General features: G+C 40.5%; 122 protein-coding genes, 2 other RNA genes, 7 pseudogenes and 1 riboswitch (2 of these 132 running past the window's edge). Of the genes and pseudogenes, 34 read left to right on the top strand and 97 right to left on the bottom strand.

Going from position 1 to position 114,896, the window contains the following annotated elements; translation table 11 throughout:
- Positions 1-542 carry the beginning of a xylulokinase gene (xylB, locus tag KFQ09_RS19345; RefSeq protein ID WP_255835892.1) on the bottom strand. 952 nt of this gene lie to the left of the window's left edge, so the window shows 542 of its 1,494 coding nt (coding positions 1-542); it begins with the start codon at positions 540-542; its stop codon lies beyond the left edge, outside the window.
- A 33-nt stretch (positions 543-575) separates the two neighbouring features.
- On the bottom strand, positions 576-1,913 hold the full coding sequence (gene xylA, locus KFQ09_RS19340) for a xylose isomerase (RefSeq protein WP_144626221.1): 1,338 nt from the start codon (positions 1,911-1,913) through the stop codon (positions 576-578).
- 213 nt (positions 1,914-2,126) lie between these two features.
- Between xylA and KFQ09_RS19335 the strand changes: the two genes are divergently transcribed.
- A complete protein-coding gene (locus tag KFQ09_RS19335) occupies positions 2,127-3,287 on the top strand; it encodes a transcriptional repressor XylR (protein WP_057079430.1) in 1,161 nt (386 codons plus the stop codon).
- A gap of 46 nt (positions 3,288-3,333) precedes the next feature.
- Here the strand turns inward: KFQ09_RS19335 and KFQ09_RS19330 are convergent, their stop codons facing one another.
- The 3 genes and pseudogenes from KFQ09_RS19330 to csaA all read right to left on the bottom strand — a co-directional run bounded on the left by KFQ09_RS19330 (position 3,334) and on the right by csaA (position 7,198).
- Positions 3,334-4,941: a glycoside hydrolase family 43 protein gene (locus KFQ09_RS19330; protein ID WP_144610208.1), complete on the bottom strand. Its 1,608-nt coding sequence runs from the start codon at positions 4,939-4,941 to the stop codon at positions 3,334-3,336.
- A gap of 24 nt (positions 4,942-4,965) precedes the next feature.
- A pseudogene (locus KFQ09_RS19325) lies at positions 4,966-6,356 on the bottom strand (glycoside-pentoside-hexuronide (GPH):cation symporter).
- Between the two features lie 509 nt (positions 6,357-6,865).
- The gene (gene csaA / locus KFQ09_RS19320) at positions 6,866-7,198 is read right to left on the bottom strand and encodes a chaperone CsaA (RefSeq protein WP_048002884.1); all 333 of its coding nucleotides are present in this window, start codon (positions 7,196-7,198) and stop codon (positions 6,866-6,868) included.
- Positions 7,199-7,463: 265 nt separating this feature from the next.
- On the opposite strand from csaA, the gene KFQ09_RS19315 reads away from it, so the two are divergent.
- Entirely contained in the window at positions 7,464-7,943 is a 480-nt protein-coding gene (locus tag KFQ09_RS19315; RefSeq protein WP_007500681.1) for a hypothetical protein, read from the top strand.
- Here the strand turns inward: KFQ09_RS19315 and KFQ09_RS19310 are convergent.
- From KFQ09_RS19310 to KFQ09_RS19275, 8 genes are all read right to left on the bottom strand, one after another.
- Positions 7,940-9,565, bottom strand: coding sequence for a YndJ family protein (locus KFQ09_RS19310; protein ID WP_255835891.1), 1,626 nt, complete (start codon positions 9,563-9,565; stop codon positions 7,940-7,942). The two genes, KFQ09_RS19315 and KFQ09_RS19310, sit on opposite strands and share 4 nt — an antisense overlap.
- A complete protein-coding gene (locus KFQ09_RS19305; protein WP_039963930.1) occupies positions 9,558-10,163 on the bottom strand; it encodes a DUF4166 domain-containing protein in 606 nt (201 codons plus the stop codon). The genes KFQ09_RS19310 and KFQ09_RS19305 overlap by 8 nt, the downstream gene beginning before the upstream one ends.
- On the bottom strand, positions 10,126-11,007 hold the full coding sequence (locus KFQ09_RS19300; protein ID WP_017359477.1) for a membrane protein: 882 nt from the start codon (positions 11,005-11,007) through the stop codon (positions 10,126-10,128). The genes KFQ09_RS19305 and KFQ09_RS19300 overlap by 38 nt, the downstream gene beginning before the upstream one ends.
- A 151-nt stretch (positions 11,008-11,158) precedes the next feature.
- Positions 11,159-11,731 carry a TetR/AcrR family transcriptional regulator gene (locus KFQ09_RS19295; protein ID WP_008346533.1) on the bottom strand — a complete coding sequence of 191 codons (573 nt, stop codon included), beginning with the start codon at positions 11,729-11,731 and terminating at the stop codon, positions 11,159-11,161.
- 3 nt (positions 11,732-11,734) lie between these two features.
- The gene (locus KFQ09_RS19290) at positions 11,735-12,454 is read right to left on the bottom strand and encodes an MBL fold metallo-hydrolase (protein WP_136944867.1); all 720 of its coding nucleotides are present in this window, start codon (positions 12,452-12,454) and stop codon (positions 11,735-11,737) included.
- Positions 12,455-12,492: 38 nt separating this feature from the next.
- Positions 12,493-12,969, bottom strand: coding sequence for a GyrI-like domain-containing protein (locus KFQ09_RS19285; RefSeq protein WP_056704336.1), 477 nt, complete (start codon positions 12,967-12,969; stop codon positions 12,493-12,495).
- Positions 12,970-13,022: 53 nt separating this feature from the next.
- Positions 13,023-13,640, bottom strand: coding sequence for a WYL domain-containing protein (locus tag KFQ09_RS19280; protein ID WP_255835890.1), 618 nt, complete (start codon positions 13,638-13,640; stop codon positions 13,023-13,025).
- Positions 13,641-13,744: 104 nt separating this feature from the next.
- Entirely contained in the window at positions 13,745-13,945 is a 201-nt protein-coding gene (locus KFQ09_RS19275; RefSeq protein ID WP_255835889.1) for a helix-turn-helix transcriptional regulator, read from the bottom strand.
- A 118-nt stretch (positions 13,946-14,063) separates the two neighbouring features.
- Between KFQ09_RS19275 and KFQ09_RS19270 the strand changes: the two genes are divergently transcribed.
- Positions 14,064-14,588, top strand: coding sequence for a CcdC protein domain-containing protein (locus KFQ09_RS19270; RefSeq protein WP_035391760.1), 525 nt, complete (start codon positions 14,064-14,066; stop codon positions 14,586-14,588).
- A 35-nt stretch (positions 14,589-14,623) separates the two neighbouring features.
- Here the strand turns inward: KFQ09_RS19270 and czrA are convergent, their stop codons facing one another.
- Positions 14,624-14,953, bottom strand: a complete 330-nt coding sequence (gene czrA / locus KFQ09_RS19265) for a Zn(II)-responsive metalloregulatory transcriptional repressor CzrA (RefSeq protein WP_007500691.1) — start codon at positions 14,951-14,953, stop codon at positions 14,624-14,626.
- 187 nt (positions 14,954-15,140) lie between these two features.
- Here czrA and KFQ09_RS19260 point away from each other — a divergent pair, with 187 nt between their 5' ends.
- Positions 15,141-16,466: an APC family permease gene (locus KFQ09_RS19260; RefSeq protein ID WP_017359483.1), complete on the top strand. Its 1,326-nt coding sequence runs from the start codon at positions 15,141-15,143 to the stop codon at positions 16,464-16,466.
- A gap of 97 nt (positions 16,467-16,563) precedes the next feature.
- On the top strand, positions 16,564-17,226 hold the full coding sequence (locus KFQ09_RS19255) for a lysozyme family protein (protein ID WP_017359484.1): 663 nt from the start codon (positions 16,564-16,566) through the stop codon (positions 17,224-17,226).
- Positions 17,227-17,262: 36 nt separating this feature from the next.
- On the opposite strand, the gene prpB is transcribed toward KFQ09_RS19255, so the two are convergent.
- From prpB to KFQ09_RS19235, 4 genes are all read right to left on the bottom strand, one after another.
- Positions 17,263-18,180, bottom strand: a complete 918-nt coding sequence (gene prpB / locus KFQ09_RS19250; protein ID WP_255835888.1) for a methylisocitrate lyase — start codon at positions 18,178-18,180, stop codon at positions 17,263-17,265.
- Between the two features lie 12 nt (positions 18,181-18,192).
- Positions 18,193-19,629, bottom strand: a complete 1,437-nt coding sequence (locus KFQ09_RS19245) for a bifunctional 2-methylcitrate dehydratase/aconitate hydratase (protein ID WP_304941608.1) — start codon at positions 19,627-19,629, stop codon at positions 18,193-18,195.
- A gap of 2 nt (positions 19,630-19,631) precedes the next feature.
- On the bottom strand, positions 19,632-20,774 hold the full coding sequence (gene mmgD / locus KFQ09_RS19240) for a citrate synthase (RefSeq protein ID WP_025207495.1): 1,143 nt from the start codon (positions 20,772-20,774) through the stop codon (positions 19,632-19,634).
- A 167-nt stretch (positions 20,775-20,941) separates the two neighbouring features.
- Positions 20,942-21,481, bottom strand: coding sequence for a DUF420 domain-containing protein (locus KFQ09_RS19235; protein WP_008346516.1), 540 nt, complete (start codon positions 21,479-21,481; stop codon positions 20,942-20,944).
- Positions 21,482-21,685: 204 nt separating this feature from the next.
- On the opposite strand from KFQ09_RS19235, the gene KFQ09_RS19230 reads away from it, so the two are divergent.
- On the top strand, positions 21,686-22,192 hold the full coding sequence (locus KFQ09_RS19230; protein ID WP_008346514.1) for a GNAT family protein: 507 nt from the start codon (positions 21,686-21,688) through the stop codon (positions 22,190-22,192).
- A 152-nt stretch (positions 22,193-22,344) separates the two neighbouring features.
- On the opposite strand, the gene KFQ09_RS19225 is transcribed toward KFQ09_RS19230, so the two are convergent.
- From KFQ09_RS19225 to KFQ09_RS19190, 8 genes are all read right to left on the bottom strand, one after another.
- Positions 22,345-23,136 (bottom strand): LysM peptidoglycan-binding and 3D domain-containing protein, encoded by a 792-nt coding sequence (locus KFQ09_RS19225; protein ID WP_007500712.1) that lies wholly within the window; start codon positions 23,134-23,136, stop codon positions 22,345-22,347.
- 256 nt (positions 23,137-23,392) lie between these two features.
- Positions 23,393-25,174, bottom strand: coding sequence for a DNA helicase RecQ (recQ, locus tag KFQ09_RS19220; RefSeq protein WP_216942670.1), 1,782 nt, complete (start codon positions 25,172-25,174; stop codon positions 23,393-23,395).
- 135 nt (positions 25,175-25,309) lie between these two features.
- A non-coding RNA gene (gene ssrS / locus KFQ09_RS19215) (6S RNA) lies at positions 25,310-25,495 on the bottom strand.
- Between the two features lie 133 nt (positions 25,496-25,628).
- Positions 25,629-26,129, bottom strand: a complete 501-nt coding sequence (locus KFQ09_RS19210; RefSeq protein WP_025207496.1) for a TraR/DksA family transcriptional regulator — start codon at positions 26,127-26,129, stop codon at positions 25,629-25,631.
- Positions 26,130-26,218: 89 nt separating this feature from the next.
- A complete protein-coding gene (locus KFQ09_RS19205; protein ID WP_017367442.1) occupies positions 26,219-26,866 on the bottom strand; it encodes an SDR family oxidoreductase in 648 nt (215 codons plus the stop codon).
- 177 nt (positions 26,867-27,043) lie between these two features.
- Positions 27,044-27,385: a PH domain-containing protein gene (locus tag KFQ09_RS19200; RefSeq protein WP_008346505.1), complete on the bottom strand. Its 342-nt coding sequence runs from the start codon at positions 27,383-27,385 to the stop codon at positions 27,044-27,046.
- A 478-nt stretch (positions 27,386-27,863) separates the two neighbouring features.
- A complete protein-coding gene (locus KFQ09_RS19195; RefSeq protein ID WP_017359491.1) occupies positions 27,864-28,001 on the bottom strand; it encodes a YozQ family protein in 138 nt (45 codons plus the stop codon).
- A 49-nt stretch (positions 28,002-28,050) separates the two neighbouring features.
- Positions 28,051-28,263 (bottom strand): DUF6501 family protein, encoded by a 213-nt coding sequence (locus tag KFQ09_RS19190; protein WP_008346502.1) that lies wholly within the window; start codon positions 28,261-28,263, stop codon positions 28,051-28,053.
- A 209-nt stretch (positions 28,264-28,472) separates the two neighbouring features.
- Here KFQ09_RS19190 and KFQ09_RS19185 point away from each other — a divergent pair, with 209 nt between their 5' ends.
- From KFQ09_RS19185 to KFQ09_RS19170, 4 genes are all read left to right on the top strand, one after another.
- The gene (locus KFQ09_RS19185) at positions 28,473-29,957 is read left to right on the top strand and encodes an aldehyde dehydrogenase family protein (protein ID WP_017359492.1); all 1,485 of its coding nucleotides are present in this window, start codon (positions 28,473-28,475) and stop codon (positions 29,955-29,957) included.
- Between the two features lie 100 nt (positions 29,958-30,057).
- Positions 30,058-31,935, top strand: a complete 1,878-nt coding sequence (locus KFQ09_RS19180) for a terpene cyclase/mutase family protein (protein ID WP_024718580.1) — start codon at positions 30,058-30,060, stop codon at positions 31,933-31,935.
- Positions 31,928-32,749 carry a superoxide dismutase gene (locus KFQ09_RS19175; RefSeq protein WP_255835886.1) on the top strand — a complete coding sequence of 274 codons (822 nt, stop codon included), beginning with the start codon at positions 31,928-31,930 and terminating at the stop codon, positions 32,747-32,749. Before KFQ09_RS19180 ends, KFQ09_RS19175 begins: the two co-directional genes overlap by 8 nt.
- Before the next feature lie 151 nt (positions 32,750-32,900).
- A complete protein-coding gene (locus KFQ09_RS19170) occupies positions 32,901-33,851 on the top strand; it encodes a bile acid:sodium symporter family protein (protein WP_024718578.1) in 951 nt (316 codons plus the stop codon).
- Between the two features lie 31 nt (positions 33,852-33,882).
- Here KFQ09_RS19170 and odhB read toward each other — a convergent pair.
- The 7 genes and pseudogenes from odhB to cdaS form a co-directional block, all read right to left on the bottom strand.
- Positions 33,883-35,138: pseudogene (gene odhB / locus KFQ09_RS19165) on the bottom strand (2-oxoglutarate dehydrogenase complex dihydrolipoyllysine-residue succinyltransferase).
- 14 nt (positions 35,139-35,152) lie between these two features.
- Positions 35,153-37,986: pseudogene (gene sucA, locus KFQ09_RS19160) on the bottom strand (2-oxoglutarate dehydrogenase E1 component).
- A 224-nt stretch (positions 37,987-38,210) separates the two neighbouring features.
- On the bottom strand, positions 38,211-40,127 hold the full coding sequence (locus KFQ09_RS19155) for a vWA domain-containing protein (protein WP_024718577.1): 1,917 nt from the start codon (positions 40,125-40,127) through the stop codon (positions 38,211-38,213).
- 11 nt (positions 40,128-40,138) lie between these two features.
- Complete coding sequence (locus KFQ09_RS19150) at positions 40,139-41,017, bottom strand: ATP-binding protein (RefSeq protein WP_017359496.1); 879 nt, start codon at positions 41,015-41,017, stop codon at positions 40,139-40,141.
- An 89-nt stretch (positions 41,018-41,106) separates the two neighbouring features.
- On the bottom strand, positions 41,107-41,685 hold the full coding sequence (locus KFQ09_RS19145) for a superoxide dismutase family protein (RefSeq protein ID WP_008346485.1): 579 nt from the start codon (positions 41,683-41,685) through the stop codon (positions 41,107-41,109).
- A 76-nt stretch (positions 41,686-41,761) separates the two neighbouring features.
- A complete protein-coding gene (locus tag KFQ09_RS19140; protein ID WP_171465492.1) occupies positions 41,762-43,093 on the bottom strand; it encodes a C40 family peptidase in 1,332 nt (443 codons plus the stop codon).
- Positions 43,094-43,497: 404 nt separating this feature from the next.
- Positions 43,498-44,124, bottom strand: a complete 627-nt coding sequence (gene cdaS, locus KFQ09_RS19135; RefSeq protein WP_255835885.1) for a sporulation-specific diadenylate cyclase CdaS — start codon at positions 44,122-44,124, stop codon at positions 43,498-43,500.
- Positions 44,125-44,205: 81 nt separating this feature from the next.
- On the opposite strand from cdaS, the gene KFQ09_RS19130 reads away from it, so the two are divergent.
- Positions 44,206-44,331, top strand: coding sequence for a hypothetical protein (locus tag KFQ09_RS19130; RefSeq protein WP_003215647.1), 126 nt, complete (start codon positions 44,206-44,208; stop codon positions 44,329-44,331).
- Between the two features lie 59 nt (positions 44,332-44,390).
- Entirely contained in the window at positions 44,391-45,755 is a 1,365-nt protein-coding gene (locus tag KFQ09_RS19125) for an MATE family efflux transporter (protein ID WP_255835884.1), read from the top strand.
- Between the two features lie 21 nt (positions 45,756-45,776).
- Here the strand turns inward: KFQ09_RS19125 and bshB2 are convergent, their stop codons facing one another.
- The 4 genes from bshB2 to rarD form a co-directional block, all read right to left on the bottom strand.
- Entirely contained in the window at positions 45,777-46,442 is a 666-nt protein-coding gene (bshB2, locus tag KFQ09_RS19120; protein WP_024718573.1) for a bacillithiol biosynthesis deacetylase BshB2, read from the bottom strand.
- A gap of 16 nt (positions 46,443-46,458) precedes the next feature.
- Complete coding sequence (locus KFQ09_RS19115; RefSeq protein ID WP_008346474.1) at positions 46,459-46,809, bottom strand: YojF family protein; 351 nt, start codon at positions 46,807-46,809, stop codon at positions 46,459-46,461.
- Positions 46,806-47,087 carry a hypothetical protein gene (locus KFQ09_RS19110; protein WP_255835883.1) on the bottom strand — a complete coding sequence of 94 codons (282 nt, stop codon included), beginning with the start codon at positions 47,085-47,087 and terminating at the stop codon, positions 46,806-46,808. Before KFQ09_RS19110 ends, KFQ09_RS19115 begins: the two co-directional genes overlap by 4 nt.
- A 78-nt stretch (positions 47,088-47,165) precedes the next feature.
- Positions 47,166-48,077, bottom strand: coding sequence for an EamA family transporter RarD (rarD, locus tag KFQ09_RS19105; protein ID WP_007500743.1), 912 nt, complete (start codon positions 48,075-48,077; stop codon positions 47,166-47,168).
- An 86-nt stretch (positions 48,078-48,163) separates the two neighbouring features.
- Here rarD and KFQ09_RS19100 point away from each other — a divergent pair, with 86 nt between their 5' ends.
- The gene (locus KFQ09_RS19100; RefSeq protein ID WP_008346468.1) at positions 48,164-48,637 is read left to right on the top strand and encodes an Hsp20/alpha crystallin family protein; all 474 of its coding nucleotides are present in this window, start codon (positions 48,164-48,166) and stop codon (positions 48,635-48,637) included.
- A 40-nt stretch (positions 48,638-48,677) separates the two neighbouring features.
- On the opposite strand, the gene KFQ09_RS19095 is transcribed toward KFQ09_RS19100, so the two are convergent.
- Positions 48,678-48,896, bottom strand: coding sequence for a hypothetical protein (locus tag KFQ09_RS19095; RefSeq protein WP_003215921.1), 219 nt, complete (start codon positions 48,894-48,896; stop codon positions 48,678-48,680).
- 75 nt (positions 48,897-48,971) lie between these two features.
- Entirely contained in the window at positions 48,972-49,304 is a 333-nt protein-coding gene (locus tag KFQ09_RS19090; RefSeq protein WP_008346466.1) for a winged helix-turn-helix transcriptional regulator, read from the bottom strand.
- A 141-nt stretch (positions 49,305-49,445) separates the two neighbouring features.
- Here KFQ09_RS19090 and KFQ09_RS19085 point away from each other — a divergent pair, with 141 nt between their 5' ends.
- The 3 genes from KFQ09_RS19085 to KFQ09_RS19075 all read left to right on the top strand — a co-directional run bounded on the left by KFQ09_RS19085 (position 49,446) and on the right by KFQ09_RS19075 (position 51,997).
- On the top strand, positions 49,446-50,063 hold the full coding sequence (locus tag KFQ09_RS19085; protein WP_017359679.1) for a nitroreductase family protein: 618 nt from the start codon (positions 49,446-49,448) through the stop codon (positions 50,061-50,063).
- 237 nt (positions 50,064-50,300) lie between these two features.
- Positions 50,301-50,519, top strand: coding sequence for a DUF3311 domain-containing protein (locus tag KFQ09_RS19080; RefSeq protein WP_017359680.1), 219 nt, complete (start codon positions 50,301-50,303; stop codon positions 50,517-50,519).
- On the top strand, positions 50,504-51,997 hold the full coding sequence (locus tag KFQ09_RS19075; protein WP_255835882.1) for a sodium:solute symporter family protein: 1,494 nt from the start codon (positions 50,504-50,506) through the stop codon (positions 51,995-51,997). Before KFQ09_RS19080 ends, KFQ09_RS19075 begins: the two co-directional genes overlap by 16 nt.
- A gap of 40 nt (positions 51,998-52,037) precedes the next feature.
- On the opposite strand, the gene KFQ09_RS19070 is transcribed toward KFQ09_RS19075, so the two are convergent.
- Positions 52,038-53,423: a S41 family peptidase gene (locus tag KFQ09_RS19070; RefSeq protein ID WP_144610218.1), complete on the bottom strand. Its 1,386-nt coding sequence runs from the start codon at positions 53,421-53,423 to the stop codon at positions 52,038-52,040.
- Positions 53,424-53,574: 151 nt separating this feature from the next.
- Here KFQ09_RS19070 and KFQ09_RS19065 point away from each other — a divergent pair, with 151 nt between their 5' ends.
- Together KFQ09_RS19065 and KFQ09_RS19060 are read left to right on the top strand one after the other, a co-directional pair.
- Positions 53,575-54,273 carry a class I SAM-dependent methyltransferase gene (locus KFQ09_RS19065; RefSeq protein ID WP_255835881.1) on the top strand — a complete coding sequence of 233 codons (699 nt, stop codon included), beginning with the start codon at positions 53,575-53,577 and terminating at the stop codon, positions 54,271-54,273.
- A gap of 92 nt (positions 54,274-54,365) precedes the next feature.
- Positions 54,366-54,617 (top strand): hypothetical protein, encoded by a 252-nt coding sequence (locus KFQ09_RS19060; RefSeq protein WP_008346452.1) that lies wholly within the window; start codon positions 54,366-54,368, stop codon positions 54,615-54,617.
- A 49-nt stretch (positions 54,618-54,666) separates the two neighbouring features.
- Here KFQ09_RS19060 and KFQ09_RS19055 read toward each other — a convergent pair whose 3' ends face one another.
- The 5 genes from KFQ09_RS19055 to KFQ09_RS19035 all read right to left on the bottom strand — a co-directional run bounded on the left by KFQ09_RS19055 (position 54,667) and on the right by KFQ09_RS19035 (position 57,574).
- On the bottom strand, positions 54,667-55,497 hold the full coding sequence (locus KFQ09_RS19055; protein WP_007500752.1) for a M15 family metallopeptidase: 831 nt from the start codon (positions 55,495-55,497) through the stop codon (positions 54,667-54,669).
- Between the two features lie 68 nt (positions 55,498-55,565).
- Entirely contained in the window at positions 55,566-56,261 is a 696-nt protein-coding gene (deoD, locus tag KFQ09_RS19050; protein ID WP_007500754.1) for a purine-nucleoside phosphorylase, read from the bottom strand.
- Between the two features lie 110 nt (positions 56,262-56,371).
- Positions 56,372-56,689: a YodL domain-containing protein gene (locus KFQ09_RS19045; RefSeq protein ID WP_007500756.1), complete on the bottom strand. Its 318-nt coding sequence runs from the start codon at positions 56,687-56,689 to the stop codon at positions 56,372-56,374.
- 54 nt (positions 56,690-56,743) lie between these two features.
- A complete protein-coding gene (locus tag KFQ09_RS19040; protein ID WP_052320724.1) occupies positions 56,744-57,352 on the bottom strand; it encodes a phosphatase PAP2 family protein in 609 nt (202 codons plus the stop codon).
- 51 nt (positions 57,353-57,403) lie between these two features.
- Positions 57,404-57,574, bottom strand: a complete 171-nt coding sequence (locus tag KFQ09_RS19035; protein ID WP_017359685.1) for a YozD family protein — start codon at positions 57,572-57,574, stop codon at positions 57,404-57,406.
- A gap of 119 nt (positions 57,575-57,693) precedes the next feature.
- Here KFQ09_RS19035 and KFQ09_RS19030 point away from each other — a divergent pair, with 119 nt between their 5' ends.
- On the top strand, positions 57,694-57,828 hold the full coding sequence (locus KFQ09_RS19030) for a hypothetical protein (RefSeq protein WP_017359686.1): 135 nt from the start codon (positions 57,694-57,696) through the stop codon (positions 57,826-57,828).
- Here the strand turns inward: KFQ09_RS19030 and KFQ09_RS19025 are convergent.
- The 7 genes from KFQ09_RS19025 to cgeC all read right to left on the bottom strand — a co-directional run bounded on the left by KFQ09_RS19025 (position 57,825) and on the right by cgeC (position 63,926).
- Entirely contained in the window at positions 57,825-58,505 is a 681-nt protein-coding gene (locus KFQ09_RS19025; RefSeq protein WP_008346441.1) for a hypothetical protein, read from the bottom strand. The genes KFQ09_RS19030 and KFQ09_RS19025 overlap by 4 nt on opposite strands.
- 147 nt (positions 58,506-58,652) lie before the next feature.
- Complete coding sequence (locus tag KFQ09_RS19020; RefSeq protein ID WP_008346438.1) at positions 58,653-58,877, bottom strand: YozE family protein; 225 nt, start codon at positions 58,875-58,877, stop codon at positions 58,653-58,655.
- Between the two features lie 79 nt (positions 58,878-58,956).
- Positions 58,957-59,238, bottom strand: coding sequence for a YokU family protein (locus tag KFQ09_RS19015; protein WP_098680796.1), 282 nt, complete (start codon positions 59,236-59,238; stop codon positions 58,957-58,959).
- Positions 59,239-59,240: 2 nt separating this feature from the next.
- Positions 59,241-60,641, bottom strand: coding sequence for a lysine 2,3-aminomutase (gene ablA / locus KFQ09_RS19010; protein WP_008346434.1), 1,401 nt, complete (start codon positions 60,639-60,641; stop codon positions 59,241-59,243).
- 116 nt (positions 60,642-60,757) lie between these two features.
- Positions 60,758-62,134, bottom strand: a complete 1,377-nt coding sequence (locus tag KFQ09_RS19005) for a sigma-54 interaction domain-containing protein (RefSeq protein WP_203143358.1) — start codon at positions 62,132-62,134, stop codon at positions 60,758-60,760.
- A gap of 157 nt (positions 62,135-62,291) precedes the next feature.
- Positions 62,292-63,587 (bottom strand): glycosyltransferase family 2 protein, encoded by a 1,296-nt coding sequence (locus tag KFQ09_RS19000; RefSeq protein ID WP_203143360.1) that lies wholly within the window; start codon positions 63,585-63,587, stop codon positions 62,292-62,294.
- Between the two features lie 18 nt (positions 63,588-63,605).
- The gene (cgeC, locus tag KFQ09_RS18995) at positions 63,606-63,926 is read right to left on the bottom strand and encodes a spore maturation protein CgeC (RefSeq protein WP_050827307.1); all 321 of its coding nucleotides are present in this window, start codon (positions 63,924-63,926) and stop codon (positions 63,606-63,608) included.
- 208 nt (positions 63,927-64,134) lie between these two features.
- On the opposite strand from cgeC, the gene KFQ09_RS18990 reads away from it, so the two are divergent.
- Both KFQ09_RS18990 and KFQ09_RS18985 read left to right on the top strand, forming a co-directional pair.
- Positions 64,135-64,536, top strand: coding sequence for a hypothetical protein (locus tag KFQ09_RS18990; RefSeq protein ID WP_007500770.1), 402 nt, complete (start codon positions 64,135-64,137; stop codon positions 64,534-64,536).
- 183 nt (positions 64,537-64,719) lie between these two features.
- Positions 64,720-65,514, top strand: coding sequence for a CgeB family protein (locus tag KFQ09_RS18985; RefSeq protein ID WP_234925056.1), 795 nt, complete (start codon positions 64,720-64,722; stop codon positions 65,512-65,514).
- Between the two features lie 28 nt (positions 65,515-65,542).
- Here the strand turns inward: KFQ09_RS18985 and KFQ09_RS18980 are convergent, their stop codons facing one another.
- Positions 65,543-66,265 carry an acylneuraminate cytidylyltransferase family protein gene (locus tag KFQ09_RS18980; RefSeq protein ID WP_138278649.1) on the bottom strand — a complete coding sequence of 241 codons (723 nt, stop codon included), beginning with the start codon at positions 66,263-66,265 and terminating at the stop codon, positions 65,543-65,545.
- A 254-nt stretch (positions 66,266-66,519) separates the two neighbouring features.
- Between KFQ09_RS18980 and KFQ09_RS18975 the strand changes: the two genes are divergently transcribed.
- Positions 66,520-67,548, top strand: coding sequence for an SDR family NAD(P)-dependent oxidoreductase (locus KFQ09_RS18975; protein ID WP_035703287.1), 1,029 nt, complete (start codon positions 66,520-66,522; stop codon positions 67,546-67,548).
- Positions 67,549-67,601: 53 nt separating this feature from the next.
- Here KFQ09_RS18975 and msrB read toward each other — a convergent pair whose 3' ends face one another.
- Together msrB and msrA are read right to left on the bottom strand one after the other, a co-directional pair.
- The gene (gene msrB, locus KFQ09_RS18970) at positions 67,602-68,033 is read right to left on the bottom strand and encodes a peptide-methionine (R)-S-oxide reductase MsrB (RefSeq protein WP_007500777.1); all 432 of its coding nucleotides are present in this window, start codon (positions 68,031-68,033) and stop codon (positions 67,602-67,604) included.
- Positions 68,033-68,566: a peptide-methionine (S)-S-oxide reductase MsrA gene (gene msrA / locus KFQ09_RS18965; protein WP_017367464.1), complete on the bottom strand. Its 534-nt coding sequence runs from the start codon at positions 68,564-68,566 to the stop codon at positions 68,033-68,035. The genes msrB and msrA overlap by 1 nt, the downstream gene beginning before the upstream one ends.
- A 138-nt stretch (positions 68,567-68,704) precedes the next feature.
- Here msrA and KFQ09_RS18960 point away from each other — a divergent pair, with 138 nt between their 5' ends.
- From KFQ09_RS18960 to KFQ09_RS18950, 3 genes are all read left to right on the top strand, one after another.
- A complete protein-coding gene (locus KFQ09_RS18960) occupies positions 68,705-69,136 on the top strand; it encodes a MarR family transcriptional regulator (protein WP_007500780.1) in 432 nt (143 codons plus the stop codon).
- 52 nt (positions 69,137-69,188) lie between these two features.
- Positions 69,189-69,449, top strand: a complete 261-nt coding sequence (locus tag KFQ09_RS18955; RefSeq protein ID WP_008346413.1) for a hypothetical protein — start codon at positions 69,189-69,191, stop codon at positions 69,447-69,449.
- A gap of 117 nt (positions 69,450-69,566) precedes the next feature.
- Positions 69,567-70,235, top strand: coding sequence for a DUF4397 domain-containing protein (locus KFQ09_RS18950; protein WP_255835880.1), 669 nt, complete (start codon positions 69,567-69,569; stop codon positions 70,233-70,235).
- A 188-nt stretch (positions 70,236-70,423) separates the two neighbouring features.
- On the opposite strand, the gene ypmT is transcribed toward KFQ09_RS18950, so the two are convergent.
- The 7 genes from ypmT to ilvA all read right to left on the bottom strand — a co-directional run bounded on the left by ypmT (position 70,424) and on the right by ilvA (position 75,252).
- Positions 70,424-70,621 (bottom strand): protein YpmT, encoded by a 198-nt coding sequence (gene ypmT / locus KFQ09_RS18945; RefSeq protein ID WP_008346409.1) that lies wholly within the window; start codon positions 70,619-70,621, stop codon positions 70,424-70,426.
- A 24-nt stretch (positions 70,622-70,645) separates the two neighbouring features.
- Complete coding sequence (locus KFQ09_RS18940) at positions 70,646-71,212, bottom strand: YpmS family protein (protein WP_007500787.1); 567 nt, start codon at positions 71,210-71,212, stop codon at positions 70,646-70,648.
- A 9-nt stretch (positions 71,213-71,221) separates the two neighbouring features.
- Entirely contained in the window at positions 71,222-71,983 is a 762-nt protein-coding gene (locus KFQ09_RS18935; RefSeq protein WP_017359696.1) for an SGNH/GDSL hydrolase family protein, read from the bottom strand.
- Positions 71,984-72,052: 69 nt separating this feature from the next.
- Positions 72,053-72,643, bottom strand: coding sequence for an SCO family protein (locus tag KFQ09_RS18930; RefSeq protein ID WP_255835879.1), 591 nt, complete (start codon positions 72,641-72,643; stop codon positions 72,053-72,055).
- Between the two features lie 22 nt (positions 72,644-72,665).
- Positions 72,666-73,508, bottom strand: a complete 843-nt coding sequence (locus tag KFQ09_RS18925) for a DegV family protein (protein ID WP_039165588.1) — start codon at positions 73,506-73,508, stop codon at positions 72,666-72,668.
- 187 nt (positions 73,509-73,695) lie between these two features.
- Entirely contained in the window at positions 73,696-73,947 is a 252-nt protein-coding gene (locus KFQ09_RS18920) for a YpmP family protein (protein WP_008346400.1), read from the bottom strand.
- 36 nt (positions 73,948-73,983) lie between these two features.
- A complete protein-coding gene (gene ilvA / locus KFQ09_RS18915) occupies positions 73,984-75,252 on the bottom strand; it encodes a threonine ammonia-lyase IlvA (RefSeq protein ID WP_047946671.1) in 1,269 nt (422 codons plus the stop codon).
- Between the two features lie 180 nt (positions 75,253-75,432).
- Between ilvA and KFQ09_RS18910 the strand changes: the two genes are divergently transcribed.
- Positions 75,433-76,401: a sigma 54-interacting transcriptional regulator gene (locus tag KFQ09_RS18910; protein ID WP_024718555.1), complete on the top strand. Its 969-nt coding sequence runs from the start codon at positions 75,433-75,435 to the stop codon at positions 76,399-76,401.
- A 13-nt stretch (positions 76,402-76,414) separates the two neighbouring features.
- Positions 76,415-77,050: a PAQR family membrane homeostasis protein TrhA gene (locus KFQ09_RS18905; RefSeq protein ID WP_008346394.1), complete on the top strand. Its 636-nt coding sequence runs from the start codon at positions 76,415-76,417 to the stop codon at positions 77,048-77,050.
- 38 nt (positions 77,051-77,088) lie between these two features.
- Here KFQ09_RS18905 and KFQ09_RS18900 read toward each other — a convergent pair whose 3' ends face one another.
- From KFQ09_RS18900 to KFQ09_RS18845, 12 genes are all read right to left on the bottom strand, one after another.
- Positions 77,089-77,712 carry a lysophospholipid acyltransferase family protein gene (locus KFQ09_RS18900; RefSeq protein WP_017359699.1) on the bottom strand — a complete coding sequence of 208 codons (624 nt, stop codon included), beginning with the start codon at positions 77,710-77,712 and terminating at the stop codon, positions 77,089-77,091.
- A gap of 19 nt (positions 77,713-77,731) precedes the next feature.
- On the bottom strand, positions 77,732-78,220 hold the full coding sequence (gene folA, locus KFQ09_RS18895; protein ID WP_019743261.1) for a type 3 dihydrofolate reductase: 489 nt from the start codon (positions 78,218-78,220) through the stop codon (positions 77,732-77,734).
- Entirely contained in the window at positions 78,217-79,011 is a 795-nt protein-coding gene (locus tag KFQ09_RS18890; protein WP_008346390.1) for a thymidylate synthase, read from the bottom strand. Before KFQ09_RS18890 ends, folA begins: the two co-directional genes overlap by 4 nt.
- Positions 79,012-79,124: 113 nt before the next feature.
- Entirely contained in the window at positions 79,125-79,652 is a 528-nt protein-coding gene (locus KFQ09_RS18885; RefSeq protein WP_008346387.1) for a phosphatidylglycerophosphatase A family protein, read from the bottom strand.
- An 18-nt stretch (positions 79,653-79,670) separates the two neighbouring features.
- On the bottom strand, positions 79,671-80,288 hold the full coding sequence (locus tag KFQ09_RS18880) for a YpjP family protein (RefSeq protein ID WP_024718552.1): 618 nt from the start codon (positions 80,286-80,288) through the stop codon (positions 79,671-79,673).
- A 266-nt stretch (positions 80,289-80,554) separates the two neighbouring features.
- Positions 80,555-81,352 (bottom strand): class I SAM-dependent methyltransferase, encoded by a 798-nt coding sequence (locus tag KFQ09_RS18875; RefSeq protein ID WP_255835878.1) that lies wholly within the window; start codon positions 81,350-81,352, stop codon positions 80,555-80,557.
- A 66-nt stretch (positions 81,353-81,418) separates the two neighbouring features.
- Positions 81,419-81,853 carry a BrxA/BrxB family bacilliredoxin gene (locus KFQ09_RS18870; protein WP_017359703.1) on the bottom strand — a complete coding sequence of 145 codons (435 nt, stop codon included), beginning with the start codon at positions 81,851-81,853 and terminating at the stop codon, positions 81,419-81,421.
- A gap of 81 nt (positions 81,854-81,934) precedes the next feature.
- Entirely contained in the window at positions 81,935-83,611 is a 1,677-nt protein-coding gene (ilvD, locus tag KFQ09_RS18865; protein ID WP_007500822.1) for a dihydroxy-acid dehydratase, read from the bottom strand.
- A 309-nt stretch (positions 83,612-83,920) separates the two neighbouring features.
- Complete coding sequence (locus tag KFQ09_RS18860) at positions 83,921-85,060, bottom strand: conserved virulence factor C family protein (RefSeq protein WP_116307034.1); 1,140 nt, start codon at positions 85,058-85,060, stop codon at positions 83,921-83,923.
- Positions 85,061-85,090: 30 nt separating this feature from the next.
- Positions 85,091-85,714 (bottom strand): HD domain-containing protein, encoded by a 624-nt coding sequence (locus KFQ09_RS18855; protein ID WP_017359706.1) that lies wholly within the window; start codon positions 85,712-85,714, stop codon positions 85,091-85,093.
- Positions 85,715-85,716: 2 nt separating this feature from the next.
- Positions 85,717-86,199: a glutathione peroxidase gene (locus tag KFQ09_RS18850; RefSeq protein WP_007500827.1), complete on the bottom strand. Its 483-nt coding sequence runs from the start codon at positions 86,197-86,199 to the stop codon at positions 85,717-85,719.
- 74 nt (positions 86,200-86,273) lie between these two features.
- Positions 86,274-87,956 carry a formate--tetrahydrofolate ligase gene (locus KFQ09_RS18845; protein ID WP_099496572.1) on the bottom strand — a complete coding sequence of 561 codons (1,683 nt, stop codon included), beginning with the start codon at positions 87,954-87,956 and terminating at the stop codon, positions 86,274-86,276.
- Positions 87,957-88,094: 138 nt separating this feature from the next.
- Here KFQ09_RS18845 and metA point away from each other — a divergent pair.
- A pseudogene (gene metA / locus KFQ09_RS19610) lies at positions 88,095-88,930 on the top strand (homoserine O-succinyltransferase); the annotation flags it as partial.
- A 300-nt stretch (positions 88,931-89,230) separates the two neighbouring features.
- Positions 89,231-90,382 carry a diglucosyl diacylglycerol synthase gene (locus KFQ09_RS18830; protein WP_017359708.1) on the top strand — a complete coding sequence of 384 codons (1,152 nt, stop codon included), beginning with the start codon at positions 89,231-89,233 and terminating at the stop codon, positions 90,380-90,382.
- Between the two features lie 35 nt (positions 90,383-90,417).
- Here the strand turns inward: KFQ09_RS18830 and KFQ09_RS18825 are convergent, their stop codons facing one another.
- A complete protein-coding gene (locus KFQ09_RS18825; RefSeq protein WP_017359709.1) occupies positions 90,418-91,119 on the bottom strand; it encodes an AIM24 family protein in 702 nt (233 codons plus the stop codon).
- Positions 91,120-91,386: 267 nt separating this feature from the next.
- Between KFQ09_RS18825 and cspD the strand changes: the two genes are divergently transcribed.
- Positions 91,387-91,587, top strand: coding sequence for a cold-shock protein CspD (cspD, locus tag KFQ09_RS18820; RefSeq protein ID WP_003215784.1), 201 nt, complete (start codon positions 91,387-91,389; stop codon positions 91,585-91,587).
- A 51-nt stretch (positions 91,588-91,638) separates the two neighbouring features.
- Here the strand turns inward: cspD and KFQ09_RS18815 are convergent, their stop codons facing one another.
- The 3 genes from KFQ09_RS18815 to KFQ09_RS18805 all read right to left on the bottom strand — a co-directional run bounded on the left by KFQ09_RS18815 (position 91,639) and on the right by KFQ09_RS18805 (position 92,848).
- On the bottom strand, positions 91,639-91,821 hold the full coding sequence (locus tag KFQ09_RS18815; RefSeq protein WP_008346368.1) for a hypothetical protein: 183 nt from the start codon (positions 91,819-91,821) through the stop codon (positions 91,639-91,641).
- Between the two features lie 171 nt (positions 91,822-91,992).
- A complete protein-coding gene (locus KFQ09_RS18810) occupies positions 91,993-92,175 on the bottom strand; it encodes a zinc-finger domain-containing protein (RefSeq protein ID WP_008346366.1) in 183 nt (60 codons plus the stop codon).
- A 1-nt stretch (position 92,176) separates the two neighbouring features.
- Complete coding sequence (locus KFQ09_RS18805; protein ID WP_007500833.1) at positions 92,177-92,848, bottom strand: ribonuclease H family protein; 672 nt, start codon at positions 92,846-92,848, stop codon at positions 92,177-92,179.
- A gap of 94 nt (positions 92,849-92,942) precedes the next feature.
- Here KFQ09_RS18805 and KFQ09_RS18800 point away from each other — a divergent pair, with 94 nt between their 5' ends.
- From KFQ09_RS18800 to KFQ09_RS18790, 3 genes are read left to right on the top strand one after another with little or no spacing between them, the layout of a single operon-like run.
- Complete coding sequence (locus tag KFQ09_RS18800; RefSeq protein WP_007500834.1) at positions 92,943-93,632, top strand: queuosine precursor transporter; 690 nt, start codon at positions 92,943-92,945, stop codon at positions 93,630-93,632.
- Position 93,633: 1 nt separating this feature from the next.
- Complete coding sequence (locus KFQ09_RS18795; protein ID WP_017359712.1) at positions 93,634-94,029, top strand: reverse transcriptase-like protein; 396 nt, start codon at positions 93,634-93,636, stop codon at positions 94,027-94,029.
- Between the two features lie 43 nt (positions 94,030-94,072).
- Positions 94,073-94,198 (top strand): hypothetical protein, encoded by a 126-nt coding sequence (locus KFQ09_RS18790; RefSeq protein ID WP_008346357.1) that lies wholly within the window; start codon positions 94,073-94,075, stop codon positions 94,196-94,198.
- Positions 94,199-94,238: 40 nt separating this feature from the next.
- Here KFQ09_RS18790 and KFQ09_RS18785 read toward each other — a convergent pair whose 3' ends face one another.
- The 7 genes and pseudogenes from KFQ09_RS18785 to KFQ09_RS18755 form a co-directional block, all read right to left on the bottom strand.
- Positions 94,239-95,126 carry a 5'-3' exonuclease gene (locus KFQ09_RS18785; RefSeq protein WP_074041985.1) on the bottom strand — a complete coding sequence of 296 codons (888 nt, stop codon included), beginning with the start codon at positions 95,124-95,126 and terminating at the stop codon, positions 94,239-94,241.
- Between the two features lie 275 nt (positions 95,127-95,401).
- Complete coding sequence (locus tag KFQ09_RS18780) at positions 95,402-95,665, bottom strand: YpbS family protein (RefSeq protein ID WP_008346351.1); 264 nt, start codon at positions 95,663-95,665, stop codon at positions 95,402-95,404.
- A 41-nt stretch (positions 95,666-95,706) separates the two neighbouring features.
- Positions 95,707-99,300 (bottom strand): dynamin GTPase, encoded by a 3,594-nt coding sequence (locus tag KFQ09_RS18775; RefSeq protein WP_255835875.1) that lies wholly within the window; start codon positions 99,298-99,300, stop codon positions 95,707-95,709.
- A 132-nt stretch (positions 99,301-99,432) separates the two neighbouring features.
- Positions 99,433-99,519, bottom strand: coding sequence for a Fur-regulated basic protein FbpC (locus KFQ09_RS18770; RefSeq protein ID WP_223251174.1), 87 nt, complete (start codon positions 99,517-99,519; stop codon positions 99,433-99,435).
- Positions 99,520-99,604: 85 nt separating this feature from the next.
- Complete coding sequence (locus KFQ09_RS18765; RefSeq protein WP_017359716.1) at positions 99,605-100,114, bottom strand: isoprenylcysteine carboxyl methyltransferase family protein; 510 nt, start codon at positions 100,112-100,114, stop codon at positions 99,605-99,607.
- Positions 100,114-101,210, bottom strand: a pseudogene (locus tag KFQ09_RS18760) (type III polyketide synthase). Before KFQ09_RS18760 ends, KFQ09_RS18765 begins: the two are co-directional and overlap by 1 nt.
- Before the next feature lie 319 nt (positions 101,211-101,529).
- Entirely contained in the window at positions 101,530-102,036 is a 507-nt protein-coding gene (locus KFQ09_RS18755) for a GrpB family protein (RefSeq protein ID WP_046343818.1), read from the bottom strand.
- 606 nt (positions 102,037-102,642) lie between these two features.
- Between KFQ09_RS18755 and KFQ09_RS18750 the strand changes: the two are divergent.
- A pseudogene (locus KFQ09_RS18750) lies at positions 102,643-103,496 on the top strand (polysaccharide deacetylase family protein).
- 64 nt (positions 103,497-103,560) lie between these two features.
- On the opposite strand, the gene pbuX reads toward KFQ09_RS18750, so the two are convergent.
- The 12 genes and pseudogenes from pbuX to KFQ09_RS18690 form a co-directional block, all read right to left on the bottom strand.
- Positions 103,561-104,880, bottom strand: coding sequence for a xanthine permease PbuX (gene pbuX / locus KFQ09_RS18745; protein ID WP_007500846.1), 1,320 nt, complete (start codon positions 104,878-104,880; stop codon positions 103,561-103,563).
- Complete coding sequence (gene xpt / locus KFQ09_RS18740) at positions 104,877-105,461, bottom strand: xanthine phosphoribosyltransferase (RefSeq protein WP_008346333.1); 585 nt, start codon at positions 105,459-105,461, stop codon at positions 104,877-104,879. Before xpt ends, pbuX begins: the two co-directional genes overlap by 4 nt.
- A gap of 118 nt (positions 105,462-105,579) precedes the next feature.
- Positions 105,580-105,679: riboswitch (purine riboswitch) on the bottom strand.
- A 335-nt stretch (positions 105,680-106,014) separates the two neighbouring features.
- Complete coding sequence (locus KFQ09_RS18735) at positions 106,015-107,520, bottom strand: carboxypeptidase M32 (protein WP_129548351.1); 1,506 nt, start codon at positions 107,518-107,520, stop codon at positions 106,015-106,017.
- A gap of 127 nt (positions 107,521-107,647) precedes the next feature.
- Positions 107,648-109,585: an ATP-dependent DNA helicase gene (locus tag KFQ09_RS18730; protein ID WP_017367482.1), complete on the bottom strand. Its 1,938-nt coding sequence runs from the start codon at positions 109,583-109,585 to the stop codon at positions 107,648-107,650.
- 75 nt (positions 109,586-109,660) lie between these two features.
- Entirely contained in the window at positions 109,661-109,858 is a 198-nt protein-coding gene (locus KFQ09_RS18725) for a hypothetical protein (RefSeq protein ID WP_025207527.1), read from the bottom strand.
- A 105-nt stretch (positions 109,859-109,963) separates the two neighbouring features.
- Positions 109,964-111,118, bottom strand: a complete 1,155-nt coding sequence (locus tag KFQ09_RS18720) for a THUMP domain-containing class I SAM-dependent RNA methyltransferase (protein ID WP_017359722.1) — start codon at positions 111,116-111,118, stop codon at positions 109,964-109,966.
- Positions 111,119-111,227: 109 nt separating this feature from the next.
- Positions 111,228-111,609: RNase P RNA component class B (rnpB, locus tag KFQ09_RS18715), an RNA gene on the bottom strand.
- A 60-nt stretch (positions 111,610-111,669) separates the two neighbouring features.
- On the bottom strand, positions 111,670-111,975 hold the full coding sequence (gene gpsB, locus KFQ09_RS18710; protein ID WP_008344631.1) for a cell division regulator GpsB: 306 nt from the start codon (positions 111,973-111,975) through the stop codon (positions 111,670-111,672).
- Between the two features lie 75 nt (positions 111,976-112,050).
- On the bottom strand, positions 112,051-112,593 hold the full coding sequence (locus KFQ09_RS18705) for an SLOG family protein (RefSeq protein ID WP_202394241.1): 543 nt from the start codon (positions 112,591-112,593) through the stop codon (positions 112,051-112,053).
- A gap of 49 nt (positions 112,594-112,642) precedes the next feature.
- Entirely contained in the window at positions 112,643-112,879 is a 237-nt protein-coding gene (gene cotD / locus KFQ09_RS18700) for a spore coat protein CotD (protein WP_072368252.1), read from the bottom strand.
- Positions 112,880-113,193: 314 nt separating this feature from the next.
- A pseudogene (locus tag KFQ09_RS18695) lies at positions 113,194-114,440 on the bottom strand (ribonuclease H-like domain-containing protein).
- A 23-nt stretch (positions 114,441-114,463) separates the two neighbouring features.
- Positions 114,464-114,896 carry the end of a DEAD/DEAH box helicase gene (locus tag KFQ09_RS18690; RefSeq protein ID WP_182489368.1) on the bottom strand. 1,814 nt of this gene lie beyond the right edge of the window, so the window shows 433 of its 2,247 coding nt (coding positions 1,815-2,247); its start codon lies beyond the right edge, outside the window; it ends in the stop codon at positions 114,464-114,466.

The raw sequence follows: 114,896 nt of genomic DNA, 5'->3' as shown, positions 1-114,896 counted from the left end.
AGTAACGTACCAGCCGCATCAGAATAGTCCATATGAATAGCGCCGGTTAATCGATATCTGACATAATCTTTTGGAAGTAAAAACAAATGGATTCGTTGATCAATTTCTGGTTCATGTTCCTTTACCCATAACAACTTTGGCAGTGTAAACCCTTCTAACGCCTGATTTTTTGTGATCGCTCGCAGCCTGCCTCCTAGCTTTTCTGTCATGCGCACGCATTGCGGTGTTGTTCTTGTGTCATTCCACAAGATGGCAGGCCTGAGCACTTGAAGGGATTCATCCAATAAAACAAGTCCGTGCATTTGTCCAGAAAAACTGATGCCTTCTACTTGCCTTGACTGAACAGGCTTTCTCTCCATAAGTTCTGTCATCGCGGCCATCGTCTGCTCTACCCAGTCTTCAGGATTTTGCTCACAATAACCTGGTTTGCTTTGAATGAGACGGTAAGATTTAGTCGTCTCGCAGCATACCTTCCCGCTCTCATCTACTAATATCGCTTTAACTCCACTAGTTCCAAGATCAATTCCCATTACATACTTCATGTGTTCACTCCTTCAAAACATCCGCCCGCTCCATTAATCTTCTAACAAATATTGATTTAATCTGGCTTTCAGCTGTTCCTCTCTGCCAGATTCGTTTCTGATGAGCGGATGTTTCAGTGCATATTCTTCTAATGTATGAAAGTTCGCCTTTCCTTCTGAAATCTCCCGTCCAATTCCTTCAGAAAAACTGCGGTACCTGTGCTTGATCACATCTTCAAACACACGGTCTTCTATGAGTCTATGAGCCACCCGCAGCCCTTTTGCGAATGCATCCATCCCCGCAATATGAGCATACAGAAGATCTTCCAGTTCAAAGGAGGCTCTTCTGACTTTTGCATCAAAATTGAGACCGCCTGTTCCAAGTCCGCCATTTTGCAAAATTTCATACATGGCGAGTGTTGTGGCATATAAATCCGTTGGGAATTCATCGGTGTCCCATCCTAGAAGGGAGTTTCCTTGGTTGGCATCAACGGAACCGAGCAGTCCATGAATTCTTGCTACACGCAGCTCATGCTCAAACGTATGACCCGCTAATGTCGCATGATTGGCCTCGATATTTAATTTAAAGTGTGTATCCAATCCATATTGTTTTAAAAAGGCGATCGATGTCGCTGCATCCGTATCATATTGATGAGTTGTCGGTTCCTTCGGCTTTGGCTCAATTAAAAATTGACCTGTAAATCCAATTTCTTTTGCATAATCGACCGCCATATGCAAAAAGGTCGCCAAATGGTCAAGCTCTCTTTGCATATCTGTATTCAGCAGTGTGTCGTAACCTTCTCGTCCTCCCCAGAAAACATAATTTTCTGCGCCGAGTTCCTTTGCTGTTTCGATGCCCTTTTTCACTTGTGCAGCTGCATAGGCAAATACATCTGCATGACAGGATGTCGCTGCACCGTGAACAAATCTTGGATGCTTAAACATATTAGCCGTGTTCCATAGAAGCCGAACCCCGCTTTGCTGCATGTAATCTTTCATTCTTTCTATGATGATGTCTAACTGCTGATTGGTCTCTTGAAGCGTGTCGCCCTCTGGTGCAATATCACGGTCATGGAATGAAAAATACGGAACATCCAATAGATCAAAGAGCTGAAAAGCCACTTCCAATCTAGCCTTCGCCAAATCCATTCCACTATAAGAATCCCATGCCCTTTTCATCGTGCCAGTTCCAAACATGTCTGTTCCATCAGCAGTCAATGTATGCCAATAAGCGACGGAGAATCGCAGGTGATCTTTCATTGATTTTCCGCCAATCATTTCGCTCGGATTATAATATTTAAATGCGAATGGGTTCTTTGAATGTTTTCCTTCATATTGAATGTTGCCAATCCCTTGTAAACTACTTAACGAAGTCATATTTGATTTGACCATAAGTGATTCCCCCTATATATTCACTTAGTAAGTTGATTCAACAAACAAATGAACGAGTTGACCAACTAATCTCTTTGAATTTTCCATATTTTTTAGTTTTTTAGAAATATTTTCGTTATAATAAAGTGAAAAGCATGTTTTATAGAGAATAAACACGACAAAAAATGTTTTTTCTTCACTTAATCTAAAGACGAAACAAATGGAGTGGATACAATGGATATTGCGGATCAGAACTTTGTGAAAAAAATAAATCAAAAGCTATTGCTAAACGAAATTCTGCACCATGCACCAATTTCCAGAGCAAAATTATCTGAACGCACTGGGTTAAATAAATCGACCGTTTCTTCTCAAGTGAGTACATTAATGAAAGAACATCTTGTTTATGAAATCGGTCAAGGCGAATCTAGCGGCGGAAGAAGACCCGTGCTCCTCATGTTTAATAAACGTGCAGGTTACTCTATCGGCATTGATGTCGGTGTTGATTATGTCAACGGCATTTTAACAGACCTTGAAGGGTCGATGATTCATAATGAGCAGCTCAAGCTCCCATCCAGCACACCTGATGTGACCGTCCGTATTTTAATTGAATTGATTCAGCAGTTACGTTCACACATTCCTTCTTCTCCATACGGGCTGATTGGTATAGGGATTTGTATACCTGGTCTGGTCGATGCAGATGAACAAATTGTGTTTACGCCTCATTCAAAATGGAAAAATGTCGATCTAAAAACAAGTCTCCAAGACACATTCCAAGTACCGGTTTTTATCGAGAATGAAGCAAATGCCGGTGCGTACGGTGAAAAAATCTTTGGTGCTGCTAAACATTATGACCATCTGATCTATGCAAGTATCGGCACTGGTATTGGAATAGGCATCATTATCAATCATCATTTATATAGAGGCACAAATGGTTTTTCTGGTGAAATGGGACATATGACGATCGACTTTAATGGACCGACATGTAGCTGCGGAAATCGTGGTTGCTGGGAACTGTATGCATCTGAGAAAGCACTGTTCCAATCGCTCCAAACAGATGGTCAGCCATTCACCTATCAAGATATTGAGCGGCTGGCGAAGTTAAATGATATGAAGACACTCAATGCCTTGCGTAACTTTGGCTTTTACATTGGGGTAGGTCTCACAAACGTTCTGCATACCTTCAACCCACAAGCCGTTATTTTACGAAACAAAGTCATTGAATCTGAGCAGGCCGTTCTAAGTGTCATTCAAGATGAAGTATCCTCTAGAATGGATGCACAATTCAGCTCACGGGTGGAGCTACTCCCTTCGTCATTAGGACAAAACGCACCAGCCTTAGGGATGACATCTCTTGTCACTGAAGCTTTTTTGCGAGATGTCACGCCTTCACCATAATGGAATACATGTTAAAGAGAGACAGCCTTTAGAGTGTTGTCTTTTTTTATTCAGTTGTTTCTTCGTATCGAAAATACTTAAAATCGGCAGGCAGATGTTCGCCGCTTGTGTCTTGGCACTGCATTCCGACAAAAGCCCCTGTAAAGAACCCCCCTCCTCGAATAAAATCATCTGATAAATGAGTCGATTCAAGCGGTACATCTATTTTTTCCCACTCTTGTTGATCAAAAGAATAAGAATACGTGTATGTCTCTCTCTGAACGGTCACTTTTAAATACACATACGGAATCTCGTCTGGGATGATGATTTTTTTAATTAGCGGCTGAGAAAAGGCCAGATTTTCACACACAGATAATTCAAGGATACGGCCAAGCGCCTCGTCATAAGTCACCTGAAGTGCAGTCCAATTTTCCGTATTATAATAATTCACAAGACCTGCCGCTTGCTGAAAGTTTTTCGGAAAGAAGGAAACCGCTGTCTCTGCTTCAAAATAAAAGCTTTGCCAGCGCCTCGCAACAAACGCTTGGGTAAATTTAGACGTTAAAGATTCCTGCCCATACAGCCTTAAATGATGAGGATTTTCCGTCACTGAACCAATCTGATCCGTAAATGGGATTCTTAATGTTTGGAAATGTCTATTTAACGATGAATCTTTAAATTCATCGACTATGTGATAGGTTGGAGAGAACTCTTTTACGCTCATCGCAGGCGCTTCAACCTCTAGGAGCCCCTCTTTTCCGCCTACCACATACGGCCAGCCATCTTTCCATTCAAGCTTTTGTATGGCTGTCTCTCTTCCTAAAGGGCACCAGCCTCTTTGCTGAAAAATGGATTCCTTACTTGAATGAATTGGACGGCCAGTCAGATGAGCCAAATACCATTCATTTGTATGCGTTTGTACAATGGAAGCATGCCCGCATTTTTGTAGTGGATGGCTAGGCGCGTGAAAAGCCGTTAAAATTGGGTTGTCAGGATGAACCTCATACGGCCCATCAATACGCGAGGAACGGGCGATTGTGGCTGCATGTTCGTAACGTGTTCCCCCTTCAGCTGTTAATAAATAATAGACATCATTGATGTAATAAAGATGCGGGGCTTCTGTCAGTTTGATTGGCGTGCCTTTAAAAATGACCTTCCGTTCACCGACCAGTTTTTTTTCAGATACACTATATTCCTGTAAGGCTATACCTGCAAAAGAATGATGTTTTTCTCGATGGTCCCACAGCATATTCAACACGTATTTCTTTCCGCTTGGATCATGGAACAAGGAAGGATCAAACCCAGAACTATTGAGTCGAACCGGATCGCTCCACTCGCCATCTACTGCATCAGCTGTGACCAAATAATTATGACCATCCTTAAACGGACCATCTACTACTTTAATATCTGAATAGATGAGCCAAAACTGACCATCCGCATAACTTAAACACGGCGCCCAAACCCCGCCGGAATCAGGATTTCCTTTCATATCGAGTTGAGAAATTTTTTGCAAGGGACGCGCGGCGAGCCGCCAGTGGACGAGATCCTTTGAGTGATAAATTTGCACCCCCGGGAACCATTCAAATGTAGAAACCGCCATGTAATAGTCCTCTCCCGCACGGCAAATACTTGGGTCAGGGTTAAACCCTTTGAGCACTGGATTGGTAATGTTCATTGAATTTCCTCCTCTTTCAGAGAGCTACATTTTAAAGTCGTCCATATGATCGATATACACCTTGTCTCTATTCTCAAGCTCTCGTATGACTTTTTTATGTTTTTCTTCATCTAGGTTATAAAAATTAATATCAACCATCGCTAAAATGAGTAAGCATACAGGAATCACCGTTGTCGTGATTAAAATGCCCAGTAAAGCTTCTGGTGTTTGCACTTGATTTGCAATATAACCAAATCGGTCAAGGACAAGCCCTGGAACGATGCCGCCTAAGGCCATCCCAAATTTAAAGAAGAAGCCAATCACTGCGTAGATCAGTCCACCCATTCTTTTCCCTGTTTTATATTCGCCATATTCAACGGTTTCAGGAATGAGTGCCCACATGTAAGCACCTGCTGTAATACTCCCTGCAGCCGCAACGAGCCTGAAAATAAGTATTAAAGTGATTTGACTCGGCGGGATCACAAGTAAGGCAAGAAGGCCTACAATATTCAGCAATAATGAATAATTCAGCAGCTTTTTCTTTCCTAACAACTTGTGTAGCTTAGGGATAAACGGCAACACCATTAAAGCTGGCAGACTGCCAATCAGGCCGTACCACTTCACTAAATCCTCTCTGCCGAGGTTATACGTCACATAATAGATCCCGACTGAGTTGCTGATCGAGTTCACACCAAAGATAATGATAAAGAAAATGCTTAACACAACAAGCGGACGATTCACTCGTAACTGGACAAAGAGATCACTGAACTTGATCTTTTCCTCTGGCTTTTGAAGCGTGACGCGCTCATTCGTACTTTTAAAACAGAAAATCAGTAATCCGCCCCAAGTACGCCGAGAAATGCCATCGTGATCTGCCAGCCAAGTGCTGTATTTCCTGTTGTATCACTCAAAAACGTCGCAAGAAACGGAACAAAAAAAGCAACAACTAAACCACCGAGATTTGCAAAAAGCATACGAACAGACGTAATACTGACGACCTCTTGGTTATTTCTTGTCATTGCGGAAGTTAAAGCACCATAAGGAACATTGATGAACGTGTATGTAAGCGATAAACCAACATACGTGATGTACGCATAAATGAGTTTTCCCATTTCGGAAAAATCCGGTGTCGTAAAACAAAGAATGGCAAGAACGGCAAAAGGTAACGCACCAAATAACAAATAAGGTCTAAACCGGCCAAAACGGCTGTTCGTTCGGTCAACCATCGCCCCAATAAACGGATCTGCAAGCGCATCGATGGCCCGAACCACCAAAAACATCGTCCCTGCTGCTGCTGCTGATAATCCATACACATCCGTATAAAAAAATAATAGATACGTAGAGACAGTTGCATAAATTAAATTACATGCGAAATCTCCTGAAGCATACCCCACTTTTTCAGACATACGAATCTTCTTTAAATTCTCACTCACCATGAGTTTTCTCCCTTCTTCACTTAGCCTCTTCTAACGGACAGATGGTGCAGGGCAGCAGCAATCAATAGGTCGAAAATAAAGCGCTTTCAATTCGTTGTAAAAATGAAGCTGAACAGCTCTTTCTTTCAGCTTAGCCCACATAGCAGCAAATCATGTGCTTTAAACAATAGATGATCGCCATCTTAGTTTATCGATTAAACAAACTAAGATGAATTCATTTTATAAAATATGATCTGACTTTTCAATATTTTTTGAAAAAATAATCCAAATAATTGATTTCTTGTCATTTTTTCTATGATATGAGGAGATGAACCTTCTTTTTATCTTCCAAAAACAAAGAGAACTCAAATAATGGTTGCATTCATACCAATCCCATGCTATATTAATCAAGCGATGAGCTGAATTGTGTAAGTCGGGTAACACGTCTCTTTGAGACACACACGAATGTGGCGTGTGGTTATTCCGCCTCAATACGCAAAAGACATCTTCTGATGAAGATGTCTTTTTTCTTACCCTATTTTGGTGCCATTTTCAACCGGCTCATCGGTGGCAAGCAGGACAACGTCTTCTTTTGACGGCATGCCTCCTAAGACAAGCACCTCTGATTTAAACCCGGCAATTCTTCTTGGCGGGAAATTGACCACTGCAATAATTTGTTTCCCAGTGAGATTCTCAGCCCGATATCGTTTTGTCAGCTGTGCACTAGATTGTTTTATGCCAATCTCATCCCCAAAGTCAATCTTCAGCTTGAAAGCAGGCACTCTCGCTTCTGCAAAGAACTCTGCTTCTACTATCGTCCCAACACGAATGTCTAACGCTAAAAACTGTTCAATATCTGCCATTAGAATCTCTCTCCCTTTCAATCTTTCATAAAAAAGGTCACATTTTTCTTCTGCTAGATGACCACTTGTCTTCCACTAATTTCTTAATTGTAGCACACCCTACTCTTCTAAAAGAAAGGGTTAAAAAGCCTATTGATTGAAATTTTTTTAGTCTACATAATCATTTTATAGTAGTCTATTAAATGTTTGCATCATGAAAATGAATTCGGTAAAATGGCAAATAATCCTACTGCTTCCTCTCGAATATTTCAGGGAGGGTTAACACTTGTTTACATTATCAGATATGTGGACGTTTTGCTGGTCGTTTTTCGTCATTCTTCCTATCGTTGCCATCTTGCATCAGCTGGGCCATATTGTAGTCGCCTGGCTGTTTGGAGCAAAGGTTTCGTTTGCGCTTGGCCGAGGCAAAAAAGTATTGAAAATAGGCGTCGTTGAAATTAGAAGAATCTATTTTCTTGATGCATTTTGCCACTATGAAGAAATGAGGAGAAATAACCGTTTCTCACACATTCTTGTCTACTTAGGCGGATCATTATGCAACCTGCTCAGTGTTCTTATATTGAACACAATGATCGCCAACGATTTCCTGCCAGAACATCAATTTTTCTATCAATTTGCTTACTTCTCAGTCTACTATGTATTTTTTGCTTTACTGCCAGTACAGTATGCAGATCATCATCCGAGTGATGGGCAAGCGATTGTGAACATCATTCGTCACGGTGAACCATGCGACATCATTGACTAAGATGAGTGGCTTTCACTGTCGATTTGATACTGAATCGTTAAAAAAGGAATACCGAATAGCTTCATTTGATGAATCGCTGTGAGACTTTTTTCCGTCTCTGCTTTCATATGAAAGCTTTCTTCCATTGGCAGTTTCATGGTGATGAAAGACGTATGCAAATACAATCCTTCATCACCCGTACTGCCTTTTGGACTTTTACTTTTTAATAGAAAATCTTCCTTTTCATTCAAAGGTTTTAAAATTGCCGTAAGCTGTGAAAAAGGAAGCGGCAAAGCAATATTCATATAGACTGTCTCTTCATCATGGTGCTGAGCATAGAGCGCATAAAAGACTTGCTCGCCTTTCTCATTGCGCCTGACCCACACACGTACATTCTCCCTTTCTTCAAGAGGATGTTGAAATCTTGAAAGACTCCCCGACATTTCATATGGCATTCGTGATGACCCTAAATAGAGCTGTCCTATTTGTCTAAAAACAGGTTGAAGCAAAAAGACAAACGGCCTTACCCACCAATGAAAACAGACGGCTGCTTTTAACGTAAAGGACATCGGGTCCTCATAAAATCTGCGAATAACAGGTGACACACTCTCTGCTGAAAATGCCTTCCCATTTAATTGGTCAAGAGAATCGACTAAACCAATCTTCTCATCATGCTGCATGTGGTCATGTTGAAAAGACATGATCTGAAAACGACCGTGAACTCTCGATACCGGAAAATCCTTCTGTTTCAATCGATCAGCTGGTCTTTCAATCAACCATCCAATGAGGCCTGGTAAAATAACCAAACTTGCATTGATACTGCCATGAAACCAAATCATTTGATCCATGCTGATGTAGGTAACATGTAAAAGCATTCCGGCAGAATAAAGGAATGATAGGACAATGGTTCCCATTAACATGATGCTAGAAAACACAACGAACCCTTTTGCAACAGTTGAACGAAAAGAAGTTGTCATACATAAAATTCCATACAAATAAAGTGCGATCACATAAAGAACGACGCTGAACGTATCAAACAGGCGAGAATAGCTGATTCCCACAGCAATCATCACTGGCGACAGTAAAATAACCCAGCCACCCACTTTGTATAGCGTCGTCTCTTTTTTGCGCTGCCTCCCCAATAATCCATAAAAGATTGGGATAAAAAAAGCCGAATAATGAAAATGAATAGCGGTCAAAAGAACAATCATCGGTGAAAATGTCATCACTTGTATATCTGCTATGTACAGCCAGAACCAAAGCCCACCTAGAGCGATATACATACATGCGCCATCGATCATCAGCTCATGAAGCGGATGGGCTCCTCTTTTCAGCAAACGGGTGAAACCAAATAAAGCCAGAATCATTGTAAAGAAAAGCCATCCCAATGCAAGCCAGAGAGAATGATAGATGAATGCGCCTGTTGCACATAGAGCTGCTACTGGAAAGGCTTTCATTATGAAGCCGATCAGCCCCTTCTGCTGCCGTTTCTTCTCTTCCTGATAAAAAAAGTGTAAGAAAGCGGGAAGAAAAAATAAAATCGCAATTAAAACAAAAAATTCTGGTATGGGAGCTGTCGTCAAACGTGTAACGAGAAAGCAGGACAGCAACATGATGCTACACATCAAATGCCATTTATTCATGAGGTGACACCCTTTCCGTAAACCGGCCCTTATACGTAAAAAGAGTGCCAAAAAGGCGATTTTTCACTTGAACATCAATCGTATACTCACCTGCATGCTCATCGTAACCTTCCGTTACATCAGATTCACCGTAAAGCCAAGAAGGCAGTGGCCATTCCCGCCCAAACAGCAAAAACTTTTGCTTACCTGATTGAATGTGCAAGAACCCTTTTTCCGTGACTGTAAAATGAAGCTCTGACACAAGAAGCCTAGGTTTTCCAAAGTAGTCTAGTACTTGATGGCTCTTCTGATCAATGATCATATCTGCATCAAAATGTCTTTCCTTGTCAGGAAAATAGAACGTTCGAAACCAGTGCATCCCTTCTTCTCCCTTACTTGTCGTAAAAGGCTTGTTCACAATTTGGAAGGGAATATTTCGCCCTCTTTCAGGAAAAAAACAGCGAAACAATGGACCGATTTTGAATAACAATCGGATGAGCTTTGTCCCGCCTCCTATTTCCTCCATGATGCCTTCGGCCGTAAACGCGCGGTTATAACGTTCTTTTAATGTTGGATGCAGCTTATCGTAGTCCTTTACTTGATGATGATGAACGACCATGTCTACCTCCCCTTTTTCGTTTGATTGAAAACACATCTACACAATCTTTTAAATTGATCATTCCTGCAACGGATAAAATGAAAAATGCACTCAGCACCAGCGGCTCGTGCAGAGTCGTTTCTGGCGATAAAATCCCTATACCAAGCATCAGCAGCAGAAAGATGCTTTGAAGGATGAATATATATTTCTTTGGCAGTTTAGGCATGAGCCATGATACACCTAATAGCGCATAAAACAATCGAAATCCGGTGCTATGATCAAAAGCAGAAGGTGAAAAAGGAATGATCGCTTGACATAACCAGACGATGGCAAACAACAAACAAATGCCATAATGGGCAAGTGTTCTCTCAAGCAGCAAACGGGGATGCGTGCCCTTTTCAAGCCACGTCTTTAATGCGCCAAAGCTAAAGGCAGTCATAACCCCCATCATTGGCCGAAAAAAGAACCGGTCTGCCCATTTCCACCCTTTTCCTTCCTTTGTTTCATAATCAAATTGCGTTTGAAACACAATGTGATCATTCGTTTTCATGTATTTCCAATACCCTCCGCCTTCTTTGATGAAAGACAAAGGGTGTGATGATTTAAATTGAAGTGAGGATGCTCTTTCATGACGCTCATCCTTCACGCTCGTTCGATACGCTCCTGTCCCAGTTACACTAATGCCGAATCCAAGGTGTTTCTCATACAAAAAGGATTGGGGCTGTTCATCACTAGGTCCATTTAATGAAATGGTCGAAAATCGCAAATCCCATTGTTCATGAAGCTTTGGATTTTGCGTATACTCCCATACTTTTTCAATAGGTGCTTGAATGGTTGTTTCCACATAAACAGGCTTTCTTTTCATCTGCCTCTACTCCTCTATGTGAATTATTTCACATAATAAGCATACCATGTTTCACAAAACTGTCAAATCTTTATTGGTTTTTTGCCAAAAAAATGTTTTGATTTGTTTACATCTCCTTCATCATATCGGTTCGATACATAAAAAAGACCTGTCAATGAGACAGATCTTCTTGCTCTTTGATGCCTGCAATATAAAGACGGACCGCATAGCTCACACTATCTTCAAGCTGTTCTTTCCGTTGAAATCCTTTTTTGTTTGAAATATCTCCAAAACCGTGCAGTAAGCTTCTGAGCCCTCTCACGACATGCGTCATGTCCTCTTCTTTTACACCAAAACGAGACATGATGGATTGGACAAAATCAGCAAGATTCTCTGCAGCCACACTGACTTCTTTTTCATTCATATGTGAAAAAGCAGCCTCATAAAGACCGGGATGCTGACGAACAAATTGAACATATTGTCTTGCAAATGCTAAAACAGCGTCTTCTTTTTCCAGCCCCGCTGTTACTTGTTTGCCGGCCTCACAAAGCATTGTCAGCCCCTTGACAGCAAGAGCTGCCTGTATTTCATGAAGACCGGATATATGGTTGTAAAGAGATGGTGGTCTGATGTTAAGCCGTTTGGACAATGTAGCAATAGTCAAAGCGGAAAAGCCCTCTTCATCGACAAATTCGATGGCAGATTCAACAATTTTTTCTTGTGTGATACCCATTCTTGGAGACATGGCTTACTGTCCCCCCTTTTGTAGCTGCTGCTTCCTTTTTTCGATAGCGGCTCTGAGCTTTGCCTCAGGCTCTATGATGAGATCACCATGCCCTGCTGCGAGACAAGACAAGGGAAGTGCCAGTAATTTTTCAGCGCTTTTTAGTGCTGTTTCTGCATCCCAAGTGGCAAAAGCCGGGAATGGGAAGGTCAAGCGAAACTCACCCGTTACAAATAAACCGCCTTTTGTCACAACTGCATCACCCGCAATGACAACCCCTGACTTTTCATCGTATAAAGAGATGCTTCCTGGTGTATGTCCTGGTGTGGCAATGACTTTCAGTGACCCAATCTCGCCCCCTTCTTCAACAAGCACGTCTGGTTTTGTGTGAATGTCTTTTGAAAAACTGCCTTTGACTTTTTTCTTCGGCTCACCAGGAAGTAAAGAGAAATCGCCAGCAAACAGGCGAGCATCTCGTTTCGATAAATAAACAATTGCCTCTGGAAAAGCCTTTTTCACTTCATCTAGTGCGCCAATATGATCCATATGACTATGAGTCAGAATAATTTTTTTAATGGGTTTGTTTAATTGATGTGCAAATTCAATTATTGAGCTTGCTGCCATTTTCAAAGCTGCATCAATTAAGATGAGTTCATTCTCTTCCTCAAATACATAACAATTTACCGGAAAAATACGCGGCATTAATGTAAGCTGGTGCAAACGGTCAAATGTTGTCAATCTCATCTTGTTTTCCCCCTAAAACTAATGTCGTTAGTTTTATATTAACTAATAGTATTAGTTTTAGCAACTATTTTTTCATCGACTGCAATATAAATATCAACTTGCGCTTCTTTTGGATCAATTGATCGTTCGTCGTACCATTCAAAATCGCCAGTATATGTTCGCAAATAACGCTGATCCCAACTCCAAATCTGCTGCCATGTTTCAAACACAACCTCTTCAATCGGGCCCTTTCTCGTTTGAAATCTTGCGTAGGTGGAGCCTGGAATCTCTTTTGCATCTTGTGCTAGCTGCTGGTCAACCAATTGCCCCGCTGTGAACAAATAAGCGCCATTTTCATCCTTTTCATAATCTGAATACAGCCCTATGACTGGCGCATGGCCCCCGTCGAGCTGCTGCGTGAAAAATTGCTGCCAAAGCGGTGCAATCTTCCGCTCGTTTGTTTGCTCCATTTCATTTGTTGTTCGAACAGATAATCCCTTGATCCATTGTTTCTGTAAAATCACGATATCGTACATACATTCTCATCTCCTTTTTTCCATCATATAAAAAGAAACCTGACAACATTGTGTCAAGTTCCTTTTGGTTTTTGAAATTGTTTCAACTTTAAATCAAATGCTTCCCGAACGGATAGCGGAGAGACAATCTCGACATCTGGCCCTAAATAAAAAAGAAAGCTATATAACCAATCATCCTGAGGCAAAGTGATTGTGGCAAGAAACGTACCATCTGCACATACGGTGAATTCATTTTCATCTATCCATTCCTTCACTTTACCAACAGAATCTTGAGTCAACCTGAGCGTTAGTGTACTGACGGAAGGTTCTTCATGCCAAGAATCATTCCAAGGCTTGTCTTCATTTTTTATTCGTTTAGGAAGAAAAGATACTGAATGCGTGATAAGGTCTGACATTCTTTTGAGTTTAAACAGGCGAAACGCTTTTTTCACGCAGCAATACGCATACAAATACCAGTGTCTTCCTTTTAAGACAAGTGTATAAGGCTCTACTTTTCTAGGAAGTGTTTCGCCTTTTGCATTGCGATAGGTGAACTGGATATATTGATGCGCTGAGGCAGCGGTATGAATGAGCTGGAGCTTCTTTTCTAAGTAGCTGTCTTTCCCCCAAGAGCTTAAATCAATAAAGACATGTTGCTGTTTTTCATTTTGAGGCGGGATCAGGGATTTCATTTTCTTTAGTACATGTTCACTTTCTTTAAAGGTGTATGCACTCGTAATGCTTTCAAGAGCTGTTAAAATCAGTTCAATATCATCATCGGTGAATAATTTTTTCTCTAGACGATAGTCGTCAACGAGTGAAATTCCACCCCTGCGCCTTGTTTTGTGACAACTGGAATCCCCGCTTGATTAATCGTATCAATGTCACGGTATATGGTTCTTACGCTCACTTCATGTAGTTCAGCGAGGTCTTTCGCCTGTACTTGCCGTTTGCTAATCAGTATCATCACAATGGACAAAATGCGATCGATTTTCATGACTTTTCCTCTTTTTCATAAATATAGGTTTTGATTTGATAAAAAAAGAAAGAATGGTAATGATAAGTAACAGCCAGCATTCGTTTACATCCCTGCCTGTGCAGGAGGAGGTTGCATCATGACACATCACGTATGGCAGTTGTTCATGATCGGGATCGTCATGCTCGTCTGGATCATCATTCGAATGAATCGAATGAGACGCTATCAGCTTGTGCGCCCGGTAAATCTTTTCATGAGAATGTATGTATTTAGTCTCACTGCCCTTATTCTCTTATCAGAAGGATGGCAAAATCACAGTATTTTTATCTATGCCGTCATTGGCATGATCTTCGGGAGCAGTCTCGCCGTTCACGCCTATCAGACGATTCAGATGAAATTAGAAAATGGCCGGCTGTATATGAAAACAAGTAAATGGATTGAAAGCTTTATTTTATGTTTGTTTTTATCTAGGCTTGCATTTAAATCGGTCAATCTGACAACACATGCGATCACCAAAATGGATATCGTTGAATTGTATCAGCATATTGTCAGCGATGATGCGCTGACAATACTCAGCTTTTTCCTTCTAGCGGCTTACTATATTGTGTTTTCTTATCAAATGATGAAAGCAAATAAACGATCAACCCAAGTACATCATGCATAAAAAACCTTCCTATATAAAAGTAGGAAGGTTTTTTCTCAATCATGCTGTGCATGGTGTATCATTTGTTCAAGCACTTCCATCACATGCTGATCTTCAGGACTGTAAAAAATCGAGGTCCCTGCTCGTCTGGATTTTACGAGACGAAGATTTTTTAAAAAGCGCAGCTGATGAGATACGGTTGATTGCATAAGGTTTAGTGTTTCTGCTATATCATTTACTGAATGTTCACCTTGAGACAGCAAATGCAGAATACGAATACGCGTCGGATCAGATAAGGCTTTAAATGTTTGGGAGACAAGAAATAGACTTTCTTCGTCCAGCTCCATCCGTTCCTGTTCTTGATTTGTATTCAGTTCTTCCTTCATTTCGCTTCACCTTTCTTGTCAGTCAACTCACGACTTATTCTATGTATCATCATATACCAAAACGTGTAGCATGCAAAGCTTCCACACCTTTTGAAAAAAGATTTATTCAAATAGCATTGACACGTGGTAGCATTCTTTTTAAAATGAGCATTATTTATTCATTTTTTTAGAGGAGCTGATAGGCAAATTGACTGAAGAGCCAAGACTAAAACGCAGCCTGACTGTTTTTCCGCTTGTTGTGATCGGGCTTGCTTATATGGACCCACTTGTCGTATTTGATTCATACGGCATTGTTGCTCAGCTGACGAAAGGACACGTTGCTGCAGCTTATATCTTTACTTTACTGGCATTACTATTGACAGCGCTTAGCTATGGGAATATGGTGAAGGCTTTTCCAAAAGCAGGATCTGCATATACATACGCGCAAAAAAGTATTCATCCTCACGTCGGCTTCCTTGTAGGCTGGACACTATTGCTGGACTATTTATTTTTGCCTATGGTGAATTTTGCAATCGGAAGTGCATATTTAACCGCAGCCTTTCCTGATGTACCTCATTACATTTGGATCATCATACTTGCTATCGCCATAACGACTGTCAATGTAATTGGTATACGTCTTACAGCCAACATTACAGCGCTATTTGTGACCTTTCAGGTGATTGTCGCTGTGACATTTGTTGGGTTTATTATTTATGGGCTCACGCAGCATGCAGGCACGGGAGAGATACTGTCAACCCGCCCGTTTTATTCAGCAAGCTTAGATCCCGCCCTTATTTTTTCCGGCGCGACGATTTTATGTTTTTCTTTTCTAGGATTTGATGCGATTTCGACTATGTCTGAGGAAACAATTAAGCCAAAAAGAACGATTCCTCTCGCCATATTTTTAACGGTCGCCATTGGAGGTGTGCTGTTTACCCTCACCTCTTATTTTTTACAGCAGGTGTTTCCAAATTTTCAACAGTTCAAGCATCCAGATGCGGCATCACTTGAAATTGCGGAATTTGTGGGCGGCGCGTTTCTCCACTCATTCTTTTTAGCCGGCACCATGGTCGCTGTCATCTCTTCCTCCCTATCATCACATGCGAGTGCCGCAAGACTCTTGTATGCGATGGGAAGAGATCAATCATTACCAAAGCGTTTCTTCGGTTATATTCACCCAACATTGAAAACGCCTGTATTTAATATTTTATTAATTGGTGTTTTCTCGTTAACCGCAGTTGTTGGTGAGCTTGAGGTCATTTACTCGTTTATCAGCTTCGGGGCATTAATTGGATTTACGTTTGTTAACTTGTCTGTTTTCGCTTACTATTTCATCAAACAAAAACAAAGAGGTGTATTAAACACACTGAGGTATGCCATCATCCCTCTTTGCGGAACGGCTTTTTGTATTTGGCTCTTAACAAGCATCAGTACAAATGCATTAATCATCGGCATGGTGTGGCTCATGATCGGTTTTGTTTATTTCTGCTATAGACTGAAAACAAGAACAGAATTTACGTTTGGCTATGATTGAATATAAGGTTTTCACTTGGTATCCTGTGCAGGATATGGCATAATATAAAGGCTGTACTTCCCTTTTAAAAGCGGGGCAAAACAGGGGTGAACTGACCTTGAAAAAGAAAAAAACAGGATGTTTTGCCATTTCAGGCTGTTTCACGATTTTTCTGTTTGTTTGCGTATTAGCGGCCATTGTCATTTCCTTTAATCAAAAGGAGTTAAAAAAGCTGCCGATTGATACGGAATCAATTGTTTTGTCGAGATTGGATGATTACAAACCGCTTGTAGAAACAGAGTTAAGAGATCAAGATTTAGATCAATATACCGCGTTAATTCTCGGTATGATGTATCAAGAATCAAAAGGCAGAGGCGGAGATCCAATGCAGTCCTCTGAATCTCTTGGTTTGAAACGAAATGAAATCAATGACCCTCAGAAAAGCATTAAACAAGGAGTCCATCATTTTTCAACCATGTACAAGCATGGGAAGAAAAAAGGCGTTGATTTGGAAACCATTATTCAAAGCTATAACATGGGAATCGGCTATATTGATTTTGTTGCAAAAAACGGGGGGAAACATTCCGAAAAATTGGCAAAGCAATACTCCAAAAAGCAAGTGAAGCGAAACCCTGAAGTCTATACATGCGGGGGCGACAAAGATAACTTCCGCTATCCGTATTGCTACGGTGATTTCACTTATGCTGAAAAAGTAAAAGAAAAAACGAAAACAGTTGAAGAAAAGATGAAATTGGCTTCATCATCCACACCATCATCGTAAAAAAAAAGCACTTCCTAAACGGAAGTGCTTTTCATTTTATGAATGCTCTTTCCCGATTTCCGGCAGGATCGTTTTGGCTAAATGCTGATCCATTTCTTCATATTCATCATAATGAATCGTTTCATATAGTTCTTTTCTCGTTTGCATGTCCTCCAGCATTCCCTGCTGCGTCCCTTTTTCCTTAATCTCTGTAAATAAACGCTCATACGCTTTTGCAGCAACTCTCAAGGATGACACTGGATAAATCACCATTTGAAAGCCAAACATAGAAAATTCGTCTGCATGATAATAAGGTGTTTTTCCAAACTCCGTCATGTTTGCAAGAAGCGGCCCTTTTATATTGTTTGAAGCATACGTGAAATCTTCTGCTGTAATCAGCGCCTCGGGGAAAATGGCATCTGCTCCTGCTTCTAGATAGAGATTCGCCCGGTGAATGACATCCTCCATCCCGTTTACTGACTTGGCATCCGTTCTTGCGATGACGAGAAGTGTAGGTGCCGCTTGTTTGATCGCTTTGATTTTCGCCATCATGTCTTCTACAGAAACGAGTGATTTTCCGTTTAAATGTCCGCATTTCTTCGGCATTTGCTGATCTTCAATTTGAACAGCCGCTACCTTGCTCTCCACCATTTCTTTTGCTGCCCTGGCTGCATTTAATACACCGCCATAGCCAGTATCCATATCAACTAAAAGAGGCAGCTGAGAAGCTCGAATGATTTCCTTTGCCTTTTCCGCCATTTCAGTGGAATGAATCATACCGAGGTCAGGAAGCCCTTTGCTTGCGCAAAAAGCGGCACCCGATAAATAAAGCCCTTTAAATCCCATTTTCTTCGCATAGAGCGCAGACATTCCATCGTGAACGCCTGGAATTTGAAATAAAGCAGATTTGTGCATTTGCTCTTTAAAAGCTGCGGCTAAGTCAGCTTGATTTACTTCATCATTCACGATCCACACACTAGCTCCCCCTTATATGACAAATAAATCCATAAATGCTGGTACTGTCGTTGTTTTTAATTGATTTGGATTTTGACAAAGTGAAACAATTTGATCGACTTGTTTTTGTGGAAATCTCGTTTTCAAATGATATGCCCATTTCTTTTCAAGCAGCGGGATCCCTTCCTGCCTTCTTCTGCGATGACCAAGCGGATATTCAATTTCGATTCGATCTGTCATCGTACCGTCTTTAAAGAAAATTTGAACACAGTTTGCAATTGATCTCTTTTTCGGATCTAAATAGTCTTCTGTATACCTTTTATCTTCTTTCACGATCATTTGATCACGCAAACGGTCAATGATCGGATTCTGCGCCGTTTCTTCTTCATAATGATCAGCGGTCAGCTCACCATAGATTAACCCAATGGCTGTAATATACTGCAAGCAATGGTCACGGTCTGCCGGGTTGTAAAGCGGTCCTTTTTTATCAATAATTCGAATGGCTGATTCATGTGTCGTAATCTCAATTCTGTCAATCTCATCTAAACGGTCTTTTACCGCGTCATGTAGAATGACAGCGGCCTCAGCGGCAGTTTGCGCATGAAATTCTGCTGGATAGGCAATTTTAAAGAGTACATTTTCAATCACATATGACCCGAGCGGCTGGGCAAGTGTGAGTGGTTTTCCTTTCATTAACACATCTTCAAACCCCCACTTTTCTGCACTGAGGGGCGTTTGATAGCCCATTTCTCCTTTCAATGTCATCATCGCCAGTCTCACCGCACGGCTTGTGGCATCCCCTGCTGCCCACGATTTCCTTGATCCTGTGTTCGGTGCATGCCGGTACGTTCTAAGCGGTGAATTATCCACAAAAGCTTGTGATAACACATGCTGCACATCTTCTTTCGTTCCGCCAAGCATTGCACAAACGACTGCACTTGATGCCACCTTAACAAAAAGAACATGATCCAAGCCATTTCGATTCAAACAATTTTCTAAAGCAAGCACACCTTGTATTTCATGTGCCTTTACAATCGCATGCAGTACGTCATTCATCGTTAGCGGCTCTTCTCCGTTTGCAAGGCGTGTTCTGCTGATATAATCGCTTACAGCCAATATCCCGCCTAGGTTATCTGAGGGATGGCCCCACTCCTGTGCAAGCCACGTGTCATTATAATCTAACCAGCGAATCATACAGCCAATATCAAAAGCCGCTTGAACAGGATCTAACACAAATGAAGTGCCGGGCACTCTTGCTCCATTAGGGACAACAGTTCCAGGTACGATGGGTCCAAGATGCTTCGTGCATTCTGGAAAGTTGAGCGCCAGCATTCCGCAGCCGAGTGTATCCATGAGTACATACCGAGCTGTTTCAATGGCCTCTTTGCTCGTAATTTCTCCATCCACGGCATAAGCTGCGATATCTTCTAATAGTTGATCTGTTTGATTGGCTACTGCTGTTTTATTCATATTCATTCCCCCGTTTTTCCATCATCATTTGAGACTTTTAATCCTCTTGGTCCTAAATACCTTACTCTCGGTCTAAAAATCCGATTGTGTGAATGCTGCTCGATGACATGCGCTGCTAATCCGCTTGCTCTCGCAGCAAAGAAAATCGGTGTATAAAGTGAAATAGGAATGCCGAGCACGTAATAAATAGGTGCTGCGTAATAATCAAGGTTTGGATAGAGGTTTTTCTTTTCTTTCATGTATGCCTCGCCTGCGACGCACATGTCATAAAGCGTCGTGTCTCCTTTTGATTCGGTGAGCGTTTTCAACGATCGTTTTAAAAGAGCCGCTCTTGGGTCCATTTTTCTCATGTATACCCGGTGTCCAAAGCCCATCATTTTTTCTTTTGCGGCTAATTTACGTTCGATGAGCGCAAGGAAACCTTCTGTTGTTTTGCCTTCGAGCAGCATGTGCATGACTGCTTCGTTTGCGCCTCCGTGTAAGTCACCTTTTAATGAAGAAATCGCTCCAGTAAAAGCACCATACATGTCAGAATGAGTAGATGCAATGACTCTTGCTGCAAATGTTGAATTCGGCAGCTCATGCTCACTATAAAGCGTGAGTGTTTGGTCAAATGCTTTGATTTCGTCTTGTGCCGGAGTGCGGCCTGTTAACATCGCTAGAAAGTTTTCAGTGTAGGATTTGGTCTGGTCTGGAGTAGGTGTGGTGTCTTGTGTGAGAATATGATAGCTTCCCGCAACAATCGCTGGTAGCTGGCCAAGTAATCGAACAGCACGCGCTTGTTGGCATGCTTCTGATCGATCATTCAGTTGTTCATCGTACCCTGCAAGAGCAGATAAACACGTTCTCATGGCATCCATTGGGTGAGTGGTTTTTGGCAGTTTTGTCAAAATGGTTTGAATGGTTGGATGTAAGCTTGTTTGTGAGGAAATATCTTGCTGAAATTGGTGATATTCCATTGCATCTGGTAATCTTCCATAAATGAGCAAATAGGCTGTTTCTAAGTACGTCTTGTTTTGTGCCAGCTCGATGAGGTCATAACCGCGAATCACAATTTCTTCTTGCTGGACATCTAGGAACGAAATTGACGTTTCGCTTGCCACAATGTCTTCAAGCCCCGGTTTGTACTGCAATTGTTCAGTCATCATATAACCCCCGTTTCGTTCAATTGTGTTCTCCAAACGAGCAAACGGCCAGACATGATGTGATTCTATAGGTGGGAAGATACCGTGCAAGTCGGATACCCAATTCCCATTTTATCCAAAGCACTTCATCTTGTAAATAAAAGAACGTATGTCCAGATGGACATACGTTAGCTGTAATATGGAGAAATCATAATATAGACGATGACACCTGTTAGACTGACATAGAGCCAAAGAGGCATGGTCCATCTGGCAATTTTACGATGACGTTCGACTTGCATTTGTGCGCCTCTAAAGAGAGTGATCAGTGCAAGCGGTACAATGACGGCAGATAAGACGATATGTGTGATGAGAATAAAGAAGTAAATCGGACGAATGATTCCTTCTCCCCCAAAGTGTGTATCAGCTGCCATTGAATGATACGTCACATACGAAATTAAAAAGACAAGTGTTGTTGAAAAAGCCGCAAAGATAAATCGTCTATGGGCTTTAATGTTCTTTTGTTTAATCATAATGAGCGCTGAAAGTAAAAAGATAAACGTAAAACTGTTCATCACGGCATTCAGTAACGGCAGAAATGTAATATCCAGATGACTAAATTTATCTGTTTTTGGCATGAAAAATAATAAAGCAATTAAGCCGTTTATGGCAATTGTTAAAAAGACAACAATGCCGGTGAAATTTTTCGGTTTTTGATTCTGTTCGTTCATGTTTGAAAACCTCTCTTTATTAGTTCCGACTAAGAGTATGTTATTTAACTTTCTCTCTAAAGTCAATGAATTCGCTGTCTTCGTCGAATTTTAGACAAACTTGCCGATTGCCTGCCTTCTAGCGGCTTGAAAGATCCACTCACTTCCTTTAGAATGGGAATTTGTGTGGTTTTTATCAACTCTTCTATGAAAGGAGCAATAGACTTGTCAATCTTACAGGAAACAACAAAAGATGTGAAGACATTAGAGCAAGAATTACAGCAGTTGCAGTTCCAAATGTATCGAATGCAAGAAAATATAAAAGATATTTCAAAAAAAGCAAAGATTATTGGCATTGATCAAGCGAAGGAAGATGAATGGATGATCGTCTCTGCAATTGAGAATGCAGATACGTGCAAAATCATGTTAAGCGATTGCGAAAAAGCTTTTCGCGGACAATCTGATTTTTCCTTGATCGCGGAATATCCTGAAGAAGGAAAGATTCACATTGCCGATATTAAAGGCCCGCCTGATAATGGCTATGGATCAATTTGTATGAAGCATTTAAAAGAAATCGCAAGAGAGCAAAACATTCCAGTCATTACTGGGGATCTCGTCAAAAGAGATTGGAACCATGTGGACCGCCTGATTCATTTTTATGAAAAACACCATTTTGATGTCCAAATTAATTGGAAAGAGCAAAGCGGAGAAATTTATTGGGTGGACAGCTAACGACACAAAAACCAGCGTTGAGATGGGCTTATACGCTGGTTTTTGTCGAAAATGCGAATTTTTCAGAAAAATATGTGTATTTCCGGCCAAAAAAAGGTATAATAAAAGCATCAGGCCGCCACCTGATGCTTTCTTCCAAAAACAATAGACTACTAGTTAAGTACTTTCACTTTGACTGATTTTACGCCCCAATTTTTAGCTTGGGATTTGCTTGGTACATGTACATCAATTTTGTTACCTTTAATTGCGCCGCCAGTATCTGCTGCGATGGCTTCACCGTAGCCTTCAACATAAACCTTACTTCCTAATGGAATGACATTAGGATCTACTGCGATTACTTTTGCATTTGGGTTTTTGTTTAAGTTTACCCCTGTTGCAGTGATACCTGAGATGCCACCATCATTTGCTGTATAAGCCGTAGCCGTTACAGTCATTTCTTTTTGAACACTTTGACTAGCAGAAGATGATTCTGCTTTAGCTGTTTCCTTTTTAGGAGCAGCTTTTTTCGTTGTTTGCTCTTTTTGGACAGGTGCCTGTTTTTGAACAGGTTCTGAGCTTACCGGAGCTGAGCTTTGACCAGCAACACTTAATGTTGAACCAATCATAATTATATCTGAGTTTAAGTTATTCCAAGACTTAATATCGCTAATTGACACATTGAATTTTTGAGCGATTTTCCAGAGGCTGTCCCCCTTCTGGACTTTGTACTGCTCCTGAGTTTTCTCTTTTGAAGAGATTGTCAATTTATCTCCTACATAGATCATGTCTGTAGATAAATTGTTCCAACCCTTTAGGTCCTTTAGAGACACATCATTTTTTTGAGAGATTCCCCAAAGTGTATCACCTTTCTGTACAGTGATTTCCTTTGCAGAAGCTTGCTGTGCTCCTAATGCTGTTGTTGAGATTGCTGCAACAGCAACCAAGGACATAATAGTCTTCTTCATAAAGTAAATCCTCCCTTGTTAGCTTTTTATGGCGGCTAACGAGTGCTATCGTAACATATGTAAATGTCATTTCAATAACAAAACGATATGTTTTAGATTACAGTTCCTTTACATGAAACATCTCTCTCCATTGGTAAATCAGCCCACTAAATGGCTCAATTCCGCATCATATCAAGGTTTTGTAGGGATGGAAATCATCATGATGAAAACGCGTCCAAATGAAACGAAAAAAATTTATTTTCCTTCTTCAAACTCTTTATTTTTTCTCTTTTTCTATAAATAAACGAATTTCTTCTAAAAAAACATCTCCATATTTCTCTCTTTTTTGTGCACCGACACCTTTAATATTTAAAAGTTCTTCTTCTGTTTTAGGCTCTACTGCTGACATTTCCTTCAATGTTTGATCAGAAAAGACAACAAATGGCGGAACGCCCTGCTCTCTTGCCAACTTCATTCTGACCATTCTTAACTGCTCAAATAATGCATCATTTTCTTGAATAGCCTCTGCCTTTATCGCCTGCTTTTTATAGACGGTCTCCTGCCCCACTAGCACTTTCTTTCCTTTTTGTGTCACTTTTAGTGTTGGAAAAGCTCCTTCAGACATGTGTAAATACTCTTCTGTAATTAAAAACTCAATGAAATCACTGATATGTTGGGCTGAATGCTGTTTCATTAAAGCATAAGTAGGAAGCCGGTCGAAACCAAAATCAAGCACTTTTTTGTTTTTAGAGCCGGCTAATACTTGAGCAATCATCATTTTTCCGAATCGTTCGTTCATTCTAACGGTACACGACAAAACCATTTGTGCTTCTCTCGTGACGTCTTCACGCTCTCTCTCGTCTAGACAGTTGCTGCATTTTTGACAAGGGGCACTTGATGATTGGTCAAAGTAATCCATCACAAATTGCTGAAGGCACTGTTCCGTATGACAGTAGTCTACCATTTGTCTCAACTTGAGCAATTCATGCTGATACCGCAATTCATCTTCTGTTGATTGTTCAATGAGAAAGCGCTGCACGCGTACGCCTTGCGGTGAAAACAGCAAAATGCATTCACTTTCAAGCCCGTCTCTCCCGGCACGTCCTGCTTCTTGGTAGTAACTTTCAATATCTCTTGGAATTTGATGATGAATGACAAAACGTACATTAGACTTATTAATCCCCATACCAAATGCAGATGTAGCTACCATTACTTGAATATCATCATTTAAAAAAAGATTTTGCTGTTCTTCTCTGACTTCATCATCTAATCCTCCGTGATAAACACCCGCTTTGATCTTTTGCTTTTTTAGACGATGATAAATTTGATCTGCTTCTTTTCGTGTGGCTGTATAAATAATGCCTGACTCAAGACTGTTTTTCTTCATATATTGTGTGATGAATTGGTCGCTGTTTTGCCCTTTCACCACTTGAAAAGACAAATTTTCTCTAGCAAAACCAGTAAAGATTGTTTCTTCTTCGTCCATGCCAAGCTGCTCACATATATCCTGTTGGACTTTCTTTGTAGCAGTGGCTGTTAATGCTACAATAACAGGCCTTTTTGAAAGCTTGTTTACACATTCTTGTATAAAGCGATAGCTCGGTCTAAAATCATGTCCCCACTCAGATATACAGTGCGCTTCATCAATAGCCATTAAAGGAATCGTCAATCGATCAAGCAGCTGAAAAAAACGTTCATTTTGTAAGCGTTCAGGGGTGATATAAAGCAAATCATACTCCCCCTGTTCACATCTTTTCAGCCTTGTATTCATTTCACCTGTTGAAAGTGTACTATTTAAAAAGGACGATCGTATTCCCATCTCATTTAACGCATCAACCTGATCTTTCATTAAAGAAATAAGCGGAGATACAACGATTGTCGTTCCTTCCATCATAAGGGCTGGAATCTGGTAGCAAACCGATTTCCCTCCGCCTGTCGGCATAATGCAGACCGTATCCTTCCGTTTATTCACAATCGATTCAATGGCTTGTTTTTGTCCTTGTCTAAAAGCATCAAAGCCATAATATTGTTTAAGAAGTGCTTCTGCTTGTTGTAACATCCAATTCCCTCTCCGTCGTTTGTTTTGTCTATTTTAACATACATTCGTACATGCACATTCGGTCTGTTCAAAATCGTATTTTGGACAAAATAAAAAGCCATTTTCCAAAAATGGAAAATGGCTTGAATCATCCTAGGAAAAGCTGCGGATGCCGTAATCTAAGTAAGAAAGTTTTAAACCACCACTCCTCAAAGTGGGTGTTTGCAGAAACGTTCCTGTCTTCCTCTCGAAGGAGGCGTGACATTCCGGCTTCAATATAAAACTCCCTATTACAGCTTAAAGGTTAAAACTTAATTAACATTACGCACATCGCAGCCTTTAAACTATACTACACGAAAGTTTATTAAATTTCAAGATATGTTTTTTCTAAAAAAATACTCATGTATACAAGATATTTGTCCATGTAGACGGGGAAAAACATTATGTTGAGAAAACATAATTTCCTCTCATCATGTTATTTTTCCTCATCTACATCAACATCTTGCTCTTCTTCTAGCCTTTCATACGTATCTGAATGTAATTGATCCATTGTTTCTCTATTTGTTAAATCACGCATTTGCTCAGAGAACGAACGGTCAAATTCATTTGGATCTTGATTGGTTTCTTCATTTTTCTTTGCATCAATTGAATAACGAGTATAGGGTACTGCTTTCAAACGTTCATATGGAATGTCTTTTCCTGTTTTTTCACAAATTCCATATGTTCCGTCTTCCATCCGCTTAAGCGCCGCATCAATTTCACCTTCGAGCTGATCATCGACTTGATCCAGCGTCTGTTCGGTCATGCGATCTAAATAGATGCTTCCGTGATCTGCGATATGGTTTCCAACACCATTTGAAATCTCATTCGATTCGACCAGCATGGATTCTTCTTTCTTTTTTGATCCTTTCACATCTTCTTTTAATTGAATAAGTCTTTCATATAAATCAGCTTTTTGCTCTTTCGTTAAGCTCACGGTCAATCACTCCTTTCTCTTTACCTTCCCGCTCCATGCGAAATGAAAACATCAAAAAAGCCGCCGCCTTTGGCAGCAGCTTTCTTCATTTAAAGATTGCGAAGTGCTTCTTCTACTGGTGTATCACCTTTGATTAAGTCAAAGGCTTTATTTTTCACATTGGATTCCGTTAAGCTTTCCACTAAGACAGTGGCTACATCTTCTCTGGAAATCTCAATGTCACGATCGTCTGGAATATGAGCCGCCGCTTCTATTTTCCCTGTCTTCTCCTCATGCAGCAGTGCTCCTGGCCGCACAATGGTGTAAGAAAGACCAGACTGTTTTAAATGTTCATCGGCTTTTCTTTTCGCTTCATAATAAATCTCCATACTGCCTTGTCCTTTTCCTTGATGAGGATCGTCGGCATTATAAGAACTCAGCATCACAAAATGCTGAATATTTTCTTTTTTGGCTGTATCAACGAGGCGTTTTGCCCCCTCTTGATCAACAGCGATGGTTTTATCTGCACCTGTTTTTGAGCCTGAACCAGCTGCAAAGATGACAGCTTCTGCTTGCTTCACAGCATCTGTCACATCCTTTTCAAGATCACCGATGACAGGCGCTGCACCAAGTTCTTTTAGCGCATCTGCTTGTTTTTCATCTCGAATGAGAGCAAGTGGCTCATGTCCTTTTTCTTTTAAATATCGAATGACAAGTCTCCCTGTATGTCCGTTTGCTCCAGCAACCAATACTTTCATTGTTCATTCTCCTTTCTGTATCTGTTTCATCTTTATCCTTTTTTGATGTGATTCAAACACACGAATAGAAAAAAGCCTTTCCCACTGTAATGGGAAAAGCTTAAGGGATATGCGATAGATAAAAATAAGAACAAAGAATGAGAAAAGTGCATGTGATCTATGTAATCGCATCGTTGATCAGCAAAGATGTTTTGTTAAAATGGCCTGCACGTCACTCAAATCTGTATCTTTAGAAAAATCGAGTTCAAATACTTTTGAGCTTGTAACAAGCAGCATACCAGTGTCCTGATCAAACACGCCAGCTTCTTGAATGGCAAAACTTTCTATTGATCGATACGGCAAGGAGACCCTGACTTTCTTTTTAGAAAATACGCGGTTATCGCCAAAGATCAGTCGTTTATTAGTGAAACAAATTTGGTCGTGACGCAGTCTGTAAACAGCCTCAATTCTTTCTCCTTCAATTAATAAGGATTCGAATTTTTTATGATCATTTTGTTTACTGACAGAAAAAATACCCACGTAAACCCCCTCTTCCTGCATCAAATTCCTTTATGACAAAACGGCCACACGGCTCTGTGGGTACGTTTTATTCTCACTTATAGAATACGCTATAAATCGTCGTTATTCCATTACGAATAGATTAAATTTCATTTAACTTTTTCTTTTTGATCCGATGCTCTTTCCTCTACTTATTTAGACTGTTAAAGCAGGAAAAAAGTTTCATTTTTTTTCAAGAAATCATTCGTTATGAGACCATAAAAAAACAGTGATTATGTAAAATCACTGTTCAGCGTGTAGACAAACCCTCGCATTCTTTGTCAGTCCTGCGCTCTGGTGCTCACGAATGGCAAATTCGCTCCGCAAAAGTAGCTGTCCTTCCTAGACTGCAAAGGTTTTCTATCACGCTGAAAAGAAGACAAAGGGCTAAAATAAAGTTCATTTTAGCCCTTTGTCAACAATCTGAACAGTGATTATGTAAAACCACTGTTTTAAATGACTATTCATCTTTCGGGGTATCAATCGTTCCTTCGGCATACACATCAGAAATTTGCTCAAGTGTAATCGCCATATCAGCATCTTCATTGTCATGCCAAGCATTTTGATGTTTCTGCTCTTCTTGCTGCTGCTTTTTCATCATCATCACCCTTTACTGTTTTTCTTAGTATGAGTGATGACCATCAAAATCATTCAGCAGAATTGTCTTCGAAATACTCTTTGTAGTACCCGCCTACTTTACCCGTATTATCAACGACAAAGAGAAATTCCTCAGTTTCATTTTTCACATCATATGTGTGCCCAACCGTTAATGCTCGGTCAACCATATATTTTTTCGCATTTGTATGTACACATTTTACTTGTTTTATCGTTTCAGCCGTTTGCCAGTTTTGATGGATCATGATTTAAAAACTCCTTTTTTCATCTATACATTTATTGTAGCCAATTTTTCGTGAAATGCAATGAGTGTTATCGATTGCTTTCAAAGATGTCGTGTAATATGATAAATGTATACGTTTACATATGTGTGCGTATACAAAATGCTTCATGTCCACTTTTTCCACCTAGAACTCGCAGAACAACCCATATCTTTAAGGAGGTTTGTTTATTTATGAGCTCTACAACACTTCAAATCAGTTCAAAACTCGAATCTTTTCTCCAAGGGACGAAAAAACTCTACATTAACGGTCAGTTTGTCACAAGTCATGATAACAAAACATTCTCTACACCTAACCCTGCCACAGGAGAAACCCTTATTGATGTATATGAAGCAGGTGCAGCCGACATTGATGAGGCAGTAAAAGCTGCTAAAAAGGCGTTCCATGGACCTTGGCGTTCTATGTCTGCAGCCGAACGTGCCCGCTTGATGTTTAAGCTGGCAGATTTAATGGAAGAACACCAAGAAGAACTGGCCCAGCTGGAAACACTTGACAATGGAAAACCAATTAATGAAACAACCAATGCGGATATCCCTCTTGCCATTGAGCACATGCGCTATTATGCAGGGTGGACCACGAAAATGACTGGACAAACCCTTCCTGTCAGCCAGGGATATTTTAATTATACCCGCCATGAGCCTGTTGGCGTTGTGGGACAAATCATTCCTTGGAACTTCCCGCTCCTCATGGCCATGTGGAAAATGGGTGCTGCACTGGCAACAGGCTGCACCATCGTTTTAAAGCCAGCTGAACAAACACCGCTATCTGCTTTATATTTAGCTGAATTAGTGGATAAAGCCGGATTCCCAGAAGGCGTGATTAACATCGTTCCTGGATTTGGTGAAACAGCCGGTGAAGCATTAACCGATCACCCTGATGTCAATAAGCTGGCTTTCACTGGATCAACAAGTGTTGGGAAATTGATCATGGAGAAAGCAGCCAAATCCATCAAGCGTGTTACTTTAGAGCTTGGCGGAAAATCGCCGAATATTATTTTACCAGATGCCGATTTAAAGAAAGCCATTCCAGGTGCATTAAACGGCGTGATGTTTAACCAAGGTCAAGTGTGCTGTGCAGGATCAAGGGTCTTTGTGCACCGGAGCCAATATGATGAAGTCGTCGATCAAATGGCTAAATATGCGACATCATTAAAACAAGGAGCTGGTCTTCATCATGATACCCAGATTGGGCCTCTAGTGAGTAAAGAGCAGCATGAACGTGTGTTAGGTTATATCGAAAAAGGGAAGTCAGAAGGTGCAACAGCCGTAGTCGGTGGTGACTGCCCTTATGAAGCAGGCTATTTCGTCTCCCCTACTGTCTTTAGAGATGTAGAAGATGAAATGACAATCGCAAAAGAAGAGATCTTCGGTCCAGTTCTATCTGCAATTCCTTACGATTCCATTGATGAAGTGGTCGAACGGGCCAATCAATCTGACTATGGGTTAGCGGCAGGACTTTGGACAGAAAACTTAAAGCATGCTCACGATATCGCTGCACGCCTAGAAGCAGGAACCATTTGGGTCAACTGCTATAATGTCTTTGATGCCGCCTCCCCGTTTGGCGGATATAAACAGTCAGGTCTTGGCAGAGAAATGGGATCATATGCCCTTAACAACTATACAGAAGTCAAAAGCGTGTGGATTAATCTGCAAGACTAATCATTTAAGAAAGCCGGTGACGATGTCATCGGCTTTTTTTGTGCTGGCATGTGACAGGCCGACTCCTGAATATAGTGATAAAGGAAAGGAGCATGGCCGAATGCAAGATTTTAAAACGAGAGTCAACGAATATATCGATGAACTGCACATGCAGGTAGAACGCAGACAAAGAGAAGATGGCGCATTTATTTTCTGCTTTGAAGGACCTATGATGACAAATGCTTTTTTCATTATGCTGTTAAAAGCCGTTGGTGACCCTGATCAGCAATTGATCCATCAATTGGCCGAAGCAATACATGCCAAACAAAATGAAGATGGTTCCTTTTCTTTGTATCATGACCAGTCGGGACATCTCACAGCTACAGTACAAGGTTATTGCGGCATGCTCGCATCTGGCAGATTTCAAAAAGACGAGCCCCATATGGAAAAAGCAGCACAATATATTCACTCAAAAGGTGGCCTAAAGAACGTTCATTTTATGACAAAGTGGATGCTTGCCGTAAATGGCATGCACCCTTGGCCCTACTTCTATGCACCTCTTTCCTTTTTACTCATCCCTACGTCTTTTCCGCTGCACTTCTACCACCTTAGTGCCTATGCAAGGATTCATTTTGTACCCATGATGATCGCACTGAACAAACGGTACACCTCTCATGCTGCGTTTCCATCATTAGCCCATCTTGATGAAAACATGTCTAAAAATCCATTTGACTGGTTTATGGCAAGAGAAGAACGTTCGACTGATCACTTCCTCATGTATATGCGGTCATATACAGCCCTCGACAGCCGGCTCGACTTTTTCGGATATGAAGCGGCAAAGCGATACATGTTTGACCGTCTTGAAAAAGATGGGACGCTGTATAGTTACTTAAGTGCAACCATCTTTATGGTCTATGCCCTCATGAGCCTTGGGTACTCCCCTGGACATCATCTCATCCAAAAAGCAGTCAGAGGTATGAAAAGGCTCGTCACCTCCTGTCAAGGCAAGATATATGCTGAGAATTCCACCTCGACTGTGTGGGATACAGCGCTTGTCAGTTACGCTTCTCAAAGAGCAGGAAGAAAACGAGAAGATCCCATGATCATGAATTCCTTCAACTATTTGCTGGACCGGCAGCAAATGAAGAAAGCGGATTGGGCAGTTCATAACCGTCATGCTGCTCCCGGGGGCTTTGGTTTCTCACATATCAATACGAATAATCCTGATTGTGATGACACGCAAATTGTGTTAAAAGCGATTCCAAAAGAATACGATCCACTTCAGTGGAAACGAGGATATGACTGGCTTCTCTCCATGCAAAACCGTGATGGCGGCTTTTCTGCTTTTGAAAAAAATCAAGATCACTTTCTACTTCGTCACCTTCCGCTTGAATCTGCGGAGGATGCGGCGATTGATCCGTCAACTCCTGATATTACTGGTCGTGTGCTCCATTTGATTGGTTTAGAAGAAAAAGATACTGCTTCACCCTCGATTCTCAGGCAAAAAGATCGATGTGTAAAATGGCTCATTGACCACCAAGAGAAAAACGGATCATGGTTTGGCAGATGGGGTGTTTGTTATATTTATGGAACTTGGGCGGCGTTAACAGGACTGAAAGCGGCCGGCGTTCCCTCCTCACACCCTGCTGTGCAACAAGCGTGCCGTTTCCTAAAGCAGATTCAGCTTGAAGATGGCAGTTTCGGAGAATCGTGTAAAAGTGCAGAACTGAAAACCTATGTCCCGCTTCCCTTTGGCACAGTGGTTCAAACCGCATGGGCGACCGAGGCGCTCCTCCAATATGAGAAAGCAAATACCGCAGCCATTTTGAAAGCTGTCTCCTTTTTAGTGAACCATCACCATACTGAAGAAGCCATGTACTATCCAGTCGGCATTGGACTGCCAAAACAATTTTACATCACCTATCATAGCTACCCATTTGTGTTTCCGATGATGGCTTGTTCTACATTTTTAGACGAAATGAGGCGTATACATGAATAAAGAAGAATATCGCTCACAGCTCAAAGAGTGGCTTAGCACGATTCAACATGTGTGGCAAGATGATAAAATTCATCGAAAAGTGAAAAATTTACGACTCAAAATGGAGGATGATCATTCGAGTGAACAAGAATGGTACGAACTAGCCGAAAGGATTGCAGAAGACATGCAGCCACACGAAGAAGTGCGCGATGTAGCAGCTGGAAATCATCAGTTACCACCACTGCCTTATCGGTATGACGCGCTCGAACCTTATATTTCAAAAGAAATTATGTACTTGCACCATCAAAAGCATCATCAAACTTATGTTAATGGTCTAAATCAAGCTGAACTTGCGCTAAAAAAAGCAAGAAGAACCAATGACTTTACGATGATCAAGCATTGGGAACGTGAACTTGCCTTTCATGGGGCAGGACATTATTTACATTGTATCTTTTGGTTTTCAATGAGTCCTTCAGGAAAAAGAAAACCTACTGGTCAAATGCTTCGTCTCATTGATCAATCATTTGGCAGCTATGAGGCGTTCAAGTCACATTTTTCAGCTGCTGCCAAACAAGTAGAAGGTGTCGGATGGGCGATCCTTGTATGGTCCCCGAGATCTCAGCGTTTAGACATTTTACAAGCAGAGCGCCATCAGTTCCTCTCGCAATGGGACATCATCCCCCTTCTTGCTCTTGATGTGTGGGAGCATGCCTATTACCTCCAATATCGAAATGAGAAGGCGCAATATGTAGACCAGTGGTGGAATGTCGTTGACTGGCGTGAGCCAGAAGCAAGACTAAAACAGGCTCAACAAGTGAAATGGACACCTTTTTGATCGCATACTCCACATAGTTCATATACTATGTGGTTTTTTATTAGTTTACATAATAATATTATGAATACCTAATACAAAATCATAGGTTGTTTTTTCAGAAAATTCATTTAAAATAGAAAAGATATGAAAAGAAAGAGAGTTGAATGATAGTATGAAGACCCTTTTACACATTAGTCATTTTGCAGGAAGAACATTTGCTATATGGGTCATTGTCTTTGCTTGTCTAGGCTTTACTTTTCCTGCGGCATTTTCTTTGATTGGACCTTATATCCCTTTTTTACTTGGCATTATTATGTTTGGCATGGGGCTGACACTGTCTTCTGAAGATTTTAAAGAGCTTTTTAGAAAGCCTCTTTATGTATTGATCGGGGTTTTAGCGCAGTATACATTAATGCCACTCATTGCATTTTTATTGGCCTATGGGTTACATTTGCCTTCTGAAATCGCTGTTGGTGTCATTCTCGTTGGCTGCTGTCCAGGCGGGACTGCATCCAATGTAATGACCTTTTTGGCGAAAGGAAATACGGCCTTATCCGTTGCCGTGACAACGATCTCGACACTACTTGCTCCCATTTTGACCCCTGTTTTTATTTATATTTTTGCAAAATCTTGGTTATCTGTATCACCGGGTGCTTTGTTTTTGTCGATTGTCCAAGTTGTCTTAATTCCGATTATTTTAGGGGTTATCGTCAAATTGTTTTTTAAAAAACAAGTGACGTATGCTGTACAAGCACTCCCGCTTGTATCTGTTACTGGCATTGTCGCCATCATTGCAGCTGTTGTCAGCGCAAATAAAGAACAGATTCTGCAATCTGGACTGCTTATTTTTGCCGTTGTTGTTTTACATAATGCTCTTGGTCTATTATTGGGTTACCTCATTGCAAAATGGTGTAAAATGGACATTCCTTCTCAACGAGCAATTTCAATAGAAGTAGGGATGCAAAATTCTGGACTTGGTGCAGCCCTTGCAACCGCACATTTTTCTCCACTTGCCGCCGTTCCCAGTGCCATTTTTAGCGTATGGCATAATTTATCTGGCTCTTGGCTGGCAACATTTTGGTCGAAAAGAGGCTACCCAGAAAATAAAGACCAAAAAAGCTAGTACCCTCACCGGTACTAGCTTTTTCTTTCGATTATCCTTCAAGCAATAGCTGTTCAGGATCTTCAAGTAGATTTTTAATCGTGACAAGGAACCCAACAGCTTCTTTACCATCGACAATACGGTGGTCGTATGAAAGAGCTAAATACATCATTGGACGGTTTTCAAAGCGTTCTTCATCAATTGCAACAGGACGAAGCTGAATTTTATGCATACCTAAAATTCCAACTTGAGGACTGTTTAAAATTGGTGTTGAAAGCAGAGAACCAAATGTTCCTCCGTTTGTGATCGTGAATGATCCACCTTGTAATTCATTGAGCGATAATTTGTTATCTCTTGCTTTTTTCGCAAGATGACCGATTTCTTTTTCAATTCCAGCAAACGATAGTCTGTCTGCATCACGGACAACTGGTACCACAAGCCCTTCATTGGCGGCTACAGCAATACCGATGTCATAGAATTTTTTAATGACAAGCTCATCACCTTGAATTTCTGCGTTGAGAAGTGGATATTTTTTAAGTGCTGCTACCACTGCTTTTGTGAAGAAGGACATGAAGCCCAGTTTCACATCGTTTTGTTCAAGGAAGGCATCTTTGCGACGCTTTCTTAGATCCATGACAGCTGTCATATCGACTTCATTAAATGTTGTCAGCATCGCTGCCGTTTGTTGAACTTCAACTAAACGTTTTGCAATGGTTTGTCTGCGGCGTGACATTTTTTCACGTTCAACTGGTTTCCCTGCTTGATCATTTTGCACCGCAGCATTTGCTTTTGGCGCGGCTTTCGGTGCACTTGCAGGAGCTTCATTCTTTTGGTAAGAAGCTACATCCTGCTTTCGTACCCTGCCCAGCGGATCTGCGGTTGGAATCTCAGATAAGTCTAACCCCTTCTCTCTTGCTAGTTTTCTAGCTGCTGGAGAAGCGATCGTTCTGCCATTACCAGATTTCGGCTCTTCTTTTGCTGCCTCTTCTTTTTGTTCAGCTGCTGGTTCTTCTTTCGAAGCTGGTGCAGAATCTTGCTCAGGTGCTGGAGCTGCGGACTCGCTTCCGCCAGCTTCACCTGCTGCAATCGTTCCGATGACTTCTCCAACTTGGACAGTGTCACCAGAATCTTTCAGTACTTCTTTTAGAACACCAGATTCTTCAGCTGTCAATTCGACATTGACTTTATCTGTTTCAAGTTCTAACAGGTATTCCCCTGCTCAACATAATCGCCCGGCTGTTTTAACCACTGAGCAATTGTTCCTTCCGAGATTGATTCCGCTAGTTCAGGTACTTTAATTTCCGCCATTTTTCATTTCCCCCTTAGTTTTTGCGAGTCAAGCTATCAGATACAATTCGTTCTTGTTCTTTTTTATGAACAGTTGGATCACCCTCAGCCGTACTTGAACGTCTTCTGCGGCCGATGTAACGTACTTTTACTTTTTCAGATGCAATTTCACGTAAATATGGCTCAATATATCCCCAAGCGCCCATATTTTGCGGTTCTTCTTGCACCCATACGATTTCTTCTAAGTTCGTCAGTTTTGATAAAATGGCTTTAATATCTTTGGCCGGGAATGGATATAATTGTTCCACTCTCGCAATATGAAGCCAATCTTTTGAGTCTTCCATTTGAGTAAAACGATCACTAATATCGATCGATACCTTCCCGCTCGATAGCACAAGGCGTGTTACTTTTTCATGATCATGCACAAGGCCCGGCTGTTCAAGAACTGGACGGAACTGTCCATCTGTTAGTTCTTGGACTTCGGATAATGTGTTCGGGTTACGAAGCAGACTCTTCGGTGTCATGATGACAAGAGGACGAATCTCTTCACGAAGCAGCATTTTCGCCTGTCTTCTAAGAATATGGAAGTATTGAGCTGCACTTGTCAGGTTCGCAACTGTCCAGTTATTCTCAGCAGCTGATTGCAAGAAGCGTTCTGTTCTTCCACTAGAATGTTCTGGACCTTGTCCTTCATATCCATGTGGCAAGAGCATCACAAGCCCTGACTTTTGTCCCCACTTGGCGCGGCCTGCTGAAATAAATTGATCAAAATACACTTGAGCCGCATTTGCGAAGTCTCCAAATTGAGCTTCCCAAATCACTAATGTTTCAGGAGAATAGACATTATAACCATATTCAAACCCGATGACAGAGCCTTCTGACAGTGGACTATTATGGACTGTAAATGATGCATTTGCATCACTCAGTTCATGAAGAGCAATGAATTCATCTCCCGTTTGACTGTCGTGAAGAACAAGGTTTCTTTGAGCAAATGTGCCTCGCTCAGAATCCTGTCCGGTCATTCGAATCGGCGTACCGTCTTTTAATATAGATGCAAATGCCAGTGCTTCACCAAGTGACCATTCCACTTTGCGATCATCTGTAAACACTTTTGCACGTTTTTCAAGGATCCGCTTTAGCTTACCGAATACTTGGAAGTCTTTCGGCCAGCTAATTAATTCTTCATTCAGCTTTCTTAATACATCAAACTCTACAGATGTATCAACTGCAGGGAAGCCGTTAGATACAGGCTCTGGCAGTTCGATTTCTTGAATCGTATGTTCTTTCTTTGAAGGCACTTTTTTATAAGCTTCTTCAATTTTTGCCGTGACAGCCTGCTCAATTTCTTCTCTTTGTTCTTTTGACAGAAGGCCCTCAGTGACAAGCTTATCTGCGAAGATATTCTTGACCGTTTTGTGCTTTCTGACCGCATCGTACAGCATTGGCTGAGTAGTAGAAGGCTCATCCATTTCGTTATGGCCATATCTGCGGTAGCCAATCAAGTCAATTAAGAAATCCTTTTTAAACCGTTTACGGTATTCTACCGCCAGCTGAACAGCTGCTAAACAAGCTTCTGGATCGTCTGCATTGACGTGAACAATTGGAATCTCGAAACCTTTTGCAAGGTCACTAGCGTATTTTGTTGAACGAGATTCATTGCTTTCTGTGGTAAATCCAATCATATTGTTGGCAATGATATGGATCGTTCCCCCACTTGATAGCCAACTAATTGACTTAAATTTAATGTTTCTGCGACAATTCCCTCTCCAGGAAATGCAGCATCCCCATGAATTAAGATGGCTAACGCTTTTTCAACGTCTTGAACTGGATAGCCTTTTTGAGTACGCGATTCTTGAGCTGCACGAGTGCTTCCTTCAATAATCGGGTCAATAAATTCCAAGTGACTTGGGTTATTGGCAAGTGTGACTCTTGCACTCTTTGTATCTTCATCTTTGATTTGGCGGTCAGCACCGAGATGATATTTTACATCCCCTGTCCATCCGTAGCTGATGCCGATAGAGCCTTCTGATGGTACAAGCTCTTTATTAGGCGCATGCTGGAATTCTGAGAAAATGATCTCATATGGCTTTCCTAACACATGTGCTAATACATTTAAACGGCCTCTATGTGCCATTCCAATGTTAATATTTGAAGTCCCTTGTGTAACAGACTCGGATATAATTTCATCAAGTACTGGAACAAGTGCGTCTAATCCTTCAATAGAAAAACGCTTTTGTCCAACAAATGTTTTATGAAGGAACTGCTCAAATTGCTCGACTTCTGTTAATCTTTTGAATACAGAAACTAGTTTATCTGCTGGTTTTTTCTTAAATAATTCACCAGACTCAATAGATTTAGAGAGCCAGTTGCGCTCTTCGAAGTCATGTACGTGATCAAACTCAAATGAAATGGTACGCTTATACGTATTTCTCAAATGGTTAATGGCTTCTATGCCGTTTGAAATGTGTTTAGGTGCATCTGGACTAATAATTGATATTGGAATATTCTTAACGTCTTCTTCAGTTAAACCGTATTCCTTTAATGGAAACAGCTCTTGTAATTCCTTTTCTTTGCGAAGAGGATTGACGGAAGCATTTAAATGGCCATACGTTCTGATGTCTTCTGCCAGTTTAACGACTGATGCTATCTTTTGGATTTGTTCAGAAGTAACTACGCTATTTTCTTTTTTCCCAATTTCCTCCTTCATTTCACTCGGTGGTGCACCAAGTTCATCAAATATGCCTCTTATGTCTTCATCAACACTAGTAGGATCCTGGACATATTGATCGTAGAGCTCGAGCACGTAGCCGAGGTTCGGACCATGAAATTCTTCCCAACTCAACGGTTGTTTCACATCATTTTGAAACATTTTGAACACTACCCCCAACTTTGATCATCAAGTGATTGAACACTATCTCGATATAACTTCCAGAACACAATGACCAAATTTATGTAATAAAACGCTTCCAATCATATTCTACCACTGTTTCGGATTACTTTCTACATTCTTTGTTCAATTAAAGATAAAAAATTCAAAGAAAAACAAAAAATTTAAATCATTCCGAAAAATATTTTAAAGAAAGGGGCAAAACCTTATGCCCCAATGCTTTTATGCAGCAATTTCTTGAGTAATGGATATAGCACATCTGGCAATGTATCGACATCCGGTACAAAAATGCTGAACTTGCCATACATATCTTGGATCGTTTTCATCTGCGCCTCTTCAATCGGAGAATTGGATAAAAACACATTGATCACTTCAATTCCCTTTTTTCTCGCTTCGAGAACCGCTTCATGTGTATCCACGATCCCATTTTGTTCGTAGCTGAATGCAGCCGGCTCTCCGTCTGAGAAAACAATGAGGAACTTTTGCTCTTCTCTTCGTTTTAAAATCATTTTTGTCATTTGGCGAATCGCATAGCCGTCCCGGTTATCCTCCTCTGGCTCAAGTGACATAATGGATGGTCCTGCGTCAAATAAGGAATCTTTGAACGATACGACGGTGTTAAAGTAGTTCGGCTGACTTGTTTCAGTTGCGTCATTTGTATCTTCCCAGAACCCTACAATTTGATGAGGTACCTGCACTGATTTTAAAGCTTCATGAAACAGAACAATCCCTTTTTTTGTCTCATCCATCTTGTCAAACATACTCGCAGAACAGTCAACTAATAAAGTGAACACAGCATCAATTTGAGAAGATGGCGCTTGTTTTTTATAAAATAGTCGAGGGTTAGACTCTGTAAAATAACGAATGAGCTTTTTACTGAGACGTCCTGCATGAAGATCTGTTTTTGGCCATGATTTTTTATGCTCAAGTGTTTTTTGAATCATTTGTTTTAAGCGTTTCTGATAAGGCTCGATTGCCTTTGCGTGCTGCTTGTACACATCTATTTGCTCTGGTGAAGGAGGTTCTGGTGAAATCATGACTGGAAATGCATATTTGTTTTCTTTTCCATTCTCATGCGCATCTGCCCCGCTTTCTTCTCCTTCTGCCTCTTCTAGTGCTTCAAGCTTTGAATAGTCTTTTCGATGGGTTTGTTTGGCTGAACCTTGAACCGTTCCAAGCGCCTGATCTCCATCGTCACCTTCTCTTGCCGCATCTTTACCGAGATCGCTTTTACCACCGTGTTCTAAATCAAATTGAAGGAAACTTTTAGATGGTGCTTCCGTTTCTCTATGCCATACTTCCATATATTCATTATGGATGTCTTCATCCCCCTCTTTTTCCCGATCAACTTTTATATCCTCACTTAATTTAGGCTTTCTTTTGAGGTCATGGAAAAGCGGTTCTTTTGCCGCTTTTTCATAGTCCAATTCTGGGAAGAAAAAGTATGTGTTCAGCATATCCTTTTCAAGGAGCTCATCGAAGCCTTCTGTCAATTCCTTCACAATGATGGCGATATCAGATGTCGAGCGTGCGTCATATACGCGTTCAAGACTTGACTCAATAAACGGAATCATTGGATCTATCCGCTCATGAAGGGGTGGAATTTCTTCAAGCGGAGATTCGGCTGTCAGCTTCACGTATATCGCACAAAAGAGTGCATCTGTTAAAATACTGCGCTCTTGGTTAATCGTTAATTGTGTTTTAAAGTGACGTCTGTAAAGCTCTCTTCTCCGTTTAAACACCTTTTTTGTTCCTGGGCGGTCACGTTTAATACGCTCTTCAATGCGGACATCTTCAAGCAGCATAAACAATTGTTTGCACACATCAGGAATGGATAATGTGTGGGCATAGCGAATGATGTCTTCAAATACTGTAAGATCGCTATACACTGTCCCTACTGCTCGCAGGAACACATCACTTTTTAGGCCTGCCATCATATCCTCTTGATGACGATCATCCCAAAAATGGCTGATGAAAATTTTCTTTTCAAACGGTTCATAGTACGATTGAACACCGTATTCAAGCTCCACATCATCACTTTTGGCAAGTGTTTTGGCTAAATCCGTTAATTCCATAAATAGAAATGAATCGATTCTGCTGTCATTAAATTTGATGAATTTCAAAAGTCAGAACCTCACTCGAATAATGTTTGAGCGATATTTCTTACCGCTGCTTTTTCCCGGTCATCTTCTAGCTTCTCTACAATTCCTCGTTCAATTGCACGAAGCGGCGGGATATATTGCGCAAGATCACATGTATCTAACAGTGCGCGAATGGATGCGGCTTCTTCACTGACCTGTCCATTGTGTGCTTGGACGATGAGATCTGATGAGAGCTGCACGAATTGATCGATTAAACGCTCATCCTTTAATACGGATTGAGTGTGCAGTACTTCTTTTAAAATGCCGCCGCCAATGTAAGGAACTTCAATGACGACAAAACGGTTTTTCAGCGCTTCATTGAGCGGCACTGTCCCCACATATCCCTCATTGATTGCTGCAATCACGCCAAAACCTTCTTCTGCTCTAACGACTTCACCTGTAAATGGGTTTGTCATCATTTTTCTGTAATCAAGCACACCGTTTAAAATAGGCAGTGTTTCTGGTTTTGCCATGTTGATTTCATCAATATATAAAAGGTGTCCTTTTTTCATTGCTTTTGTAACGGGTCCTTCAATGAATTCTATAGAAGCAACTTGTCCATCATTATGGATGGTTTTATAGCCAATTAGACTTTCTGCATCAAGGTCAACTGAGCAGTTTACACTGTGCATCGGCTGTTGAAAAAACGCGGATAAAGTTTCTGCTAGTTTTGTTTTACCTGAGCCCGTTGGTCCTTTTAACAGAACATTTTTTCCTAGGGCAAGTGCAATCATGGCATCTTGAATAATAGACGTATCTTGTGATTCATAGCCACCTGTTCCGATAAGCGGACGAAATTCTTCTTCGAGAACTTTTCCTTTTGCTTCGATCATTGCTTGAATTTCTTCTGGGAGTGCTGGTTGGTTAAACATATATGATTAATTCCTCTCTTCGATCATTTTCCTCACCAAGTATACTAAAAAAACCTTTATGCACTCAATACATAAAGGTTCGTCTTCTGTTATTTTACCATTTCTTTTGTGATGGCTCCGCAAGCAATGCGTTTCCCTGAGTTGCCAGAAGGGTTGCTTAAGTAATCATCTGCTTCTGCATGGATGATGAAACTTCGCCCGTTTTGATCAACCAATTGATTCGGGCCTCCTTTGACCGTCACATTCGGAACATTCACAACGACGTCAATTTGACCATCTGCCCCTACTTCTAAATTAGGCATATCTCCAGCATGATGCCCTTTTGGGTTGTCGAAGCCATGCTCTCTATGGGTCGGATTAAAGTGAGCCCCAGCCGTTTCAAAATCTGGCGTTTCACATATTCCTGTTTCATGAATATGAAAGCCGTGAGGACCTGGCGGCAGTCCTTTCGCTTTCACATGCAGATCCAGCCCATTTTCTGAGGACTCTCTTATTTCAATGCTCCCTATTTTTTGCCCGCTTTCGTTTATGAGTGACGTTGTGACTGGTGCTTGTTTAGGTGCGGCAACTTCTCTTGTTTCTTCTGTCGTTTCTTTTTTCGGCGGTGCATGACATGCTGATGCGGTAAAGATCAAACATATCATGATCATCCACACTGACTTTTTCATTTATGACTGCCCCCTTTGTTATCAGTATGGACAATCACAGCAACGGGCAAACAAAAAAAGCCGAAAATCGGCTTTTTTAGAAGAAACGTTTCGCACCTAGGTACGCTTTTTTCCAATAAGGATTGCTTAAGTTTGAAATTCCTACTCCACTGTCACTTGCATGAAGGAAATCTCCTCCACCTAGGTATAGTCCCATATGAGAAGGACCTGCTTTGTACGTTGTGAAATAAACAAAATCTCCAACTTGTGGTGTGCTGACAGGCGTCATCATATTCCAGTATCCTGCTGTACTCAATCTAGATACTGATGAAACCTTATTAATAAGATAGTAAACAAAGCCGCTGCAATCAAATCCAGCTGGTGTATTGCCGCCCCATCTGTAAGGAATGCCTGTGAGCTTTTTACCTTCTTGAATCATTGTCGTGATTTTTGCATTCATTGGAACGTCATTTTTATTATTGTTGACCGGTGTTGTTGAACCGTTTGACGTAGAACCATTAGATCCAGTTGAACCGGAAGCTGTTCCGTTGATTTTTAATACTTGTCCAATTCTCAGCACATCACTTTTCAAGCTGTTTGCTGTGCGGATTGATTGAACCTGCACCTTAAACTGATTCGCAATTTTCCATAATGAATCACCTGATTTAACCGTATAAGATGTGGTTTTACTACTTGAAGACTGATTGCTGTTTGAAGGCGTGCTAGGTTGAGCAGGTGCTTTCGGCTGACTTGGTTTTGACGTCACCGTTCCTTTTACCTTCAATACTTGATTTGGATAAATCGTATCAGATTTTAGCGAGTTCAATGTTTTAATTTCACCAATTGACATATTTAACGAATTGGCAATTTTCCAAAGTGAATCGCCTAATTTCACTTTATATGTACTAGATGCTGACGACGAACTATTAGAATTCGTTGATTTGTTACTTGAGCTAGAATTAGATGTTGAGTTTGAATTTGTTGACTGGCTGCCGCTCGTTTTCGCTGTTCCAGACACTTTCAGCTTTTGTCCAGGACGAATGAGGTCACTGTTTAAGCTGTTCAAACTTTTCAAACTTGCAACTGACATTTTGTGATTCTTCGCAATCAGCCATAATGAATCCCCAAGCTTGACTGTATAGCTAGATGTTGTTGAAGCACTTGATTTCGTTGCTTTTGAACTTGTTGATGAGCTGGATTTTGAACTTTTTGCACCAGGAATCTTTAAGCTTTGTCCTGCAAAAATCATCGTCGTTTTTAATTGATTGAGAGATTGAAGTTCCGAAATACTTGTGTTGTACTGTTCGGCAATCTTCCAAAGTGAGTCACCGCTTTTCACCTTGATCGTCTGTGCTTCTGCCGGTGCAGCAATAACAGCTGAGCCTGCGATCGCTGAAACTGTGAGGCCGGTTACTACTTTTTTCTTCATAGATGAATCTCCGCCTTTCATGATTTCGTCCCATAAGACTTATGTACTAGTTTTGAGTTTAGCATTTAATGGTTCTGCTTCTCTTGCACTATTTTATCTTTATTTCTATAATATTACTCGACATGAAGACGTTGGGCAATACTAAATAGGTTTTAGAGCAGCAAACTCAAAATGCTAAAACAAAGCCATATCGTTTCTATCGGCTGTTTGCTGTTTTTATAAACATTTTTTAAGGAATTTTTAAGTTGACGTTTAGAAATTTGTCAAAACAAGCACGTTGCTAGTTTCATAGTTCTATTCTACATGACAAATTTTTCTGTATCAAATGACTTTTTACTTAATTGCCTGTTTTTTCTCCTCAATAAAAAAAGCACCCTTCCCAATGAAGAATGCTGTGTTCATGTTTACTTTCTGATTTCTTGGTCTTTTACAGTTAACGGATAGAGGACGCCTTCTTTCGCAAACGACATTTTTCCTGTTTCTTCTGATACCACAAGAACAAGGGCATCAGTCATGCCAGAAAGTCCAATGGCTGCTCGGTGTCTTGTCCCAAGAGAAGGGCTGACTTTTTTTGAGGTGAGCGGTAGGACATTTGCAGCGGAAACAAGCGTGTTTTCTTTTACTAAAAGGGCGCCATCATGAAGTGGGTTTCCAGGATAGAAAATGCTTTCTATTAATGATGCGCTAATTTTCGCATGGAGGTTTGTCCCTTTTTGTATATAATCCTCCACCTCATCTCTCCTTTGAATCACAATCAGTGCGCCATGCTTTTGTTTAGATAAGTTCTCAATGGCTAAAGAAAATTGAGCAAAACCTGGTGTGAATTCTTCCATATATGCTTGTAAATAAAACGAGGAAGCCTCTGCATGCATTTCATTAAACTGATCATGCAATGATTCGAGTTCACAAAGAAGGCATTGTTCCGTCTGGTCAAGCGAATCGACGATTTTCCTTGTATCCATCATAATTTGCGTTAAATGAGATTTCATTTCTAACTTAAACATCGCTTCTTCATTTGTGCGATTGATCATCTCACCATATCCCTCCTTCTTTCGCTTGTGTCATAAAATAACAAATTGTGCACATTCTATTTGTATGGAGGTGAATTCAATATGACTATTCAAAAAGTGATTCAATATGCTTGCAGCATTTTAGGTGTTGTCAGTCTTTCTTTTATTTATGCCCAAATGTTCAAAAAAACGAAGCCCTCAAAGAAAAATAATCCGACGGAGAATTGATTTTTTTACATAGCGTGATATAATTCCTCTCGTTATTTCTGTTCAGAGAGGAACTTATGATGAGAGAAACGAATAGTATTCGAGCAAAGTTGGCACAATTTTTAACCATACTGATTCCGATTTTAATTACACAAGCAGGTCTTTCGCTCATCACATTTTTAGACACGGTGATGTCTGGAAAAGTGAGTGCAGAAGACCTAGCAGGTGTAGCGATCGGTTCGAGCATTTGGACACCTGTTTATACTGGTCTTGCTGGTATTTTAATGGCTGTTACCCCTATAGTGGCTCAGCTGATGGGCGGCTGCCGCAGGGAGGACGTTCCTCGTGCAGTCTTCCAGGCCATTTATTTATCTTTTCTTTTAAGTATCGTGGTGATTGTTATTGGATCGTTATGTGTTCCTTTTATTTTAGGGAGACTTGGGCTTGAACCATCCGTAGAAACCATTGCCCGTCATTTTCTCAGCTTCCTTGCTATTGGAATCATCCCGCTTTTTGGTTATTCAGTCATGAGATCGTTCATTGATGCATTAGGAAAAACACGTGTGACGATGTTCATTACGTTAACCGCACTTCCTATTAATTTTGTTTTAAATTATCTCTTTATTTTTGGAAACTTTGGGTTTCCAAAGCTCGGCGGTGCAGGGGCAGGTCTTGCATCTGCGATGACGTATTGGGCGATTTTCATCATGAGTATTTGTATTGTCATCAAAGCCGAACCGTTTGCGTCCTTTCGGTTGTTTCAGACATTACCTCGTTTTAATGTCTCCCGAATGGGTCAAATACTGAAAATCGGTATCCCTATTGGGTTTGCGATCTTTTTTGAAACAAGTATTTTTGCAGCTGTCACGCTCTTAATGGGTCACTTTGATACCGTGACAATCGCCAGTCACCAAGCAGCGATGAACTTTGCTTCTATTTTATATATCCTGCCGCTTAGTATCTCAATGGCTTTAACGATTGTTGTAGGTTTTGAAGTCGGTGCCATGCGGTATAAAGACGCAAAAAGCTACAGCTATATTGGCATTGCAACAGCTGTTTTGTTCTCATTATGTACCGCAGCACTCATCTTGTTATTTAGACCTGAGATCGCTGGTTTATATACAACTGAATCAGCTGTTTTACAAATGACACAGCACTTTTTGATGTATGCGATCTTTTTCCAGCTGTCAGATGCGATCGCCGCACCCATTCAGGGAGCTCTACGCGGGTATAAAGATGTGAATTATACACTGATTGCTGCGTTTGTCTCTTACTGGGTCATCGGCCTTCCAGCTGGCTACTTGATTGGCACGTATACCTCATTTGGAGCGTTCGGTTATTGGATTGGTCTGATTACTGGGCTTGCCGCAGGTGCCATCGTCCTATTTGTTCGTCTCAGGTTAATTGAAAGACGTATGCATTCTGCAACAGGAAAAGGCAGCTGACTGAAGTCAGCTGCCTTTCATTTAGTCATTCCATTGATACGTCCAGAAAATTTCTTCATCAAACCATTTTTGAACGACTGGTTCTTTGTTTTTCAACTTTTGTTCAAGCTCTCTTAGCATGCCTTCTGTTTGTGTTCTATGCGCTCTTAGTGCATTTAATTTAATATCGGCTACATCCGTAATATCAATCACAATATCGGCATTTCCTAGCACTTCTTCTCGATTTTTCGTAATGGCCATGCAGTATGTGACAGGACGGTCTTCTTTTTTCTTGCGGTATAGAGCACGAATGACCGCTTCACCTGTCGCGTCATGATCAGGGTGTACACCATGACCTGGATAAAATGTGACAATAAGGGTTGGTTTCACTTCATCAATAATACTTTCCATCACATCCGCTAAATACTCATCATCTTCAAATTCCAACGTTTTATCCCGAAGACCAAGCATTCGCAAGTCTGTGACATCCATTTCTTTACATGCATTGATTAATTCCTGTTTTCTTAATTCAGGAAGTGTCTCACGGTTAGCATATGTTGGACTTCCCATATTTCTTCCCATTTCTCCAAGTGTCCCGCATGCATACGTCACTGGAATTCCACGTTTTCTGCTTTGCGCGATGAGCCCTGCGACCCCGAAGGATTCATCGTCGGGGTGAGGCAGCATCACAAGTACATGTTCGTTCATCACTGTTCCCTCTCTCCTACACCTGAAATGGTGTTTCACTAATTTGTAATGAGATCGCTAGTTTTCCATCTGGCAGGTGTCCTGCTAACAGCAGGCGGCCTTGTTCATCAAACACGTAATCGGTTAAACCTTCTGCGTAAATCCAGCCATCTTCTGTTTTCATCCCGACACGGTATGGACCTTGTCCTTTTATTTTCGCCTGTGAATAGACGACTTTTGCGTTGCGGATATACGCCACGACCGTCATATTTTGCTCATTCACATGAGCTGAATAAGAACCAGTTGTCGTTTCAAGATGAACGAAGACTGGCCGATTTAAAAACGATTCAAGATGTGCTGTGACATCTTCCGTTTGAATTGGTTTCATGAGTGGTTCCTTCCTTCATTTTGAATTAGTTCTCGCAGCTTTTTCGTATGTAAGCTGATCAGCTGTAGTTGATGACCCTGCTCAATCGTGCTTTCTAAAATTCTTTCCACAGCGAGTACATACTTTTGATGTAATGACTTTCTTGCGCGAGGATGGGTGCGTGCATCAAGCAAATCATCTCGTATCGCCTCGTGTAATGAAGTCATATCCACTACATTAAGCTGCCGATTTTTCCATAAAGATTGATAAGCGTGTGCAAGCTCATCGACTGATGACATGTGATCACCTCTACAGTTTTGGTAACAACTTATTATGACATGATCCGCCTGCAAAAAAAAGCAAACTGCTTCGTCTCTTTAATGAGAATTCGCTGTTTTTTTCATTCGGAGTTGAGAGGTTGTAAATAGTAAAATCGCCACCCAAATACAGAGGAATGTCACGATTTTTGCTGCAGATAAGTGTTCGTGATACACAAATAGCCCCAAAAAGAGTGTAATGGTTGGTGCAATATACTGCAAAATACCAACTTGGTATAAAGGAATTCTTTTGGCTCCTTCAGAAAATAAAAGAAGCGGTACAGCTGTAAAGACACCTGCAAAAAATAATAGCCCAAGAGAGCCGAAGCTGCTCGGATTCATCGTGACAACAGGTTCTTTTAAGAAGAAAAATAAGTAAACAAGCGCAGCTGGTGCAAGAAGCAGTGTTTCAATGGTTAATCCAATGGCACTCGTAAAACTCATTCTTTTTTTAATCAGTCCATAAAACCCAAAACTAAAAGCCAATACGAAAGCCACGACAGGAAATGAGCCGTACTGAACAGTTGAGATGATGACACCAGCTGCAGCAATGAGAATGGCGGTGGTTTGCATTTTATTCAGTCGTTCTTTTAAGAAAATGATGCCTAGTAAAACTGATACAAGCGGATTAATATAATACCCTAAACTCGCTTCCAGCATCAGATCGTGATTTACAGCCCAAATGTATACATACCAGTTGACCGAAATTAAAATAGCCGATAAAAGTAATGAAAAAAGTGCTTTTCCATCTATCATCAGACCTTTCACAGTCTGCATCGCTGGACGGACTTGCTTTAAATATAAAAGAATACCGCACATAAAAACAAAGGACCATACGATTCTGTGCGCTAAAATTTCGCCTGACGAAATATGCTCCATCAGCTTCCAATATAATGGGAACAACCCCCATAATGTAAAAGATGCAGCCGTATATAAGACACCTTTTGATTGTTGTTCGTTCAATCTAACCATTCCTTTCTAAACCTATCGTATATTATAGCACGCACATCACATTATGGGCATATACTAATTCAGGGCATTTAGAAAGGATGATTTGCATGTTTGACTGGAACCGATTATTCCCTTTTCAAAAGCAATTTTCAAAAGAAGCGTTAAAAAATTCAGATCCTAAAGACGTTGAGCAATATGTCAATCAAGTCATGGAAAGTGTTTTCGGCTCCAATTATTCTGCTCAATTCCCCTTTCAGGATCCGCTGTCTCAGAAGCAGAAAGAAAGAGAGACAGACGATAAAAAAAAGAAAGAGCCGAATGTTGAAGTATTTGAGACGACAGATCACGTGTTTGTCAAAATAGAGCTCGATCGTCCGAACACGGAAAAAGTAAAAATCAAACATACAGCCAATCTGCTGTTTATTGATCATTTTCCTGAAGAGAATAAACAAAAGAAGGTTGTCCTGCCTGCTGCTGTGAAAAGAAAAGGAACGAAGGCTTCGTATCAAGATGGTATTTTAGAAATTATGTTTTTAAAGCATGATGATCCAGGCATTTCTGAAATTGATATTCCATTATAAAAAGCCTGCTTTGAAATGGAAGCAGGCTTACTCTTTTTTCTTAATAATATGGTGGATATCCGCCGCCATAAGGTGGTGGAACAGGCGGTGGTGGTGGCGGGTAATATGGACGAGGATAATTAAAAATCGCACTTCCTAGAAATCCGCCAAGCAGTCCGCCGACTAAAGGAGCGCCAAAACCAAAAAACAAAGGGACTCTAGATTCATATGGCGGAATGCCAGGGGCACCGCCTCGAAAATACGGAGTATGAGGGTACATGCTTTTCTCCTCCTTTGTCATGTGCCTAACATCAGCATATTCATTAGGAGACAAAACGTTTGGGCAAACCTAAAACTAGGCTTGCTCCTTTTTTACATGAGATCCAGCATACTCCCCTGCCCAGCGCGATACTTCTCCGAACACACCATGTAATGCACTTCCTTTTTCGGTTAGACAATAGATGACTTTGACTGGCGTTTCAGGAAGTACAGTGCGCTTTATGATTCCTTCTTGCTCAAGCTCTTTTAAGCGTTCTGCGAGCATTTTTTGACTGATGGATGGAATAATGTCCGTCAGGTCTTTAAACCGCTTCGGACCATCAAGCAATACATGAATGATGAGACCATTCCATCTTTTGCCAAGAAGCAAAAAAGCTTGCTGAATGTTTGGACATAATTGAAATTCCATATATTTCAGCCTTTCTTTTCATAATCGTTTGACAAACTAACGGTGTACAATTTAAAATATATCTCTAGTTACAATAAGTAAGTTTCTCACTTTTTTATTTATTGTACCATACTATTTGCAAAAACGGGAGGAAATATCCATATGGCGAGCGATCAAAAAACGATTGACATTTTAAAAGAAAGAGCTTCAGTAAAAGAGTATGATACAACTCATGAAATGACAAAAGAAGAGTTAACAGAGCTTCTTGATATCACAACAAAAGCACCATCTGCTTGGAACCTTCAGCATTGGCATTTCACTGTTTTCCATAGTGCTGAATCAAAAGCAAAACTTCTTCCAATTGCTTACAACCAAAAACAAGTCTCTCAAGCATCAGCTGTGATTGCTGTGCTAGGTGACCTTGAAGCCAATCTAAAGGGTGAAAAAATCTACAGTGAGCTAGCAGAACAAGGCTTCATCACAGAAGATATTAAAGAAACATTGATGACGCAAATTAATGGTGCTTACCAAAGCGAGCAATATGCACGTGAAGCTGCGTATTCAAACGCTTCGTTAGCTGCTATGCAGTTAATGATTGCGGCGAAAGCAATGGGATATGATACATGTGCAATGGGCGGTTTCAGCAAAGAAGCGTACGTAAAAGAATTCAATGTGAGCGGTCGATACGAACCAGTGATGTTGATTTCTGTCGGGAAAGCAGCAAAAGAAGCTCACAAAAGCAATCGTTTTGACATCGAAGAAGTATCTGATTTCCTATAAAATACGGCACAGTCTCAGCGTCATGCTGGGGCTTTTTTATTTGCTCTAAATATTATTTTTCCATACTTATTTTCAAGTCTTCCTTTCACATTCTTCACTATTTACCTCCTTTTAAAAATGAAAGCGTTATATTAGTATGATATTCATAAAAATGATTGTTTTTTCTGAAAATGGTCTTGTGATCTAATCTGACAACTGCTATTATTATGAAATTACAAAATATTAGAGGAGGAAAACATGAACAAAAAACTGATACTGGCGCTACTCATCGCGATTCCATTCATTGGACAGCTTGCACTGCTCCCCTTTGTGAATCGTATTCATCCATTTGTCATCGGGCTGCCTTTTTTCCACTTCTGGCTCTTACTATGGATTGTACTCACACCCGTTTGCACATTTATCATTTACAGGATGCAACATTCAAATGGAGGAACTGACGAATGCAAGGAAACTTAACAGCTTTATTGATTACTGCAAGTATTATTTTCATCGTCGTGGTCATCGGTTTTGCCGCTGGTCGTGATAAATCATCAAGACAATCAGTCGAAGAATGGTCTGTTGGCGGGAGAAAATTTGGCGGGCTTCTCGTCTGGTTCCTTGTTGGCGCAGACTTATATACTGCTTATACCTTTTTAGGGCTCACAAGTACAGCTTATACAGCGGGAAGTGTTGCTTTTTTCGCTATCCCCTATTCAGTTCTTGCTTATTTTATTGCGTATTTCTTCTTACCAAAACTTTGGACGGTTGCAAAAAATCACAAGCTGACAACACTTGCTGATTATGCACGTGAGCGATTTGACAGTAAACTGTTATCTAGTTTGATTGCCATTGTTGGTGTACTCATGCTCATACCATACATTTGTCTTCAGCTAAGCGGGATTCAAGATACATTAACTGTCGCTGGAACGAGTTATATTAATGTGAATGCAGTTGTTATGATTTCATTTATTTTAGTTGCACTTTATACATTTTTCAGTGGTATTAAAGGTCCTACATATACAGCCATTATTAAAGATATTCTTGTTTGGGTGATCATGCTCTTTATGGTCGTTTCCCTCCCGATTATTCATTTTAACGGCTGGACACCAATGATGAATACGTTAGCTAAGGAGGCCCCACAGCTTCTGACGATTCCTGAAAGCGGCCCTAAAGGCATTTTGTGGTTTATTACCGCATCAGGTGTTTCTGCACTCGCATTATTTATGTGGGCTCATGCAGCTACTGGTGTTTTCACAGCCAAAAGCGCAGATGCCATCCGTAAAAACAGTATGTTTTTACCTCTTTACAACATTGTATTGATTTTGGTCATCTTCCTTGGCTTCATTGCCTTTTTAGTCTTACCGGAAGATACAAATCCAAGATTTGCTCTTCTTCATTTAATTCAGACGTCATATGGCGGCGTGATGCAGGGGCTTGCGTATTCAACGATTGCACTTGCTTCTCTCATTCCATGTTCGATCATGGCCATTGGGGCGTCGAATTTATTTGCCAATAATTTGTACCGTGATTTAATCCATCCAAATGTGTCACCTAAAAGATTGACCATGATCACTCGTTCAATGGTATTTATCGTCATTGGGCTGGCTCTACTATTCGGAATGCTCTTCCCAACAGCACTTGTAACGCTTCAGCTCATTGGTGTTTCTGGAATGGTTCAAATTTTCCCAGCCATTGCCATCAGCTTGTTCTGGAAAAAACAATCGAGAGAAGCAACGATTGCGGGGCTCATCGTAGGAATTATCGTGACCTTTACAGCGAATATGACACAAATGACATTCGGCCTTTATGAAGGCTTTCTCGGTTTACTAGCAAACGTTGTGGTCATCTTGATATTGAATCCATTCTTCCAGAAGAATGTCACATCTAATTCTGTGACAAGTGATTTGTTTGAAAAGAATGGGAAAACAACGGAACCTGTGGCTAACAAAGCGTAACACAAGAAAAAAAGCAGTCCCCTGATGAGGACTGCTTTTTCTATTTCATTTCTTTTTTCAACACTTCAATGGCTTTTTTCATTTGCGTATCATTTTTCTTGAGCTTATCTTGGATGTTTGTCATCAGTACCGTCGTTGTGTCCCCTGTCAGAATACCATCAGCCTTTAGATCGTGATCTGATTGGAAACTTTTCACGACCGACTGGAATGCTTGATCATATTCTCCATTGGCTTTTGCTTTGTAGCCAAGCGCTTGGAACATTTTTTGAGCCGCTTTGACTTCATCTCCATCATCATTCAGTTGATACGTCTTTTTCGGACTTAAGTATGGCAGCTTCGCATAACTCGGTAGAGATGCTTTCACCTGTGGCTCAATTCCTTTTTTGTGAATCCAAGACCCGTCTGGTGTCAGCCACTTGGCAATGGTTAATTTCACACTAGAACCATCATTGTAGCTTTGCGCATTTTGAACAGTCCCTTTACCAAATGTCTTTTCTCCAACAAGTTGAATGCTAGAGGATTGGTGCAGAGCTGCCGCCATGATTTCAGCAGCACTCGCTGAACCGCCGTTTACAAGAACAACTGCCGGCTGATGAACTTTGCGTTCTTTTTCCGCTTTGTACACTTGTTTCTTTCCTTTTTCCTCAACCTGCATAATGACTTTTCCTTTATCGATAAAGTCATTGCTCATTTCAATTGCTTCTGTCATAATGCCGCCTGGATTATCTCTCAGATCAATGACAAAACCTTTTGCCCCTTTTTTCTCGAGGTCATCAATCGCTTTATCTAACTCTTTAGACGTGGTTTCAGCAAAAGAAGTGATTTGGATTTCGCCTATTTTATCTTTTGTTAGTTTTGCATACACCGTTTCAAGTGGAATCGTATCTCTTGTGATCGTGACATCCACATTTCCAACACCTTGTCTGTTCAAATGCAGTTTGACATCCGTTCCTTTTTTCCCTCTGATAAGAGAAACGGCTTTATTCACTGACATGCCTTTTGTACTTTTACCATCCACTTTTAAAATACGATCATGAGGTTTCAAACCAGCTTTTTCAGCAGGAGAGCCTTTAATCGGTGCGACAATTAAAATTTGTCCATCCTTCTCTTCTACTTGTGCACCAATTCCTTCAAATGAAGATGAAATGGTGTTGTTAAACCCTTCGGCTTCCTCCTGATCCATATATGTAGAGTATGGATCATCAAGTGATGCAATCATTCCTTGAATCGCACCGTCTACTAGTTTTTGATCATCCGTTTTTTCGTAATACTCGTTTTTTACCTTCGTATATGCAGCCATGAGTTTACTAAACTTCTCATCTCCTGAAACGCTGACAGCACCTTGTTTTGTGATCACAAATGTAATCGCTGAGGAAAGCGCTGCTGTCACCAGAATGGCTATCACGAACTTGAATTGTTTTTTCAAAAAAACACCACCTTTATCTCCTTTCATTATTATCAAGGACGATTCTTCATCCGTCAACCAAAGGATCAAACTTCTATTTGAAAAGATAAGCCATTTCGCCTTGCAATGCATAATCTTTAGAGAGAAACATGATAAAGAAAGAAGGGATTCCATGAGTGACTATGTAGAAATGCTTGCCTATTTTGGTGTATCAGGTGCCCATCCTGGCGGAATTGAGCTAACAAAAACGATGATTGAGCATCTTCACTTGGCGTCTGACGATCGTATACTGGATGTTGGATGCGGCACAGGACAAACAGCCGCCTATCTAGGACATTTAGGTTATGAAGTAGAGGCGATTGATACACACCCTTTGATGATTGAAAAAGCCAATCTGCGATTCGAGCGGGAACAACTACCTTTCCGTGCACAGCAAGCATCGATCGAACACCTGCCATTTTCAGATGACTCGTTCTCTCTACTGATCAGTGAGTCTGTTTTAAGTTTCACCCATTTACCTGCTGCGCTTGCTGAGATCAAACGGGTGCTTGCTCCTGGAAAGCAATTGATCGCAAATGAGGCTGTGTTAAAAGTGCCGCTCCCCTCAAAAGAACAGGCAACCATTCGGGAGTTTTATGGGTTTCACTCCCTCTTTTTATTTCCTGAATGGAAAAAAAAGTTAGCGTCCGCAGGATTCCGTGACATTCAGATTCTCTCATTTGATGAACACATGGTGCAGGAAGAGCCGACCGAAATGGAATTATCAGATCAAATACCATCTTCTCTTTATGATACATTACAGACACACTATGACCTGATTCAAACACACCGAGAACATCTGAGTCACCTTGTATTTGAATGTACAGTATAAAATGAGCGAATCTCCTATATGTTTTGTCCAAACTCTATGAAGTCTTTCGCATAGGATAAGAGTGAAAAGAGTTTGTCATAAGGAGGAAAAACATGGAGCGCTACTATAAACTTTGTCAGCAGCATATGGGGAAAGTAGCTAGAATTACTGATCGAAATGGCAGAGTACATGTTGGACGTATTGAGCGGGTGTCAAACCGCAAAGTTTATATCCGGCCAGTCGGCGGGTCCCGCGGGGGCTTTGGTTATGGATATTACGGAGGTTATTATGGCTGGGGTGCAGCTTATGGCATCGGTCTCGGTTTTATTACCGGCTTCGCTTTAGCAGGTTTGTTCTTTTTTTAAAACGGCGTATAAAAGAAGGCCTCCCAGCTTCGGGAGGCCTTTTATTTGTTTATATTTTCTTCACTTTATTCATATACTCTTCGAAAGTTAAATCATGATCATGCATCGCTTTTGCAGCTTCTTTCCCTACATAGCGCAAGTGCCACGGCTCATATTCATATTTCGTGATGTCTTCTTTCCCTTTTGGATAACGGATGATAAAGCCATATTTATAAGCGTTTTTGGCTACCCATTTACCATCAGGTGTTTCACCAAATTTTTCAGAGATTTCAAAGCCGGCACTTTTTGAGGAAATATCCATGGCAAGACCTGTTTGATGCTCACTTTCGCCTGGTAAGGCTACGGCTTCTTGGGCTTTTTCTTTCCCTTTTAGTTTCACTTCACTATCAAAAATGACTTTTTGACGATCATAGGAACGATAGCCAGATACTGCAGCAAGCTCAAAGTTTTCCTTTTTAGCACCTTTGAATAACTTTGCAAGTGCCTCCGCTGCTTCTTTTCGAATATATCGTTTTTCAATATCCTCTGAAAAAGAGAATTCCACTTTTGGTACAACGAGATCAGAAGGTTTATAGGTTCCTGGCAGTGCATATTCTTTGTTCACTAAAGCAAGCACATTTTCAGGGTTTTGAATGGTCTTCAGTCCGCTCACTACCTTGATGTCATTGAAATATTCACTCTTTAACGTCAGCTCTTGATTAGATGAATCTGCCGTATCGTTTGAGTTTTGCTGGGATGATGAACTTGCTGCGTTCTTTTGTTCGTTTGTTTTGTTAGATTCAGTGGTACCGCTTTTCTGATCCAGCAACTGGCAGCCTGATAATGCGGCCGTCAAACCAAGAATCGATGCGATTGAGAGTATTTTATAGCTTTTCTTCATGACATACCTTCCTTTTGCTCTACTAAAAAAATAAAGATGCGCTACATCGTAGCACACCCTTTATACTATTATAAAACAGAATCTAGTGCAATTAAGATCATTTCGTCAAATGTCGTTTGACGCTCTTCAGCAGTTGTTTCTTCTCCTGTTAGCACATGATCGCTCACTGTCAGAATCGACAACGCTTTTCTGCCAAATTTTGCAGCAAGCGTATAAAGAGCCGTTGTCTCCATTTCGATCGCTAGAATTCCATATTGGTCCATCAGCTCAAGTGGTTTTTCATTATAAAACTGGTCTGCTGTAAATACATTCCCAACACGCACAGCTACATTTTTCGCTTCTGCTGTGTCGTAGGCTTTTTTCAGTAAACCAAAATCAGCACATGGTGCGTAATCAATCGGTCCAAATGCCACACGGTTCATTTGAGAATCTGTTGATGATGTTTGAGCTAAGATGACGTCACGTACATTGACATCTTTTTTGATCGCTCCGCAAGAACCAACACGGATTAAGTTTTGAACATCATAGCTTTGGATCAGCTCATTCACATAGATCGAAATAGACGGCACGCCCATTCCAGTACCTTGTACAGAAATGCGTTTTCCTTTATATGTTCCAGTATAACCATACATGCCGCGCACTTCGTTATAGCACACAACATCTTCTAAGTATGTATCTGCAATATATTTCGCACGAAGCGGATCGCCTGGCAGCAATACCGTTTCTGCAATTTGTCCTTTTTCTGCTCCAATATGTACACTCATTTTTTAGCCTCCACTTACGTTTAACATGTGTTTAGTCCCATTTATTATAAACGATTGCGTTCAAAAAAGAAAATACCAGCTGAAAGTAAAGCTGGCATCGTCGTTTATATTTAACTCATCGTCATTAGACGTTCACTGCGTTTCCATCCTGCCGGAAAGAGCTGGTAGTAGCACTTCCCTTTTTTCTGGTCATCAATCACAACGATATCCCCAGTTGTGATAAACCGTGCATTGTAATCATTAGGGACTGTATCTTGTACATTAAATGTCGAGAATGCTTTTTCCAGTACATCAAGGTGTGTCCTGCCGCCAATCTTTGTCCGGTACACAGGCTGATGTCCGCTTTCTGCACCATATTCAGGTGTTTGATAAATGGTTAAGTGATAAGCTGAAGGTTTCTTTTGAAAAAATCTCAACGTCAATTGCATTCAAATCCCTCCCCTTTTATATAAAATTGGCTGGGATCTATGAATTTCCTTCTTCTATTTTTGTCGAATGACAGACAATTTTTCGTCAATCTTTTTACATATGAGAAATAAAGCTAGTCCTATCGCAAAGCCCCCTGCTACATCAGTGACATAATGAACACCGATATACATCCTGCTGATGCCGATCATCAGCACACAACATCCTGTCACCATGTAGACTGCTTTTTGTCTCTTTTTCAGCCACGGAACCATTTCAATGAATAGATAGGCGATAAATGGATAGATCGTTGCTGCATTCATAGAATGTCCGCTCGGAAAGCTGTAATAGGTCTCATTCACTAGATGATCAAAGGCTGGACGCTCTCTAGCAAATAGTCCTTTCAGTTCATGATTGACCGTTTTTTCTGCTATATATAGTAGAAAAAGCAGCATAATAGAGTGGTAGCGTTTATACATAAACAGCACCACGCTAAAGATGAGCATGATTGGGACAAGCAGCGCACTGATACCAAAGTCAGTCAAAGTCAGCATGACATCATTTAAAAAAGGAAGTCTGATGTTTTCAAACGATAAGATGATCTGGTTGTCCAACTCCTGGAACATGCCAGACACCATAAGCGCTGCGATGGCGCCAAACAAAAGGAAAAAAATGATGACATACACGCGAAACAATTCCCCTCCCTTTCTACTCAGAATCTCTTCAAAGTATAGTGCCTACCACGCCTCTTCTTCAACTATCATTGCTTTCCTCAGCATATATTCAAATGTAATATCGGCAAGCTCAAACGTTTCCAGCTCAGATGGTATGTACCCTCTTTTGACCAGCTCCGTGTAGAAGAATTCTGCAATTTCCTCTGTATCAATCACCAAATCTGCTTCTTTCATTGCTTTCCGCCTCCTTTTTTATGATGTATGAACGTCGCCTTATTTTTATTACAGTTTGTCATAATGGCTCATTCCATACATATAAATGCAGTAAACGAAAAGAAAAGGGGCATGAGGCAATGAAATGGTTAAGCATTTTAGATGGACATACTTTTGATCAGGTGATGGGCCGTATCTTGAGGGGATGGTTTTATGTGATTGCTTTTTTCTGTGTTCCTTACTTTTTATTCGTGTTAGGACAAGTCTTCTTTTAACCAAAATGCTCGTTTAAACTTTCCAAAATAAAGTCCATCATATCCTTATATTCTGGGTCTTTGAAAAATTCATAAAGAATTTTATAATCATTGTAAATATCAAGAAGCTCATCCACTATAGATACAGCGAGAAATTCTAGTGATGCTTCGCTTTCTTGTTTCTCTTCTAACTGTAATAGAGCGGTTTGCACCATATCTTCCTCTATTTCTTTTGAGGTTTCTCCAACGTAATGCACAAAAAGAAGCTGATGAACAAACTGATCCATCTCATATTTTCTTAGGACAAGCGTCAAGTCTTCTTCTTCTGTTTCCAGCCATTCTCCGTCTTTTAACCTTGTCAGTTCATAAATGACATCTTCCCAGCCATCTTCAAGGTAGCGCCATATCTCAGTCCGATGGCCAATGATTTTAAATAGCTCTTTCCCGTAATCCTTTACATATACAACATCGCCAATGAGGAACTCATATTCAATGTCCAGCTTTTCTGTATCTACAATCACCCCGTCGTACTCATCGTAAAGCTGGAGTGATGTTTCAAAATAAAGCACCTCATTATGATTGACCTCATATAGATAATGTTGGTCAATTTGATGGACTTTTGTTATCGTTCCAACTGTGCCGTACATGACAACGACGACAATATCCCCTACTTTATATTTTGGTGCTTTCGCCTTCATTCTGTCTCCCCCTTGCCCGACTTTTGGTCTTAACGTATCGTATGCCGGCGCAAGGAATTCTGCATGGGCAACCACACCATGCAAAACGCCATTTTATTTCTTCATGAAAAAACCGCTTCTTCCATACGGAACAAGCGGTTGTGTGTGTTATTTTTTTTTGACTTCTACTTCGTATTGCTCAAAAGCCTCATCAAATGTCGTCATGGAGCTTAAATAGTCCCCATTTAACTCTAAATAGGCACATAGCTCATGATAATCAGTGGATGCTTTAGGAAAGCTGTGATCTTCATAAGCAGCATTTGCAAAATGACTGATGTCATCCTTTGGTTTTGGATGTCTGTACTTCATTAAATAATGGTAAAACGACTTCACCTGTTTTTCCCTCCGCGACACTCTATTTTGTTGTTATATTATACAGGAATTTGATGACTTGTATAGGCGGAGGTACAACTTATGAAGAAAAATCAAAGTAATTACGCTTTAATAACCGCTCCATGCTCATTAATTCTGCATATAAGATTTTTTCTGGAAGTTTTGTTTGATCGACTAAAATTAATTGATCTTCTATCTCTTTTACTGTCTCATCCTTCTGATACGTCATCCCGCAATGCGTGCAAGAAATCGAAGGCGTTTCCAAAATCTCAATCGATTGTGTGCCCGTGATGAGTTCCCAATAGACTGTGGTCTCTCCTGCGTTCGCTTTCTTCTCCTCACACCAATCACATGTCAGCAACGTTATTTCTCCTCCTTTACGGTTTGTTCTTTTTTGAGCTGGGCTTGATATTTCTTCTCTTTTAATTCATCTCGTTTTTCACGTTTGTTTTTGAGCGTATCATGTTCAGGATTCGTTTCATAAGACTCTCTTCGTTTCATTCGGCTTAAATTTTCAGGCGTAAAGGATCTTGCTTCATCCTCAAATAGAGCAGTTATGCCAATGGCGGGTTCTTTCTTTTCTTCATAGATTTCATTAAAATACGCATCTGCTTGGCCTGCGACGTAATGTTCTGGCTCCGGATAAGAGGTGATCACACCTTCAAAGTTACGCAGGACCACTTTCTCTGGGCTTTGAGATAATAAATAATTTGGCTGTAAGGTGATCTTACCTCCTCCGCCTGGTGCATCTACAACAAAGCTTGGCACGGCATAACCACTCGTATGTCCTCTTAAGCCTTCAATGATTTCAAGGCCTTTTGAAACCGGTGTTCTAAAGTGGCCGATCCCCTCAGATAAATCACATTGATAAATATAATAAGGTCTGACGCGAATCATGACGAGATCATGCATCAGCTTCTTCATAATTGGAACACTGTCGTTAATCCCTGCTAGGATCACCGCCTGATTACCAACAGGCACGCCAGCATTGACAAGTCGCTCACACGCTTCTTTCGCTTCTTTTGTGATTTCAATGCTTGTATTAAAGTGAGTGTTCAGCCAAACCGGATGATATTTTTTTAAAATCTCACACAATTCATCTGTAATTCGCTGCGGAAACACGACCGGTGCACGTGTTCCAATTCGAATGATTTCAACGTGAGGAATGTCTCGTAAGTTTTTCAAAATGTATTCAAGCACTTGATCATTAATTAACAGCCCGTCACCGCCTGAAATTAACACATCCCGCACTTCAGGGGTTTCTCTAATATATCCAATGGCGGCATCTAATTGCTTTTTCGGCACGCCCATCCCGATCTGACCGGAAAAGCGCCTTCTCGTACAATAGCGGCAGTACATGGAGCACTGATTTGTGACAAGAAACAGCACACGATCTGGGTAGCGGTGCGTTAAACCTGGAACAGGTGAATCCTCATCTTCATGGAGCGGATCTTCGAGGTCATATTTTGTTTTATGAAGCTCCTCTGCAATTGGTACAGACTGCATACGAATTGGGCATCTTGGATCGTCTGGATTCATCAGTGAGGCATAGTAGGGTGTTATGTTGAGTGGAATGGTTTTCGTGGAAATCTTCACCCCTTCTTTTTCCTCTTCTGTTAAGTTCACGACTTTTTCTAAATCTTCAAGCGTTTTGACCGTATGCGTCAGCTGCCAAATCCAGTCGTTCCACTTTTCCTCGGGTACGTCCTTCCAAAGTTCAATGTCCTTCCAATGTCGCGCAGGTTGATACAGTTTTTGATTCATATCCATTCCCCCTATCAGCATTCACTTTATACTATGCAAGTTATGTGCCAACATGGGAAAATGCCCCTATTCTTTACAAAAGGAGCTTTTCCGTCACATTCACCTGTTTGAAGTGCCTACTTTTCGGCATCTGTATATTTTTTTAGTTTATACTGCAATGTTTGTCGAGGAATTTTTAAAGCGGCTGCCGTTTGCTTAATATTCCCTGCGTGCTGTCTTAAGGCTTCTTGAATCAGCGTTTGTTCAAATGACATCACTTGACTTTTTAATGAGGACTCTGGCGGATAACTTTCTATCTGATGCGTCCGCAAATGGGCAGGGAGATATGCTGGGGTGATTTCTTCTGCTTCCTTTGGCATCATCAAGACGGCATGCTCGATCGTATGTTTTAATTCTCTGACATTCCCTGGCCACTGATGGGCCATAAATACTTGGACGGTTTCTTCAGAAAGGCGGTTGACGTTTTTAGAAAATTGCTGATGATACATTTGAATAAAGTGGCGGGATAACAGCTGGATATCATGCTTCCTTGTGCGAAGCGGCGGGATATGAAATGATGACACATGCAGTCTATAAAATAAGTCTTCTCTTAACATTTGTTTTTTAACGGCTTCAAATGGGTCGATATTGAGAGCAGTAATCACTCTGACATTTACTTGAACCGCCTTTGCATCACCTATCCGGCGGACAACACCATCCTCTAACACACGCAGTAATTTTGTTTGAAGCGTAAGCGGCATCGCTTGCAACTCATCAAGAAAAAGCGTACCGCCATCTGCTAACTCAAACAACCCCTTGCGATCTATTGCGCCCGTATAACTTCCTTTGACAGACCCGAATAAAAGACTTTCAAGCAGCGATTCTGGAAGAGCAGCGCAGTTTTGCGGGATAAAGACTTGATCTTTCCGATCAGATGCATGAACAATCGCTTGTACGAGTACCTCTTTTCCTGTCCCAGTTTCCCCGAAGACCATAACCGATGAAGGATATGCAGCAGCTTTTTCCGCTTTCTCCAGCATCTCTTTTAAGTGTGGATCATTTGTTAAAAATGAAGAAAAATCGAGCATTTGAGTGGTCTCCGCGGCACCATCCGTTCGTTTTTTTTGATCTAAACGATTCGAAAGTGCCGACAGCTTCGACACATCCTTCGCTACTTCTACCGCCCCAATTAACTTGCTGCCTTCCATAATGGGCAGTGTGGTGTTGACGGTCTCAATTTTTTCTCCATTTTTATTCAAATAGGTTTGCAACGAATGATAAATGGGTTTTCCTGTTCTAAGTACATGCATGAGTGTACTTGTCTTTTCAGTTAATGAAGGATACACATCCAGTATGTACTTGCTAATCACCTCTTCTTTCGCTAAACAGTCGAACTTCGCTGCATTATGATTATAAAAGATGGTGACCCCTTGATCGTCTACAACGTGAATCGCTTCATCGATGGCTTCTAAAATTAATTCAAACCAATCCGCTCTTTCGACAACCTTCCCCACTATTTCCCCCTCACTTTCTATGCCGAAAATTCGGCACTGTATTGCCCAATTTTCAGCGGCTTGATGATATTCAACGTGTTTCCCCTATCCTTTTCACGTTTCGCTTTTTCCTGTCGATCTCCTGCTTTTTTCGTCAATTCTAAAAAAAGCACCCCTCTTAGGAGGAGTGCTTTCGCCCTGACGTTTGATAAAGAGACAAGTCAAATTCCTGAAGAGACTCCATATACAGCGGCACAATTGGCTTTCCTTCTTGAAAAAATGTAAATTGAGAAGGTTGTAGTTTGATTGGCTGATGGTAAAACGCAAATATTTTCACTACCTCAGGGACAATTCGGCAAAAGGTATCATGCACAAATAAATAGACATCTTGTTTCCATTTAAACAGCCGTCTATTTGGCGGGCTGAATATAGGAGATACTTGAATGATCTTGCCATCCTTAAACGTCTCCAGCTGCTGTTTTGTGACCGTGTATATCTCCTTTTGATGAAACTGAAAATATTGCACATCACGTCTTGAAGCAAACCGTCTTTTTGTCTGATGTTCAATATAATAAAATGTTCTGCCGTTATCTGCGGTAACGACTGTATAATTCGGGACTGTCAGCGGCTCGTTCATTTCATATTTCATCGTACATAAGGAAGGAACACGAATTGCACGCCTGTTCTTTTCATTCACCCAGCGCCTGTCAATGCGATGAAGAAATCCGCTAGCGATTTGATAATAAGCGCCTTCTCTTTCAATCACAGCTCCGTCAATTAAATCGTAGGGCATACTCGCAAACATATGATGGAATGATTGTGGCGTTTTAAATGTGGTATCAAGTACTTCTTGTAATGGAAAGAACGCAGCAAAATGATTCAGTCTCATCCAAAACACAGAGTCAGCATGATGCCAATGTTTTGGTTCGTCGGCCCAGTATTGTCCGTATTTTTCATGAATAAGCGAAAGCAGCCGGCTTCTATGCATAACAGAGCAATGGTCGACTTGAAAGGATGCATGCTCCAACACTTGATCTGCTTCTCGAACGAAGCTCGCCGTTTCCACCAAATGCTGATTCACATGCACGACACGCTGCGAGGAATAGACGATATCTATGTGAGGCTTCGATTGAAAAACCTCGACCATTTTCTCTAAACGATCTTTTCTGTAGACTGTATCATCAGTTACATAACAAACCAGCTCACCTGTTATACGTGTTAATGCTTCATTAATTAGCGTTGCATAACGTACAGTCTTCAGCCGGTTTGCAGGATGAATTTGATGAGAATACAATTGAATGCGCTTATCCACTAAATAAGGCTGCATCTTTTGGATCGTTTCTTGTTCAGAGCCATCATCCATGATCAAAAGCTCCCAATGCTGATACGTTTGTTCTACCACACTCTTTAGCACACGTTCAATGAAATCAGGTTTGTTGTAGCTTGTTAATATCACTGATACTTTCATGACCATTATCCTTTTTTAAATAGATTAAAAAGCCCCCCAGCTGACAATGTTCACATAAGGAACACTTACTCTTAGCTGATTTGTCGCATTTTTAAAGACTGCTACTGAGTCAAACAATTGTACGACAACCACGTTTTGCAGCACATCTCCATTGACTAAATGAACACGCGGCAGCGGAATGCCGAGCTCAAGCCACGGGCGCAGCAATTCTTTAATCTCTGACGCATTCCCTTCCTCACTTTCCTCTAAAAGATGAAGAAGAAGTATTATCAACACAACTTCAAGTATTCCTTCTGTTTCTAGTAATTCTTCGTTCCAGCCATTTAATAGTTGTTCAAATTCCATTCAGATTCCCTCTTTCTTCTCGTTTGATCTTTACTAGAGTATGAGGATCACTTCATTTAGCATCAGCATTTGAAAACATTTTTCAAAAATGTGTGAAGTCATTAAATGAAAAAAAGAGCAAGGAATGAGCATTCTGCTTATACCAAAAAAAGAGAACGGCATATACATAGTGGTGTGTTTGAATGGATGAAGAAAGGATGGGGAAAACATGAGCGAAAAGCGTGCCGAATTAAAAAAAGAGCTATTAAAGCTGTTTTTCAAACCGCTTAGTCATGCGTTAACAGTTAATCTCGAAGAAGGAGGAGTTCAAGTGGAAGAAAAATTGAACGATTTATTTAGTGAGGTAGCTGCTGAAGCATCACCTTCAGATTCTGCTACAACACTCGACGTATCTCAACCAGCAAGATGGATTTTCGCAAGACTTGCACCTGGAACAGTCATTAGCATTGTCATGGACTCAGGTGACTTAATCGGACCCGTTCAATTCGTATCATTCGATGCTTCAACAGGTGTTGTTTTCGTCACACAAGAAAGCTCTGTGACACCTACGGGCTCTGCAACGACTCTATTAGATGTAGATAAAGTAGAAAGTGTTACGTTCACATCTTAATGTGAGAGGGCCATCATGAAGCTTCTTTATATCAGCTCTGGCTACGGTGGAATCTATCGGATGTTCGATCAATGGATAGAAGATAGCTTCATTGATTCCCCCTTTTCATGCGTCAAGGTGGAAAGGGAAACTCTACCCGCTCATATGCACAAAATCCGGACATTTTCTCCGGATTTTGTTTTCATGATGATCGGTGATCATATTCCAACAGAACTGCTTCATCAATTCAAACAAGAAAAGATCCCCGTTGTACTGTGGATGACAGAAGACCCTTTTTATATAGATGTGTCAGCTGCATGTGTAAGTGATGCACAGCTGATCTTAACGATTGACGAAGGTGCTTTGTCATTTTACAAACAACTGGGCGCTGATCACACGCACTACTTTCCCATTCCAACCAATACACACGTATTTCAGAAAAAAAAATCACCACATGAGTCGTGCATCTATGACATTGCACTCATTGGCTACCCTTATCCAAACCGCATCAAAGCCATCAATACACTCTTACATCAAAACAAATGGCGCATTCTCGTAGCAGGAAAAGAGTGGCATCGCGTGTTGAATAAATCACGCAGACGATATCGTGATCTCTCACTGATGACCCACTGGCTGAGTCCCGAGCAGATGGCAAACATCTATCAAACATCAGCCATTGTTCTGAATCCGCACAGGCCCGCGCAATTTGCCTATAATCAAAACAAAGCCAATGTTCAAAATATGAGCCTCAACAACAGAGCATTTGATATCGCTGCAAGCGGAGGCTTTCAGTTGACAGATCTACAACCGTCACAGGCATTTTCAAGCTTCGCTTTTTACACACATGAAAACGATTTGATTAAGCAGGTCGAGCACTATGTAACAAACCCTCAACAAAGACAATCGGTTGCAGAGAACAATTACGAGCAAGTCGTTCGCTGGAACACATTTGATACGCTGCCTTACAGACTTTATGAAATAGTCAAAAGCGCCCTATGACCGGGCGCTTTTTCTAATTGCCATCATCTTATGCCGTTCCTTCTGCATCTTGCCGAGCCAATAAATTCTTCTCTGCCTTTTTCCGATCTTCCTCACTTTTCACAACAAGCGATTGCGCATGATCCATCATATATGCACCAACAGATCCTTCTAAAAAGGAATGAATGCATTCTTTTGCATATGGAACATGAAACGCATAGACAGCTCCATTTAAACGTCCATACGTATAAGGGTGCTCCTGAGTTGGTACAAAAAAATAATGATTGTCCTTATACAGGCTGGCTTCATTGGTGTCATGAAGTGTCCAAGTTTCATTTGGATTTTCTAACGCCTCTGTAAAAGAAGCCGCACAATCATATCCACCCTCTACTAGAAGCTGTAAGCAGTTCTCAATATCTGCCGTCTGCCTTAGTGGTGATGATGGATGCAAATACAAAACAATATCAAACGTCTTTCCCTCTCGTTCTAAATAAGCAAGCGCATGCTTCACAGCTACTAAAGAAGGTGTTTGTTCCGTCACATGTGTGCTTGGCAGTTCAATCACATTTGCTCCGTAGTGAGATGAAATGATTTGAGTATTCACATCCTCTGAAGATACGATGACTTCATCTAATTCAATCATTTGTAATAATGGCTGAATGGTCCAATAGATCAGCGGCCGCTCCGCCAATACGCGAATGTGTTCAGCATGATGTTCCTGCTTGCTGCTAAAAGCTGGTATCATAGCTAAAATACGATTTCCCCTATACATGTATGATCTTCTCCCCTCGCGCAGCTCAGTATCAGAGAATACATTCTGAGAGCTGAACTGATCACCGTACTGAAGTTCTTCAGGTGCCTCGCTATTCTACTTAATCTTCTATCTCTACATATTCTATTAAGTCGTCAAGCAGATGGTTATAATTGGTTCAACTAATTTATGCATGAAGTGGTTCTTTTCCTCAAACGTCTTCCACTCTTTCACATATGATGCAAAGTAGAGAAATGAGAGTTGGGGGATTAGATATGTCCAAACAAATAGAAACGAGTTTGAAGACCTTTTTTCGTGACAAAATCATCTTGGTCACAGGCGGTACGGGTTCGATTGGCCGGCAGATTGTGAAAAAATTAACAGCCTGCTCTCCTAAAAAGGTCATTGTCTTCAGTAAAGATGACAGTAAACAATACATGATGAAAAATGAATATGCGGCAAATCCAGAGGTTGTATTTGCACTTGGAGATGTGAGGGATGCCAGCCGCGTCAGGCAGCTTGTCAAAGGGGTAGATATCATCTTCCATGCAGCTGCACTCAAACAAGTACCCACCTGCGAAGATAATCCGTTTGAAGCTGTCCAAACCAACATCATCGGCGGACAGCATGTCATTGAAGCAGCACTTGAACATGAAGTTAGTCATGTTGTCAACATTTCAACCGACAAAGCGGTTTCTCCGACAAATGCCATGGGAGCTACAAAATTAATTTCAGAAAAATTGTTTTTTCAAGCGAATGAAAGTATTTCAAATCAGAAAACGAGGTTTTGCTCTGTCCGGTTTGGCAATGTGCTTGGATCAAGGGGTTCCGTCATCCCCATCATGCTTCAACAGTTGTTAAATGAACAACCTCTAACTGTAACTGATCCTAAGATGACACGCTTTTTTATGTCTATCGAAGAAGCTGTATCTCTCACGCTTGAAGCAGCTATCATGATGAAAGGCGGCGAAACATTCATCCTCAAGATGGAGTCATTACAGCTGGCTGATCTATTGAAAGCATTTCATGAATATGCCGGTCAGATCAATGTTCCTTCTCCTGATATTCTCGTTGTCGGAAAAAGACCTGGAGAAAAACTTCACGAGGAGCTCACATTCCCTCACGAGGCAGATGCACTGTTTGAACATGAACAATTTTATGCCATTTTACCAAGACCACATCTTCACCCTCATTTTCAAAAAGTTCATTTGACCCATTACACATCAAACGAAGCACCGCTCATTACAAAAGAGAAGCTGTTTCACATCATTGAACAATTACATCATACCCACCATAAAAAATAAAAAAATCGTCACACGGAAGCAGCTGACTTCCATGTGACGATTTTTAAAATCAATTATTGAAAGATGTGTTTCAAATGACCATAGCCTTCTTTTTCAAGATCATCCTTCGGGATAAACTTTAAAGCGGCAGAATTAATACAATACCTTAGACCGTTTGGCCCTGGGCCGTCAGGGAATACATGACCAAGGTGAGAGTCGGCCGTCTTACTGCGAACTTCAGTCCGCACCATGCCATGGCTCGTATCTACTTTCTCTTCTACCTCTTGATCTTCAATCGGTTTTGTAAAACTTGGCCAGCCGCAATGGGCATCAAATTTATCTAAAGAAGAAAACAATGGCTTGCCTGAAATGATATCTACATAAATGCCCTCTTCCTTATGATCCCAAAATTCATTTTGAAATGGCGGCTCAGTGCCATTATTTTGCGTCACTTCGTACTGCATTCGGTTTAATTCTTTGATGCGCTGCTCTTTTTCGTTAGCCATTATTTATCACTCCAATGAGATTGAATAAAACCTGCTCTGCCCGAACCGACATGGTATCGTTCGTAGTGCATTTTGTTCTTTTTATAATAATGCTGATGATATTCCTCAGCAGGATAAAAAGGACCAGCCTCTAAAATTTCTGTCACGATTGGCTTTTGGAAAATTCCACTTTGGCTCAGCTGCTCTTTTGATGTTTCTGCAAGTTGCCTTTGTTTTTCATTGTGGACATAAATCCCTGTACGGTAGGACTCTCCTCTATCACCAAATTGTCCTCCATCATCTGTTGGGTCTATTTGCTGCCAATATAGTTCTAATAGCTTCTCATACGGAAAAACGTCTGGATCAAAGGTAATTTGAACGGCTTCTCTATGGCCTGTCGTATTTGTACATACTTCTTCATAGGTTGGATTCACTGTATGTCCGCCAGTATACCCTGATTCAACTTTGATAATGCCTGGCTGTTCATCAAAAGGTTTAACCATACACCAGAAACAGCCTCCAGCAAATGTGGCTAATTCTTGTTTTTCAGACATATTAGTGCCCCCTTCATTTAAAAAATGGTATCATCATATTATAACATGATAAAAAATAATGAAAATGATACGACTTGTATACCTAAAAACAAATGAAAGCATTCTGTCGTATCTTAAAATATAATGGGGGTTTAATGATTGGAACAAAGAAAACAAATGATGTATGAAATGGATACTTTACTGAGAACCGTATTTAAGCAAATACGTTATGAAATTAACAGCTTGCTTGAAAACGAATTATCTCGGAATGAATTTCTCATTTTAAATCTGCTGCGTGAACAAGGCGCAAAAAAAGTAACGGAATTCGCCTCAATTCTCGGTGTATCAGCAAGCCATATTACAGCTGTAACCGACACACTTGTAGAAAAAGGCTGGATCACTCGTATCCGTTCAAAAGAGGATCGACGCATCATCAAAATCCACTTAACCGATAAGGGTAAGGAAATTACTGAGCATTTTGAGAAAAAGAAAACAGAATACTTCATGGAACGATTTGAATCATTTGATGATGAAGAACTGAAAACGATGATCAAGTTATTTAAAAAGCTGGATAAAAGTCAAAAGGATTAAGCATAGATTTTAGCGTGGAGGACATGCTACGGATAAAAAGGTGGAATGAACCATGACAAGTCCATATCTTTGTCCGAACTGCAAAACCAACAGAACGCGTTTTAATCTCATCGAGCAGCATTCAGAACCTGTGAAACTTGATCCAGCAACTGGAGCTATTGTCGAAACATATGAAGGAGATCAGCTTTCTCCTTTTCACATGAACTATCAAGGACCGAAAATCAAAGTCCAGTGCGGCGTTTGCGGATTAATTGAGGATGAAAAAACGTTCATTAAGCTGGCTGAATATCATCAATATTCATCTCCTTCTTAATACGAGAGCCTGACACTTTTTGTCAGGCTTTTTTCTATGTTTCTTTTGCCTATACAGATCGTCCCTTTCTTGCATACGCTACAAAAAACACATTGCAGAGAAAGAAGGGATAAAGACGTGCAGCAGCTCTACGAGATGAATCAATTTCTATATCGTCCATTAGCTACCTTTCCCCCATACCATCCGAGAAACACCATTTCCAAAGCTGTTATTCGATTATTTCACGCTGCACCGGATTTAAGTGAGCTTGCTGTATTTGTAAATCAGCAGCCAATCCAAAAAAAGCTGCCATACGGTCAGCTGTCTGCTTATATGGAATGGGATGAGGGTGTTTATGAGATAGAAGTATTTAAGCTGGCTACAAAAGAAAGAATTCTTTCTTCTCGTATGATGATTAATGGAAACGAGACTTACACGCTATGTATCACAGGAGCTCGTACCGGCTTTGCGCTGCTCACAGAAAAGCAAGACTCGCTGATTAAGAAAGAAGAGCTATCAGCACTCACGTTTATCCAGCTGTCACCAGACCTCCCTTTCATTGATATATATGAACGAGATCAAGGCATGTTATCAAAGGAACTCGGATATGTGAACGGCACCCAAACCCACCACTTCTCTCCGAATAAGTATCACTTTGAATTAAAAGCTGCCGGTACTCAAAGTGTACTGCTAGATATTCCGAAAGTTCACCTGCAAACAAAGCGGGCCTATCTTATTTTACTTCATGGATTTGCAAACGGAGAGCCAGAGCTAATGGCAAAAGTCGTCTTGTCTCACCAAATGTAAAAAGAGCCTTTCCAAATGGAAAAGGCTCTCAGCGTGTAGACAAACCCTCGCATTCGGTGTCAGTCGTGCGTGCTGGTGCTCACGAATGTCACATTCACTCTGCGCCGGTACTCGTCCTTCCTAAAATGCAAAGGTTTTCTATTCCGCTGAAAAGAAGATAAATAGCCTTTCCAAATGGAAAAGGCTATTTACGAGACATCTTCAGCTTTTTCTTGTTTTTGAAAATCAAAAGCAAGAATCATGGTACCTAAAAATAATGCACAATAGGCGATATTTAAGTAAAACTGGTCGATATTTTCTGCTTTTAAATGAGAGGCAGCTGTCATGCCAAAGTATGCAGCAAATAAGAGCGACAGTAAACTAAAATATTGATAGACTCGCTTCATCGTTTCACTCCTGACTTACACGTTCTATTGCTTTGGATGATAATATGAGAATTCAATTTCATCATTCTCAAGATCAATTTTGTTCGCTTTGACATACATATCATTCGTCAGCGGCATTTCTGAAAGGCGCACTTCCACCGTTTTTTGGTCTGGTTTCACATGAACGAAATCAGGCAGTTCATAGAATTGACCCATGTAGCTTAAAACAAAACTGATTGGGATGCTTAATTGTCCAATTGAAAAGTCATCTACTTTCAGCAGAACATCCCCGTTATCTTCAACAGTTGGTGTAAATGATACATTTGCATTAATCGTTGAAGAAAAAGCTTTGATTGCACCTGTTACTTTCACATCTTGGTCAATCGCAACATGAAAGTCGGGCATATCGCTTGATCCTTGGTTTTTCAAATAATCATTGACAAAGCTGGTAAGCGACTCTTTTGAACTAGAAATGTTAAAAGCATACTCGCTGTTTACTTCTTTTTTCGAAGCGGATTGATCGCTTGGCAGCAGCATGAAAATACCGCATACAAGAACAATCAATAGATTAATTGACAGTAAAATAAAAAATAAACTCTTCCATTTTTTCATCTTTTCACCCTATTCCTTCGGCAGTCCTTCTTTTTTCACTTCTGAGAATAAACGATTTGCCATAAGAGAGTACCCCTTTTGGTTTGGGTGGAAATCATCATCTGCCAGTAATTTTTCATCTTTATCATCTTCAAATAAATCTGCTACATCGATCATATCAGCATTGCCGTCTTTTTTTAGTTCTTTTTCGGCAGCAGCATTCCAGTCTTTGACGACCTCATCAATATCTCTCAGCTCAGACAAGCTGAACTTAAAAGGATTGTACATACTGACATACATGATCTTTGCATGGTCATTATGCTCTCTTAATTGAGCAAGAATGGTCTTAAAACGCTCTTCAAAAGGACCTTGCTCTTTTTGAAAAGGAGCAAATGTCAAGTTGAGCACATTTTGACGGACGACATGCATTAAGTCATTTCCGCCGATCGTAAAGAAAATATAATCAGCGTCTTTCAGTCCATCCTGCACTTTTTTTTCTTTTAATCTTTTTAATAAATCTACCGTTCTACTGCCTTTAATGGCATAGTTTTTTAATGTAACAGACTGTACACCGTCCACCGCTTCTATCTTGTCACGGGTGATGCCGGCATACCCTTTTTTATTTTGATCTCCGATTCCTTCTGTTAAGGAATCTCCAACCGCTGCAATCGTAATATGTTCTTTTACGTTTTGTGTGTCTTCTAGTTTATCCTTTATGCCAGCCTCTTGCGCGGAACATGCAGAAAGAACAAAAGCTAGAGACATCACAATCAAAATCAAACGAGCCTTCAAACGATGATGTCCCTCCTTTTTCTGATTAAAAAAGTGTATCATGTTTTCGCTCATTTGAACATCCTCATGCTAGTTTCGATTCAGTGTTTTGATGTCCTTGATGATTTCATCATATGGCGTATTTTGAACACCATCATAGTTTTTCATCACTTTTCCTTCTTGATCAACGAGGAAAAACAGAGATTGGTGTATCACTTGGTCTTCGTCTTCAGGTTTTTTCACAATCGTCTTAAAGCTTTTCATTGCAAATTTTTCAATCGCTGACTGCGAGTAACCAGTGAGAAAATCCCAATTTTTAAAGGATAATGGATATGCTTTTGCAAATTCCTTTAGCTTTTTCGGTGAATCCACCTCTGGGTCGACGCTAAATGAAATGATGTGCGCATCCAATTTTTCTTCTTTTAACCGTTTTTGTAGCTCTGTCATATGTGCGGTCATCGGTGGGCAAATCGTTTCACAGCTTGTGAAAATAAAATCTGCCACCCAGACTTTCCCCTTTAAATCGTCGAGCGACACCTTTTGACCATCCTGGTTTTGATACTCAAACGGCTGGATTTGATAATTTAATGCATCCTTGATTTGTCCATTTGAACATGAGACTAAAAGAAGCACGCTTATAATCGTAAGCGCACCAAATAAGGCTCCCCTTTTTGTATACATGACAATTACATCCCCTTTTCAATCAATCGGTATAAAAAGTAAAGCCTATAGCGCCCTTACCAGTATGACAGGAAATAATCGGTGTTGTATAAGCGATGTCAACTAGTGCATCAGGTGTGTGATCAAGCAGTGCTGCTTTAAGCTTTTCTGCAAGTTCTAATGCGTCTGCATGTGCAATCCCAATTGCCTGAACGGTTTTCCCTTTCACCGCCTGTACATACTGTTTTGTCAAATAGCGGACAAGAGCGGAGTAACTTCTCACATTCGCTTCTGGTGTGTATATGCCGTCTGTTAAGCTGGCAATTGGTTTAATATGAAGAAGTGAACCGATCAGCGCCTTTCCTCTTCCAATTCGTCCACCTTTCACGAGATTTTCTAATGTATCGATTGTGACAAATAGCTTTGTTTTAAGACGAATTTTGTCCATTTCTTTGAGGATGTCATCACGGCTTGCCCCTTTTTTTGCAAGCTCTGCTGCTTTGGTGACTTGAAACCCTAAACCATAGGAAATAAAATTCGAATCGATGACAGTGATATGTCCGTCTACCATTTTAGAAGCGCTTTCAGCAGTTTGAACCGTACCACTCATCCCACCAGTTAAATGGATACTAATGACTTCGCTTCCATCTGCCGTCAGTTTTTCATATAATTCGACGAATTGACCGATGGCAGGTTGAGACGTTTTCGGCAGTTCCTCAGCGGCCTCCATTTTTTCAATAAATTCATCTGGCTGTATGTTCACTCGGTCAATATAATCAACCCCAGAAATGGAGATATTGAGCGGAATGACATGAATGGAAAGGTCATTGATTTTTTCTTGCGGAAGGTCCACAGTTGAATCTGTTACAATTTTAATTTGTTTCACTATCGTCTCATCCTTGCTGTCTTAGTCTTTACATATGATATTACCTTATTTCGTGCATACTTGAAAACAACTGTCAGAACGTTTTTGAAATTGTCACATTTTCTTCTTTTCATGTAAAAAATCCTTGCCAAGATGAGTAGCCGCCATTTGAAAATGGCCGCTCACTCTCTTTGGCAAAGATTCCAATTTACGCATTGTGTTTTAGTGTAGGCTCTTGGTAGATCTGTTCATATGTGCTCCACTTGACGTTACGTTTCACATCCTCCCTGAAAGAGTACACATGCCTCTTTCCCTTAGATACATAGACTTTTTTCAAGAAAGCTTCAAGTCTAAAGGTGAGCATGAAACCATAGGATTCATCTCCCTTTAAAACAGGGACTTCTGTTACCTTGATCTGAGCTCCATCCATCCGTCTAAAACATATTGTTTTGAGCAGCACAAACGATCAATCCTCTTTTCCAATTATCTGTTAAGCCTAAATAAATAGGTGGAATAAATCTTGATCTTTATTCACTTCAACATAGTGGAAGCCTTTTTTATTCATTCGGTCAATCAGCGCTGCATAGTCATCTCTTTCTTTCAATTCGATCCCAACAAGCGCAGGTCCTTTGCTTCGGTTATTCTTTTTCGTATATTCAAAGCGTGAGATATCATCATTTGGCCCTAACACTTCATCTAAAAATTCCCTGAGAGCACCTGCTCTTTGCGGAAAATTAACGATGAAATAATGCTGGAGTCCTTCATAAATCATGGAGCGTTCTTTGATTTCTTGCATTCGGCCAATGTCATTATTGCCTCCGCTGACAATACAAACGACATTTTTCCCTTTAATCTCCTCACGATGTGCATCTAAAGCCGCGATCGGTAACGCACCCGCTGGCTCAGCTACAATTGCACATTGATTATACAGCTCTAAAATGGTTGTACATACTTTTCCTTCTGGTACAAGACTAATCTTATCGACAACAGACTGAAGCGACGTAAACGTCTTTTCGCCAATCCGCTGAACCGCTGCTCCGTCTACAAACTTATCAATTGAATCAAGTGTGACAACCTCGCCCTTCTCATGTGAAGCATGCAGTGAGGCGGCACCAAGCGGCTCGACTGCAATAATTTCGGTTTCTGGTGAGATATTTTTGATATATGTACCTACACCAGATAACAGACCTCCACCTCCGACACTTGCAAATAAAAAGTGAGGTTCCACCTCGATATCATTTAATATTTCTACAGCAGTTGTTCCTTGTCCTGCCATGACATCTAAATCATCAAATGGATGGATAAATTCCCGCTTTTCCTTATCTCCGCATTTGACTGCTTCATGATACGAATCATCAAAGGTATCTCCGGTTAAGATAATGTCAACATATTCTTTTCCGAAAAGCTCCACTTGCGATACTTTTTGCCTTGGTGTGGTAGCAGGCATAAAGATTTTCCCGTGGATACCTAAATATTTGCAAGAATAGGCAACGCCTTGTGCGTGATTTCCTGCACTGGCACAAACAATGCCGTTTTCTAGTTTTTCTTTTGGCAACTGGCTCATTTTATTAAAAGCGCCTCTTAATTTAAAAGAACGAACAACTTGCAGGTCCTCTCTTTTTAAGTAGACATTACATTCATATCGTTCAGAAAGTCGCTCATTTTTTTGAAGTGGTGTGTGAATCACTACATCCTTCAAATTTTGATGGGCTTTTAAGATGTCTTTCACTTGAATTAGCGTGTTTTCTTTGAGCAACGGTTTCATGTACAAGATCCTTTCTCTTTAACCTTATTTAATTTGTCATTATAACATGAATATTCAAAAAATAAACCAATAGATCATAGATCGGAGATAAATTTCATGAACTTTTTCGTTTTTCTATACATTTGTTCTAATTGGGTGTTATAATAAAACCAATTAGAACCAAAAGAGAGGAATCGCTCGATGACCACACATCCGTTTGCTAATATATATGGAGAACACCAAGATATAAAACACGCCATTCATTTGGCAAAACAATTCACGAAAAACGATCAGCCTGTGTTGATCACAGGTGAAATTGGAACAGGCAAATCACGCTTTGCACAAGAAATGGCCCATTCATTTGCTGCGCAGGCTTCGATGAAATATATCTATTGCCCCATTGTAGATGAAGTGACTTTGCAGGAAGCATTTACTCATGCGGCAAATCATGTGCTTTATTTAGACGAAGTCAGCGCACTCAGTATTCCTATGCAGCATCAGGTCATTCGTTTTCTCGAAGATTCTCCTGCAACAAAAATCATTGCTTCTTCGTCTTTATCATTAGAGGCGATGAGCGTTTCGTCCAGTTTTTTACCTGAGCTGTTTTATCGGCTCAATGTGCTTCATATCCCTCTCCCGCCTTTAGAAGATCGAAAAACAGATATTCCTATTTTAACCGCTGCTTTCTTTCAAGAACTGAACATGACGCCTGATATCGACTCAAGTGTGTGGGAAGTCTTACAGCAATATTCGTTTGAAGGAAATGTCCAGGAGCTCAAAAATATCGTTCATTATGCAGCCGCGATTCTCGAAGGGCAAACAGTTTTCTTGCATCACTTGCCACCTTTTGTATTATTACCTCAACAAACAGCTGGTAAAGGAAAAAAAGAAGAACACCAGCTCACGCTTATGGAGAAACAAGAATTTGTTTTCTTACTCGAAGCCATTAAGTCTCTAAATGAAAAAGGAGAAGCAGCCAGCAGACGTATCTTGTCTGAGTTAAGCAAACAAGGCGACATCCCGCTGACCCCTCAGCAAGTCAGGAGTCGATTAGATGATCTTGAGAAAAAAGCCTATGTGACAAAAGGGAAAGGCAGAGCTGGAACGAAGATTACACTTGAAGGTCTCTCATTTCTGAAGTCGCTTGATGGTTATATACCGGTTCAATAAAGGAGGACATCCATTGTTTACTGTAAAAGAAGAAATTGCCAACGCGATTACACATGGCATTGGCGTCATTTTATCCATTCCCGCCATTGTTTTTCTTGTTTTATTCGCTGTTCAATACGGCACTGTCACTGACATTATTAGCTTTTCGATATTTGGCGCGTCGATGCTACTGCTTTATTTAAGCTCTACTTTGCTTCATAGCATTCGGCACAAAAAAACAAAAGATGTATTTGAAATCCTTGACCACTCTGCGATTTATGTATTGATTGCTGGTACATATACGCCATTTTTGCTTGGCCCATTAAAAGGCGCACTTGGCTATACTCTTCTTGCAATCGTATGGGCACTTGCTGCAGGCGGTATCGTTTTTAAAATCTTTTTCGTCAAACGGTTTATCATTGTATCCACCCTTGTTTATTTATTAATGGGCTGGATGATTATCATCGCAATTAAACCTCTGTACATTCAATTAACAGGAGCTGGATTCAGCCTCTTACTATTAGGCGGTATTTTGTATTCAGTCGGAACGATCTTTTATATTTGGCGGAAAATTCCCTATCATCATGCGATTTGGCACAGCTTTGTTCTCGGTGGAAGTGCATCCATGTTCTTCTGCATTCTATTTTATTGCGTCAACATCCCAGCATGATTAAAAAACCAGCATCCACATTCGGATGCTGGTTTTTTCTATGCGCGCTTTTGTGCGTAATCACTCATCTTGACCGGTGCTTTTATATGGATATCGACATTAACTGGACGAAGTCTTTTGACGATCTTCCCTGTTAAAAGACGGTCTGTGCCGCTTGTTTCAACCGGAACAAGTGAGCAGTTACATTCTTCAGCAAGCGTTTCTGCCATGACACGATACTGTTCAGAAAGCAACAGACTCTGGCCAGATAGAACTCTTTCTCTTGCTTCTTCTAATAACGCCTCATCAGATTGATTCTGCTTGATCACCGCCATCTTCTTCAACCATTGTTTTAAGATGGGATAGCGAAACAGATGCGGTTTTGCCATAAAAGCAAATGGCTTCTCTAAGTGACCAATCAGCAATGTCGTCGTCACTGGATGATGTGCTTCTGTGACATAAATAACAGGGCCATCTGGCAGCCTTTTTTGCTGATGAATGGTCATGACCGATCCTGATTGATCAATACACCCTCTGGCAAACCTTTTTGCATGCTCATGGATGAGATGCATTCGTTTCGTATAGGAAATGCGTGGATCCGTTAATTCATGATCATACAAATGCCTTATACTTTTAAAAAAGGATACAACAACATAAATCGTTAAAAACCAATAACGAAACAACCGTACTCCTCCTACTCACTTATCCTTCTTTTCTGTCATAGACGACAAATTCATAATTGTAGGGGTTCTTTTCGTCACGATGGCCTTTTTCACGTGATACAACCGTCCAATGATCTTCATCGTAATAAGGGAAGAAACGGTCGCCTTCAAATGAATGATGAATGTGCGTGATATATAGACGATCTGCGTATGGCATCATTTCCTCATACAGCTTAGACCCGCCAATGATCAATAATTCTTCCTCGTTCTTCGCAATGGTTAAAATATCATCGATTGAATGGACTACCTCGCATCCTTCAGCTTGAAAAGAAGAACTTGTGGTCAACACGATATTCCGGCGGTTAGGCAGTGCTCGTCCAATTGATTCAAACGTTTTTCTACCCATGACAATGGCATGACCACTTGTGACTTTTTTAAAATACGCTAAATCAGCGGGTAAATGCCAAGGCATTTGATTATCTTTGCCAATGACTCTGTCTTTTCCTGTCGCCACTATCATGGAAATCATACACTGACTTCTCCTTTAATATGCGGATGTGGATCATAGTTCTCGAGCACAAAATCATCAAACGTAAAATCAAAAATACTTTTGACATCTCTAGTGATGCGAAGCTGCGGAAGTGTGCGCTCCTCACGCTCTAACTGCATTTTGACCTGCGGAAGATGATTTTGATAAATATGAGCATCTCCTAGCGTATGAATAAACTCTCCTGGCTCAAGGTTTGTCACTTTGGCAATCATCATCGTTAGAAGTGCATACGAAGCAATATTAAAAGGCACACCTAAAAAGATATCTGCCGAACGTTGATAGAGCTGGCACGATAATTTACCGTTTGATACGTAAAATTGAAACAAGCAATGACAAGGAGGCAGCGCCATCTGATCAATCTCTCCTGGATTCCACGCACTGACAATCAATCTTCTCGAATTAGGATGATTCTCAATATCATGGATCAGTCTGCTGATCTGATCTACTGTCTCTCCGTCTCCGCTCGCCCATGATCTCCACTGCGCACCATACACACGCCCTAGCTCTCCATTTTCATCTGCCCATTCATTCCAAATACGGACACCATTTTCTTGAAGATATTTGACATTTGTATCACCTTTTAAAAACCACAGTAACTCATGAATGATTGATTTCAGGTGTAATTTCTTTGTTGTTAATAAAGGAAACCCTTCCTGTAAATCAAATCTCATTTGGTAACCGAACGTGCTGATAGTGCCTGTTCCTGTTCTGTCACCTTTTTCATCCCCGTGCTGTAATACATGACGGCATAACTCTTTGTATTGTTTCATTTTTTTCATCCTTTATTTATGTTCTTGTTGTAGTTTACCTTATTTCTGCTTTTGTTGAAACCAATTGAAACCAAAAAAACATGTCTGCATGATGAGCAGACATGTTTTTCTTTTTATGCTTGATTCACTCGATCCTGCTCTTCGTCCTTAATATCTTGGTGAGAGTGAGCTATGCGGCTTGCTGCTGCTGCGGCAAGCGCAGCGACAAGGTCATCAAGGAAGGTGTGCACTTCACCAGGACGACCTTCATCTAATTCTCTAATAATACCAAATTTCTCTTTGTCTAGATAACCGAAGTTGGTCAAACCGATTGATCCATATACATTGACAATGGAAAGCGGAATAATCTCATCAATTCCATATAGCGGTTCATCTGTTTCAACTAAATGCTGCAAAGGTTCTGGCAAAAGCTTTTTTTCTGCCAGCTGATCAAGCGCAAGTCCTGTCAAAACTGCGTGGACAATTTCCCTTTTATTCAGCACTTTTTCAACATTTTCAATGCAGACACTAAGTGGAAGATTTGGGTTGTATTTCTCTTGGAGTTTCAGCACAATATGTGCAATATCTTCTATTTTCACTCCACGCTCGTTTAACATCTGTTTTGTAATGCGAACCATTTCGTTCATTGTATACTTTTTCAATTGGCATGACATCTCCTTCTAGTGGCTCATCCAGCTCGGCGGGGTGTTTTTATCCCAGTAAATATTACCGAGTTCATGATGCGTCTGGAATCCATCTTCTGCTGTATGGTAGTGAAAGTTAAACCAATATCCGCTGTGAGGCGGCTGATCTCTCCTGACATGAAAACGAAGCAAATCTTCTCCAGTCTTTCTATTATAAATGTGGAAGATTTTTTCCCCATTTCCGCTTGAAGGCTGATCAGTTAAAACAACATCTTGAAATTTTTCGTCATCTTTGAAATTTGTTAAAAAGTCGGTTAACACTTGTTCAATTTTGGGTTGAATCTCTTCTCTATACTCGTCCTCAATGACAGGTGTGATTTTACGACCAAATTTGAGAAAGGATTGGTTTTCTGCACTTGATAGAACCTCTTGCTTATATTGCTCAAAGGGGTCTACCCGCTCTTTGTTGTCTTCTTGCGATAATTCCCAGCTGCGCGTATCATCTGATGTATCATAAACTGCTGTATAAGGTGATTTATCAGATGAAGAAAGTTCAGATGGCTTGTCTGTCATCAAAGCCGATGGAGGAGAGATTAAACCAAAAGTCGCAATCGTAAAGAGTGCAACAAGCGTTTTTCTCATCCACATTTTCATGATATCTAATTCCTTCCATAAGTTATCATACTGCTATTCTAGCATATAATGAATTTTCAGTCATTCAATTTGGTCATTGAGTTGAGACTTTCTTTTTCATGATAAAACGTTTACAATGACAGTAACGACGACTAAAATTTGGGAGGAATGGATATGCTTGAAGGGTTTTTCATCACAGCTTCCTTGCTGACGTTATTTTATTTTGTCTATATGGAGATCACCGATTAAAAGCCCTGAAATAGGGCTTTTTTTATTGTTAAGAGTGATTAAAGTTTTGTTGATTTGTCTTCTTCTATTGAGATATATCCGTAATGGAATTGGGCGGTTTTACGTTTCATCACCTGAAATTGATAGGAATCAGTGGTAAATCGTGTGCTTTTCCAATGATCTTTTAAAACCACTCTTTTTCTAGCCACTCTCATTGCTTCTTTCACAGCGGTTTCATGGTCAAAATGATGCTCAGCTGCATGACGAAGCGGCATCATACTAGCAGACTCTTGTATGGTTTCTTCAAACATTGGATCAAAATAGACGATATCATAGGATCGATCAGGGAGCTTCTTTAACTGCTCAATACTATCCCCGCTGATGACAGATATCCGTTTCATCGCCTCGTCTGCCTCTCTCACACCCGTTTCCCATGTGCTGAGTCCTTCTCGAACAAGCAATGCCGTCATCGGATTTTTTTCAATGCCTGCCACTTCTCCATTGGCGCCTGTAGCGCAGCTTGCGGTAATCGCATCTGATCCTAAGCCAAGCGTACAATCTAAAAAGGAATCGCCCGGCTTTAATTGTGCTGCTTCTATTAATGGATCTTTTTCACCACGAAGGACCCGCTTCACCCTAAACATCGCTGAGCTTGGATGGAAAAAGAACTTTTCACCATTTGGCTGATACCATTCAAATCGTTCTTTCCCAACAACGAGTACATCCCCCCGCTTAATCGCAAGCTGTTTGACAGATTGTTTACACCGCTCGATATACTCACCATGCAAGTCCTTTGCGAGGGCCTTTGCCGTTTCAATTGTTTGTTCATTTGCTCTAAAGCTTGTTGTAATGAGCATGTCGTTCCTCCATCATAATCAAGAAAAAATGCCCTGATTGGATCACAGGACATTTCAACACTTGTATTAGCAATGTTTTTCAAATGCAGATAAGACGTTCTTCATAATATCTTCCATTTCATGACCTTCAATTTCGTCACGCGGGATAAAATGAACGAGTTCATTTCCTTTTAAAAGTGCCATAGACGGAGAAGATGGCTCCTCACCTGTGAAGTATTCTCTCATTTTAGCCGTAGCTTCCCGGTCCTGACCAGCAAAGACCGTCACAATTCGATCTGGTGCTTTTTCTGCTTTCATGACAGCTTGAGTAGCAGCAGGGCGTGCTAAACCGGCAGCACATCCGCATACGGAATTGACGACAACAAATGTTGTTCCTTCTGCTTCCTGCATCGTTTTTTCTACTTCTTCTTCAGTCGTCAATTCTTGAAACCCTGCACTTGTCAGTTCTTGGCGCATTGGTACGACGAGCTGACGCATATATTCTTCATATGCCATTGACATATAAAAGCCCCCTCTATAATCCTTATGTTGTGAATAAAGGATACTATAGAGAGAGCCAATTTTCAAATGTTCAATTTCAGATTAAATTTTCATGATTCCGCCTGTATTGGCTGATGTCACAAGTTTTGAGTATCTGGCAAGGTAACCTGTTTTTACTTTTGGCTCAAAGCCTTTCCAGTTTGCTTTTCTTTTTTCCCATTCTTCTTCCGGGACATCTACGCTTAAAATGCGTTTTTCGATATCGACAACGACATGATCACCATTTTCAACAAAGGCAAGCGGGCCGCCTTCTGCTGCCTCTGGAGAGACGTGTCCAATAGACAATCCGCGAGAAGCACCGGAGAATCGGCCGTCTGTAATTAAAGCAACCTTTGGACCAAGTCCCATTCCGACAATTTGTGAAGTTGGTGCAAGCATTTCAGGCATGCCTGGACCGCCTTTAGGTCCTTCATAACGAATAATGACAACATGTCCTGCTTCTACTTTTCGATTAATGATTCCTTCAAGTGCTTCCTCTTGGGATTCAAATACGATCGCAGGTCCTTCATGGCGCGTGATGCCGTCTTGTACACCGCCTGTTTTAATGATCGCTCCATCTGGCGCAAGGTTTCCAAATAAAACGGCTAAGCCGCCCTTTTCAGTAAATGGCTTGTCAATTGGATAAATGACGTTATAATCTTTTACCTCATGCCCTGCAATGTTCTCGCCTAACGTTTTCGCTGTGACGGTCATGGTATCTAAATGAAGAGCCCCCTCTTTTTTGGACAATTCATTTAGTGCAGCGGTCACTCCGCCAGCTTCATGTAAATCTTCAATATATACATCTGAAGCTGGAGCGAGTTTCGATAAATGCGGCACTCGTTCTGCTACTTCATTAATACGCTCAAGTGAATATTCAACGCCCGCTTCGTTTGCAATCGCCAATGTATGAAGAACTGTATTGGTTGAACCACCAAGTGCCATATCTAAAGCAAATGCGTTATCGATCGCTTTTTCCGTGACAATATCACGTGGTTTAATGTCTTTTTTGATTAGCTCCATCAATTGTTTTGCTGACTTCTTCGCAAATTCTCTTCGTTCTGGTGATGTCGCCAGAATGGTTCCATTTCCAGGAAGAGCAATCCCAAGCGCCTCTGCTAGACAGTTCATTGAATTTGCTGTAAACATACCAGAGCAAGATCCGCATGTTGGACAGCCAAACTGCTCTAATTCGTTTAATTCCTCTTCATTAATTTTCCCTGATTGGTATGCCCCTACGCCTTCAAAGACAGAAGAAAGAGAAATTTTCCTGCCATCACTTGTTCTCCCAGCTTCCATCGGTCCACCACTGACAAATACAGTTGGGATATTCACACGCATGGCAGCCATCATCATACCTGGCGTGATTTTATCACAGTTAGGAATACAAACCATGCCATCAAACCAGTGTGCAGACACCACGGTCTCTACTGAATCAGCAATGATTTCACGGCTTGGCAATGAATATCTCATCCCAATATGCCCCATCGCAATTCCATCATCTACCCCAATTGTATTGAATTCAAATGGAACACCGCCAGCTTCACGAATGGCTTCTTTCACAATTTTTCCGAATTCCTGAAGATGGACATGCCCTGGGACAATATCAATATAGGAATTACATACGGCAATAAACGGCTTGCCAAAATCCTCATCTTTTACCCCAGCTGCTCTTAATAAGCTTCGGTGAGGTGCTCTGTCAATTCCTTGTTTAATCATATTACTGCGAAGTTCTGCCATCTGTTTAAAAAGCCTCCTATACTACTAGTCTTGTTGACTGTATGATTTTGAGTTGATTTTATTTTACAAATTTTCTGTTTATTTAGCCACCTATAATAGATAGTGACTTATTTCTCTGCTGAAGCAAGTGCTCAGCAAGGATTGTGTCATAAAATCTGACCTCCAATATTCTATATTGGTACTACTATATAGAGTTTTTTCTCATATTTCAACAATATTCAAAATAATTTTTCTGAAAAAATTTTTCTGCCAATAAAAAAGCCCTTTTCAGAAAACAAGCTGCCTTTTATTGGCAGCTGTCTCATCGTCTTATGATTCTGATGCATTTTTTCTACTTTCTGTCATTTGCTTCCACACAGAGCCTTTTGCTTCTTCTCCGTGCTCAATTCGTTCGATGGCCATTTTCACTTGAAGACTGACTTCAAATTCAGGGTCCTGCTCCGCTTCTTTTAAAGCTTCGAGTGCTGTTTCGTCACCTTCTTCATAAAGGAACATGGCCGCACGCCAGCGGACAAGCTTACTTGGGTCCTTTAAGGCTGCGATCATCGCTTCAATCGCACTAGAATCACCAAGATCTGAAATACAATCTCCAGCAGTTCTTCTAACCGTCACTGTTTTATCTTCAAGCCCTTTATATAAAATAGGCAAAATGGCTGGATCTTCAATCATGCCAGCATTCACAACAGCTTGTCTGCGAATCGATGTTTTTGGATCCTCCATCGCTTTCATTAAAACAGGTATATCTTTTTTCTCTGGCTGCATTTGCTCTAAATGAGCAAAACGTTTCTTCCAATCTTCATCGCGCAGCATCTCTTCTGTCACATCATATGCTTTTCGGTTCACTTGTTTATCTACAGCCTCTTGACCTTCCTTCACTGCCTCTGTTAAACGGGATAAACGCTCGTCGTCATATGCAGCTTGCAGCTCTTCTGTGACTTCTTGACCGATATCAGCAAATTCTCCAAAACGTACGCCATGTTCTTTCCACACACGTTCAAATACAACATTATCTGAACTGCTTCTTAGCTTTAAAATCGCTGCCTGGAAACGTTCAGGCATTCCAAATCGTTCTTCTCTTTCACCGTCTGTCAGCTTGACCTGCATCGGAATCCCATTAAACATTTGAACAAACACTTTGACTTCTCCAAATGTGTCATCACCTGACTGCGATTCTCCCTGAAGACCTTCTGTTTCTTGTCCAAAGGCTTCTCTGACTTGCTGTAAAATACCTTGCCAATCAAATTTCGCATTACGCTCAACCGCTAAGAAATCGGCTACATGGTAAACACCTTTTACACCTTCAATGGTTAAAATTCGCTTGATCATCTCTGGCGCTTCGTCTTTTTGATCTTTTTTGTAGTTATTGCTTTTACCGCCTGCAAGCGCTTCTGTCAAAATGACTTTCATTGTATTCGGGCTTGGCGTTGGTTCTATGGCAGTTATTTTCATCTATACATCCTCCTTACACACATAAAGACCCTACTCATCTGTAAGGCCGCATTCTTCTTTCCATGTCTTGATAAATAGACACATAAACTCATGCCGCTCATGAGCCAGCTGCTTTCCAGCACGTGTGTTCATCAAGTCTTTTAATTGAAGCAGCTTTTCTTGCATATGCACAAGTACTGTGCCTTGGTGAGCACCCTCTGTATAGTGAGGCTCCCCTTTTGCACCTGCATATGTAAACACCCTTGCAATCCCAGTTGCACCTATCGCATCTAGCCGATCTGCATCTTGAACAATGGCCCCTTCTAATGTCACTGGCTGATGCTGCATATGCCGGTGACGAAAAGACATCGTTGTAATAATATCCATGATATAGCGAATATCTCGCGTGTCCACTTCCCACAAAAGGAGCTGCTGCTTGAGATCATGCGGTGAAAGCTTCCATTCACTAGACAGCTTGTCATCAATGACATCATGGACAATCGCTGCCATTTCAATGACAAAAAGCGACCCGCCCTCCTGTTGTGCAATATGGACGGCAAGCTGGCGCACACGATTGATATGAGCTTCATCGTGTCCAGTCGGTTCATTCTTTAGCTGTTTTGAAACAAAGGAGGCAGCTGCCTCCAATTGTTCTTGCTGCTTGTTCGAATACATGCTTATTTCTCCAAAAGAGCGATAATGGAGCTTTCTAATTCTTTTGGTGGTGTTTTAGGAGAAAATCGTTCAGTCACTTCTCCGTTTTGGTCAACGATAAATTTTGTAAAATTCCATTTCACCGTTTTTGTACCAAGCACACCTTTCGCATGACTCGTTAAGTATTTGAAAAGCGGATGCGCATTGTCACCATTGACATCTACTTTTGCAAACATCGGGAAGGTCACACCATAGTTTAACGAACAGAATTCTTGAATTGCTTCTTCCCCTTCTGGCTCTTGATTCATAAATTGATTGCACGGAAATCCTAAAATTTCAAGGCCCTTTTCATGATATTGATCGTATAACTCTTGTAATTGTTTAAATTGAGGGGTCAGTCCACATTTGCTCGCTGTGTTCACGATGATCAGTACTTTCCCTTTGTAATCTGCCATTGATTTTTCCTGACCGTTAATGGTCTTGACCTGAATATCATAAATTGACATCTCATAGCCTCCTAGGATTCACTTTTTCCTATCGTAACATGCTTCTTTTAGAAAATCGCTTTTTATGCTTTCTGCTAAAAGAGTCCAGTCACACTGCCGTCTTCTAATAAATCCATCTCAAGTGCCGCAGGTTTTTTAGGGAGACCTGGCATGGTCAGAATGCTTCCTGTTAGTGCAACGATAAAACCTGCTCCTACAGATGGTTTTAACTCTCGAATCGTAACGGTGAAGCCTTTTGGTCTGCCGATTAAAGCCGGATCATCCGATAGTGAATATTGCGTTTTTGCCATACAAACCGGCAAATGGGCCCAGCCATTTTTCTCAATTGCAGCTAGCTGCTTTCTTGCTTTTGATGTAAGGTTGACGCCGTCTGCACCATAAACCACTTTGGCGACTTTTGACAACTTTTCTTCAATGGAATCTTGCTCCTCATATAAATAAGAAAAGCTGTTTTCATTCTTTTCAATGAGTGTCGTGAGCTCTTCGGCAAGTGCTACGCCGCCAGCTCCCCCTTCTTCCCATACATTGACCGCTTTGACTGGATGTCCATTCGTTTCGCACCAGTTTTCTATTGCTTGAATTTCTTCTTTTGTATCGGTAATAAAACGGTTCACTGCAACGATATATGGTAGACCGAAGGCTTGCACTGTTTCAATATGCTTCTCTAAATTATGTATACCTTCTAATACAGCCTGTGCATTTGCTTCCTTGAGCTCTGTTTTCTGCATTCCGCCATGCATTTTTAGCGCCCTGACAGTTGCGACAATGACAACAGCGCCTGGTTTAAAATCACCGGCTCTTGTTTTGATGTGAAGAAATTTTTCCGCGCCGAGGTCTGCACCAAATCCCGCTTCTGTTACGACGTAATCTGCTAGTTTTGCCGCCATTTTTGTGGCAATTAAACTATTGCATCCATGTGCAATATTGGCAAAAGGACCACCATGAACAAGGGCTGGAGTTCCTTCAATCGTTTGAACAAGGTTTGGTTTCAGCGCATCTTTTAAAAGCAAGGTCAATACGCCTTCATATCCTAGATTTCCAACTGTGACCGGTTCACCTTCTTGATTGTAGGCAACAACAATAGAAGAAAGACGTTTTTTTAGATCGTTTAAGTCGTCTGCTAAACAGAGGATGGCCATCATTTCGGATGCAACCGTAATATCAAATCCATCTTCTCTAGGGTACCCATTTAATTGACCGCCAAGTCCTACGACCACTTGTCTTAGAGCACGATCGTTTAAATCTAACACTCGTTTCCATACAATTCGGCGTGCGTCGATCCCAAGCTCATTTCCGTGATGGATATGATTATCAATAAAAGCAGCTAAAGCGTTATGTGCAGATGTAATCGCATGAAAATCCCCTGTGAAATGAAGATTGATTTCTTCCATAGGCAACACCTGTGAATATCCGCCGCCAGCTGCACCGCCTTTAATACCCATTGTGGGACCTAGTGAAGGTTCACGCATGGCAATAATCGCTTTTTTCCCAATTTTCTCGAAGGCTTGACCGAGGCCAACTGTTACGGTGGACTTTCCCTCACCTGCTGGCGTTGGGTTGATCGAAGTCACAAGAATCACATTTCCTTCTTTTTGTTCCTTTAAACGGTCAAAAATAGTCAAAGATATTTTCGCTTTTGTGAAACCATAGCATTCTAATTCTTCGTCATGTATTTGTAATTTTGCTGCGATGTCTTGAATCGGTCTCAGCTTTGCCTTTTGGGCAATGTCAATATCTGATAAATGCTTTGTGATCATGATTAATGGCCTCCTTTTTTGACAGAAACAGCTTTCTTTTTTGCTCTATTTTTCATTGTAACATAATTGAAACATTGAAATATCGCCAGAAAGTTCCTATAATGAAGTGAAATTAGCTTTGGTTCAGGGGGTGGCGAGTTGCCTATTAACATACCAGTTCATCTGCCGGCAAAACAAATACTAGAGAGCGAAAACATTTTCGTCATGGATGAGACAAGGGCATTCAAACAAGATATCCGTCCTTTGAATATCGTGATCTTAAACTTAATGCCAAAAAAAATACAAACTGAAACGCAGCTGTTGAGAATGCTCGGAAATTCTCCTTTGCAAGTGTATTTTACATTTTTGATTCCAAGTACACATACACCGAAGAATACATCGAGAGAGCATCTAGATGAATTTTATACGACCTTTGACTCGATTCGCCATAAAAAATTTGATGGCATGATCATTACAGGTGCACCAATTGAGCATTTAGCTTTCGAAGAAGTTTCCTATTGGAAAGAACTGCAGGACATTTTGGACTGGAGTAAAACGAATGTGACGTCTACTCTCCATATATGCTGGGGGCACAGGCTGGTCTTTATCATCATTATGGCATTGAAAAAATCAAGCTTCCAGAGAAAAAATTCGGTGTTTTTGAGCATCTTGTCAAAGAGAAAAAAGAAAGATTAGTAAGAGGTTTCGATGAAGTATACTATGTCCCACATTCTAGGCATACAGATATTAATACAGAACAATTAAAAAACACGCCGAATCTAAAAGTATTGAGCACGTCTGAGGAAGCTGGTGTTTGTTTAATTGTTTCAGATGATGATAAACAAGTATTTTTAACTGGACATCCTGAATACGATACAGATACATTGAAGCAGGAATATGAAAGAGATTTGTTGAAACATGATACAGTCAAAAAACCCGTCCACTATTTCATAGAAGATGGAGACACATTAGTTCCAGTGAACCGCTGGAAAGCCCATGCTACTTTGCTGTTTATGAATTGGCTTAATTACTATGTTTATCAAGAAACACCATATGTGTGGGAATAAAATAGACTGTAGTCTGATGATAAATGCTTAAAATGTGTTAAAATACAAATGGCTCTGTCTTCCATTATCAATTTAGTCTGTTTGTTTTTTAAAATTAGTTTAATTCTTTCGTAACGAATGATATGCTCTCGCTGTTTATATGTTATCTTTATGTATATGTAGACCTATGAGATTTATAGTTTTCGTACGAAGTTTTGTTGTTGTTGATTACATTTGAGGTGAATATTCTTGAATACCAATAAAAAAATATTAATCTTGACCGCAAATTATGGAAATGGACATATGCAGGTTGCAAAAACACTGTATGATGAATGCAAATCCCAAGGGTTTGAACATGTGATAGTTTCTAATTTGTATCAAGAATCAAATCCCATTGTGTCTGAAGTGACTCAATATTTATATTTAAAGAGCTTCTCCATTGGGAAACAATTTTATCGCTTGTTTTATTACGGTGTAGATAAAATTTACAATAAACGCAAATTTAACATTTATTTAAAGATGGGAAATAAGCGTCTTGATGAATTAATTCAATTACACAATCCGGATATCATCATCATTACATTCCCGATGATTGTTGTACCTGAATACCGAAACAAAACAGGTAAAGTCATTCCAACATTTAATGTGATGACAGACTTTTGTCTTCATAAAATTTGGGTACATGAAAACATTGACCGATACTATGTTGCAACCGAGTATGTGAAACAAAAGCTAGTAGAAATCGGCACACATCCAAGCGATGTCAAGGTAACAGGCATTCCGATTAGACCACAATTTGAAGTAGACGTGCCTAAATCGATCATCTATAAAAAATATGGATTATCATCAGACAAAAAAGTCCTTCTCATTATGGCGGGTGCCCATGGTGTACTAAAAAATGTGAAGGAACTGTGTGAAGCACTACTTCTTGACAGTGAAGTACAAATTGTTGTTGTGTGCGGTAAGAATGCAGCGCTGAAGCAATCGCTTAGCGAACTTGAACAAGCACACCCAAATCAATTGAAGGCGCTTGGATATGTGGAACAAATTGATGAATTGTTCAGAGTAACGGACTGTATGATTACAAAACCGGGCGGAATTACATTAACAGAAGCAACAGCAATTGGTGTCCCAGTTATTCTTTACAAACCTGTTCCAGGACAAGAAAAAGAAAATGCTCTTTTCTTTGAAGATTACGGCGCTGCCATTGTCATCAACAGACACGAAGACATTTTAGAATCTGTCACCAACTTGCTGCAAGACGAAGAAAAATTAGAATCCATGAAACAAAACATCAAAAAATTACACTTAAAACAGTCTTCTCAAACCATTTTAGAAGATATCGTCGAACAATCAGATCTGATCATGAGCAACAAATCGTATGCTCAAGCATTATCATAAAAAGGTGTCCGTCATTGACGGACACCTTTTTTCTTTTAACCTTGATTTCCATTCGTTGTATATACTTCTTCAAACGGCTGAACAACAACAAAGCCACTTCCGCTAAACTTCATTTGAATGGACTCTCCGCTTCCCCTGCCAATAAACGTTTTGAACGATACATCTGTCACAAATTCAGTCTGCAAATCTCCTGACCATGCGACCGTCGCATTCGGATCTGTATAAACAGAATCACCTGGCTGAACAATCAGCGTCAGCGGTTCGTAATGACTTGTGATTGCCACAAGACCTGGTCCTTCAAGTTTGACATTAAATAATCCACCTGCAAGCATGCCAGATACCTTTTTCATTAATTTAATATCCCACCGAACTGACGGTTCAAATGCGAGCAGGTCGTTTCCATTAACGAAAATAGACTCCCCTTGAGCCAATCGAAGAATCGAGATTTTTTTCCCTTGGTCTGCTACATATAATTTCCCATCACCTGTGGCCTTCATCAAAGAGGTTCCTTCTCCTGATAACATTTTTTTGAACATCTTTGACACACCGTGTTCAAATACACCTTCACGTTCAAACTTTATTTTCCCGCGATACGAAACCATGGAGCCTGTCTTTGCCCAAATGGTATCTGTTAAATTAATTTCTAACAATCTTGATGTTTCAAGTTCGAAGACCCCTTCCCCTTTGTCTTCTTGCTGCGTATTCTGAACAAACTCCTCAATTGTGTAACGATTCATGACGCACCTCTTTCTGTATTTTTACTATATACGGACAAGTTATACATTAGGTTTCATGAGATTAGGACGTTTTATAGATAAATGTCATTCACTAAAAAAACAAAAAAATCAAACATTCTGCTCAAAATTTGGCTTGCCTGCTTGACGCTTTACTTTTGATGGTGTATAGTGGAACCATCATTTAACAACTGCTTAAGTCGTTAGGTGATGAAAAATTTTTTTTAGTATGCCAAAAGGTGTGCTACAGTACTAGGAGGAAAAAGCAATATGCAAAACGGTAAAGTAAAATGGTTCAATAATGAAAAAGGTTTCGGCTTCATTGAAGTTGAAGGCGGAGACGACGTATTCGTTCACTTCACAGCTATCGAAGGTGACGGTTACAAATCTCTAGAAGAAGGACAAGAAGTTTCTTTTGAAATCGTTGAAGGTAATCGTGGACCTCAAGCTGCAAACGTAACAAAAATCTAATCAACTCAATCAATGATGAAACGACAAAATAAAGAGAGGCGTATGCCTCTCTTATTTGATTTTCAGCTGAATTTCAATCGCTAAAATATTTTGCTTTAATCTTTGTTCAATTTCAGAGATATCTTTTTCGAGAAAAGGTCTTCCCTTCTTTGCTACATCTACCAGTTGCTCTAGATCACTGTACACCTCTTGAAATGTCCGATGTAATACCGTTTCAAAATCCTTATTATCCATGCCGGCCTTCCCCTTTTCCTCTATTATCCGTCACTTAGTCAAAAAGTAACTCAACCAAAACTTTCTATAGTTATATCGGCTCATTTTTCAGAATATGTTCTTTTTTTACACATTCTATTCGTTTTTTTTCGTGAGCGTATGATACATCTAGAGGAAAACCGGAGTGTACGCTTATTTTTTGAGTAATTCATTCCCGTATTGTTTGATCTTCTCTCCTACCGTGCATTGCTGTATACAAAAGGAGTGCGCGTATTTTTTGCCAAATTCTTTGCGAAAGTGCTTCTTAATCAAGCAATCTGAACAATACGTGTCTTGAAGATCTGTTAATTCTTTTACTGCTGTTTTTTTATCCACTTTATTCAGCTCCGTCTGCTTCTAATTTCAACTTACTTTCGATGGGGACGTCTGCAAGTATCTGTCTGGCAAGCTGATCTGCTTCTGCATTTTGTTTACGATCGATGACTTCATATGTTGGCGTGAGCTTCAGCTCTTTGATCGCAGCCTCAATTCGGTCGAGCCATTTGTTATGTATATCATCATAACAAGGCCATTCCCCTTTGAGCTGATTCATCACAACAAGAGAATCTCCTCTAATCGTAACAGAGTTTCTGCTGGCTCCCAGTTCTTTTAAAGCTTTTACCGCTTCAAATAAAGCCGCATACTCTGCCTCATTGTTCGTGGTGCTCTGAAAAGGCTGATTCTTCCTTAATCGGTATGCATCCTGTCCAAGCTGATAATACACGACAATTCCAAGCCCAGCATCACCTGTTTCTTTGCGAAAACTCGCATCAAAATAGACCTGAAGCTGATCGGGTTCAAGCCTAAGTTCTTCGTTTAGCTTTTCAAGTTCTTTCGTCGACCACATCGCACCCTTTTCATCTTCAAATGATAGAAGTGACTGCGGTTCTTTTTTGTCTATATGTTTTGCTAAAAGCAAGGCCTCTTTGAGCTCCATCCAATCTTCTTGGAAAAAAGCAATGGACCCAATCGATTTCACTTTCATTGTATAGTGCGCTCTTAGTTTCATTGATCACATCGCCTTCCCATACTTTTAAGGTAAACGTTCGTTATGCTATAATCAAAAAGTTACATTTTACATTTAGAAAGGAAGTTCATGTCACTTGTTTAATGAAGGTATTTGGATCTTATTTGCGATCATTAATTTTATCATTGTTCTTCTATTTTATAAAGGATTTGGCAAGATGGGGCTTTTCGTATGGATTGGTTTTGCAACAGTTGCTGCCAATTTACAAGTGGTCAAAACCGTTGAATTATTTGGCTTAACGGCAACACTTGGCAACATTTTATACGGCAGTGTGTTCTTTGCAACGGACGTCCTAAATGAAAAATATGGACAAACCGAAGCGAAAAAAGCTGTCTGGATTGGCTTTGCCACCCTTTTAACATTAACTGTTGTCATGCAGGAGGCTTTGCTTTTCCATCCCGCTCCATCTGACATTTCCCAATCATCATTAGAAACGATATTCGGCTTTATGCCAAGGGTCGCTCTTGGTAGTCTTGCTGCTTATATCATCAGTCAAATGTTAGATGTTTATGTATATTCGTTTATTCGCCGGATATTTCCTTCAGATGGTGCGCTCTGGCTGCGAAATGCGGGGAGTACAATGATTAGCCAGCTGCTTGATACACTCGTTTTCACAACCATTGCCTTTCTTGGGACCTACCCATTCCATATATGGATCGAAATTTTCATCACGACTTATGTGATTAAATTTATCGTCGCTGCCATTGGCACACCTTATGCCTATGCGGCGAAAAAAATGGTTCCAATTGATGAAAGGGGGAAATAAATTGCCAGCTGAAATATATATTGACGGTGCTAGTGCCGGAAACCCAGGTCCATCTGGCATCGGCATATTCTTAAAATATGACGGAAAAGCTGAGTCTTTCTCCATTCCTCTTGGCATCATGAGCAATCATGAAGCAGAGTTTTCCGCGCTCATTGAAGGCATGAAAATTTGCGTAGAAAAAGGATTACGGACCGTTTCATTCCGCACTGATTCACAAGTAGTGGATCGTGCAGCCAATGCAGGATTTGCTAAAAATCCATCTTTTCGTCATTTCATCGAAGAAATGCTGCAGCTTCAAAGCGAATTTGATTTATTTTTTATTAAGTGGATTCCGAGCAAGGAAAATCAAGTGGCTGATCAGCTCGCTAGAAAAGCGATTCACCTTTCAAAAGGATGAATCGCTTTTCTTTTGGTTATGCTAATGTGTGAGGTGATACGAATTGGATAAAGAGAACAGAGGCCGTGTCACAAACGGAACGACTCCTCAAGGTGATGCGCAAACAAAAGATAAACAGCCAATATCGCAATTAGAAAATAAGGCGAAAAAAAGCAACACAAAGGGCTAATACATGTAGCCCTTTGTTTCTTTTCTGCGTAAGAACAACCTTAACTGATTCCTAATTGACTTAAGCGGTTAACCATTGGTTCGATCCCTTTAATTTGATGCAAGCGAAGCATTGCCGCTGCCCGCTCTGGGTCCATTTTTATTTTTGTTTCGTCAATCGGACAGCTGAGTGGTACATCACATTTAATTTCTGCCAGTATACGAGAAAGTTTCAGATCTTCTAATCCTGCTTGCATTTTCTTTTGCTGAGCTGCCGTTAATGCATGAACATTTTCTAACAGTCGATCAATCGTTTCATACGTTTGAATAAATTTCAATGCTGTTTTTTCGCCGATTCCTTTTACACCAGGGTAATTATCGCTAGTATCACCCATCAGCGCTTTCATATCAATCAGCGCCTTTGGAGATATGCCCATTTCCTCTTCAAAAATGGCTTTTGTATAATGCTTATAATTCCCGATGCCTTTTTGCATTAAAGCCACGGTCACTTGTTCATTCAAGATCTGGAGCAAATCTTTATCTCCTGTTAAGACGGTCACATGTGCTTCGTTTTGATAGATTGATGCAAGCGTTCCAATACAATCATCTGCTTCGAAACCTGTCACACCAATGTTCATGATCCCCAGTTCTTCTGTCGCCTCTTTTGCTAAATCAAACTGCGGGATAAGCTCAACAGGCGCCTCGCCTCGATTGGCTTTATAATCTTGAAACAATTCGTTCCGGTATGTCTGGCTCCCCATATCCCAGCAGCATACGATATGAGTCGGCTCAAATGTTTGGACAGCTGTTAACAAATGCTTCAAATAACCATTCACTCCATTTGTCGGCACACCACGATCATTTATCATAAAATTGCGATGGACAGCCGTCGCATAAAACGACCTAAAAAGAAGGGCCATTCCATCTACAAGTAATACGTGTTTATTCATTCATCTAAACTCCCTTTTTATAAACAATACTCCTATTCTATCATAGAACATCGAAACGAACATAAAAAAGGCGCCTTCTTCTTTTTGATAAAGAAGAGGCAGCCCGATTACTTTTTACCATATTGCATTTTTTTCGTTTCCGCTTCTGCGTAGGATGGCATGTCTTTTTCCTTTGGCATGCGCTCCTCCTGCTGCTTTACGTTTTGCTTTTTTGCCATGATCATTCCCCTTTCTGGTTCATTTGTTAAGATGACCAAAAATGAGAAAGTTACTCTTTACTTCTGTTTACGCTGGGTGTATTCTTCCACCATCTCAATCGTGACATGTTTACGAAGCGGAACAATTCCGCCTCGGGCAAGCTCATTCATTTTAGACGTAATGGCATTGATCTCATCTGTTGAAAATGGTTCATTGTGTTCACATTTTTTCACAGCCGATTCAATCGCCTGCTCTCTTTTTTGTTCAAGTGCAAGAAAAGATTGGATGTGGGCATGTTGTTTCTGTGAATGTGCAGAAATTTCTTCGTGTACGCTCGTCATCGTCTATCAACTGCTTTCTTTTTTATATAGTCTATCATGAATCATCTCGTTTTCAACTGGTTCTTCCATTCATTTGTTTGTTCATAAACTTGTTCAATGACCGCCTGTTTTTCAGCATCTGTTGTAAGGCTCGTCATAAATGTCTGTTTTTGCTCATTGAGCTGTTGGAGAGCATCTTGTGCGTACCTTTCCGTATAGGTCTTCACTAGCTTTTCATATCTGCTCAGCAACTCTTCTTTTTCGTTATCTGCCCAACGTGTTGTCATTTGATGTAGAACATCTCGAATGGCTTCAATAAACGTAGCCTTTTCATTTTGTTCAAAGAAGGCTTTCGCTGATTTTTGTTTCTTTAAAAGCGGCTCAAATGGTGTAATCTCTGCTTCGACTTCAATTTGTTTTAGCTCAGCATTTTTCTCCTCAGGGGCTGACAGGCTAAGAGAAAAGTAAGGATCTTCCGCACATGCAGCCTGCATCCCTTTTTCCCACTCCTCCTGGAAATAATGGTGGATAAACGATTCCATTCGGATATCAAGTGCCTTGAGCTCCTGCACAAATTCAAATTCATACTCCTTTAACGCTTTCTCAAGTGCCTTTTTTAACTGCTGACCAAAATTTCCTTGAGATATGCCAGGATAAAAAGCCGACTTTAACAGATCATTCGCAAATAATGAAAGCCGCTGTACAATATGATAGAGCTGTTCATGCACGTCTTTTTTTACGCTTTCAGTCACAAGCTTAGACCGTTTAACATCTTGCATTTTTTCGAGAATGGCTTCATAGGATGTCTTGATGTTTTTCTTTTCAGCTTCTTTCTCATCTTCTGATTGATGCAAGGTCGCACGTAGTCTATCGACCGTTGTACATAATGTACTAGCCTCAAAATGCAAAAGTTCAATGGCATCTTTCGTTAATTCTTCCTCGATAAAATAGTCGAGCTGTTTTCTCAGTGTTGCATATTGATTATAAGATGTCGGCTCTTTCCCTTCGATCTCTTCCTTACTAGACACATGATGCAGGTTTGGATTGCGGATGCCTTCTTTTGTGAGCTCGCTTCGTACATAGTCAAATACGGTTTCAAGCTCTGCTTGATCCTTAGCCAAATCAGCTGCATTGATGATAAAGAACATTTTATCCATGCTAAAGGAATCTTTTACGAGTCCAAGCTTCCGTAAAAATGAGCGATCAGCTTTTGAGAAAGAGTGCTGATAATACGTTAAATAAAGAAGGGCGTCTGCATCTTTCATATACTGGAAGGCGATCTCTGTATGACGCTTATTCATACTGCTTGCACCTGGTGTATCGACAATCGTCAGCCCTTTATCTGTCAGAGGTGTGCTTAAATACACCGTCACTTCCTTCACCACACAAGAAACAGATTCTTTCGCTACATAAGGCTTTAATTCTTGAAGTGTGACATGTAAATTGGTTTGGTTGTCAATGTCATCATGAAACTTGGCATAGGCTTGTAGGAAATGTTCTACAATGATTCGGTGATCCTGTTCGAGCTGCCGTTTTTTCAGTACTCTTTCCAGCTTTGCCTTAAACGAATCTCCTTTTTCTGTTGCGATCGAAAATCCAAGAATCTGATCGAGTTCCTCTAGAATGTCCTGCTTGGTTTTAAACACCACTTTGACACTTTCATGAGGATGATCTTCCGTAGGTCGTGTCAGTTTGTTAATTGTCGCAGTTGTTGGCGTAGGTGATGATGGTAACACCTTCCGTCCAACAAGCGCATTGGCAAAAGAAGATTTTCCAGAACTAAAAGCGCCAAATAAAGCGAGTGTAAATTCTTTTGCCTGCAGCCGTTCTGTTCGTTTTTCAAAGGAATCTCTTTGAGACTTTAGAATATCTAAAGGCGATAAAATGCGGGAAAGCTCTTTAAATTGTGCAATTGATTGTGCTGTTGTTAAATGCTGTGATTGGCGGTATTGATCGCGCTCTATCCGTTCAGTTGCTTGATCGCTCTCTTCAACATGAATTGATGCGCGATTCTTCTCCAGCTGGTCGTGCTGCATCCATTGCTTTTTCGCATAAAACCAGTCGCCTGGGATATGATCATCCGTTCCGTTTTGCCAAATATCCCATAAATGCTGAATATCTAGTCTTATTTTTTCATTTTTTTCGTTGTACCCCTCAAGCCTCTGAAGCTCTTGTTTCGCTTGTTTCCATTTTTCCTCTTGCTTCTCTTGTTCATTCTTGAGCTGGTCTTTCAAGGTCTCAATCATCTGTTCAATCAATTGAAGCGCTTGCTGTTTTGCCTGTCTTTTCAATGCTTCACCAGCATCTTTCGCATATTGAAGAACATATTCGTTAGAAAAAGTTGCCCCTTGGTGAATGACCTTTTCAAGCAAGGATTCTTCAACAGGTGTGTCAAATGCCATGGCTTTGTCTAATAACGCTTCCCCAAGCTGATGCTGTTTTATTTCTTTTTTAAGGAGCTCGGCAATGTGCCAGTCAACTTCCGCTTTCATTCTCTTTTTTACATCTGCTAAGAAATCACTTGCCCGCTTTTCCTTTTCCTGCTCGGTTTTATTTTTGGCAAAAAGTAAACCCACTTTAAAGCCAGGTGCTTTCGATTCGATATAGTCACTTGCAAGCTCTCGCATCTTAAATGGCGTGAGGTTTGCATTTTTTAAGATGTTCTCTACTTCAGAAGACACTTTATCTTCTACCTGCTTTGCACCATTTTCAATAAATCGGCGTTTCTCTTCTAGTTCTTTCACTTCATTCCTTTTTTCTCGAAGCTGATTATCAAGGTCCTCTTCATGCAGTTCTTCTTTTAACGAGTCTATATGTTCTTTTAAAACATGTTCGATTTTCTGCTCTGTATAGGCTCGAAGTGATGCTTTAGGCATGGTTTGTAATTCTTGTAGCTTCTTCACTAAACGGATCATTTCGTTTTTTGGGTGTGCCTCATCCGTCACAGAAGTAAAATATAGATGTTCTTCTTCAATGCCTTCTTTTAAAAGCATCTCAACGACTTGTTTTTTGTAGTTTTCAAAAGTTGTCTCTTGTTCATCATGCCGATCCACTTGATTGACGATGAAATAAAGATTAGGCACTTTCTCTTTAATCGAGCGAATGAAGCGAATGTTTTCTTCAGAATGGACATGGTTATAATGAACGACATAAAAAAGAGCATCCGCTTGATGAAGAATCGAAGCAGCGGATAAAAAGTGCGCATGATCCGTTGAATCAATTCCCGGCGTATCAATGAGTGCCACTTTTTCTTCAAGTCCACTATAATCACCGCTAATTTCCACCATCTCAATTTGTTCCCCATCTTTACAAAAACGCTGCACCGCTTCTTTATCATAAGAACCGCTCATTTTTGCAAAGCGTCCATCAGACGTATGGAGCTGAACTTCACTGACCCCTTTCCTGACAACAACCAAGTTTGCACTCGTTGGAATTGGGCTTGTGGGCAGGATGTGATCATGAAGAAGATGATTCACTAGTGATGACTTACCAGCAGAATAGTGGCCGGTAAATGCGATATATACTTCTTCTTCAGCTTCCTTTTTCATAATAGATGCAAGTTTGGCTGCGCGCTCGTGATCATCCCTTTTCAGAAGGCTTTGATATAAAGCACCTGTAGTTTGAACGAGCGAATCTCGAATAGACAAGTCTTTCATGACGATAAACCCCTTTGTTTTTAGAAAAGTCAGTTATGTATGTGTACCATTTTACACAAAATAAAGAGATTTTTCTTCTGATCTGAGGAAATAAAAAAAATCTGCTGCCCGATCAGTCACAATGGACTGCAATCAGGAAGCAGATTTTTTTGAAACACCTTTTAATACGAAGCCAATCAATAAGCTGTATACACAGACCGTACCGAGTAAGAAAATCATTGTCATGTGATCACCGTCCATCCTTCATGATTGAGAATGTTTATCATTAATGAAAGTGTAGCACAATTGATAATGATTTTCAATATTAATTTAGTAAATATTGATTCAGCGCTTTTTCTTCTGTTTGTATTCTGACCATCATCATCCATCCATTTAAACACGTAAACAAAATGGCAGTAATAAATGCGTTAAATAGCAGCGGAATGAACATCAGTTCAATCGCCACCACCACATAGTTAGGATGCTTTAACCAGCGATACGGCCCCTTTTTCACAATCATCGCATTTGGAACGACTAAGATTTTTGTATTCCAATACGTCCCAAGTGAACATAGTGCCCAGTACCGAATCACCTGGGTAGCAAGAAGGAACACAAGCAGCAATAGGAAAAAACGAGACGGTTGACGATGCAGCAGCCATGTCTCTCCAATAAGCGAGAGGAAAAAAGCTGCATGCATAGCGACCATATAAGGATAATGGCTTGCACCAAATTCAATTGCTCCGATCGCCTTCACCTTCTTTTCATTTCTTTTCGCCACAAGCACTTCAATGAGGCGCTGACAAATGAAAATGCCAATCACTATCCAGAAAATCATCACGAGAGCCCCTCCCATTTCATGAGCAATAATTCTGACGAAAAGCCTGGACCAAGTGCTCCGCAAAGCCCCACCTGTCCTGCATCTAGTGACTGATGTTCAAGAAAATGCTTTATCACATATAAAACGGTGGCAGAGGACATGTTTCCATGCTGTTTCAGAACCTCTTTTGAAGAAAATAGCTGATGATCTTGTAAAGATAGGCTTTCAAGATAGGCATCAATCACTTTTTTTCCTCCAGGGTGAGCAAGAAAAACGGATACATCCTCTGTTGAAAACCCTAGCTGATGTAAAAATTGATCCACTTGCTCTTTTAACCAGCCAGAAATGATGGACGGAATGTCACGTGAGAAGATGACCCGAAATCCGTCGGCGGTAAAATCCCATCCCATCACATCCTCAGAATCTTTCATGGTCACTGACTGCGTGCCAAGCACTTTAGGAACCGTTTTTAACCGCGTATACTTAGAGGCGGCCTTTTCTCCAGTTAAAAGAACGGCCGCAGTCCCGTCACCGAACAGCGAGGTTCCAATTAAATTGCTTTTTGATTGATCTTGCGGCTGAAAAGTGAGGCTGCAAAGCTCGCAGGCAACAACGAGCACTTTCGCTTCTGGATACGCCCTGATGTATTCATAAGCTCGGGATAAGCCTGCCGCCCCGCCCCGCAGCCTAACCCCCAAATCGGCACTCGTTTCGTATAAGGAGAAAATGGAAGAACATTCATCAGCTTTGCATCAAGACTTGGCGTTGATAACCCTGTACTGGAGATGAAAAACAAAGCATCAATCTCATCAAAAGGAACTGGCTTTGTAAGGAACGCTGTTTCATGCAGACAGTGAAAAACGGCTTCTTTCGCATGTGCCAATGCTTTTTCGATATAGAGGTTGTTTTTCTCTTCAAAAGAATGATGTTCTTGATACCAATCAATAGGCTGTACAAACTGCCTGCTCTCTATTTCGCCATTATTAAAAGCTTTTAATAGCCGATCAATATCTTTAAACGATCGTTTAAATTGAGACCTTGCAAATTGAGCAGCTGCTTGCTGATCCACATGATGTTTTGGCAGACTTGTTCCAACTGAAAGAATGTATGCCATCGGCTTCACCTCTTTTTTCGGTTAATATCCCCAATCAAAAAAAGGATATACATGCCAAAACGACACAATTCAGTCAAAATATTTTCCTCCGTCTAACTTTTTGTCTTGACGACAATTGATAAATATTGGATAATATAGGTGAAAACATGATGTAGTTTTCCTCCTTCACAGGTTCGTTCCAAGCCAAGCGAACCTGCTTTTTTTATGCAATTTAAGTTCAAAAATAATGTTGATTTAATGAAAAATAAAAGAACTCCGTTAATTGGGAGTTCCTCTGTGAATGACCTCTCTTAAGAACATCTAAAGAGCAAACCCTCACCTAAATCTTTTCAAGGATTGACTTAATAAAATCAGTTTTTTCATGTGCGTATTTGTGTTTGTCATTTCCATGTAAACTTGATAATTTAAGTTTAAGCTGTTGGTACTCACTTCTAGCTTGCTCATTATTTCTCAAGTAATCTCTGAAATTTAACTGTTCAAGTAAATACTTATTATGTCTTTGGTACATATGGATTTGATGTGTTCGTGGTTCTCCTTTATTAAAGTAGTGTCTTTCGGGTAATACGTTTGTTCCTTTATATGAGTAACCGAGTCCTTCCAACGCTATTACACATTTTTCTCCATCAAAAAAATGTTCTATTTCAATTGCAATATCAATAATTGGCTTAGCGCTTAAACCTTTTACTGCCGTACTTCCAATATGATGTACATTGATTGTGTATTGACCAATATCAGCTATTATCTGGCGCTTTTCTTTTTCATATTCGTTTTTCCACTCCATAGACCAAGGTACTAAAAAAACTTCCCCTCTTGGTAATCCTAACATTTACTTATCCCACCTTTTAACACCCATTTGGAGAATGTTAATAAACCAACTTTATCATAAGTCCCATATGGAGAGAGCAGACAGATTTCAATAATCATCCTATTCGTTTAGATCTATTTCTTGGTTGATGTCATTCAATACGATTCTTAACAATTCACTCTCATCTTAGTTTTATATCTAAAGAACAAACATCCCTTCAACATTTTGTACGGTAAGAGCTTTTCTCTATGTATTTCGCGATTGATAGCCTCTATCTCCAATATCCACATGAGCATCCTTTTTTTCAATGAAATCGTCATTTTACAACACTTTCATACGGAATCTACTTTCACTTCGCATTAATGGTTAAATCTGTTGCTATCTTAGCGTATAAATATCAACGTTTCGATCATATTCAGAATTATTTCATTTAAACATGGATGGATCACCTTTTTTCTGATCAACACAAATAAATAACCATAAAATGCTAATTTATTTGATGATTATATATAAAAAGGTGTTTTTTTCCTGTATACTTAATCAATATGAACACCATGAAAAACAGTGAAAAAAGACAGAATCTACTACATGATTCGGCACAAAATTTAATTGACTGGAGTGATTGTCATGAAAAAGGTGTCCAAAAAACAAACACCCTACAACACGATATTTCTCTCGAAGATAATTGGTTTAGTGCTTCTTACACTGTTTCTCTTTTTTATCTGGGATATGTCTAAACCCCATTTGCAGGCGACAAATGGGCAAGCAAAAATTGTTACTAGCAGTGACTTCCGAGACACAAGTATCAGTCTGAAAGCAAAAGATCAGTCTACAAGAACATTGGATCAACAATTTAAGACCAATCCAAACCAACAGACAACGAATAAAACGGTCTTTTTAACATTTGATGATGGCCCTTCTGCTACATCAAATCAGCTGTTAAATGTCTTAAAAGCACATCAAGTGAAGGCGACATTCTTCATGCTTGGACCGCAAATCCAAGCTCACCAAGCAGCTGTGAAAAGACTTTATCAAGAAGGACATCAATTAGGGCTTCATGGCATGACGCATGATATAAACCGCTTTTATCAAAACAGTGAGTCTCCCGCAAATGAAATGAGAGAAGCTCAGCTCATTCTTGCTTCTGTTACAGGCGTTTACACCCGTCTTGTGAGAACACCTTATGGCAGTGTTCCAAATTTAACATATGATCAAAAAGTACGCTTAAACCAATATGGCTTTATTTACTGGGATTGGACGATTGATAGCCTTGACTGGAGATATAAAAACTCACAATATGTTCAAGAGGTATTGGATCAACTGCAAATGTTCGAGAAAAATAAACCATTTGAACCAAAAGTGATTTTAATGCATGATCAACCCTCTACCACGAACTATTTAGATAGCCTGATTACACAACTAAAAGCAAGGGCTATACATTTGCAGTCATTAACGAAACAATGCCACCGGTACAACATTAATAACACTAATCACAACAAGCCCGTATCCAAAGGATGCGGGCTTTCAGCTCTCCAAGAGAAGTGATCACATAACAGATTGCTTAGGTTCTTCCATTAGCTCCTGCTCTGTTTCTTTTTTAAAAGGAATCATGTGATAAATAATATGAAGCAAAATAGCGGTAAAGCTTCCGGCGACAATTCCGTTACTTGTTAACAATTTAATCGATTCTGGCAAATGCTCAAACATTTGCGGCACAACCGTTACTCCGAGCCCGATGCCAACTGAGCATGCGACAATGAGTAAGTTTTCCTGTTTGGCAAAATCGACGCGTGAGAGCATTTTAATCCCATACGCAATGACCATGCCAAACATGGCGACCATTGCACCGCCTAGAACGGATTTTGGAATAATCGTTGTAAATGCCGCGATTTTAGGAAAAAGGCCAAATACCATTAATAATACACCTGTCACCACAATGACCTGATTTTTCTTCACACCTGTTAATTGGATCAATCCAACGTTTTGGGAGTAGGCTGTGTATGGAAAAGCGTTGAAGATACCGCCTAATAAAACGGCAATTCCCTCTGCACGATATCCCTTTGCTAAATCCTTCTCTTTTAATGAACGATTCGTTAAATCTCCGAGCGCAAAGTATACACCCGTTGATTCGACTAATGACACAATGGCAACTAATGTCATTGTCATGATTGGTGCAAATTCAAAAGTAGGCAGCCCAAAGTAAAAAGGCTCAATGATGCGGAAAACTTGTGCATTCGCCACTTCTGCCGTCTCCACCTTCCCTAAGAAAGCAGCAACTGCTGTCCCAAGTAGAATGCCGATTAAGATGGCAATGGCTTTCATGAATCCCTTTGTAAATCGATAGAGAAGGACAATGATAAACAATACAAGAAAAGCAAGTCCAAGATTCTCAAAAGAACCATAGTCTGCACTTCCTTCACCACCTGCCATATTGTTCATGGCGACCGGAATTAAGGTAATTCCAATGATCGTGACGACGGAACCTGTGACAACGGGCGGGAAAAATTTCACAAGCTTCCCAAAGAAAAATGAAAGAGCAATGACAATACACCCTGCGGCGATAATACTTCCATATATAGACGAAATTCCATATTTAGATCCAATCGCAATCATAGGAGATACCGCAGTAAATGTACAGCCTAGTACAACAGGCAAACCGATGCCAAAAAAGCGGTTTTTCCATACTTGAAGCAGTGTGGCGGCACCGCACATGAAAATATCTGCCGAAATTAAGTACGTCAGCTGGGCTGGCGTGAGCCCAAGCGCATCTCCAACAATGAGCGGGACAAGAACCGCACCTGCATACATCGCCAGTACATGCTGTATCCCTAGCGAAAGGGTTTTGGCTTTTTTAGCGGCACTCATGATTGTACCTCGCGTACAAACGTGACTTTTCCTTCCTCGAGCGATTCGATACGTGCGAGTGACTCGACTCTATAGCCCATTTGCACAAGTTCTTTTCTTCCAGGCTGGAATGATTTCTCGATAACAATTCCAAAACCAGCTACTTTTGCTTTCGCTTGCTTTGCGATTGCAGCTAGTCCCTTAGCGGCTTCTCCATTTGCTAAAAAGTCGTCGATAATTAACACACAATCATCCTCACTAAGGTGCGTGTTAGAGACAGCAATCGTACTTTCTACTTTTTTGGTAAAAGAATACACACTTGCTGTCAAAAGGTTATCCGTTAAAGTCAGTGATTGCCGCTTTCGGGCAAAAACAACTGGCACATGAAGGGCAAGTCCAGCCATGACAGCAGGTGCAATACCAGAAGATTCGATTGTGATAATTTTAGTAATTCCATCATGCTTAAATAATCTAGCAAACTCTTGACCGATCTCATGCATTAACACAGGGTCAATTTGATGATTTAAAAAAGCATCTACCTTTAGCACTTGATTTGACAGAACGATTCCTTCGTTCTCGATCTTTTGACGTAACAATTCCATCATTCTTCCTCCCAGCATATTAGCAACTTTCATTTTTTTGCATAAAAAAAGCATTGCTGTCCATTAAGGAGCAAGCAATGCGAAAACGATCCACGGGATCTTCAGCTCATACAAAAGCTGTTTCATTTTGCTCACTCATAGTCGGACGGTATCGGTGTCCGGTAGAAACTTGCGTGCCATTATCACGCGATTATATGAGTGTTATAGTGTTCAAATTATAACAAGATTTCAGACGCTTGGAAAGCACTTTTCTAGAAAAATACCGAACTTAAATAATCATTAAGCTTTAAACGTTCGTTTTTAGAATATTCAACCAGCAAAAAAGCACCCTTCTGATTAAAGGGTGCCTCAGATTGTTGACAAAGGGCTAAAATGAACTTGATTTTAGCCCTTTGTCTTCTTTTCAGCGTGATAGAAAACCTTTGCAGTCTAGGAAGGGCGAGCACCGGAGCAGAGCGAATTTAACATTCGTGAGCACCCACAGACCCTGACAACGAATGCGAGGGTTTGTCTACACGCTGAAGCACCCTTCTGATCAAAGGGTGCCTTTCATTTATGATAAATATAGTTTCGTGTACTTATCTGTTAAATAATCAATTAAGTATTGAACATTTAATTCTTCACCAGTTGCGTCTTGAATGATTTCAGATGGCTTTTTCCGTTTTCCATGCTGATGGACATGTTCAGTTAGCCATTCTTTTATCGGTGCAAAAGACCCATTTTGAATCAGTTCATCAAAATTCGGTAAATCTTTGATCATTTGCTGCTTTAATTGCGCCGCATACATATAACCAAGTGCATATGAAGGGAAATAACCAAAACTACCATCAGACCAGTGAACATCCTGCAAAATACCAAGCGCATCGTTAGGCGGCGTAATGCCAAGATATGCTTTATATTTTTCATTCCATAACGCCGGCAGATCTTCAACGGCTACTTCTTCATTGAAAATGGCTTTTTCAATTTCATAGCGAATAATAATGTGAAGTGGATACGTGAGTTCATCTGCTTCAATTCGAATGTAAGTCGGCTTCGATTCATTCACCGCATGAACAAATTCTTCTAAAGTGACATCTTTAAATTGTTCAGGAGATGCCTCTTGCAGCTTTTGATAATACGTTTTCCAGAAATCTTCATGTCTGCCGATAAAGTTCTCAAAGAAAAGAGACTGTGATTCATGAATACCCATTGATGTGCCGTCACATAAGAGCGTTCCGCTCAGTGCCTCATCAATATTTTGTTCATAAATGGCATGGCCGCATTCATGAATGGTGCCAAAGATCGCCATGCGAAAATCGTACTCATCATAACGCGTCGTCACACGTACATCCCCTCTGCTTAATGTCACAGCAAATGGATGAACCGTTGTATCAAGTCGTCCTGCGTCAAAGTCATACCCTAACTCTTTTAAGAAAAAGAGACTCAGCTCTTTTTGTTTGTCGATCGGGAAGCTTTTCGATAAAAACGAAGTATCCGGTTTATTTGGCGAAGCTTCAATTTTTTTCACGAGAGGAACGATGGCGTCTCGAAGTGCACCGAATTTTTGATCGAGTTGTTCAACCGTCATATCCGGCTCATAATTATTGAGCAGCACATCATATGGTGTTTTTTTCACGCCCCAGTATTGAATGAAACGCTTGTTAAAATCAATCAGCTGTTTTAAATAGGGTGCAAAGAGTGAAAAATCTGATTTCTCCCTTGCTTCTACCCAAACATGTTCTGCTTTTGATTGTAGAATGGAGTATTCTTTAAATTCTTCTTTTGGAATTTTGCTGTTTTCATCATATTCTTTTTGCGATAATTCGAGTGCCTTCTGCGTGTCTTTTGAAAGCTTTTCTTTCTCTTTATTTAATGCATCAAGAAGATTTCTCATTTCATCAGAAGTCTTCATATTAAAGATATCGCTGGATAATTGACCGATGGTTTCTGCTCTGAAATCAGCACTTTTTTTAGGCGCTTGTGTTCGAGAGTCCCAATAAAGTAAATGAAGCGCCTCTGTATAATGGGCGATTTTTCCTAGTAATTGATAAAACGCTTTCTCTTTTGATTCAAGACTCATGCGTTCGTTCCCCCAATCAATAAAATATGTATGTACGTTTCAAGGCTACTTCAATAAATGTTCTTTTGTCAATGAAAAAGGAGGATACGCTGATCGTATCCTCCTCTTATTGAATGGTTTTCTATCATTAAGAGATCACTGGCTTCACTGGAAGAACGGATTCAATTTTACTTTGTAGCTCAATATCTTTCTGACTGCCAAAGTAAATATGAATGCTGCCAGCATCTTGGCTTGTCCGAATCAGTCTCCCAATGCCCTGCCTTAGACGAAGCAGCATGTATGGAAGGTCCACTTCAGTAAATGCATCTTTCGCTTCATTCCGTTTTGCTTCAAATACTGGGTCATGCGGTGGATATGGAAGTCCCCAAATAACCACATTTGTTAGAGACTGTCCTGGAATATCCAGCCCTTCCCACAGGTGAACGGAACATAACACAGATGTTTCATCCGCTTGGAACTTTTGAACAATGGTACTGATCTCCTCGTCTCCTTCAAAATACACATGGAAAGGCAGTGATTCATTTGATGCATCGAGCTGCTTTCTAAATACATGCAGTTCATCAAATGAAGGGAATAAAATAAGAGATCGACCGCCATTTTCTTTTACCTGAGCCAGCACGTGCTGACCTTTTACATCTGACTCTGTCATTGGCTGCTGAATTCCGTGGAAATACATTTGCATTTGCTCCTCATAATCATACGGCGAAGCCACACTCATAGATAAGTAATCTTTGATCCCAAGGCTTTCAGCTAAATAATCAAATGATTGGTTTTCAGACAATGTTGCAGACGAGAAAATATAAGGGATTTTTTGCGAAAATACCTTTTCACCGAGCACTTCTGCTACCGTTTTTGGCATGACGACAAAGGTTGTATCTAATTCCTGCTTCTCCAGCCAGCTAATGGCATTTTTCTGATAAAGCGACAGAGAATACGCCATCTGTTCAATGTACTCTTCCACAACAGACAATTCATATTGATCAATTGTGTACATCTCTGATTCAAATACGAGCGCTTCTCCAATCTTCTCAAGCAAATCACATAATTCACTTGCTGAACGCTTCACCTCATCTACACGACCAATTTCAAGACGGTGTGATCCTTTGATTTCTTTGGCATTCGTTTTTAAGAGGTAAAAGAACTGATCGTTTGTTGCAAGTGCATCTTCAACAAGTTCTGCAAACTCTTCACGAATATCATTTTGCAAAAGACGTTCCAAAAACGTCTCTAGTGTTGATTGCTTCACTCGGTATGTTAGCGCTTTTTGTGCTGCAAATTCAAGAAGATGTCCTTCATCAAATACAACAGAGCTATGCTCAGGAAGGAGCGGCAGCTGTCCTTCACGTTTACGTGACTCCTTTGTCCATACATGCTCCATGTAAAAGTCATGAGAACAAATGATGAGGTCTGTGGCTTTTCGGTAATGGTCTCTTGATAAATTCAAGCCACAGCGGTGCCGCATGTCGCACGTTAAGCAGTCCTGAAAAGAGTCATAACCAATTCTTGACCACTCATCATTTGTTAATTCTGGATACTCTTTTCGATCACCGTACGGATAAAATGTCTGCATCCCATGAGATTCATGAACAAATGAAGGAAGCGATTCATAAATGTCGAGCCACTTCTCATCATCTTCACGTTGCATCGTTTTCTCTAGTTTCTTTAAGCACAAATATTGATCATGCGATTTACTTAATCTCGCATCTATTTGAATATCAAGGTGATTGGCAATTTTATAGATATCACCTTCTTGTTTGACGAGCTGTTCAATTAACGTTTCGTCTGCACATGCAATGATCGCAGGTTTCCCTGTATATCTTGCATATGTGACCGCAAATAAAAGGTAAACGATTGTTTTGCCTGTGCCTACCCCAGCTTCGGCAAACATCACACTTTTTTCTTTAAAGGCTCTTTCTAACTGAAAAGCCATGAATATTTGTTCATCTCGAAGATCAAAGCCCTTTTCTGGCAAAATGTCATAAAACACATCACCAATCCAGTTGCCCAGTTCTTCGTAAAAATTATGTTCTTTTGTTAATGAAAAAGGCAAACGAGACGCTGTCACCTGCTTCAACCCCCAACTTTTGAATCATTCAGACATTCAATAGTACCATTTATGCTGGGGTATGACAATCTTTTTTTAAGAGCGCAGGCGATGCTGGTAGCTTTCCTTCATTAAAAACGCGTGCTCTGAATGGTCTATGTAGTTTTGAGCCATTGCTAAGTCCTCGATGGCTGCCGTAAGTTTAGCAGATTGTCCTGTTTCAATCCCTTCTATTTCTCGGGCTGTTGAAGCGAGTGCTTTTTGAATTAACTGAAATTGATCATAATGAATCATGAAGACACCTCTTTTTTTAAAATCAAGTTCAGTTTATTCCGTCCCGAGAAGACTTATACCTTTTTAGCATAAAAAATCCACACCTTCTCGTGGTGTGGACATTTATTATGATTCAGTTGTTTCTCTTCTAGGTCGGCGTTTTCCCCAGTATTGATAATAATCTGTTTTAATAAATCCATTAAACAGTTTTCTCTTTTTCGTCGCTTTTCTTCCGAAACACTCTTCGAATTTTTCATGTGACGTTAAAATGTAAATGGACCACGTATCTAGGTTCTTCAATGCTTCGCCCATGCCTTGATACATTTTTTCCACAGCTGGCTTATCGCTGAGACGTTCACCGTAAGGCGGATTTCCGACAATTACACCATACTCTTCTTTTGTTTGGAAGTCTTTCACTTGCATTTGCTTAAATTGAATCAGTTCACTAAGTCCAGCTTCTTCTGCGTTCAGTTTCGCAATCTCTACCATACGATGATCAATATCGCTCGCGATAATGTGAAGCGGCTGATCATAATTCGCCTTTTCTTCTACTTCAAGGCGTGCTTTGTTCCAAACGTCCTCACCGATCCATTCCCATGATTCAGATGCGAACTCACGGTTAAATCCAGGGGCAATGTTTTGTCCAATCATCGCTGCTTCAATAGCAATTGTTCCTGATCCGCAAAAAGGATCGACAAACGGACGGTCAGGTGTCCAGTTCGTTAATAAGACAAGCGCCGCTGCAAGGGTTTCTTTAATCGGCGCGCCTCCTTGATCTGCACGGTATCCACGTTTATGAAGACCCACACCAGACGTATCAAGCGTCAGCAATACTTTATCTTTTAAAAGCGCTACCTCAATTTTGTATTCAGGGCCCGTCTCTTCTAGCCATTCAGACTGTATGTTGTAAGATGATCTAAGTTTTTGCGCGATAGCCTTTTTGACGATGCGCTGACAATCCGGCACACTGGCAAGCTGAGATTTAACAGATTTACCAATAACGGGAAATGTGCTATTTTTCGGTAAAAACGCGGCCCAGTCAATGGCTTTAGTCTGCTCAAAAAGCTCATCAAATGTTCTAGCCGAAAATTCAGCAACTTGGACCTTGATTCGGTCTGCTGTACGCAGCCATAGATTCGCACGGCAGATGGCAAGCGCATCTCCTTGAAAAATAACTTTTCCGTTATCTACGGTGCACTCATACCCGAGGTCTCTTACTTCTTTTGCAACAATCGCTTCAATTCCCATTGGCGCTGTTGCGATGAGTGTATAGGTTTTCATTTGTTTATCACCTGTTTTCTCGTTCTATTCTGTAATCAAGATAAAAGCTCTCCATATGTAGAAATAGGAGAGCTTTGATTTCATCATGTTTATGATAACGGATATAACGTTCTGTAAGCCATGTTTTGTTCCATCGTACTACAAACGGCAAAAGCCTCGTACTCAGGTGGTAATCATCTATCTACAGAATTCTCTGTCCTTCTCTCCGTTTGGTTCCTTTGAGAAAGTTCCCCTACCAAGTTTGGGTTTCTCGCTCGAGGGGTTTACCGCGTTCCACTCTCACCATTTCTAGTGAGACTTCGTCACTGTGGCACTTTCAAGGATACTTTGCCATATCCTAAAAGGACGTAGGCATTTTTCCTGCCGTCAGCCTTTCCCAGGCTGCCCTGGCTTATTTTTTCGCCAGGCACGAACACTACGGGCATCTCAGCACCGTGCGAGCATGGACTTTCCTCTGCAATGTCAAAGCATTACAGCGATTACCCGAACGTTAATCAACATGCGTTATTATAAACGACAATGTCATCTGACACAAGCTTTTTTGGTATTACTCAATCATAAAGTTTGCTACCGAAAACGTGTTTCTCAAGATTAGATAGTCTTTTTAAAATATCAAAGTTTGTTGTATTGGACTGTGCAGGCTGTCTTTTCCCTTGCTCAACCGCTTCTTCAAGCTGTTTTGACAAGTGAAGGTTTTCTTGTTGGAGTTTTTCAATTTCTTGATGGAATGTCTCATAGTCTTTAATGACCATATCTAGAAATTTATCGACTTCTTCTTGTTTATACCCTCGGACACCTGTTTTAAATTCTTTTTCTAAAATTTCTTTCGCAGAAAGCTTTACTTTATCAGCAAGCATCTTTTTCACCTCATATCGTGAATTCATAGTATATTTTTTCAGAAATACGTGACGTTGTCAAATTTTCTCTTGCTTTTAGTCAAAAAACGGATCTTCCGCCTCAACCTGTGCTCTTAAATCATCCATTGTGATATACATTATTGGGTAGTCGGTATAGGTTTCAGCTTCTTTGATCATATATTTTGGCGAGCCTTCGTGCTCGGGATCATATAAGACGAGAAGGCCGTCCGTTTTTTCAATAAAAAAGCGGTTCTTTTGTTTAAATTGTGCCGGACTTTCATACGGTCTATGCGTGACACTTTCTACAAAATCAGCTTGTGCAAGAACGCCTTCATACAGCTCTTTATTTTGTTCATTCCAGCGCTCTTCCTGTTCATAAAATGGTGTAATGACAGCAAGTTTTAAATCTGGAAACTCCTCTTGAAGCTCAAAGACCACTTCAGCTGTCCATATTTCTGCACCTAACTGACCTGAAATGAGCACCCATTCCAGCCCGTCTTCAATGAGTGCCGTCAGCCTTTTCCGAAGTTCCGCTTTTATGTATTGAAGTGCAGGCTCGTCTTGTTTGAAGATCCCAAGCTCAAATGGCTTGTACCCTGTGACAGCAATAATTTTCATTTTTTCACCTGCTTTTAAAAAAAGGGACTTATAAAAGTCCCATTTCACTTTATCTGTTACAGCAAGGTCCACCGCAGTTAAAGTGTTGATGTGTTGCCGGGTCCACCTGAGAAAACGTATGCGGGAAGTAGTGAACATGTTGGAAATTTTGGTGATGAACATTTGTTACATGCTGCGGGTGGATGTGCGGCACAATTGTAGTTGACTCACTATGCGTACAGCAGTGATTCGTTGGATGTACAATTGGCTGTGTAACATTTGGATTGCAATGATGATGATGGTACATGTAGCATTCCCCTCTCCTTGATTTTCTTACATTAACAATGTATGAATCAAGAGGTGTACATGTACTAATGCATTAACCTATTTTAAAAGTTTGCAAGAAAAACATCTTTATAGTTTGAAAACACAAACGCGACCAATATGACAACAAGAAAAAACAAGTAGAAAAGACCCTTATACATGCTCTACGCTCCTCATTCAATATCTAACGTTATTTTACAGGATTCGTGACTTTTCTACAATAAAAGTGCTAAACAATTTTTATTTTCGGCCGAGAGCCGAACGTTGTCATTTTTTGCGCTTTCCCAGGCAATAATTTCATTGTCCAGCTTTTCTTAAGAGCCGCTTTTCTCGCTTGTCAAGTTCCACAACGTCTCGTTCACTTAAAAACGATTGTGATAACAATGTTTGGGTAATGGAAAGGGCTGTTTTTGGATCTTTTTGACGGTGTTCTTCATACTTTGCTAGCTCTACACCCGCTTTTAATCTTACATGAACATCACTTGATTCAAATAGACGCCTCCATATACATGCCGCTTCATCCCATTGTTTTAATCGCTTGTACTGTAATGATAGATCATAAGCTGCTTGATCCGCATGCTCAAACGCTGCTCCCGTTAATTCTTGCAGGTGCTTTGTTGCTTCCTGCACATCACGGTGAGCAAGATGCCACTTAGCTAATGCATATTTCTCATCGTCTTCCTTCACCGCATCTTTGGATAAGATTTTTTTAGACAAATGAATGTAGAGACTGATTAACGATAAGACATCAAGTTCATTGTGAGTCAAAATTCCTTCAATCAGCTTCGGGTTTTGTTCCTTTAAAAAGTGAAAATAGATCATTGGTGCGAGGAACCCCGGTGTATCTCCCTCTCGATTGACGTGCAGTTCCTCTTTTTCTACAACCGAAAGAGCCATACGCTCATATTTATGTTTCCACAATCTCCTTGACCCATGCAGAAGGTCAAAATGGCCAAATTCAGGTAGAGCAGGTATTTGATCGCGTAATAATGTATGCCTCGTTTTGACTTGAGGCCAGTCAAATGATTTTCCATTATATGTCACAAGTGATTCGACATCCACCTCACTAAGAAAGCTTTTGTAAAGTGCCGCTTCATTTCCTGGATTTGTGAGCAGATGTTGTTTTACCACCACTTTATCTGAATAAACTCTCGCATGCCCAAGCAGAAAAATCATATTTCCCGTTCCGCCAGACAGTCCTGTTGTTTCTGTATCGAAGAAAAATAGCTCGTGAGGCTTGTAGCCTTTTGCAGAAAGAGAATGCTGAATCTCACTTTTGTTCCATGCACTCACCATCTCCGGCAGTTCTGCAAATGAATATCGCCCATGCTGATGGTCAAGTGGATAGGTCACTTCCCGAATGAGGCAGAAAGAGTCTTCAAAGTAGTAAGGAGCTGCACTTAATTCCCCCACTCTTTTAGAAATGGAATGGTTTCAGCCGTCACAGTGTGCGTTTGTTCCTCTTTTACTGCCACACGCTTTTCATCTGACTGATTGTGTGACAGGTGTTTTTTCATTCTGTTTAATTTTCCTTTTAATGACATGAGTAGGTCTATTCCCCCTTCCCTTAAAATCCTGCCATCAATTGAATGATACTGCTTTTTCCATCGATCTCTTTCATTTCCATGCCAATACAAGATGGACAGCCGTTCTCGCAGCTGCATCGCTCAATCAGCTGAGTGGCTGCACGAGCAATTTCATCAAAGCGAGCCTGGACCTCTTTACTTAAACCGATTCCACCTGGGTAATGATCATATAAAAATACGGTCGGTTTCCCCGTATGGGCTGCCTTTATTTGAGAAATGACATGAATGTCTGAACGGTCACACATGACAAACGCCGGAACAATATGCTGAAGAACATTGGCAATACCGAGCAAGAGCTGTTCAAGTGTTTTTTCTTCAAATGTCCGCTCTGCTTCATGTAATTCAAACCAAGCAGCACTCGTATGAATCTCTTCTTCAGGTAAGTGAATCGGGCCGGAGCCGATATTTTCACCG

Source organism: Bacillus sp. FS02, from assembly GCF_024398395.1.
In the GTDB taxonomy this organism is placed as follows: Bacteria; Bacillota; Bacilli; order Bacillales; family Bacillaceae; genus Bacillus; species Bacillus altitudinis.
This window is presented reverse-complemented; position numbering and strand designations above follow the sequence as displayed.

Coding starts and splice junctions, on each gene's coding strand:
- KFQ09_RS19045 (WP_007500756.1), bottom strand. CDS start 56,689: ATGCAATTGACGTTGAGATTTTTTCAAAAGAAACCTTCAGCTTATCAC.
- KFQ09_RS19285 (WP_056704336.1), bottom strand. CDS start 12,969: ATGTACGATATCGTGATTTTACAGAAACAATGGATCAAGGGATTATCT.
- cgeC (WP_050827307.1), bottom strand. CDS start 63,926: ATGGAATTTGAACAACTATTAAATGGCTGGAACGAAGAATTACTAGAA.
- KFQ09_RS18955 (WP_008346413.1), top strand. CDS start 69,189: ATGACAAGTCCATATCTTTGTCCGAACTGCAAAACCAACAGAACGCGT.
- ypmT (WP_008346409.1), bottom strand. CDS start 70,621: ATGAAGCGAGTCTATCAATATTTTAGTTTACTGTCGCTCTTATTTGCT.
- msrB (WP_007500777.1), bottom strand. CDS start 68,033: ATGGCTAACGAAAAAGAGCAGCGCATCAAAGAATTAAACCGAATGCAG.
- rarD (WP_007500743.1), bottom strand. CDS start 48,077: ATGGTTAGATTGAACGAACAACAATCAAAAGGTGTCTTATATACGGCT.
- KFQ09_RS19175 (WP_255835886.1), top strand. CDS start 31,928: ATGAATAAAGAAGAATATCGCTCACAGCTCAAAGAGTGGCTTAGCACG.
- KFQ09_RS19305 (WP_039963930.1), bottom strand. CDS start 10,163: ATGGTCGTTCATCATCATCAAGTAAAGGACTACGATAAGCTGCATCCA.
- KFQ09_RS19180 (WP_024718580.1), top strand. CDS start 30,058: ATGCAAGATTTTAAAACGAGAGTCAACGAATATATCGATGAACTGCAC.
- ilvD (WP_007500822.1), bottom strand. CDS start 83,611: ATGGCAGAACTTCGCAGTAATATGATTAAACAAGGAATTGACAGAGCA.
- KFQ09_RS19205 (WP_017367442.1), bottom strand. CDS start 26,866: ATGAAAGTATTGGTTGCTGGAGCAAACGGACATACAGGGAGACTTGTC.
- recQ (WP_216942670.1), bottom strand. CDS start 25,174: ATGTTACAACAAGCAGAAGCACTTCTTAAACAATATTATGGCTTTGAT.
- KFQ09_RS19110 (WP_255835883.1), bottom strand. CDS start 47,087: ATGTCATCAGTCGATGAGCTTGCACACGCTTATCAATCTTTATGGAAA.
- KFQ09_RS18860 (WP_116307034.1), bottom strand. CDS start 85,060: ATGAAAATAACTGCCATAGAACCAACGCCAAGCCCGAATACAATGAAA.
- KFQ09_RS18930 (WP_255835879.1), bottom strand. CDS start 72,643: ATGTATACAAAAAGGGGAGCCTTATTTGGTGCGCTTACGATTATAAGC.
- deoD (WP_007500754.1), bottom strand. CDS start 56,261: ATGAGTGTACATATTGGAGCAGAAAAAGGACAAATTGCAGAAACGGTA.
- KFQ09_RS18815 (WP_008346368.1), bottom strand. CDS start 91,821: ATGGATAATAAGGATTTTGAAACGGTATTACATCGGACATTTCAAGAG.
- pbuX (WP_007500846.1), bottom strand. CDS start 104,880: ATGAGTGCCGCTAAAAAAGCCAAAACCCTTTCGCTAGGGATACAGCAT.
- KFQ09_RS18785 (WP_074041985.1), bottom strand. CDS start 95,126: ATGAATAAACACGTATTACTTGTAGATGGAATGGCCCTTCTTTTTAGG.
- KFQ09_RS18940 (WP_007500787.1), bottom strand. CDS start 71,212: ATGAAAAAATGGAAGAGTTTATTTTTTATTTTACTGTCAATTAATCTA.
- KFQ09_RS19035 (WP_017359685.1), bottom strand. CDS start 57,574: ATGAAAGAAGCAGATTTGGTGATTGATACAGAGGAAATTGCAGAATTC.
- KFQ09_RS18770 (WP_223251174.1), bottom strand. CDS start 99,519: ATGATTTTCTTACTCGGTACGGTCTGTGTATACAGCTTATTGATTGGC.
- xpt (WP_008346333.1), bottom strand. CDS start 105,461: ATGGAATTGTTACGTCAAAAGATCGAGAACGAAGGAATCGTTCTGTCA.
- KFQ09_RS19235 (WP_008346516.1), bottom strand. CDS start 21,481: ATGAACGAACAGAATCAAAAACCGAAAAATTTCACCGGCATTGTTGTC.
- KFQ09_RS18890 (WP_008346390.1), bottom strand. CDS start 79,011: ATGAAACAATACAAAGAGTTATGCCGTCATGTATTACAGCACGGGGAT.
- bshB2 (WP_024718573.1), bottom strand. CDS start 46,442: ATGAACGAACATGTACTTGTGATGCTGCCTCACCCCGACGATGAATCC.
- KFQ09_RS18720 (WP_017359722.1), bottom strand. CDS start 111,118: ATGAAAACCTATACACTCATCGCAACAGCGCCAATGGGAATTGAAGCG.
- KFQ09_RS18875 (WP_255835878.1), bottom strand. CDS start 81,352: ATGCTCATTACAACAAGCTTTAGAGCAAATGAACAAACAATTGAAACG.
- cspD (WP_003215784.1), top strand. CDS start 91,387: ATGCAAAACGGTAAAGTAAAATGGTTCAATAATGAAAAAGGTTTCGGC.
- KFQ09_RS19085 (WP_017359679.1), top strand. CDS start 49,446: ATGGCGAGCGATCAAAAAACGATTGACATTTTAAAAGAAAGAGCTTCA.
- KFQ09_RS18705 (WP_202394241.1), bottom strand. CDS start 112,593: ATGAAAATTATTGCTGTCACAGGGTACAAGCCATTTGAGCTTGGGATC.
- KFQ09_RS19190 (WP_008346502.1), bottom strand. CDS start 28,263: ATGATCCATCAAAACTGGCAAACGGCTGAAACGATAAAACAAGTAAAA.
- KFQ09_RS19140 (WP_171465492.1), bottom strand. CDS start 43,093: ATGAAGAAAAAAGTAGTAACCGGCCTCACAGTTTCAGCGATCGCAGGC.
- KFQ09_RS19300 (WP_017359477.1), bottom strand. CDS start 11,007: ATGAAAAGAAAGCCTGTTTATGTGGAAACAACCATTCAAGCACCTATT.
- KFQ09_RS19130 (WP_003215647.1), top strand. CDS start 44,206: ATGACTATTCAAAAAGTGATTCAATATGCTTGCAGCATTTTAGGTGTT.
- KFQ09_RS18855 (WP_017359706.1), bottom strand. CDS start 85,714: ATGTATTCGAACAAGCAGCAAGAACAATTGGAGGCAGCTGCCTCCTTT.
- ablA (WP_008346434.1), bottom strand. CDS start 60,641: ATGAATCAAAAACTGTATCAACCTGCGCGACATTGGAAGGACATTGAA.
- KFQ09_RS19270 (WP_035391760.1), top strand. CDS start 14,064: ATGACACATCACGTATGGCAGTTGTTCATGATCGGGATCGTCATGCTC.
- KFQ09_RS19290 (WP_136944867.1), bottom strand. CDS start 12,454: ATGAGATTGACAACATTTGACCGTTTGCACCAGCTTACATTAATGCCG.
- KFQ09_RS18850 (WP_007500827.1), bottom strand. CDS start 86,199: ATGTCAATTTATGATATTCAGGTCAAGACCATTAACGGTCAGGAAAAA.
- KFQ09_RS19225 (WP_007500712.1), bottom strand. CDS start 23,136: ATGAAGAAGACTATTATGTCCTTGGTTGCTGTTGCAGCAATCTCAACA.
- KFQ09_RS19060 (WP_008346452.1), top strand. CDS start 54,366: ATGGAGCGCTACTATAAACTTTGTCAGCAGCATATGGGGAAAGTAGCT.
- KFQ09_RS18990 (WP_007500770.1), top strand. CDS start 64,135: ATGAGCGAAAAGCGTGCCGAATTAAAAAAAGAGCTATTAAAGCTGTTT.
- folA (WP_019743261.1), bottom strand. CDS start 78,220: ATGATTTCCATGATAGTGGCGACAGGAAAAGACAGAGTCATTGGCAAA.
- KFQ09_RS18985 (WP_234925056.1), top strand. CDS start 64,720: ATGATGATCGGTGATCATATTCCAACAGAACTGCTTCATCAATTCAAA.
- KFQ09_RS19150 (WP_017359496.1), bottom strand. CDS start 41,017: ATGTTTAACCAACCAGCACTCCCAGAAGAAATTCAAGCAATGATCGAA.
- KFQ09_RS19295 (WP_008346533.1), bottom strand. CDS start 11,731: ATGTCTCCAAGAATGGGTATCACACAAGAAAAAATTGTTGAATCTGCC.
- KFQ09_RS19310 (WP_255835891.1), bottom strand. CDS start 9,565: ATGAATAAATGGCATTTGATGTGTAGCATCATGTTGCTGTCCTGCTTT.
- gpsB (WP_008344631.1), bottom strand. CDS start 111,975: ATGCTTGCTGATAAAGTAAAGCTTTCTGCGAAAGAAATTTTAGAAAAA.
- KFQ09_RS19125 (WP_255835884.1), top strand. CDS start 44,391: ATGAGAGAAACGAATAGTATTCGAGCAAAGTTGGCACAATTTTTAACC.
- KFQ09_RS18825 (WP_017359709.1), bottom strand. CDS start 91,119: ATGAATCGTTACACAATTGAGGAGTTTGTTCAGAATACGCAGCAAGAA.
- KFQ09_RS19080 (WP_017359680.1), top strand. CDS start 50,301: ATGAACAAAAAACTGATACTGGCGCTACTCATCGCGATTCCATTCATT.
- KFQ09_RS19185 (WP_017359492.1), top strand. CDS start 28,473: ATGAGCTCTACAACACTTCAAATCAGTTCAAAACTCGAATCTTTTCTC.
- KFQ09_RS19275 (WP_255835889.1), bottom strand. CDS start 13,945: ATGAAAATCGATCGCATTTTGTCCATTGTGATGATACTGATTAGCAAA.
- KFQ09_RS18910 (WP_024718555.1), top strand. CDS start 75,433: ATGACCACACATCCGTTTGCTAATATATATGGAGAACACCAAGATATA.
- ilvA (WP_047946671.1), bottom strand. CDS start 75,252: ATGAAACCGTTGCTCAAAGAAAACACGCTAATTCAAGTGAAAGACATC.
- KFQ09_RS18780 (WP_008346351.1), bottom strand. CDS start 95,665: ATGACGAGCGTACACGAAGAAATTTCTGCACATTCACAGAAACAACAT.
- cdaS (WP_255835885.1), bottom strand. CDS start 44,124: ATGATCAATCGCACAAATGAAGAAGCGATGTTTAAGTTAGAAATGAAA.
- KFQ09_RS19095 (WP_003215921.1), bottom strand. CDS start 48,896: ATGTACCCTCATACTCCGTATTTTCGAGGCGGTGCCCCTGGCATTCCG.
- mmgD (WP_025207495.1), bottom strand. CDS start 20,774: ATGACTGAACAATTGCAGTACAAACCGGGGCTTGAAGACATTGTGGCA.
- KFQ09_RS19330 (WP_144610208.1), bottom strand. CDS start 4,941: ATGAACATTACCAATCCAGTGCTCAAAGGGTTTAACCCTGACCCAAGT.
- KFQ09_RS18765 (WP_017359716.1), bottom strand. CDS start 100,114: ATGATTTTCTGGATAGTGATTGGCATTTTCATTTGTCAGCGCCTCATT.
- csaA (WP_048002884.1), bottom strand. CDS start 7,198: ATGGCAGATATTGAACAGTTTTTAGCGTTAGACATTCGTGTTGGGACG.
- KFQ09_RS19025 (WP_008346441.1), bottom strand. CDS start 58,505: ATGAAGGCGAAAGCACCAAAATATAAAGTAGGGGATATTGTCGTCGTT.
- KFQ09_RS19030 (WP_017359686.1), top strand. CDS start 57,694: ATGAAATGGTTAAGCATTTTAGATGGACATACTTTTGATCAGGTGATG.
- KFQ09_RS18980 (WP_138278649.1), bottom strand. CDS start 66,265: ATGTATAGGGGAAATCGTATTTTAGCTATGATACCAGCTTTTAGCAGC.
- KFQ09_RS19000 (WP_203143360.1), bottom strand. CDS start 63,587: ATGGTCATGAAAGTATCAGTGATATTAACAAGCTACAACAAACCTGAT.
- KFQ09_RS19090 (WP_008346466.1), bottom strand. CDS start 49,304: ATGGAATTTCAATTATGTCCAAACATTCAGCAAGCTTTTTTGCTTCTT.
- KFQ09_RS18725 (WP_025207527.1), bottom strand. CDS start 109,858: ATGATTCATTATGATCAATTTCAGTTAATTCAAAAAGCACTCGCTTCA.
- KFQ09_RS19075 (WP_255835882.1), top strand. CDS start 50,504: ATGCAAGGAAACTTAACAGCTTTATTGATTACTGCAAGTATTATTTTC.
- KFQ09_RS19280 (WP_255835890.1), bottom strand. CDS start 13,640: ATGAAATCCCTGATCCCGCCTCAAAATGAAAAACAGCAACATGTCTTT.
- KFQ09_RS19335 (WP_057079430.1), top strand. CDS start 2,127: ATGGATATTGCGGATCAGAACTTTGTGAAAAAAATAAATCAAAAGCTA.
- msrA (WP_017367464.1), bottom strand. CDS start 68,566: ATGTCTGAAAAACAAGAATTAGCCACATTTGCTGGAGGCTGTTTCTGG.
- KFQ09_RS18870 (WP_017359703.1), bottom strand. CDS start 81,853: ATGTCAATGGCATATGAAGAATATATGCGTCAGCTCGTCGTACCAATG.
- KFQ09_RS19245 (WP_304941608.1), bottom strand. CDS start 19,629: ATGAATAAAACAGCAGTAGCCAATCAAACAGATCAACTATTAGAAGAT.
- KFQ09_RS19145 (WP_008346485.1), bottom strand. CDS start 41,685: ATGAAAAAGTCAGTGTGGATGATCATGATATGTTTGATCTTTACCGCA.
- KFQ09_RS18975 (WP_035703287.1), top strand. CDS start 66,520: ATGTCCAAACAAATAGAAACGAGTTTGAAGACCTTTTTTCGTGACAAA.
- xylA (WP_144626221.1), bottom strand. CDS start 1,913: ATGGTCAAATCAAATATGACTTCGTTAAGTAGTTTACAAGGGATTGGC.
- cotD (WP_072368252.1), bottom strand. CDS start 112,879: ATGTACCATCATCATCATTGCAATCCAAATGTTACACAGCCAATTGTA.
- KFQ09_RS18735 (WP_129548351.1), bottom strand. CDS start 107,520: ATGAGTCTTGAATCAAAAGAGAAAGCGTTTTATCAATTACTAGGAAAA.
- czrA (WP_007500691.1), bottom strand. CDS start 14,953: ATGAAGGAAGAACTGAATACAAATCAAGAACAGGAACGGATGGAGCTG.
- KFQ09_RS19055 (WP_007500752.1), bottom strand. CDS start 55,497: ATGAAGAAAAGCTATAAAATACTCTCAATCGCATCGATTCTTGGTTTG.
- KFQ09_RS18775 (WP_255835875.1), bottom strand. CDS start 99,300: ATGAAAGACTTGTCTATTCGAGATTCGCTCGTTCAAACTACAGGTGCT.
- KFQ09_RS18845 (WP_099496572.1), bottom strand. CDS start 87,956: ATGATCACAAAGCATTTATCAGATATTGACATTGCCCAAAAGGCAAAG.
- KFQ09_RS19195 (WP_017359491.1), bottom strand. CDS start 28,001: ATGAAAAAGCAGCAGCAAGAAGAGCAGAAACATCAAAATGCTTGGCAT.
- KFQ09_RS18880 (WP_024718552.1), bottom strand. CDS start 80,288: ATGAAAATGTGGATGAGAAAAACGCTTGTTGCACTCTTTACGATTGCG.
- KFQ09_RS19100 (WP_008346468.1), top strand. CDS start 48,164: ATGTTTGACTGGAACCGATTATTCCCTTTTCAAAAGCAATTTTCAAAA.
- KFQ09_RS19115 (WP_008346474.1), bottom strand. CDS start 46,809: ATGAAACCAATTCAAACGGAAGATGTCACAGCACATCTTGAATCGTTT.
- KFQ09_RS18805 (WP_007500833.1), bottom strand. CDS start 92,848: ATGAAACTAAGAGCGCACTATACAATGAAAGTGAAATCGATTGGGTCC.
- KFQ09_RS18755 (WP_046343818.1), bottom strand. CDS start 102,036: ATGTTAGGATTACCAAGAGGGGAAGTTTTTTTAGTACCTTGGTCTATG.
- KFQ09_RS19065 (WP_255835881.1), top strand. CDS start 53,575: ATGAGTGACTATGTAGAAATGCTTGCCTATTTTGGTGTATCAGGTGCC.
- KFQ09_RS19170 (WP_024718578.1), top strand. CDS start 32,901: ATGAAGACCCTTTTACACATTAGTCATTTTGCAGGAAGAACATTTGCT.